This window comes from Vagococcus carniphilus, assembly GCF_014397115.1.
Lineage (GTDB): Bacteria > Bacillota > Bacilli > Lactobacillales > Vagococcaceae > Vagococcus > Vagococcus carniphilus.
The window spans coordinates 1,267,389-1,382,731 of the sequence record NZ_CP060720.1 but is presented as its reverse complement, the minus strand read 5'-3'; the positions used below and the strand labels follow the sequence as shown (position 1 = coordinate 1,382,731).

At 32.7% G+C, this 115,343-nt stretch carries 103 protein-coding genes, 1 pseudogene and 2 riboswitches (2 of these 106 cut by a window edge); of the genes and pseudogenes, 13 read left to right on the top strand and 91 right to left on the bottom strand.

Annotated features, from left to right (window positions below):
* The 15 genes from H9L18_RS06850 to H9L18_RS06780 form a co-directional block, all read right to left on the bottom strand.
* On the bottom strand, positions 1-566 hold the beginning of the coding sequence (locus tag H9L18_RS06850) for a DNA internalization-related competence protein ComEC/Rec2 (RefSeq protein WP_185847397.1). The gene continues 1,588 nt to the left of window position 1, outside the view; 566 of the gene's 2,154 nt are visible here — the first part of the coding sequence; it begins with the start codon at positions 564-566; its stop codon lies beyond the left edge, outside the window.
* Positions 567-702: 136 nt separating this feature from the next.
* Positions 703-1,197, bottom strand: a complete 495-nt coding sequence (locus tag H9L18_RS06845; protein WP_126791561.1) for a ComE operon protein 2 — start codon at positions 1,195-1,197, stop codon at positions 703-705.
* A 31-nt stretch (positions 1,198-1,228) separates the two neighbouring features.
* Positions 1,229-1,867: a helix-hairpin-helix domain-containing protein gene (locus H9L18_RS06840; RefSeq protein WP_126791562.1), complete on the bottom strand. Its 639-nt coding sequence runs from the start codon at positions 1,865-1,867 to the stop codon at positions 1,229-1,231.
* 63 nt (positions 1,868-1,930) lie between these two features.
* On the bottom strand, positions 1,931-2,977 hold the full coding sequence (locus H9L18_RS06835; protein WP_126791563.1) for a SepM family pheromone-processing serine protease: 1,047 nt from the start codon (positions 2,975-2,977) through the stop codon (positions 1,931-1,933).
* Entirely contained in the window at positions 2,978-3,475 is a 498-nt protein-coding gene (gene coaD / locus H9L18_RS06830; RefSeq protein WP_126791564.1) for a pantetheine-phosphate adenylyltransferase, read from the bottom strand. It lies immediately after the preceding gene.
* Positions 3,465-4,040 (bottom strand): 16S rRNA (guanine(966)-N(2))-methyltransferase RsmD, encoded by a 576-nt coding sequence (gene rsmD, locus H9L18_RS06825; protein ID WP_126791566.1) that lies wholly within the window; start codon positions 4,038-4,040, stop codon positions 3,465-3,467. Before rsmD ends, coaD begins: the two co-directional genes overlap by 11 nt.
* Positions 4,041-4,182: 142 nt before the next feature.
* The gene (glmM, locus tag H9L18_RS06820; RefSeq protein ID WP_126791568.1) at positions 4,183-5,538 is read right to left on the bottom strand and encodes a phosphoglucosamine mutase; all 1,356 of its coding nucleotides are present in this window, start codon (positions 5,536-5,538) and stop codon (positions 4,183-4,185) included.
* 56 nt (positions 5,539-5,594) lie between these two features.
* Positions 5,595-6,623, bottom strand: a complete 1,029-nt coding sequence (locus tag H9L18_RS06815) for a CdaR family protein (protein WP_126791570.1) — start codon at positions 6,621-6,623, stop codon at positions 5,595-5,597.
* Positions 6,623-7,510 (bottom strand): diadenylate cyclase CdaA, encoded by an 888-nt coding sequence (cdaA, locus tag H9L18_RS06810; protein ID WP_126791572.1) that lies wholly within the window; start codon positions 7,508-7,510, stop codon positions 6,623-6,625. The genes H9L18_RS06815 and cdaA overlap by 1 nt, the downstream gene beginning before the upstream one ends.
* 153 nt (positions 7,511-7,663) lie before the next feature.
* Positions 7,664-8,224 carry an elongation factor P gene (efp, locus tag H9L18_RS06805; RefSeq protein WP_126791574.1) on the bottom strand — a complete coding sequence of 187 codons (561 nt, stop codon included), beginning with the start codon at positions 8,222-8,224 and terminating at the stop codon, positions 7,664-7,666.
* Positions 8,225-8,387: 163 nt separating this feature from the next.
* Positions 8,388-9,725 carry a type I glutamate--ammonia ligase gene (glnA, locus tag H9L18_RS06800; protein ID WP_126791576.1) on the bottom strand — a complete coding sequence of 446 codons (1,338 nt, stop codon included), beginning with the start codon at positions 9,723-9,725 and terminating at the stop codon, positions 8,388-8,390.
* A gap of 23 nt (positions 9,726-9,748) precedes the next feature.
* Positions 9,749-10,075 carry a MerR family transcriptional regulator gene (locus H9L18_RS06795; RefSeq protein WP_126791578.1) on the bottom strand — a complete coding sequence of 109 codons (327 nt, stop codon included), beginning with the start codon at positions 10,073-10,075 and terminating at the stop codon, positions 9,749-9,751.
* Positions 10,076-10,188: 113 nt separating this feature from the next.
* On the bottom strand, positions 10,189-11,421 hold the full coding sequence (hflX, locus tag H9L18_RS06790) for a GTPase HflX (RefSeq protein ID WP_185847398.1): 1,233 nt from the start codon (positions 11,419-11,421) through the stop codon (positions 10,189-10,191).
* A gap of 13 nt (positions 11,422-11,434) precedes the next feature.
* Entirely contained in the window at positions 11,435-12,376 is a 942-nt protein-coding gene (gene miaA / locus H9L18_RS06785) for a tRNA (adenosine(37)-N6)-dimethylallyltransferase MiaA (RefSeq protein ID WP_126791582.1), read from the bottom strand.
* Positions 12,376-13,104 (bottom strand): glycerophosphodiester phosphodiesterase, encoded by a 729-nt coding sequence (locus tag H9L18_RS06780; RefSeq protein ID WP_126791584.1) that lies wholly within the window; start codon positions 13,102-13,104, stop codon positions 12,376-12,378. The genes miaA and H9L18_RS06780 overlap by 1 nt, the downstream gene beginning before the upstream one ends.
* A gap of 138 nt (positions 13,105-13,242) precedes the next feature.
* Here H9L18_RS06780 and H9L18_RS06775 point away from each other — a divergent pair, with 138 nt between their 5' ends.
* On the top strand, positions 13,243-13,410 hold the full coding sequence (locus H9L18_RS06775) for a DUF3042 family protein (RefSeq protein WP_126791586.1): 168 nt from the start codon (positions 13,243-13,245) through the stop codon (positions 13,408-13,410).
* Between the two features lie 81 nt (positions 13,411-13,491).
* Here H9L18_RS06775 and H9L18_RS06770 read toward each other — a convergent pair whose 3' ends face one another.
* The 6 genes from H9L18_RS06770 to H9L18_RS06745 all read right to left on the bottom strand — a co-directional run bounded on the left by H9L18_RS06770 (position 13,492) and on the right by H9L18_RS06745 (position 16,994).
* Complete coding sequence (locus tag H9L18_RS06770) at positions 13,492-13,893, bottom strand: rhodanese-like domain-containing protein (RefSeq protein ID WP_126791588.1); 402 nt, start codon at positions 13,891-13,893, stop codon at positions 13,492-13,494.
* Positions 13,894-13,922: 29 nt separating this feature from the next.
* Entirely contained in the window at positions 13,923-14,885 is a 963-nt protein-coding gene (locus H9L18_RS06765; protein WP_126791590.1) for an ROK family glucokinase, read from the bottom strand.
* On the bottom strand, positions 14,882-15,094 hold the full coding sequence (locus tag H9L18_RS06760) for a YqgQ family protein (RefSeq protein ID WP_126791592.1): 213 nt from the start codon (positions 15,092-15,094) through the stop codon (positions 14,882-14,884). The genes H9L18_RS06765 and H9L18_RS06760 overlap by 4 nt, the downstream gene beginning before the upstream one ends.
* A 97-nt stretch (positions 15,095-15,191) precedes the next feature.
* Positions 15,192-15,914, bottom strand: coding sequence for a rhomboid family intramembrane serine protease (locus H9L18_RS06755; RefSeq protein ID WP_126791594.1), 723 nt, complete (start codon positions 15,912-15,914; stop codon positions 15,192-15,194).
* Complete coding sequence (locus H9L18_RS06750) at positions 15,895-16,467, bottom strand: 5-formyltetrahydrofolate cyclo-ligase (protein WP_126791596.1); 573 nt, start codon at positions 16,465-16,467, stop codon at positions 15,895-15,897. Before H9L18_RS06750 ends, H9L18_RS06755 begins: the two co-directional genes overlap by 20 nt.
* A 92-nt stretch (positions 16,468-16,559) precedes the next feature.
* The gene (locus H9L18_RS06745) at positions 16,560-16,994 is read right to left on the bottom strand and encodes a MepB family protein (protein WP_126791598.1); all 435 of its coding nucleotides are present in this window, start codon (positions 16,992-16,994) and stop codon (positions 16,560-16,562) included.
* A gap of 170 nt (positions 16,995-17,164) precedes the next feature.
* Between H9L18_RS06745 and H9L18_RS06740 the strand changes: the two genes are divergently transcribed.
* Positions 17,165-17,392, top strand: coding sequence for a hypothetical protein (locus H9L18_RS06740; protein ID WP_126791600.1), 228 nt, complete (start codon positions 17,165-17,167; stop codon positions 17,390-17,392).
* 470 nt (positions 17,393-17,862) lie between these two features.
* Here the strand turns inward: H9L18_RS06740 and rpmG are convergent, their stop codons facing one another.
* The 5 genes from rpmG to H9L18_RS06715 all read right to left on the bottom strand — a co-directional run bounded on the left by rpmG (position 17,863) and on the right by H9L18_RS06715 (position 25,084).
* A complete protein-coding gene (gene rpmG / locus H9L18_RS06735) occupies positions 17,863-18,012 on the bottom strand; it encodes a 50S ribosomal protein L33 (protein WP_077275288.1) in 150 nt (49 codons plus the stop codon).
* 130 nt (positions 18,013-18,142) lie between these two features.
* On the bottom strand, positions 18,143-20,248 hold the full coding sequence (locus H9L18_RS06730) for a penicillin-binding transpeptidase domain-containing protein (protein WP_126791602.1): 2,106 nt from the start codon (positions 20,246-20,248) through the stop codon (positions 18,143-18,145).
* Between the two features lie 228 nt (positions 20,249-20,476).
* Positions 20,477-22,426: a threonine--tRNA ligase gene (thrS, locus tag H9L18_RS06725; protein WP_126791604.1), complete on the bottom strand. Its 1,950-nt coding sequence runs from the start codon at positions 22,424-22,426 to the stop codon at positions 20,477-20,479.
* 317 nt (positions 22,427-22,743) lie between these two features.
* Entirely contained in the window at positions 22,744-24,372 is a 1,629-nt protein-coding gene (locus tag H9L18_RS06720; protein WP_126791606.1) for a hypothetical protein, read from the bottom strand.
* Positions 24,359-25,084, bottom strand: a complete 726-nt coding sequence (locus tag H9L18_RS06715; RefSeq protein ID WP_126791609.1) for an ABC transporter ATP-binding protein — start codon at positions 25,082-25,084, stop codon at positions 24,359-24,361. Before H9L18_RS06715 ends, H9L18_RS06720 begins: the two co-directional genes overlap by 14 nt.
* Before the next feature lie 140 nt (positions 25,085-25,224).
* Here H9L18_RS06715 and proC point away from each other — a divergent pair, with 140 nt between their 5' ends.
* Positions 25,225-26,007 carry a pyrroline-5-carboxylate reductase gene (gene proC / locus H9L18_RS06710; protein WP_126791611.1) on the top strand — a complete coding sequence of 261 codons (783 nt, stop codon included), beginning with the start codon at positions 25,225-25,227 and terminating at the stop codon, positions 26,005-26,007.
* Positions 26,008-26,021: 14 nt separating this feature from the next.
* On the opposite strand, the gene H9L18_RS06705 is transcribed toward proC, so the two are convergent.
* From H9L18_RS06705 to H9L18_RS06695, 3 genes are all read right to left on the bottom strand, one after another.
* Positions 26,022-26,396: an MmcQ/YjbR family DNA-binding protein gene (locus H9L18_RS06705; RefSeq protein WP_126791613.1), complete on the bottom strand. Its 375-nt coding sequence runs from the start codon at positions 26,394-26,396 to the stop codon at positions 26,022-26,024.
* A gap of 77 nt (positions 26,397-26,473) precedes the next feature.
* Positions 26,474-28,351, bottom strand: a complete 1,878-nt coding sequence (locus H9L18_RS06700; RefSeq protein WP_126791615.1) for an ABC transporter permease — start codon at positions 28,349-28,351, stop codon at positions 26,474-26,476.
* On the bottom strand, positions 28,341-29,090 hold the full coding sequence (locus H9L18_RS06695; protein ID WP_126791617.1) for an ABC transporter ATP-binding protein: 750 nt from the start codon (positions 29,088-29,090) through the stop codon (positions 28,341-28,343). Before H9L18_RS06695 ends, H9L18_RS06700 begins: the two co-directional genes overlap by 11 nt.
* Positions 29,091-29,279: 189 nt before the next feature.
* Between H9L18_RS06695 and H9L18_RS06690 the strand changes: the two genes are divergently transcribed.
* A complete protein-coding gene (locus tag H9L18_RS06690) occupies positions 29,280-31,376 on the top strand; it encodes a Na+/H+ antiporter (protein ID WP_126791619.1) in 2,097 nt (698 codons plus the stop codon).
* Positions 31,377-31,442: 66 nt separating this feature from the next.
* Here H9L18_RS06690 and H9L18_RS06685 read toward each other — a convergent pair whose 3' ends face one another.
* The 7 genes and pseudogenes from H9L18_RS06685 to mnmA form a co-directional block, all read right to left on the bottom strand.
* Positions 31,443-33,788 (bottom strand): DNA translocase FtsK, encoded by a 2,346-nt coding sequence (locus tag H9L18_RS06685; protein ID WP_126791622.1) that lies wholly within the window; start codon positions 33,786-33,788, stop codon positions 31,443-31,445.
* A gap of 59 nt (positions 33,789-33,847) precedes the next feature.
* The gene (locus H9L18_RS06680) at positions 33,848-35,233 is read right to left on the bottom strand and encodes an aldehyde dehydrogenase family protein (RefSeq protein ID WP_185847399.1); all 1,386 of its coding nucleotides are present in this window, start codon (positions 35,231-35,233) and stop codon (positions 33,848-33,850) included.
* A 100-nt stretch (positions 35,234-35,333) separates the two neighbouring features.
* A complete protein-coding gene (locus H9L18_RS06675; protein WP_126791624.1) occupies positions 35,334-37,409 on the bottom strand; it encodes a DNA topoisomerase 3 in 2,076 nt (691 codons plus the stop codon).
* Positions 37,357-37,716 (bottom strand): DUF1033 family protein, encoded by a 360-nt coding sequence (locus H9L18_RS06670; RefSeq protein WP_126791626.1) that lies wholly within the window; start codon positions 37,714-37,716, stop codon positions 37,357-37,359. The genes H9L18_RS06675 and H9L18_RS06670 overlap by 53 nt, the downstream gene beginning before the upstream one ends.
* Positions 37,717-37,840: 124 nt before the next feature.
* Positions 37,841-40,503, bottom strand: a pseudogene (gene mgtA / locus H9L18_RS06665) (magnesium-translocating P-type ATPase).
* A gap of 238 nt (positions 40,504-40,741) precedes the next feature.
* The gene (locus tag H9L18_RS06660; protein ID WP_185847400.1) at positions 40,742-41,182 is read right to left on the bottom strand and encodes a GNAT family N-acetyltransferase; all 441 of its coding nucleotides are present in this window, start codon (positions 41,180-41,182) and stop codon (positions 40,742-40,744) included.
* Between the two features lie 112 nt (positions 41,183-41,294).
* Positions 41,295-41,463, bottom strand: a riboswitch (M-box (ykoK) riboswitch).
* Positions 41,464-41,528: 65 nt separating this feature from the next.
* Complete coding sequence (gene mnmA / locus H9L18_RS06655; RefSeq protein ID WP_126791631.1) at positions 41,529-42,656, bottom strand: tRNA 2-thiouridine(34) synthase MnmA; 1,128 nt, start codon at positions 42,654-42,656, stop codon at positions 41,529-41,531.
* A gap of 289 nt (positions 42,657-42,945) precedes the next feature.
* Here mnmA and H9L18_RS06650 point away from each other — a divergent pair, with 289 nt between their 5' ends.
* Complete coding sequence (locus tag H9L18_RS06650) at positions 42,946-44,130, top strand: multidrug effflux MFS transporter (RefSeq protein ID WP_126791633.1); 1,185 nt, start codon at positions 42,946-42,948, stop codon at positions 44,128-44,130.
* 38 nt (positions 44,131-44,168) lie between these two features.
* Here H9L18_RS06650 and H9L18_RS06645 read toward each other — a convergent pair whose 3' ends face one another.
* From H9L18_RS06645 to H9L18_RS06585, 13 genes are all read right to left on the bottom strand, one after another.
* Complete coding sequence (locus H9L18_RS06645; protein ID WP_376765011.1) at positions 44,169-44,885, bottom strand: LutC/YkgG family protein; 717 nt, start codon at positions 44,883-44,885, stop codon at positions 44,169-44,171.
* Positions 44,869-46,341: a LutB/LldF family L-lactate oxidation iron-sulfur protein gene (locus H9L18_RS06640; protein ID WP_126791637.1), complete on the bottom strand. Its 1,473-nt coding sequence runs from the start codon at positions 46,339-46,341 to the stop codon at positions 44,869-44,871. Before H9L18_RS06640 ends, H9L18_RS06645 begins: the two co-directional genes overlap by 17 nt.
* 12 nt (positions 46,342-46,353) lie before the next feature.
* Positions 46,354-47,112, bottom strand: a complete 759-nt coding sequence (locus tag H9L18_RS06635; RefSeq protein ID WP_126791640.1) for a (Fe-S)-binding protein — start codon at positions 47,110-47,112, stop codon at positions 46,354-46,356.
* Positions 47,113-47,267: 155 nt separating this feature from the next.
* Positions 47,268-47,612 (bottom strand): cysteine desulfurase, encoded by a 345-nt coding sequence (locus tag H9L18_RS06630; RefSeq protein ID WP_126791642.1) that lies wholly within the window; start codon positions 47,610-47,612, stop codon positions 47,268-47,270.
* A 70-nt stretch (positions 47,613-47,682) separates the two neighbouring features.
* Positions 47,683-48,828 (bottom strand): cysteine desulfurase family protein, encoded by a 1,146-nt coding sequence (locus H9L18_RS06625; RefSeq protein WP_126791644.1) that lies wholly within the window; start codon positions 48,826-48,828, stop codon positions 47,683-47,685.
* A 137-nt stretch (positions 48,829-48,965) separates the two neighbouring features.
* Positions 48,966-50,498, bottom strand: a complete 1,533-nt coding sequence (gene cls / locus H9L18_RS06620) for a cardiolipin synthase (RefSeq protein ID WP_126791646.1) — start codon at positions 50,496-50,498, stop codon at positions 48,966-48,968.
* Between the two features lie 108 nt (positions 50,499-50,606).
* Positions 50,607-51,458 carry an aldo/keto reductase gene (locus tag H9L18_RS06615; RefSeq protein ID WP_126791648.1) on the bottom strand — a complete coding sequence of 284 codons (852 nt, stop codon included), beginning with the start codon at positions 51,456-51,458 and terminating at the stop codon, positions 50,607-50,609.
* Between the two features lie 21 nt (positions 51,459-51,479).
* Complete coding sequence (locus tag H9L18_RS06610) at positions 51,480-52,946, bottom strand: serine hydrolase (protein ID WP_126791650.1); 1,467 nt, start codon at positions 52,944-52,946, stop codon at positions 51,480-51,482.
* Positions 52,947-53,154: 208 nt separating this feature from the next.
* Positions 53,155-54,219 (bottom strand): YdcF family protein, encoded by a 1,065-nt coding sequence (locus H9L18_RS06605; protein WP_126791652.1) that lies wholly within the window; start codon positions 54,217-54,219, stop codon positions 53,155-53,157.
* 75 nt (positions 54,220-54,294) lie between these two features.
* Positions 54,295-55,689: an ABC transporter ATP-binding protein gene (locus tag H9L18_RS06600; RefSeq protein ID WP_126791654.1), complete on the bottom strand. Its 1,395-nt coding sequence runs from the start codon at positions 55,687-55,689 to the stop codon at positions 54,295-54,297.
* Entirely contained in the window at positions 55,689-56,384 is a 696-nt protein-coding gene (locus H9L18_RS06595) for an energy-coupling factor transporter transmembrane component T family protein (protein WP_126791656.1), read from the bottom strand. The genes H9L18_RS06600 and H9L18_RS06595 overlap by 1 nt, the downstream gene beginning before the upstream one ends.
* Entirely contained in the window at positions 56,384-56,983 is a 600-nt protein-coding gene (locus tag H9L18_RS06590; RefSeq protein ID WP_126791658.1) for an MptD family putative ECF transporter S component, read from the bottom strand. The genes H9L18_RS06595 and H9L18_RS06590 overlap by 1 nt, the downstream gene beginning before the upstream one ends.
* 323 nt (positions 56,984-57,306) lie before the next feature.
* Positions 57,307-57,597 (bottom strand): hypothetical protein, encoded by a 291-nt coding sequence (locus H9L18_RS06585; RefSeq protein ID WP_126791660.1) that lies wholly within the window; start codon positions 57,595-57,597, stop codon positions 57,307-57,309.
* Positions 57,598-57,722: 125 nt separating this feature from the next.
* Here H9L18_RS06585 and H9L18_RS06580 point away from each other — a divergent pair, with 125 nt between their 5' ends.
* On the top strand, positions 57,723-57,917 hold the full coding sequence (locus H9L18_RS06580) for a hypothetical protein (RefSeq protein ID WP_126791662.1): 195 nt from the start codon (positions 57,723-57,725) through the stop codon (positions 57,915-57,917).
* Positions 57,918-57,939: 22 nt separating this feature from the next.
* On the opposite strand, the gene H9L18_RS06575 is transcribed toward H9L18_RS06580, so the two are convergent.
* Both H9L18_RS06575 and H9L18_RS06570 read right to left on the bottom strand, forming a co-directional pair.
* Positions 57,940-62,499 (bottom strand): 5'-nucleotidase C-terminal domain-containing protein, encoded by a 4,560-nt coding sequence (locus H9L18_RS06575; protein WP_126791665.1) that lies wholly within the window; start codon positions 62,497-62,499, stop codon positions 57,940-57,942.
* A 233-nt stretch (positions 62,500-62,732) separates the two neighbouring features.
* The gene (locus tag H9L18_RS06570) at positions 62,733-63,947 is read right to left on the bottom strand and encodes a pyridoxal-phosphate-dependent aminotransferase family protein (protein WP_126791667.1); all 1,215 of its coding nucleotides are present in this window, start codon (positions 63,945-63,947) and stop codon (positions 62,733-62,735) included.
* 169 nt (positions 63,948-64,116) lie between these two features.
* Here H9L18_RS06570 and H9L18_RS06565 point away from each other — a divergent pair, with 169 nt between their 5' ends.
* Both H9L18_RS06565 and H9L18_RS06560 read left to right on the top strand, forming a co-directional pair.
* Positions 64,117-65,748, top strand: coding sequence for a PucR family transcriptional regulator (locus H9L18_RS06565; protein ID WP_126791669.1), 1,632 nt, complete (start codon positions 64,117-64,119; stop codon positions 65,746-65,748).
* Between the two features lie 6 nt (positions 65,749-65,754).
* The gene (locus H9L18_RS06560; RefSeq protein ID WP_126791671.1) at positions 65,755-66,579 is read left to right on the top strand and encodes an alpha/beta hydrolase; all 825 of its coding nucleotides are present in this window, start codon (positions 65,755-65,757) and stop codon (positions 66,577-66,579) included.
* Between the two features lie 56 nt (positions 66,580-66,635).
* Here the strand turns inward: H9L18_RS06560 and arcC are convergent, their stop codons facing one another.
* From arcC to H9L18_RS06500, 12 genes are all read right to left on the bottom strand, one after another.
* Positions 66,636-67,562, bottom strand: coding sequence for a carbamate kinase (gene arcC, locus H9L18_RS06555; protein WP_126791673.1), 927 nt, complete (start codon positions 67,560-67,562; stop codon positions 66,636-66,638).
* Between the two features lie 75 nt (positions 67,563-67,637).
* On the bottom strand, positions 67,638-68,894 hold the full coding sequence (locus H9L18_RS06550) for a YlbE family protein (protein ID WP_126791675.1): 1,257 nt from the start codon (positions 68,892-68,894) through the stop codon (positions 67,638-67,640).
* A gap of 20 nt (positions 68,895-68,914) precedes the next feature.
* Positions 68,915-70,657, bottom strand: coding sequence for an acyl-CoA synthetase FdrA (gene fdrA / locus H9L18_RS06545; protein ID WP_126791678.1), 1,743 nt, complete (start codon positions 70,655-70,657; stop codon positions 68,915-68,917).
* A gap of 21 nt (positions 70,658-70,678) precedes the next feature.
* The gene (gene allD, locus H9L18_RS06540) at positions 70,679-71,746 is read right to left on the bottom strand and encodes an ureidoglycolate dehydrogenase (protein ID WP_126791680.1); all 1,068 of its coding nucleotides are present in this window, start codon (positions 71,744-71,746) and stop codon (positions 70,679-70,681) included.
* A gap of 14 nt (positions 71,747-71,760) precedes the next feature.
* The gene (gene allE / locus H9L18_RS06535) at positions 71,761-72,546 is read right to left on the bottom strand and encodes a (S)-ureidoglycine aminohydrolase (RefSeq protein ID WP_126791682.1); all 786 of its coding nucleotides are present in this window, start codon (positions 72,544-72,546) and stop codon (positions 71,761-71,763) included.
* A 24-nt stretch (positions 72,547-72,570) separates the two neighbouring features.
* Positions 72,571-73,806: an MFS transporter gene (locus H9L18_RS06530; RefSeq protein WP_126791955.1), complete on the bottom strand. Its 1,236-nt coding sequence runs from the start codon at positions 73,804-73,806 to the stop codon at positions 72,571-72,573.
* Positions 73,807-73,827: 21 nt separating this feature from the next.
* On the bottom strand, positions 73,828-75,063 hold the full coding sequence (allC, locus tag H9L18_RS06525) for an allantoate deiminase (protein ID WP_126791684.1): 1,236 nt from the start codon (positions 75,061-75,063) through the stop codon (positions 73,828-73,830).
* A 124-nt stretch (positions 75,064-75,187) separates the two neighbouring features.
* Complete coding sequence (gene allB, locus H9L18_RS06520) at positions 75,188-76,552, bottom strand: allantoinase AllB (protein WP_126791686.1); 1,365 nt, start codon at positions 76,550-76,552, stop codon at positions 75,188-75,190.
* Positions 76,553-78,055, bottom strand: a complete 1,503-nt coding sequence (gene allW, locus H9L18_RS06515) for an allantoin permease (RefSeq protein WP_126791688.1) — start codon at positions 78,053-78,055, stop codon at positions 76,553-76,555. It lies immediately after the preceding gene.
* 237 nt (positions 78,056-78,292) lie between these two features.
* Entirely contained in the window at positions 78,293-79,525 is a 1,233-nt protein-coding gene (locus tag H9L18_RS06510) for an aminopeptidase (protein WP_126791690.1), read from the bottom strand.
* A gap of 39 nt (positions 79,526-79,564) precedes the next feature.
* Positions 79,565-81,049, bottom strand: a complete 1,485-nt coding sequence (yjeM, locus tag H9L18_RS06505; RefSeq protein ID WP_126791692.1) for a glutamate/gamma-aminobutyrate family transporter YjeM — start codon at positions 81,047-81,049, stop codon at positions 79,565-79,567.
* 196 nt (positions 81,050-81,245) lie between these two features.
* The gene (locus H9L18_RS06500) at positions 81,246-82,400 is read right to left on the bottom strand and encodes a hypothetical protein (RefSeq protein ID WP_126791694.1); all 1,155 of its coding nucleotides are present in this window, start codon (positions 82,398-82,400) and stop codon (positions 81,246-81,248) included.
* A 135-nt stretch (positions 82,401-82,535) separates the two neighbouring features.
* Here H9L18_RS06500 and H9L18_RS06495 point away from each other — a divergent pair, with 135 nt between their 5' ends.
* Positions 82,536-83,234 carry a DsbA family oxidoreductase gene (locus tag H9L18_RS06495; protein WP_126791696.1) on the top strand — a complete coding sequence of 233 codons (699 nt, stop codon included), beginning with the start codon at positions 82,536-82,538 and terminating at the stop codon, positions 83,232-83,234.
* 3 nt (positions 83,235-83,237) lie between these two features.
* Here H9L18_RS06495 and H9L18_RS06490 read toward each other — a convergent pair whose 3' ends face one another.
* Positions 83,238-83,759: a GNAT family N-acetyltransferase gene (locus tag H9L18_RS06490; RefSeq protein WP_185847401.1), complete on the bottom strand. Its 522-nt coding sequence runs from the start codon at positions 83,757-83,759 to the stop codon at positions 83,238-83,240.
* A gap of 252 nt (positions 83,760-84,011) precedes the next feature.
* On the opposite strand from H9L18_RS06490, the gene H9L18_RS06485 reads away from it, so the two are divergent.
* On the top strand, positions 84,012-84,638 hold the full coding sequence (locus H9L18_RS06485; protein ID WP_126791700.1) for a FusB/FusC family EF-G-binding protein: 627 nt from the start codon (positions 84,012-84,014) through the stop codon (positions 84,636-84,638).
* Between the two features lie 60 nt (positions 84,639-84,698).
* On the opposite strand, the gene yjeM (H9L18_RS06480) is transcribed toward H9L18_RS06485, so the two are convergent.
* Both yjeM (H9L18_RS06480) and H9L18_RS06475 read right to left on the bottom strand, forming a co-directional pair.
* Entirely contained in the window at positions 84,699-86,240 is a 1,542-nt protein-coding gene (gene yjeM, locus H9L18_RS06480; RefSeq protein WP_126791702.1) for a glutamate/gamma-aminobutyrate family transporter YjeM, read from the bottom strand.
* Between the two features lie 293 nt (positions 86,241-86,533).
* Positions 86,534-87,724, bottom strand: a complete 1,191-nt coding sequence (locus H9L18_RS06475; RefSeq protein ID WP_126791704.1) for a coenzyme F420-0:L-glutamate ligase — start codon at positions 87,722-87,724, stop codon at positions 86,534-86,536.
* A 123-nt stretch (positions 87,725-87,847) separates the two neighbouring features.
* On the opposite strand from H9L18_RS06475, the gene H9L18_RS06470 reads away from it, so the two are divergent.
* Together H9L18_RS06470 and H9L18_RS06465 are read left to right on the top strand one after the other, a co-directional pair.
* Positions 87,848-88,744 carry a LysR family transcriptional regulator gene (locus tag H9L18_RS06470; RefSeq protein WP_126791706.1) on the top strand — a complete coding sequence of 299 codons (897 nt, stop codon included), beginning with the start codon at positions 87,848-87,850 and terminating at the stop codon, positions 88,742-88,744.
* Positions 88,745-88,846: 102 nt separating this feature from the next.
* On the top strand, positions 88,847-90,280 hold the full coding sequence (locus H9L18_RS06465; protein ID WP_126791708.1) for an LPXTG cell wall anchor domain-containing protein: 1,434 nt from the start codon (positions 88,847-88,849) through the stop codon (positions 90,278-90,280).
* 63 nt (positions 90,281-90,343) lie between these two features.
* Here the strand turns inward: H9L18_RS06465 and H9L18_RS06460 are convergent, their stop codons facing one another.
* From H9L18_RS06460 to H9L18_RS06435, 6 genes are all read right to left on the bottom strand, one after another.
* Positions 90,344-90,910: a cob(I)yrinic acid a,c-diamide adenosyltransferase gene (locus H9L18_RS06460; protein ID WP_126791710.1), complete on the bottom strand. Its 567-nt coding sequence runs from the start codon at positions 90,908-90,910 to the stop codon at positions 90,344-90,346.
* A gap of 23 nt (positions 90,911-90,933) precedes the next feature.
* The gene (locus H9L18_RS06455; RefSeq protein ID WP_126791712.1) at positions 90,934-91,353 is read right to left on the bottom strand and encodes a DUF4430 domain-containing protein; all 420 of its coding nucleotides are present in this window, start codon (positions 91,351-91,353) and stop codon (positions 90,934-90,936) included.
* Positions 91,354-91,368: 15 nt separating this feature from the next.
* The gene (locus H9L18_RS06450) at positions 91,369-92,052 is read right to left on the bottom strand and encodes an ECF transporter S component (protein WP_126791714.1); all 684 of its coding nucleotides are present in this window, start codon (positions 92,050-92,052) and stop codon (positions 91,369-91,371) included.
* Positions 92,045-92,272, bottom strand: coding sequence for a hypothetical protein (locus H9L18_RS06445; RefSeq protein ID WP_187559365.1), 228 nt, complete (start codon positions 92,270-92,272; stop codon positions 92,045-92,047). The genes H9L18_RS06450 and H9L18_RS06445 overlap by 8 nt, the downstream gene beginning before the upstream one ends.
* A gap of 71 nt (positions 92,273-92,343) precedes the next feature.
* Positions 92,344-93,726 (bottom strand): ABC transporter ATP-binding protein, encoded by a 1,383-nt coding sequence (locus tag H9L18_RS06440; RefSeq protein WP_187559364.1) that lies wholly within the window; start codon positions 93,724-93,726, stop codon positions 92,344-92,346.
* Positions 93,699-94,610: an energy-coupling factor transporter transmembrane component T gene (locus H9L18_RS06435; RefSeq protein ID WP_126791718.1), complete on the bottom strand. Its 912-nt coding sequence runs from the start codon at positions 94,608-94,610 to the stop codon at positions 93,699-93,701. Before H9L18_RS06435 ends, H9L18_RS06440 begins: the two co-directional genes overlap by 28 nt.
* Before the next feature lie 193 nt (positions 94,611-94,803).
* Here H9L18_RS06435 and H9L18_RS06430 point away from each other — a divergent pair, with 193 nt between their 5' ends.
* The gene (locus H9L18_RS06430; RefSeq protein WP_126791720.1) at positions 94,804-95,694 is read left to right on the top strand and encodes a LysR family transcriptional regulator; all 891 of its coding nucleotides are present in this window, start codon (positions 94,804-94,806) and stop codon (positions 95,692-95,694) included.
* 134 nt (positions 95,695-95,828) lie between these two features.
* Positions 95,829-95,959: riboswitch (cobalamin riboswitch) on the bottom strand.
* Positions 95,960-96,006: 47 nt separating this feature from the next.
* On the opposite strand, the gene H9L18_RS06425 is transcribed toward H9L18_RS06430, so the two are convergent.
* From H9L18_RS06425 to H9L18_RS06335, 19 genes are all read right to left on the bottom strand, one after another.
* A complete protein-coding gene (locus H9L18_RS06425; RefSeq protein WP_126791722.1) occupies positions 96,007-97,410 on the bottom strand; it encodes a GlmL-related ornithine degradation protein in 1,404 nt (467 codons plus the stop codon).
* Between the two features lies 1 nt (position 97,411).
* Entirely contained in the window at positions 97,412-99,631 is a 2,220-nt protein-coding gene (gene oraE, locus H9L18_RS06420; RefSeq protein WP_126791724.1) for a D-ornithine 4,5-aminomutase subunit OraE, read from the bottom strand.
* Between the two features lie 2 nt (positions 99,632-99,633).
* Entirely contained in the window at positions 99,634-99,993 is a 360-nt protein-coding gene (locus tag H9L18_RS06415; RefSeq protein WP_126791726.1) for an ornithine aminomutase subunit alpha, read from the bottom strand.
* 12 nt (positions 99,994-100,005) lie between these two features.
* Complete coding sequence (ortB, locus tag H9L18_RS06410; protein WP_126791728.1) at positions 100,006-101,412, bottom strand: 2-amino-4-oxopentanoate thiolase subunit OrtB; 1,407 nt, start codon at positions 101,410-101,412, stop codon at positions 100,006-100,008.
* Positions 101,412-101,711, bottom strand: coding sequence for a 2-amino-4-oxopentanoate thiolase subunit OrtA (gene ortA, locus H9L18_RS06405; RefSeq protein WP_126791730.1), 300 nt, complete (start codon positions 101,709-101,711; stop codon positions 101,412-101,414). Before ortA ends, ortB begins: the two co-directional genes overlap by 1 nt.
* A 29-nt stretch (positions 101,712-101,740) precedes the next feature.
* Positions 101,741-102,799: a 2,4-diaminopentanoate dehydrogenase gene (gene ord, locus H9L18_RS06400; RefSeq protein ID WP_126791732.1), complete on the bottom strand. Its 1,059-nt coding sequence runs from the start codon at positions 102,797-102,799 to the stop codon at positions 101,741-101,743.
* A gap of 30 nt (positions 102,800-102,829) precedes the next feature.
* Positions 102,830-103,912 carry an ornithine racemase Orr gene (gene orr, locus H9L18_RS06395; RefSeq protein ID WP_126791735.1) on the bottom strand — a complete coding sequence of 361 codons (1,083 nt, stop codon included), beginning with the start codon at positions 103,910-103,912 and terminating at the stop codon, positions 102,830-102,832.
* Between the two features lie 137 nt (positions 103,913-104,049).
* A complete protein-coding gene (locus H9L18_RS06390) occupies positions 104,050-105,732 on the bottom strand; it encodes a M20/M25/M40 family metallo-hydrolase (protein WP_126791737.1) in 1,683 nt (560 codons plus the stop codon).
* A 26-nt stretch (positions 105,733-105,758) separates the two neighbouring features.
* Positions 105,759-107,159 carry an amino acid permease gene (locus H9L18_RS06385; RefSeq protein WP_126791739.1) on the bottom strand — a complete coding sequence of 467 codons (1,401 nt, stop codon included), beginning with the start codon at positions 107,157-107,159 and terminating at the stop codon, positions 105,759-105,761.
* Between the two features lie 205 nt (positions 107,160-107,364).
* Positions 107,365-108,477 (bottom strand): alanine racemase, encoded by a 1,113-nt coding sequence (alr, locus tag H9L18_RS06380; RefSeq protein WP_126791741.1) that lies wholly within the window; start codon positions 108,475-108,477, stop codon positions 107,365-107,367.
* 86 nt (positions 108,478-108,563) lie between these two features.
* Entirely contained in the window at positions 108,564-109,913 is a 1,350-nt protein-coding gene (locus H9L18_RS06375; protein ID WP_126791743.1) for an APC family permease, read from the bottom strand.
* A 654-nt stretch (positions 109,914-110,567) separates the two neighbouring features.
* A complete protein-coding gene (folP, locus tag H9L18_RS06370; protein ID WP_246433321.1) occupies positions 110,568-111,341 on the bottom strand; it encodes a dihydropteroate synthase in 774 nt (257 codons plus the stop codon).
* Positions 111,334-111,936, bottom strand: coding sequence for a non-canonical purine NTP pyrophosphatase (locus H9L18_RS06365; RefSeq protein WP_126791745.1), 603 nt, complete (start codon positions 111,934-111,936; stop codon positions 111,334-111,336). Before H9L18_RS06365 ends, folP begins: the two co-directional genes overlap by 8 nt.
* A gap of 11 nt (positions 111,937-111,947) precedes the next feature.
* Positions 111,948-112,511: a GTP cyclohydrolase I FolE gene (gene folE / locus H9L18_RS06360; protein WP_187559363.1), complete on the bottom strand. Its 564-nt coding sequence runs from the start codon at positions 112,509-112,511 to the stop codon at positions 111,948-111,950.
* Between the two features lie 3 nt (positions 112,512-112,514).
* Positions 112,515-113,003 (bottom strand): 2-amino-4-hydroxy-6-hydroxymethyldihydropteridine diphosphokinase, encoded by a 489-nt coding sequence (folK, locus tag H9L18_RS06355; protein WP_187559362.1) that lies wholly within the window; start codon positions 113,001-113,003, stop codon positions 112,515-112,517.
* Positions 113,003-113,371, bottom strand: coding sequence for a dihydroneopterin aldolase (gene folB / locus H9L18_RS06350; RefSeq protein ID WP_126791747.1), 369 nt, complete (start codon positions 113,369-113,371; stop codon positions 113,003-113,005). Before folB ends, folK begins: the two co-directional genes overlap by 1 nt.
* 219 nt (positions 113,372-113,590) lie before the next feature.
* On the bottom strand, positions 113,591-113,998 hold the full coding sequence (locus H9L18_RS06345) for a DUF697 domain-containing protein (protein WP_126791749.1): 408 nt from the start codon (positions 113,996-113,998) through the stop codon (positions 113,591-113,593).
* 91 nt (positions 113,999-114,089) lie between these two features.
* Positions 114,090-114,878, bottom strand: coding sequence for an ABC transporter ATP-binding protein (locus H9L18_RS06340; RefSeq protein ID WP_246433320.1), 789 nt, complete (start codon positions 114,876-114,878; stop codon positions 114,090-114,092).
* Positions 114,875-115,343, bottom strand: partial view of an alpha/beta hydrolase gene (locus H9L18_RS06335; RefSeq protein ID WP_126791751.1) — the 3' portion only. 263 nt of this gene lie beyond the right edge of the window; 469 of the gene's 732 nt are visible here — the last part of the coding sequence; its start codon lies off the right edge, out of view — the gene reads right to left on this strand; it ends in the stop codon at positions 114,875-114,877. Before H9L18_RS06335 ends, H9L18_RS06340 begins: the two co-directional genes overlap by 4 nt.

The following is a 115,343-nucleotide window of genomic DNA, read 5'->3' as shown; positions in this document are numbered from 1 at the left end:
AAGCTGAATAAATGAGCAACCCCTAACTTCTTCCATGTTTGTTGATAATTTTCTGGTGTATTATCTTGAAAACCAAACAAAAGAGAGTTCATGTAATTCTGAGTTAACAGACCAAATTGTTTTTGATTGTGAACAATACAAGCTCTTCTTAATTCCTTAAGTTTCCAGTTTAGCTGATACCACGGAATTTTTTCTTGCTTCATAGATTGAATATGTATCAATTTAATTTGCTTAGAGATATTTGTTATTTCAAGATAATGAGCATAATCGAATCCATTTAAATTTCTAACACCTTCAACTTCTTGCTCTTCAAATTCTCCTTGAATCACAAGTGTTCGCCAATTAGATGAAAAATAGGCTTTCTCCTTTTCATCTTGTAAGCGATACTTAACAAGCATCGTCTGACGAGTGCTGGAATCTTTCGCTTTAAAACTCAGTAAATCCCCATCTAACTTTATTGTATCTGGGTAAACTTTTAACTCAGTATTTTCTGATACTGCATTTTTTTCTTTGCTTTCAAATAGATGAAAAAAGAAGAGAGAACTGACTAGTAAACAACAAGTCAATATAAAAATCTCTTTTCGTTTAAGACATAAAATTCTTATACAAAGTAAAATTAAAACGATAAGAAGAACTGGCTGACGTTCCTTTAATGTTAAAAGAGAAAGAACAAAGGCAATAATCGGAAAAAAATAATAGCCTCTACTCTTCTTCAGAGTAGAAATCAGTCCCATTAACAAACTCTAACGATTTGAAATATTTATTTGAAAGTTTTACTTGATGAACAGAAGCGCCCGCCTGTTCAATCAAACGAATTGCATATTCATCATTACGGTAATCTTTTAAGTAATGAATTTTTTTAATTCCTGCTTGAAGAATCATTTTCGTGCACTGTAAACATGGAAAATGTGTCACATAAATTTCCGAGTTATCTGTTTCAACACCAAATTTTGCACACTGTAAAATGGCGTTCATTTCAGCATGAATAGTCCTCACACAATGTCCATCCACTAAATAGCAACCTTCATCAATACAATGAACATCCCCGCTCACTGAGCCATTATAACCTCCTGCAATGATTCTTTTATCACGGACAATCGTTGCACCTACTGCAAGTCTTGTACAAGTACTTCTTAAAGATAACAGAAGACTCTGTCCCATAAAATATTGATCCCAAGGGATTCTTTCAAATTCCATCTCGTCACTACTTTCTTTTTTTATTGTTATCTTATATTGTAATTGATTCCTTCAAACTTTCAAATGTTTTCTCACCAATTCCATTCACATTTTTTAAATCGTCAATAGATTTAAAAGAGCCATTTTCTTCCCGATACTCGATAATTTTTTCTGCCTTTTTCTCCCCAACTCCATTTAGTGTCATTAACTCGTCTTTTTCTGCTTGATTTAAATTAACCTTTCCAGCCTCTTCGCTTCCTTTTCCTCCTAAACTTTCCTTAGAAGTATTTTGATTATTAATAGCTTCTGGTATTTCCTCTCCTTCTAAAGGAATGTAAATAATCATTTGATCCTCTAATTTTTGAGAAAAATTTATTTGTTTATCATCAGCTTTTTCTTTTAAACCACCAGCCATATCAATTACATTTAAAACTCTCATATCTGAAGAAACTTCATACATACCGGGCATTCTCACTGCACCTTTAATATCAACATACATTTTTCCGTCATTCTTTTCTTCTTCAGTTTCTTTCAGATCACTTTGACTAGAAACTGTTACATCATCCTCAACAAACGTCGTAGCCTTTGTCTCTTGATTAAAAATAAGACATTTCACACCTATCAAAATAATCAAACTTACACCTATGAACAACATGGTTTCTTTTTTTAAGTATTTTTTAAAATATGCCATTATCTATCTCCCTTCTATTTAAAAGATAAGAAAAAGAAAGTAAAAAATGCTAAATTAACATTTTTACTTTCCTTTTTCTAAATATTTAATGGCATCATTTACCGTTTTGACTGGTACAATTTTAACTTCTAAATGATTCTTTTTAGCTGATTCTACAGCTTCTTCATAATTTGTTTTAACATCAGGATTCTTTTTCTTTATTTCAGGATCAATTTCATCATTAGGAGCAAAAAAGATATCAGCTCCTTCATGGTCCGCTGCGATAACTTTCTTATCGATTCCACCTATTCTGCCAACAACGCCTTCAGAATCTATTGTTCCGGTGCCAGCGATATCTTGACCGTTTCTTAAATCTTTTCCGGTTATCAAGCTATATAACTCTAAAGTAAACATTAGGCCTGCAGAAGGACCTCCAATTGATTCAGTTGAAAAATTAATCTCTTCTTTTGTATCAATTTCAGTGTGGTCAACTAGAGTAATTCCGATTCCTGCTTTTTTAGTTTCAGGTAATTTAATCAGGTCTCCTTTAGTTTCCTTAGTTTTACCATCTTGTTCATAAGTTATTTTAACTGAATCATCTACTTTTTTAGTTTTGATGTATTTCGTTAAATCTTCAGTTCTCTCAATTTTTTGATTATCAACCTTTACAATAGTATCTCCCACTCTTAATTTATTTTCAAAATTAGAATGTTCATCAATTGACATGACATAAATACCTTTATAATCAACTTTGTATGGTTTTTTAGCTAGATCTAAAGCAACTTTAGTCGCTATATTTTGTGACGTTTCCATATGATAGTGTTGCATCTCTTCATATTCTTTTCCACTGTTAGTTCCCATCATTTCTTTTTTGCTGATGACATCATTCGTATGATTCAAATGACCACTAATTAAAGAAGCTATTGTCGCTTGTTGAACTGCGACAGTGGTAAGCATGAAAGAGCCATCAAATTTGTCTCTTTTCCCATCAACAGAGACATAGTCTCTTAAATTTTCTGAAGTACCAGGTTTTTCAACATAATAAGGTATTGGAATAACTGTCACTAATAAAATAGCAACAATTATGGTCACTATAAACGATTTAAATCGTTTATCATTTTTAAATTTCATCTACTCATCCTGACCGTATTTTACTTTCAATGCTTTATTGACATTTTCTGGAACAAAAGAGGAAACATTACCATCAAATTTTGCAATTTCTTTAATCATGCTCGAGCTGATATTGCTAAATGATTCATCAGCAAGTAAAAAGACTGTTTCAATTTCTGGATCCATTTGTTTATTCATAAAAGCGATATTCTTTTCATATTCATAATCTTGGCCATTTCTTACCCCACGAATTAAAAAATTAGCACCTAATTCTTTTGCGATATTAATTGTTAGGCCTTCTGATTGCGTTACTACGCGTACATTTTCAATATGTGCCACACTTTCAGCTGCTAAATCTCTTTTTTCTTCTGGAGAAAAAAGAGGTTTTTTAGTCGTATTTGTAAAGATACCTATTACTACTTCATCAAACAATTTACTAGCTCTTTCAACTGTATTTAAATGACCGTTAGTAAAAGGATCAAAGCTACCTGGAAAAAGAGCAATTTTCTTATGACTCATCTAAACCAACTCCTTCAAGTAATTTATAAATAGTTACTTTAGTTGTACCGTAATCTTGAACTTTTATTTGTTCTAAATTTAAAATTCTTTCCGGCAACTCTACTTGCTTATCTGTCTCACACACAACTTTAGCAAACTCATTTAATAAGCCTAGTGACAACATTTTTTCAACTTGTTTTTCAATCACTTGCTTAGCGTAAGGTGGATCCAAAAACACTAAATCAAAACGGATGCCTTCTCCTTTTAACCAATCAAGAGCTTTATCTGCATCCATTTTTTTAACAGTGAAAGCTTCACTTTTTTTAGTCAACCCAATATTTTCTTTGATGATACTTATTGCTTTAAAATGGTTATCAAAACAATAAGCCTTTTCGCATCCTCTTGAAACTGCTTCAATAGCTAAGTTTCCACTTCCGCTGAATAAATCAAGAACTACCTCATCTTCAAAATAAGGGCCTATCATGTTAAAAATAGAGCCTTTTATTTTGTCACTTGTCGGACGTGTATTGTCACCTGAAAGTGAATTAAGTTTTCTACCTTTAAAATCTCCTGCTATGACTCTCATGTATTTTCCCCTCAATCAATTTTATGCTATCCATTATAACAAATTTTTAATCATTTGATATCTTTCAATCAAATTATTCAATAAAAAATCGTATCATAATCAAATAAGAATATTTGACGATGATACGATTTGTTTACGTTAATTATAAGCCAATCTCTTTAATAACAATTTCGGCAATTTTATCGACATAATAGTTCACTTTGTCTTCAGTTGGCGCTTCAGCCATAACTCTTAATAATGGTTCAGTTCCTGAAGGTCGAACCAACACACGTCCGTCTCCTGCCATCTGAGCTTCTACTTCTTCAATGACTGCTTTAATAGCTGGAACATCCATTGCACCATATTTATCACTAACTTTAATGTTCACTAATTTTTGTGGGTATTCTTCAATTTCAGCTGTCAATTCTGATAATTTTTTACCAGTTTCTTTCATAACATTCATTAACTGAATACCTGATAATAAACCATCACCTGTTGTATTGTAATCAAGGAAAACAATATGTCCTGATTGTTCTCCACCTAAGTTGTAACCAGATTTTCTCATTTCTTCAACAACATAACGATCACCAACTTGAGTTGCGATAGCTCTCATACCAGCTTGGCTAACAGCTTTATGGAAACCTAAGTTGCTCATAACTGTCGCAACAATTGTGTTACCATTTAATTTACCTTGTTCTTTTAAGTATTTTCCGCAGATATAAAGAATTTTATCACCATCTACGATTGTTCCTTTTTCGTCAACTGCAATAACACGATCCCCATCACCATCAAAAGCTAGTCCTAAATCAGCTTGCTTTTCAACAACAAATTTAGCTAATTCTTCTGGGTGAGTTGAACCAACACCATCATTGATATTAATTCCATCTGGTCTAATTCCCATTGTATAAAAATCAGTATTTAGATCAGCAAATAAATGATTAACAAGTGGAGAAGTTGCTCCATTTGCACCATCTAAACAAACTGTCAAACCTTCTAAATCAGAAGGAATTGTTTCTTTTAAGAATTCCATATATTTTTGTAAACCTTCTGGATAGTCGTCCAATGTTCCTAATCCTGCTGCCGAAGGTCTTGGTAAAATATCTTCTTTTGAATCTAAAAGAGCTTCAATTTCTAATTCCTCGTCATCTGCTAATTTAAATCCGTCTGGTCCGAAGAATTTAATGCCGTTATCTTGCGCTGGATTATGAGAAGCTGAAATCATAACTCCTGCTGCTGCTTTTTGCGTACGTGTTAAATAAGAAACACCAGGTGTAGAAATAACACCTAATTGTAAAACTTCAATTCCTACAGATAGCAAACCAGCAATAAGAGCTTGCTCTAATAATTGACCAGAAATACGAGTATCTCTTCCCACTAGAACTTGTGGCATCTCATTTTCTAAATCGCTATGTTGAACTAAAACATATCCTCCACAACGACCAATTTTAAATGCTAACTCTGGAGTTAATTCTTGATTTGCAATACCTCTAACGCCATCTGTTCCAAAATACTTACCCATTTTTTAATAAATCTCCTAACTAAATATGTCAATTTTTTGTATTTAATAACTACTTATTATTTTTTGCTACTATCAGAAATTTTATCAGAATCTTTAGAAGTTGTCGACTTTTCTCTTTTTGTTGTGCTAGAATCTGACGTTTCTTTGTTTGGTGTTACTGTAACAAAAACTGTTTCAGGACTGACTTTGACCTCTTTTGGCACAACAACTACATAAGAACTTGAAAGAGTTTCTCTAATGTTTGTTGTATCTATTTTTAAATCAATTGAATTGATTTCGTCTAAAATATCTTTTGGTCCTGTTATGTGTACCTTGCTCTGTTCCAATGAGAAGGAGTAGTCCTTAATCCCTTTAGGAATGACTCCTGATTGAACAGGAACAACTTTCACTTCTTTAGTTGGTGCTGTCACATTAACATCCACTCTGACTGTGTGTGGTTCGATATTAACATTTAAAGCTTCGCCTTTTTCATCTACCGCATAAACTTTTACTTTTTGAGAAAAATCTGTCGACACATCTGTTTTATCACTAATACCTGCAATAACTTTTGATACGTGCTTGATAGAATCTTCCCCACCTGAAATCGTCACACTTGCTGGATCAACGGTTGCTTTTTCAAGTTCATATCCTGAAGTAAAAATCTTATTATCAATAGCTGGTTCCACTGGGAATTTGTTGCTCTTTTTCTTTTCAATCGTAACAGTTAATTTGCTTGGTTTAATAGTTCCTTTTATAGCCGTTGGTAGTCCTGTTAACTGAAGTGATACTTCATGAGTCCCCTCACCGTATTTAGTTAAATCCATCACTACTGAAAAACTACGCGTTTCAGAGTTCGACTCTTTGTCTAACAAAATTTTATTAGAACTCTTCAAATCTACATTAACAGTTTGATCAAAACCTGAAATAAAATACTTGTCTTGATTATAAGTCACATTGACTGGTACCTTCTCTGCTGTTGCACTTAATTCAGTAAAACCATTGTCGTCATTATTCAAACTTATTGAATTTGCGTTATAGAACAACAGAATGGCAAAGAAAAAAGATAACAAGCGAATTAACCATAAACCTTTATTGTCTTTTTTCATTATTTTTTACCTCCTCTGAAGTTTTTCTTAGCATCTTCAATGAATTGGTAAAAAATATTTTGTTTGTTTTCTTCTATTTTTTGAATTAATTCATCATTTAAAATTTTAATGTATTCATCTTGTTCTAAATGAGGCATAAATTTATTACTATGAGTTATACTCACGTCACCAGTTTCTTCTGAAACAATAATCGTTAGAGCGTCACTAACTTCACTTAAGCCAATAGCTGCTCTGTGTCTTGTTCCGTATTCTTTAGGAATCAAAGAACTTTCAGATAGTGGCAAATATGATGAGGCTGAAGCTATCTTTTCATCTTGAATAATAACTGCACCATCATGAAGTGGCGTATTCGGTATAAAAATATTGATTAAAAGTTGACTTGAAATATCAGAATCTAACGAAATACCCGTTTCCACATAATCCACTAAACTATCTCTATTTTCAATACAAATCAGTGCACCTATCTTACGTTTTGACATGTATTGAATCGCATCATCTAATTCGATAATTAATTTATTTTTATGATCTGTTTGCCGCTTGATGTTTTTTAAAATAGAACCTCGTCCTAAATGCTCCAATCCTCGTCTAACTTCTGGTTGGAAAATAACAATAGCTGCAATAGCTCCATAAGTGATAACCTGACTCATCAACCAAGAAACTGTTGAAAGTCCAATAAAATCACTAAGAATTCTAACAATAATAATAATTGCAATTCCTTTAAAAACTTGGATTGCCTTCGTTCCATTGAGTAGCATTATAAGTTTGTAAATAACAAACCATACCACTAGTATATCTATAATATTAATAATTAAATTCGTTGAAAAATAATTGCTCAAAAAATATTGCCACGTACTGGGTTTGAACAAGTCTAATAGATGAAAGCTCATCTTGTCCGTCCCCCTCTCATATAGTCTTTACATTTTCAAGTATAGCATAATGTCTATTATTTTTTAGCCTTTTTCCAAAAATATTCTAATTTAATTAATGAAAAATTAAAACACTAAAAAAAGGCTTACCAATACTGGTAGCCTTCTTATAAACTATTTAGCACGTTTAACGTATGAACCATCTTGAGTGTTAACTTCTAACACTTCTCCAACTTCGATGAAATCAGGAACATTTACAACTAGACCAGTTTCCATTGTTGCAGGTTTACCAGAACCAGAAACTGTAGCTCCTTTAATTGAAGGTGGTGTTTCAACAACTTTTAATTCAACAGTTGTTGGTAAACTAACTCCTACAACTTCATCAATATAAAATTGAATTTTTACTTCCATATTGTCTAATAAGTAGTTTAATTCATGTTCAATAACTGATACTGGAATTTCATATTGTTCATATGTTTCTAAATCCATAAAAATTGCCATATCATCTTGAATGTATAAGAATTGAACTGATTTACTATCAATATGAGCTTTTTTAACTTTTTCATCTGGGCGCATTGTTGTATCTGTTGTTGAGCCACTTCTCATGTCTCTTAATTTTAGACGCATAACTGTATTACCTTTACCAGGTTTATGATGACTAGCTTCTAAAACTTTGATTAATTTGCCATCTTTTTCAAATGTCATACCACTTCTTAAATCTACAACTGAAATCATTATTATATCCCCTTTATATTTAAACTAACATTATTCTATCACAAAAATTCAATATACCCCATAAAATTATGAAAAATATCTTTAATTACTCATAAGCAGTATCTATCTCTACAAAAAAAGCTTACTGATATAAGTGTGACTTGATCAGCAAGCTTTAAATATTCTAATACATTTCTAAATATTGTTCTCTTTCCCATTCAGAAACTTGTTGACGGAACGCAGACCATTCCATTTTCTTAGCTTCAATAAAGTTATTGTAAATATGGCTACCTAAAGCTTCTTTAACCACTTCATCTTTTCTCATTGCTTTAATCGCATTATGCAAAGTAGATGGTAAATCTGTGATTTCAGCTTCTTTTCTTTCCTCTTCAGTCATCACGTAAATATTACGGTCAACTGCTGCTGGTGGAGTTAACTCATTTTTAATACCATCTAATCCAGATTGTAATAAAACAGCCATTGCAAGATAAGGATTGGCAGTTGGATCAACTGAACGTAATTCTAAACGAGTTGATAAACCACGTGAGCTTGGAACACGAACAAGTGGTGAGCGATTTTTACCACTCCACGCTACATAAACAGGAGCTTCGTAACCAGGTACTAAACGTTTATAGGAATTAACAATCGGGTTACAAACAGCTGTATACCCTCTTGCATGCTTCAATAATCCACCTAAGAAATGATAAGCTGTTTGACTTAAGCCATCTTCTCCGTTTTCATCATAGAAAACATTACCCTTTTCATTAAATAAAGACATGTTAATATGCATACCAGAACCAGCAATTCCGTAAAGTGGTTTTGGCATGAAAGTAGCGTGTAAACCATGCTTTCTAGCAATCGTTCTAACAACTAATTCAAACGTTTGAATGTTATCACATGCTTCAATCGCATTAGCATATTTAAAATCAATTTCATGTTGTCCTGGTGCACACTCATGGTGAGAAGCTTCTACTTCAAAACCAAGACTTTCTAACTCTAATACAATATCACGACGACAGTTTTCACCTAAATCGGTTGGTGCAAAATCAAAATAGCCACCTTGATCGTTTAATTGGTCTGTTGGTTTACCATTTTCATCTAGTTTAAATAAGAAAAACTCTGGTTCTGGTCCAATGTTAAATCCAGTAAATCCTAAGTCATTCATTTCTTTTAAAACACGTTTTAAGTTACCACGAGGGTCGCCTTCAAAAGGTTTGCCTTCTGTGTTATAAACATCACAGATTAAACGAGCTACTTTTCCTTTTTCGCTTTCCCACGGGAAAATCATGAATGTTGAAACATCTGGATATAAGTACATATCACTTTCTTCAATACGAACAAATCCTTCAATAGATGATCCATCAAACATCATTTTATTATCTAATACTTTATCAATTTGGCTAATAGGAACCTCAACATTTTTCAGTCTACCTAAAATATCAGTAAACATTAAGCGTAAAAATCTAACATTTTCATTTTGTGCTGCTTCTTTAATCTGTTCTTTTGTTGTGTATTTTCCCATTATTTGCCCTCTTCTTTATTAGTTTAATTTAAGCCACTTTCCTTCATCAAATCATTGTATAAAGCAATTCTTATTTTTTCCTCAGATAATTGTTCTTGTCTTTTATCTTGTTTGATAAATTGCTTTTGAATTTCTTTAATCGTAAAGTGATCGCTTAGCATCTCTTTAATATCAAGAAGTCGATCAATATCATTTAAAGAAAACAAACGATTATTCCCTGCATTCCGTTCTGGAAAAATTAACTGTTGCTCTTCATAATATCTAATTTTACGAGCAGTTAAATCGGTTAACTTCATAACAGAACTCATTGGAAAGACAGCTAAATTTCGTCTTAATTCCTTTTCTTTCATATCAATTTCCCTCTTTTCCTTAAAGGATAAAAAAAGAATAACAGGTAAAAAAAAAAAAGTCAATTATCCATGTTAGATTATCTAACATGGATAATAACTTTTTTTAAATTTCTTTAATCAATAGCCCTTTGTAACCATTTAGAATGCTTTTGACAGTAACCTTTTACTTGATAACTGTTTTCTTCTTCTAGATATTCATAAGATTCTATTAAGACTTCTTTTGGCATTTGATTTAATAAATAGGCTTCATTAGCCTCTAAATGAATTTCAAATGGAACAAAAATTTCTTTTAGTCGTTTCAAAATTGCCTCAGTTAAGATATTTTTTCCTGAATCCTCAAAAGCAGATATTAAACAATTAGGATAAATAGTTGGAACAAATTGGCTAGTATCTAATAACTGATCTGCTTTATTATAAACCGTCAAAACTGGTATATGATTCATTTCCAATGTATCCAATAATTCTAATACTGTTTTTTCCTGTTGATTTCTATTTTCAGACGTCACATCTACCACATGAAGTAATAAATCAACACTTCGACTTTCTTCTAACGTAGACTGGAACGCTTCGATTAACTGAGTTGGTAAATCTTGAATAAAACCAACTGTATCAGTTAATGTAGTTTCCAAACCGTCTGGCAGTTGCCATTTTTTAGTCAAAGGATCTAATGTCGCAAACAATTGATCCTCAGCGTAAGTTTTAGTATTAGTTAATAAATTTAAAATGGTTGATTTTCCAGCATTCGTATAACCAATTAAACCTATTTGAAAAACAGAGGAATCTTTTCGTTTTTGTCTACTTCTTTCACGATGCTCACTTGTTTCTTTTAACTCTCTTTTAATGATAGTGACTTTATGACGTATATGTCTTCGGTCTGTTTCTAATTTTGTCTCACCAGGACCTCTTGTTCCAATACCTCCACCTAAACGAGATAAAGCTGTCCCTTGTCCCACTAAACGAGGAAGCAAATAGTTAAGCTGAGCTAACTCCACTTGAAGTTGACCTTCTTTTGATTTAGCTCGCATCGCAAAGATATCAAGAATTAATTGCACGCGGTCAATGACTTTAACTTGTACTTCTTCTTCAATAAGTCTAGCTTGTCTAGCTGTTAGTTCGTGGTTAAAAATTACTGTATCTGCTTCTTTTGATTGAATTAAAGAAGCTAACTCTTGAAGTTTACCTTTTCCTAAAATCGTCCTTCTATCAATGACTTGTCTTTTTTGAATTAATTCTCCAATAACCTCGCCTTGCGCTGTTTCAGCTAAGTTACCAAGTTCTGTCATTGATTCATCAAATGTCTTAAAATTCTCCTGGGTCTCTACACCAACAAGAATTACTTTTTCCACATCATACCTTCTTTCACTCAGCTAACCATTCTTTAACTGATTCTATTAATTCATCCACTTGTTCTGGCATTTGAACTAAATCATACCATTCAACACTCATTCGGTTTTTAAACCAAGTTAATTGTCTTTTAGCATACTGTCTTGAATGTTGTTTTACTTTATCAGTCGCAACTTCAAGAGAGATCTCTTCTCTAAAATAAGCAAAAAACTCTTTATAACCTATTCCCTGACTAGCTTGAGTTTCACCTAAAGAAAAAACATATTCTGCTTCTTCTAATAACCCCTCTTCTAACATCAAGTCTACTCGTTGATTAATTCGTTCATATAAAAATGCACGATCTGTTTCCAACCCAATTAATTTAACGTCATACTGACATTGAGATAAGTCAGTTAGGTCTAGTCCTTGCTGTTCTAGGATACTTGTACCTGTTTTTTCGAACACTTCAATCGCTCGAATCACTCTTTTTTCATTATTCATATGGATCTTTTCGCTGGCTTTTGGATCAATTTGATTTAAATATCCCCAAAGTTCGTCCTTACCATGTTCCATTGCGTAAGCTTCCCATTTGTTTCGTATTTTTTTAGCTTCTTTCTCTTCTTCTTTACTGCCTAGTTGAAAGTCAAATAACAGGGATTGAATATACATGCCTGTCCCACCAGCTATGATTGGTAGATGATGACGTGTACTTATTTCTGTTATTTTTTCTTCAGCTTCTTGTTTAAATTCAAAAGCTGAGTAGTTTTCAGTTGCGTCTTTCACATCAATTAAAAAATGAGGTACGCCTGATTTTTCTTCTTCTGTTACTTTTGCTGTTCCAATATCAAGTTTTTTGTAAACTTGAAGAGAATCTCCACTAATAATTTCTCCAGAAAACTCTTTAGCTAATTTAATACTTAAGGCTGTTTTTCCAACACCGGTTGGTCCAACAATTACTAATACTTTTTGTTTTTCCATTAAAAAGCATCCTTTTCCATCATTGCTCTCTCAGGAAAATCGGTATGAAAAGCCGCCAATCCAAGCTCAAAACAAAGAGCCATATCTTCTTTTGTATTCGCAGTCCATGGACGAACTGCTTTAGGAAACTCTCTAGCAATCTCTTTATTTTCTTTTATCCATTCGATAGAAGGATGAATACCACCGATAGCTATTTGATCTTTTCCAAAATTAATTTTTCGCTCTGATTTATCCATAATCACAGCTTTTGGTGTAGTGGTATCTAATGCCATGACTCTCTCCATTGTTTCTGTATTGAAGCTTGAAAATAAAATATCACAAGATAAATCAAACTCTTTTAATGTCTCTAAGATTTTAGATTCGATGCCCATATAATCATATTCATCTGTCTTTATTTCAATATTTAAAATACCAGTATATTTTTCTTCCTCTAATAAAGCTAACACTTCTTTAAATAATGGAATTTTTTCTTCACTGTAAGCTTTATCAAACCAACTACCAGCATCCAATGCTTTCAATTCTTTTAATGTCAGGTCTTTAACTAAACCTTCACCATTAGTCGTTCTTTTTACATCGCCATCATGAATTACCATTAAGTCTTCATCTTTTGAAAATTGAATATCTAGCTCAATGCCGTCTGCCTTGACGCGAACTGCCTCTTTGAATGCAGCTAATGTATTTTCAGGATGTGTTCCTTTGCTTCCTCTATGCGCAAAAATTAAAGTCATTTTTTACCACTCCATTTCAGATAATAGTTTAACATTTATACTCACTTTTTAAAATCACTCATTATAAGTTTCTACTAGATTTTTTCCTTAAAATGAGGGATAATGGTAATGTACAAAAAGTAAAGGATGTGTTAACATATGAAAAAATTTACTTCAGGCTTTTTAACTGGTACTACAGTTACTCTTGCTGCTTTAGCTGGTGTTGCTGTCGGAATTAAAAAACTTGTTATCGAACCAGTTGAGGAAAAAGAAATGATGATTGACGATAACCGTAAAAAAGCAATGCGTAAAAGTCGCGCTCGTTAAAATGACTAATTAAAAAGAGAGGTTGACCGTAGATAATGTGGTCAATCTCTCTTTTATGTTTAAAAGATATTTATTGTTAGCTTATTTTTTCTTTGTTTTACCTGTCCAACCACTGTAACCATCTTTTAGAATATAGATATCAGTGAAACCTTCTTTTTTCAATAATTTAGCCATGTAAATTGCCATTGCTACTTTATTGTCGTAAAGATAGATTGGTTTATCTTTTCTAATTGCTGTTAAATACTCTTTATGTGCTTTTGAAATAGTGTAAGGAACACTTCTTGCCCCTAAAATATGACCACGATTAAAGTCTTCTTTTTCTCTCACATCAATTACTTGAGCATTTCGCATTGATTCTTGGAACTCTTCTTGAGTTAACATTTTGGCTGTTCTCTTTCTCATAATGAAGAAATATAGTTTATACAAACCATAAATGACAATAATTGAAAATAAAAAAATGTTAATTGTTGCTAAAAATGACATAACTAAAAGCCCTCTCTAATCTCTTTATCTTATTTGAATTGTAACGCTAGGGATGCAGCTCCAATTACACCAGCTTCATTTCCTAAAATAGCTAATTTAATTTTTGTACTTTCTCTTACTTGAGGGAAAGTAAATTGATTAAAGTATTGTTGTACTCTTTCAATTAGGAAATCTCCTGCTGCTGAAACCCCACCACCAATGACGATGTCACTTGGATTCAATATGTTACCAATATTACCACATGCAAGGCCTAAATAGAAACAAACTTTATCAACAACTAATAAAGCAAAATCATCATCTGCTTTAGCTGCGTCAAATACATCCTTACTAGTCACTTCTTGCCCATCATCAATCTTATATTTTAGAGATGAATCACCTGAGTAAGATTCTGACATTGTTCTAGCTAAACGAACCACACCTGTCGCACTAGCAACTGTTTCTAAACAACCTTTTTTACCACATGTACAATCAAAACCTTCAGGATCTACTGTGATATGTCCAATCTCGCCTGCTGCACCTGTTACACCATGTAAAAGATTACCCTCAGCGATAATGCCACCACCTACTCCTGTTCCAAGAGTGATAAAAGTAACTTCTGGTGAGTTTTCACCTGCACCTTTCCATCTTTCGCCAAGAGCTGCCACATTGGCATCATTATCTAAAGCAAATGGAATATTTAAAGCTTCTTCAATTGGTTTTTTTAATTGTTGTAATGTCTTCCAGTTTAAATTATATGCACCAATGACAGTACCTGCCTCACGGTCAACCGTTCCAGGAGTTCCCATTCCAATACCAATAAACTCGTCAGAAGTCATGTTATATAACTCTAAACGATGCTTAATAGATGCAATAATATCTGGAACAATATGTGATCCTTCATCATTAATGTTTGTTTCGATACTCCATTTTTGTTGAATGTCACCAGTCTCTGTTAAAATTGCAAATTTTGCAGTCGTTCCACCTAAATCAATACCAATTATTTTCTTACTCAATTTTGCCCCTCCTGATATTCCAATTCTAATCGATGCTCTCTTTTTAAGACCATCATAGCATTAACGAAGTCATTTTTTTCGATAACATCACTCTCGTGTAATTGACGAAGCTCAATCATCATTAATTCAATATCCCATAATCTATTCCCAACATAGATAAAAATACCAAATCGTTTTAGTAATTGTTGTACATCGTACATAGTCCTCATATTAACGCTCCCATAACATTATACAGATAACAAAAATAAATTAATAGAGTCTTTTTCATTTTTGTTCAATCTTCCAAATTTTTCATCATTTCTTTGTTTATTTAAAAGTAAAACCATACACTAAGCAAAATCCAATAAAGAAAATAGTTAAAATGCCAGCTATAATTCTTTTATGAACATTCATTTTTTCTTGACGGTTATTTCTTGGTACACTCACCACAATCATTAATAAGACGCCACCAATGGCTCCACCAAGATGACCTAAAATATCAACACCAGAGTCAAATAAATTCATCACTAAATTAAGAATAATCAACAGTGTCATACTTTGAGACATGTGCTGAATCATTGGATGATATCGGTAAATTTTCCCTAGAACAATAAAGGCTGCGAAAATACCAAATAAAGAAGTACTCGCACCAGCTGATAGTCCGTATGAACTACCAAAAGCAAAACTAAGTAAATTTCCCATAATACCACTTACCATATAAACAATGAAAAACCTCATATGGCCAATGATGGGTTCAAGAATTCGTCCCACAAAATATAAGCTTAAAGAGTTTAACGCTAAATGAGTTAAACCGATATGAATAAAAATTGGGGCTACAAAACGCCAGTACTCATGATTTTGAATAACCGCTTGAGGTGACATCGCACCAAATAAATACAACAGACTTGAGTTTTCAGAACCATTCACAATACCATTTCTCACTCCAACAAACTCCATCAAGATAAATACAGCAACTTGAATCGCTAAAAAAGCATAGGTGAAAAACGGCGTTCGGTTAATTCGATTCCAACTACTTGAAAATTGGCTCATCCAGACACTCCTCTTCTTGAGACATAAACAATTTCTCAACTGGTAAATCATGAATTTCCGGTTGCCAAGAATAACCTGTTTGTTCTTTAAAAACTAAACTACACGTTTTCCCTTTAAAATCTGTTAAATAACGATCATAGAAGCCACCACCAAAACCAACACGGAATCCATCAGGTGAGAAAGCTACTCCTGGTACAATAAGTAAATCTATTTTATCTTTAGTTATTTTTTTCTCGTTTTTCGGCTCTAAAACACCAAAGGAAGTTAACTCTAACTCTTCATCAAAATCAAAAAAATAAAAATCCATTTTCCCTAAACCAAAAGTCCTAGGAACACCAACTGTCTTTCCTTCTTTTAAAGCTTGCTCAATCAACGGTTTTGTATTAAACTCTTTTTCCATCGCAAGTGTCGTACCAATGGTTTGAGCTTCTTGCCACATTTGACTTGAAAACAATTGGCTCAAAATATTATTTTCTTGCTTTTCTTTTTTTTCAGGCGTTTGACTCAACAACTTTAAGTCAGTCAGCACCTTTTTTCGAATGTCTTTTTTCATGGGACTAGCCTCCCTAAGAATTTTTTATCAATAGCCCTATTATACTCATTAATACCCCTAAACAAAAGAATATTCTATGACTTTTTGCTTTTCTAATCAAGAAAAGTAAAATAATCAAGTTGCCATTGCTGTGTTTTTGTAGCTGTTTGATTTAAATCAGATTCCCATTCAGGGTAAACTCTAATTCCCATCTTACCCTTTGATTTATCGTCCTTTAGTATTCCTTTTTTTAACAATATTTCTTTAGGAAACTTAAACACACCTCTTTTTTCATTATCTGAAACAAAAACAAGTGTTTCTTGAGGAGATTCTTCAAATAAGAAAGGCTGATTGATGTTGTTTCCATCTTTCTCCCAAAAGACAACAAAATACCCTTTTTTAGTCGGTGTTTTCTTAGCTAGCCGACTCCGAAATGATTGATTATTTATTGTAAATGTCATACCTTCGTATTCTCCATTTTGCTTTTCATAACAGATATTTTCTGGTTGGATGGGAGTTAATTTTTGAAGTAGTTCTAAAGAAATCATTTTAGTTCTCTCCTTGTTTAATTTATGTTCATTCCTGTTTATTCTATTATAAAAAAATGTTTAGCACACTAAAAAAGATCCCAATGAATAATTTATGAAGTCAAAATTCAAAAAAGTAATAAAATAAAAATATTCTACTTTTAACATTAACATGAAAGAAGGTTTATTTTATGGAAAACAAAATCGCTCCAGAAGGCCACATTTATATCGATACTATTAAATATAAACGTTTTCTTCCAAATGTAGTTGAAAAAGAACATTTAGTTAGAATACAAAGTAAAGAAATGTGGGATCGTCAAATCGAGAGAGAAAATAAAAAACTAATTAATAATGCTAAAGCCCGGAAAACAAAAAGTAAAGTAAAAACAAATTATAAAAAAATCGCAATAGTCTTTTAGAATCTGAAAAGTGGAGAAAAGAACGTTATCATAAATCAGTATGGAAAAATACAGATTCTGGTAAAATCACCCAAGCAGGACCAGTGACTACCACTAAACGAGATGAAAGTTAAATACGATTTAAAGGTCAGGAGTATTGTTTAACTTCCATCTTAAACCACTACAGACAAATCATTCTAAGGTATTTGGAATTTGTCAACGTTATAAGATTTCAAGTCAATTTTATCGGTAGCAACATCAGCATATTAATACTTGAATAGAACAAACATATAATTTTTATTCTATCTAACTAAACGGATTCAGGAATGCTTATGTCACAAAAAATAACAAAAAATCAGCTTAAATATTTGTTAATTATGTCATTTTTTTAAACAAACCGTATTCAAAAATGTATACAATCTTGACTTATAAAATAAAAAAAGAGCTAGAATCTTTACTACTAAAGGATTCTAGCTCATAGTTTAAAACTATTATTTTGTTTCACGGTGTAAAGTAACTTTACGTTCACGTGGACAATATTTTTTTACTTCTAAACGATCAGGATTGTTACGTTTGTTTTTATTTGAAAGATAGTTTCTTTCTTTACATTCAGTACATTCTAAAGTAATGTTTACGCGCATGTTGTGTTCCCTCCAAAAATTAAATATTCAAGTATCTTTACTTGACACTAGATTATAATACCATGTTTTTTTTACAATTACAAGCTTTTGTTAAGTAGTTTCCCTTTACAATTAAAAGACGTTACCCTCACTATTGTTTATTATTAGTTTCAGCATAAGCATTAACAACTTCTCTTAGGACAGCTGTATTAGCTCCGTTATCATCGTCTTTAATATGAGGTAAAATGACACTAACTGCGATTTGAGGGTTATCATATGGTGCGTAACCAACAATCGTACTATTAATAACTTCTTGTCCTCCAGCAAACGTTTCGGCAGTACCTGTTTTAGCTGCTATTGGTAAACTAGCACCTTGTAAAGCGTGTCCTGTTCCCATTGGTCCATTTACAACTTGATACATCCCTTGCTTGATTAACTCAAACTCTGCATCTTGACCTTCAATTTTATTTAGAACTTTTGTTTCGATTGGTTTTTTCACTTCACCTAAACTACCTGTGTCGTTATTTCCATAAACACCTTTAACAACATGAGGCGCTACACGTGTTCCACCATTTGCAACTGTTGCCACATATTGGTTTAACTGCATTGGTGTATAGGTATCATAGTTCCCAAAAGATAAATCGAGTAAATTACCCATAATACCTGGGATATAATTACCATCTTTATCTTTATACTGTTTATTGATGAATCCAACGCCTTCTTTTGGTAAATCAATACCTGTTTTAGTTCCTAAACCAAACTGTTCATAGGTATCGCGAAGTGTTCCAAAGACATCTGTTCTAATCGGCATAGACATATTAGGAGAATAACTAGTTCCCATCATTCCTAAAGCAATCTTCATCATGTACACGTTAGAAGAAACTTCTAAGGCTTGTGTTGTTGTTAACGGAATCGCACTGTAGTGGTTAAATAAAGATGATTTAGTCAGTCCACCTTGGAAGACTAAAGGCTCATCCACCATCGTTTCATTTCCACTAATAATATTATTTTGATAACCGGACATAACAGTCGCAGCTTTGATGGAAGAACCTGGTACAAAGGCTTGATTAATCGTTCCTAATGTATCATCTTGCAGTTCTCCTGTTTTAGGATCTTTTCTGACTCCATTCATGGATAAAACATTTCCTGTTGCAGGCTCTGTTACAACAACATAAGCCCCTTCTGAAAATTCAGCTTTACCACTTTGAATTAAACCATTGTAGTTATTTTCTAAAATTTCTTGGACTTTCTTTTGGAACTCTAAATCGATGGTCAAGACAACATTGTCGCCTTTTTCACCTGCTTTTGTTTCCTTTTTAGAAGTAATTTTTTGATTTTTATCTGTTACAATTTCTGATTCACCTTTTTTACCTTTAAGGTCATTTTCATAGGCTTCTTCTAAATAACTTAAACCGACTCGATCATTAATTTTGTAACCTTTTTTCAAATATTTTTCTGCTTTTTCTTCTGGTAAACCTTGTTTTTCCGTTGAGACAGTTCCTAAAATTGAGCGTAGTTGATCTTTTTCAGGATACTCTCTTTCCCAATCTGTTCCAGCCGATAATCCTGGGATAGAAGCAGTATTTTCTCCGACAACGGCAATTTCCTCTGGTGTCACATCTTTATTCTTCACAATAACCGGCTGAAGAGCATACGCCCCATTAATCTTTTTAAAAACAGTCGCCACTTGCTTCTCTTTATCTGATAATTCAATGTCTTTTACATCGACTTTATCTACCATTTTTTTATAAAGGTCTCCAGCTGAAAGTTGTTCACCTTTACTATTTAATTTATCCGAAACGGTTAACTTAGCTTCTGCTTTTTTTAATTCTTTCGGGTCAGACAACCAGTAATCTTTTTGGTCTCTTGCAGATAGTTTTTCAGGTTCAATATGAATTAAGTCCACTATCTGTTCACTGACTTTTTTAATATCTTCTGCTGTCATGCCTGAGCTTCTCGTATACAATATTGCTTGATTTGCTTTATTTCCAACGAGTACTTTTCCTTTTGAATCATAGATGAATCCCCTAGGAGCATTCTCTTCTATGACACTTTTTTGTCCTTTTTCAACGATTTGAACAAATTCATCATGCTGGTTAATTTGTAAGTACGATAGTCTCACAACTAATGCTGTAAATAGAACAAAGACAATAAAAAAAAGAAAGTCTAATCTAAAAGGGACATGCGTCTTTTTGGGTCCTTGTGCTTTCTTAACTTTCTTCGAAAATGGTCGCCATGGTATTTTTTTATTTCTCATCTAAGTAAAAAATCCTTTCAATTCTGCAATTAATCTATATTATACTGGTTAATTTTTCATTTTTTTAGTTATTTTAATAATATTTATAAAAATTTTAGTTTTAAAAAACCCAGTATTGAGTATCTCATGGATCTATTGCTTTTTCAATGATATTCATCTTCTTTTCACATTTTTTTATGGCTTCCTTAAACAAAAAAACCAATAGCTTTCGCTAAAGGTTTTCTCTCATTAATTAGATTGACGACTATAATTTTTCACATCAGCTACGACTGACTCAACAAACATGTCAACATTCATTGTACTTGTATCTTTACTTCCGTAGCGACGAATATTTACTTCACCTGAATCAAGTTCTTTATCTCCAACTACTATTTGATAAGGAACTTTTTGAGTTTGAGATTCACGAATCTTGTAACCCATTTTTTCATTACGAGTATCTACGTCAAAACGTAATCCTTGCATCTCTAATTTTTCCTTAATTTCGAATGCGTAATCACTATGCATATCTAAATTAACTGGAATAATAGTTCCTTGGACTGGTGCTAACCAAGTTGGGAAAGCTCCTTTATGAACTTCAGTTAAATGAGCAACAAAACGTTCCATAGTTGATACAATACCACGGTGAATAACAACTGGACGATGTGTGTTTTCTCCGTCTTCACCCACGTAAGTTAAGTCAAAACGTTCTGGTAATAAGAAGTCTAATTGAATAGTAGAAAGAGTTTCTTCAGTACCTAAGGCAGTTTTAATTTGAACATCCATCTTAGGTCCGTAGAAGGCTGCTTCTCCTTCAGCTTCAAAGTACTCTACACCCGCTTCATTTAAAGCTTCTCTTAGAGTTGCTTCTGCTTTTTCCCACATTTCATCATCATCAAAGTATTTTTCAGTATTTTTTGGATCACGTAAACTTAAACGTAAACGATAATCATCAATATTAAAGTCTTCGTAAACATCTACCATTAATTTCAATGTACGCATGAATTCATCTTTAATTTGATCTGGTCTAACAAATGTATGACCATCGTTTAAAGTCATCTCACGTACACGAGCTAATCCTGATAAAGCACCTGATTTTTCATAACGGTGCATTTGGCCAAGTTCTGCAATACGAATTGGTAACTCACGGTAACTATGGATATCGTTTTTATAAACCATCATATGGTGAGGACAGTTCATTGGACGAAGTACTAACATTTCGCCATCTCCCATATCCATTGGAGGGAACATATCTTCATGGTAATGATCCCAGTGACCTGATGTTTTATACAATTCAACATCTGCCATAATTGGAGTGTAGACATGTTGATAACCTAAACTAATTTCTTTATCTACAATGTAACGCTCTATTACGCGACGAATAGTTGCACCTTTTGGTAACCAGAATGGAAGACCTGACCCAACATCTGGATTAACCATAAATAAATCTAATTCTTTACCTAATTTACGATGATCACGCTCTTTAGCTTCTTCACGCATTTTTAGATAGTCTTTTAATTCTTTTTTATCGAAGAACGCTGTACCGTAAACACGTTGCATCATTTTATTGTTTGAATTACCTCTCCAGTAAGCACCTGCTACTGAAAGTAATTTAAAGACTTGAATACGACCTGTTGAAGGAACATGAACTCCGCGACATAAGTCAACAAAGTCACCTTGGTCATAAACAGTAATCACTTCATCAGCTGGTAAGTCATTGATTAATTCTTCTTTGTAAGGATCACCCTTAAAGATTTCTAAAGCTTCTTCTCTTGAAACTTCTTTACGAACGATTGGATTGTTTTCTTTAACAATCTTCATCATCTCTTCTTCGATTCTTGGTAAATCTTCTTCTGACACAGCCGCTTCACCATTATCTGTGTCATAGTAAAAGCCGTTATCAATGGCAGGTCCTACACCAAAATGAATATCTGGGTATAAGCGTCTTAGAGCATTAGCCATTAAGTGAGCAGTTGAATGACGTAAAATTTGTAGTGCATCATCGTGGCCTGGTGTGATGATTTCTAACGAACCATCTTCCTCAATTTCACGATTAAGGTCAATTACTTCTCCATTGAATTTACCCGCAAGAGCTTTTTTAGATAAGCTTTTACTGATACTTTCAGCAATTTCAAAAGTAGTTGTTTTTGCCTCAAATTCCTTTACTGCGCCATCTGGGAATGTAATTTTAATAACTGACATTAAATCTCCTCCTATAAAAATTAATAAAAAAAAGCCCTACTAGGCCTGTATAAGCCTAATAGGACGAATTATCGTGGTTCCACCTAAATTTTGGATAGTTTAATAAACTATCTTCTCTATCGTGATAACGGTACGACCGGCTCAGTTTCAACTGAACTCTTGAAAGTGGTCAATTATTACACTTATTGGAAAACTTTCAGTCAAGATTTTCCTCCCTAAAAATAGTAATTAATAATCGGTGTCTTTCGCATCAATCTAATTATTTAAATCTTACTAACATTTAAACACTATTTTAATTAATTATCAAGTCTCATTCACTAATTTTTTAATTTGAATGTTCTTGGAGCAAATTTTACAATCACGATTAATCCAATAATAAAGTAGACAATTGAAATGCCTGAAACAAGTAACGCATACAAGACACCTGCAGTCTTTATTTGTAAACTCATATAAGCGATTCCGTAAAAGACGCCATCAACTAATTTGTAGACAGGATTTTTCACCTGAAAATCACTGGTAAAGGGTTGTAAAATATAATAAATAAATAATTCATGAAATGAGAATAAAATGGTTAAACTTATCATGACAAATAAGAAAAGTAACAATAAATCGGTACTTAAAATCTGATGATTTAATACATTAAAGAAAAGAAGACCCAAATAAATCGTTAAACTGATAATCCCATTGTAATAAAATATTTTTAAGAAACGATAAAAGAAACCTCTAACAATTGCTTTTGACTCTCTATAAAACGGGTAAGCTAACATAGATGAATCACAATTAACAAAGATAGTTTGCACCACCTTTTTACCAAAAGATAAAATATAAAGAATAAAGAACATAATTGGTAAAAAGTTATAAACGATTTTTTCGAATTTAGCTTCACTAATAGACATCGGAATGAATCTAAATGTTAAACTAATCAGCAACATAATAACAGTTATCCCAATAATTCGATAGATTAGCTGCTTTCTTAGGCTTGTTTTGAAACGACTGAAAAGTAGTGCATTAATATATTTACTACCCTTCAATGAAGACAAATCTGTTTCATTTGTTTCCTTCTCTAATTTCATCTTTTTACCTTCGCCTAGATAATACTCTTGATCTTTTGTGTTTTTCTCTGAATAATTAATCATTATTTCTGAAGAAGCAAACATTTGTCTTGAAAAAGCATCAAATTGATTAAACCTAACATATAAATAAAAAAATGGTAAACATATGATTAAAAAGATAAAGGCACTAGCCCAGCTCACAAATTTTTCTTGAAACGCAAATAAACCGTTAGATTGAATCAATAGATAAATTAAACCAACTTCTAAACCGGCGACTAGTAAACAAACAGCCAATTTGGCTAATAATCTTCTTTTAATTAAGGTTAAATGTAAATTAACAACTGACCATAAAAGAGAGTAAGATATTAATGAAAAGATACCTATTAGTAAATATAATAAGATATTTTTCTCAATGAGACCAACAATCACCAACCCAGGAAGAGAAAAAATAACCCCTTCAACCGTCCCTAGAATTGTTTTTCTTTTAATATAATCTTCCTTAGAAACTCGAAAGTTAATAATAAATTGAATTTCTTGTTTTTCTAAACTTAAAAATAATTCCCCTAAACAAGAACCAATCAAATTAAATAAAAATAACCACACAAAAAAAATAGTAATAGGACTACCAACCACATCACTTAAACCTTTACTAATAAAAAAACTAATGATAAATGGGATTCCGTGAAGTAAAAAAGAAAGTGCTAATGAAAAAAGTAATTTAATAGCGGTAAATCCTTTTTTTAGTCCGTATTCTCGGTAAAGCATAGTTGTTGGTACTATTTTACCAATGAACGGAATTCTTCCTAGAAAATAGAATAAGCCATTAATAAACGTACTTGCTTTATAATTTCGATATTTCCAATTAAAATAAAATAACTGCTTAATTTCTGTCATCTTCACTACCACCATCTTCATCTGAAAGTAGTCTTACAATTTCACTTTCAAAATCAGCATCATGAATACGACTTGCAGGAATTCCTTTTAGCTCACCATTATGTAACAGAACAATTTCATCACATAAATCTTGAGCCAATTGTAAAATATGAGTAGAAAAAATAACGACAGATTCTGACTTCATCGAAAGAATCAATTCTTTAACCTCGTGTGCTGCAACCACATCAAAAGAAGTGAGTGGTTCATCTAATAATAAAATAGGTGGTTGAATCATCATAGTCGCTATCATTTGAACCTTGTTTCTCATCCCATGAGAGTACTCTTTCATCAAACGATGGCGGTCTTCTTTTTTTATTCCAACTTTTGCTAAATAAGCATCAGGTGTACGAATATTTTTCATTTGATGTTGGTTCATATCAATAAAAAATTTGATAAATTCATAACCTGTCATAAAGTCTGGTACATTAGGAGTTGCATGGACTAAACCTATATCTGTCTCTTTGTAATCTTCTAATTTATCTTCTTTTTCTAGTAAAATAGAACCATTTTCATAAGATAAATCTTTTGAAATACAATTAAAAAGTGTGGTTTTCCCAGCACCATTTCTTCCTAACAAACCATATATTCTCCCCTTTTGAAATTCAAAAGAAGCATCCTTTATTACTTGTTTACCCTTAAATTCTTTTTCAAGATGATCAATCACTAATTTCATTTTTTCCCTCCAATAAAAAGAAACATAATTTAAATCAGTATACCGAAAATAAAACGTTTTTACCATATGAAAAATAGTTGTTTTTATCTTAACGTATCTTTTATAATAGACTAAGAATAACAAGTTAAGGAGGAAGTAGAATGAAAATTGGTATTTTTGGTGCTGGACATATGGGTGGCGCAATGATTAAAGGCTGGATTAAGTCTGAAAAAATTGAACCTTCAAACCTTTTAGTCCGCGGTGGACGAAGAGGTACTGCTCAATCTCTTCAAAAAGAATTAGGCTTTCAATTAACATCGGAAACAAGTGACTTTAAACAAATGGATATTATTTTCTTAGCAGTTAATACACCTTTAATTCTTCCTATTTTAAATGAATTAAAAGGTTTGGTAGAAACTTCTTCTATTCCAATTGTTTCTGTTTCAGCAGGTGTTTCAGTTAAAGAAATGCAAGAGATAATGGGAGATAACTATCCTCTAGCACAAGCTATTCCAAATACACCTGTTCAAATTAATGAGGGAATGACCGGAATTGTTTTTGCTGAAAATATAGATAAAAAAGCTAAAGAAACCATTCAATTTAGTTTTGATTTGCTAGGTGACTTGGTTGAAATTTCTGAAGATAAAATTGGTATTTTTGGTACTTTAGCAGGCTGTGGCCCTGCTTTTGTCGATGTTTTTATGGAAAGTTTAGCTGATGGGGCTGTATTAAATGGAATGGACCGAGATATGGCCTATCAAGTAGCAGCTAAAATGGTTAGTAGTTCGGCTAATCTTTTATTGAAAACTGGAAAACATCCTGGTGAACTAAAAGACGGAGTTACCTCTCCTGGTGGCACTACAATTAAGGGCGTTACAGCACTTGAAAAAGAAGGCTTTAGATATGCAACCATTAATGCGATTGATACCATTATGAAAAGCTAAAAAAAGAGATGAGACTATTGATTTAGTTTCATCTCTTTTCTGATTTTAGCAGGTAAATTAGCCCAAACTAATTCATAAGAGTTTAAAATCATCCGTTTCAACTCTTCATCTGTTATTTCTGTTGTTTCTAATTTAATAGAATTCCAATGCTTTTTATTGGCATAATAACCAGGAACAACATCTTTATAAGTCTCTCTTAGTGTTTCATTGACTTCTGGTTTTCCTTTTAATGTAATAAAAGCATCAGGTGTCGCTTCTTTTGACATAAGTCCAAATTGTTTTCCTAATAAATCAAAATAATAAGTATCCCAATCCTCTCGGTAATAAACTTTAGCATGAGGCAGTTCATTACCATATTCAATTAGTATATCCATTCTTTCTTTAATCATGAGTCACACCCCTTTTCTTTTAAATTATAACAAAAAACATCTTTTCTAGCGATTTAGAAAAGATGTTTTTGAATTGTTTAGGAAATAACTGAACGATATAATTTTCTAAAATAGAAAACTCTAGCAATTAAATAGTAAGCAATTTGAATCAGAATAAAAATACCTAACACATAAATTGCTGTAATCTGTAAACCTTGTCCAAATAAAGCATACATTGCTGTTAGAGCAACTGCTCCGTGAATACATGAAACGATAATTGGCGTAAAGAATAAAATCCCCACTTGTTGATAGACTACTTTTTTCATTTCATTTTTACTAAATCCAAGTTTATGAACCATTCTAAATTTCTCAACGTCAACTTCCATATCACTATACAGTCTAAAGTATAAGAAACTTCCTGCAGAAACAAAGAACACAATTCCGATAAAGAACCCGATAAATAGAATTGGAGCGTAGCCATCTGTGATACTTTGAATCATACTTGCTTTTGCCATAACATTTGGATATTCTTCAAGTTTTTTTCCAACTGCTTTTTGCTGATCAAAAGAACCTTCTGAAACTAACCAGCCATATGTAGCAACTGGTTTATTTTTTTGACTATAACCTTCATAAACATTACTAGAAACGACATAAACATTTTCAAAAGTTGACCAAGGTTTTTGTTTAACATCTAGTTTTTTTACAGCGTAATCTTCTCCATCACTTGTTTTAAATGTTTTTGGTTGATTGTCTAATTCTCCCGTTCCCATATCCGGAATACTCAAATCATTTAGTAATACAACTTGATTATTTTCTAAAGTTATTTCTTCTAAATCTAATTTCTTAGCTAATTCATTGTATTGTTTGTCATCAATGATCTTTGAACCGATACCTGTTCCATCTTCGCTCGTCACATCAACTGGCAGTATTTTAAATTCTTCTGCTTCAACTTTATTATCCTTAAATGATTGACGAATTGCTTGTAATTCTTTTTCACCTTGTGTTTGATCTTCTTGATCCACACGAAGAGAAAAGTCGTAAGCTTCAGAATTAACACCTTTTAGTGTCATTTCTTTAAAGCCTGTCAGCGTTCCAATTGCTGAGAATGCAACAGTTGTAATAACGGCTACTAAGAAGAATGAACGGGCATTATCTTTCATTCGAAAGGCTAAATCTGAAAATACTAACATATTCGTTTTTTTCCAAAAACGATTTTGATTCTTTCTTAAAAAGTTAACGACATAAACACTTAATTGATTAAATAAAAATCTTGTTCCTAGAATAACGACAAAAATAACTGGAATCATTGCCATAACAACTTGCATACCCTCTACAACAAGTGCAACTGCATAACCAACTCCGATTAAAACAATCGCTAAAATTGATTTGATAGTTGAAGGTTTCATTTCACCTTTTCCTAAATCATTACTCTTAAGCAATTCTTGAACATCCATTTTAGGAATTTTGAACTGAATAAAGAAAGAAATGAACATAAATAACAATAAGAATGAAACAAAGGTAACCCCCATTGCTTTTACTGGGAAATAAAAACCTAAGTCAACATGCATCGTTATCTTACTTAACCATAAAATTAATTGTGAGAAAAATAGACCAATTACAATACCAGTTAAAGTGGCTAAAAAACCAATAATCGTATTTTCTTGAAAGACCATTTTTCTTAGTTGCTTAGGTGACATTCCTTGAATCAACAGTAAACCAAATTCTTTTTTTCTGGATTGTAAAAAGATATCCATTGAGTACAAAACATAGAAAAAAGAAAATAAGTAAATAATCACAGCAGATGATAACATGCCTGATTTAACAGCCACATGCAAATCTCCACCTAATTTAGGATGGAAAGCAAAAACAGCAAAGGTAAAAAATGTCATAACTGTTGTTAACGTACTAAAAAAGTAAGCCATATATAAATTTTTATTACGAATTGTATTTTTAAAAACAAACTCCTTAAATCTCATCCGAAACACCTTCTAACTCTCTTAAACTTTCTAAGATAACGTCGTAAAACTCAGAACGACTACCGTTACGTTGAATTTGTTGAACTAATTCACCATCTTTAATAAAAATAATTTTTTCACAGTAACTAGCTGCAAATGGATCATGAGTCACCATTAAGATAGTTGATTTTTCTTCTTGATTTAAGTCTGATAATAGGCCCATAACATCTTTTGAAGACTTAGTATCTAAGTTACCTGTAGGCTCATCTGCCAGTAATAATTTTGGTTGATGAATCATCGCTCGAGCAATCGCCACGCGTTGAGCTTGTCCACCAGAGATAGTTGCAATTCTTTTCTTTAACAAACTATCAATTCCTAATGTTGCAGAAACCTCATGTAGTTTTTTCTTCATGACACTTACTTTTTCACCATCAAGAGTTAATGGTAAAACAATATTCTCTTCTACCGTAAGTGTTGGCATTAGATTAAAACTTTGAAAAACAAAACCTAATTGATTCCGTCTGAATTTAGCTAATTGTTCTTGATTTAACTTAGCTGGTTCAAAACCATCTAATGAAACTGTTCCAGAGGTTGGTTTATCAATCGTACCAATTAAGTTAAGTAAAGTTGATTTCCCACTACCAGAAGGTCCCATAACACCCACGAATTCTCCTTCATTGACAGTCAGGTTGATTCCTTTAAGTGCTTGATATTTAATATTTTCTCCATATGTTTTTGTAACATTATTAATTTCTAACATGATTAGACCTCTTTCTAATATTTTCTTACTCATAGTTTATTAAAAATCCCTAGATAAGAACATTCATTGACCTAACGACAAACGAACAGTTTTGTAAGATGAGCATTTGTCTGATGAAAAACACTATTTATCTAAAAACGGGCAAATTTTTTTGTTATAATAAGAAAGAATATAAAAAGGAGGTATTTTATGGCCGTTTTAGAAACAACTATTTTACTGATTTTACTCGTTATCATTTCAAATATAATTAGTCATTATATGGTTTTTATGCCCACAGCGTTAATTGAAATTGCCCTAGGTGTAATGGCTGCTTTGCTGTTAAATGTCAAAATTGAACTTGAAACGGATTGGTTTATGCTACTCTTTATTGCGCCCTTACTTTACGCAGATGCTAAGCATTTTCCAAAAAAAGAACTCTGGGAATTACGAGCCCCGATTTTTGCCAATGCGATTTGGTTAGTTCTACTGACAACTCTCTTAGGTGGCTTCTTAATTAACTTTTTTGTAGCAGAGATTTCACTACCACTTTCGTTTGCTCTAGCAGCTGTTCTTTCTCCAACTGATCCGGTTGCCGTTCAAGGGATTGCTGAACAAGTCAAACTCCCCAAGAGACTTCTAAGTTTGATAAGTGGTGAAAGTTTAATCAATGACGCCAGTGGTTTAATTGCTTTTAAGTACGCATTAGCAGCCTTTTTAACAGGGTCATTTTCTGTTAAAACAGCAACAACAGATTTTCTTTATATGGCGTTTATTGGCATGTTGGTCGGTTTTCTTTTATCTAAATTATTTTATTTTGTTGAAACTATTTTATTGCGACAAGGGATACAAGATGTGATTTTACATGTATCACTTCAAGTATTAACACCTTTTATAATCTTTATTGCAGCAGAAATATTTCATGCTTCAGGCGTAATTGCAGTTGTTGTTGCAGGAGTTGTTTCTATCCAACAAGAACCACTTTATAGAAGACAATACTCTGAAATAAAGTTAGTTTCCACAAGAGTTTGGGATATTATTATTTACCAACTAAACGGGATTGTCTTTGTTGTCTTAGGAGCATCCCTACCATTTGCAATGCATTCTGCCATCATAAATCCGGCGATTAACAATTGGACATTGATTGGTTACGTTATTATTATTTGGTTAATTCTTTTAATTATTCGGACCATTTGGTCATATGGTTACATGTGGTTTAGTTACTTTAAATCTAGAAATTTAGTTAATGTTAAGCCTAAATTTTACACAGCCCTTTTAACTGGACTAACAGGGGTTCGTGGAGCCGTTACAATGGCTATGGTTCTTTCTATTCCATTCTTTTTACTAGATGGTGAAATATTTAAAGAACGCTACTTGATAATCTTCCTAGCCAGTGGTGTTATCTTGACTAGTTTAATTGTGGCAGTTATCGCCCTTCCAGTTCTAACTAAGAAAAGAACTCGTTTAATTTTAACGGGGGATGAAGCTTTTATGGATACAGAATTCGAAGAAAGTAACGTTCATTCAGATTTATCTGAGGTTGAAGCTAAGAAGCTAATGACTAAAAAAGCCATTAACGAACTTCAAAAAGAACTTAAGACAGAAAACAAAACTGTTGTAACAGATATTTTAAACGACTTAGATAAACAGTTAAAAACTCTTTATTTAAATGATACGATTACATCGAACGAGCTCTATCATAAAATTGAGATGGATTATAGACAAATTGCCGTTCAAAATGAATTCAATGCCGTCATGAAATTAACGAATGAACATGATTTTCCAAGAACAATTGCTAAAAATTATTTACAAATGCTCAAATATAAAAAACGTGCCCACAGCACTAACTTTACAATCGTCATGAAGCAATCTTTATTCAAAGCTAAAAAAAGAACTAAAAGACTACTTCTTAAAACATTTTTACATCAAAAATATGATCCGAAAAGTAACCAAAGAAGCGTCATTTTACTAGAAAATGAAAGTTCAAAACAAGCCATAAGTGCTCTTAAATCTTGTCAAAATGAACTAGATACTTCGGATGAACATTTTGTCTTAAAGAACTCTATTTTGCATCAAATTATTTTAGAATATCAAAGTAAGATTGACCGCATTACTAATTATCAATTAAGACAACAAGAAGAGTATCAGATTGTTTATCAAGAATACTTCTTAAAAACTTTAGATGAAGAAAGAACCGTTATTCAATGCCTTTTCGAGCAAGGTAAGATTTCATCTGAATTGGCTCATCAATTAAGACAATCAGTTAATTACAATGAATCAACTTTCCTTCAAGGTACATTTGATGACTAAAAAAAAAAGTCAAAGATTATTTTACTTAAACTTGTTAAGTAATATGACCTTTGACTTTTTTGTCTATTATTCGGTTGTTTCTTCTTCAGGTAAATAAGTTAGTAATACTTTTCTTGGTTTACTTCCCTCAGAAGGTCCTACAACACCATGCTCTTCTAGTTCATCAATCAATCTAGCTGCACGATTATACCCTATTCTAAAGCGACGTTGAAGTAATGAGATACTTGCCGTTTGCATTTCGATAATTAAAGCTTTAGCATCCTCAAAATACTCATCAACTGAATCAGCAGTGCCTGACGACGTTTCAACTTCATCTGATGGCATCATGTGTTCTTGATAATCAGCTTCTTGTTGACTCGTTACAAATTCAACGATATTTTCAACTTCTTGATCAGAAATGAAGGCTCCTTGAACACGAATCGGTTTATTTTCTCCCATTGGTACAAAGAGCATATCTCCTCGACCAAGTAGCTTTTCAGCACCATTTCCATCAATAATCGTACGAGAATCAATCCCGCTTGAAACAGCAAAAGCGATTCTTGAAGGTACGTTTGCTTTAATAATTCCGGTAATAACATCAACACTTGGTCGTTGCGTTGCTAGAATCATGTGAATTCCTGCGGCACGAGCCATCTGAGCTAAACGGATAATAGCATCTTCAACTTCGTTACTAGCCACCATCATTAAATCTGCCAACTCATCTACGATTACAACAATGAAAGGAAGAACAGATTTAGTTTCTCCCGTTTCTGCATTATGACGTCTTACCATATCGTTATAGCCATTCATATTTCTAACACCAAAACCAGCAAATAACTCATAACGACGTTCCATCTCTTCAACAACTTTTTGGAGTGCTTGAGCTGCTTTTCTTGGATTAGTTACAACCGGTGTTAGCAAATGAGGAATGCCATTATAAACATTTAACTCTACCATTTTCGGGTCAATCATCATCAATTTAACTTGATTTGGTTTTGCCTTCATTAGTAGACAAGAGATAATCCCGTTAATACAAACGGACTTACCACTACCAGTTGATCCAGCTATTAATAAATGGGGCATTTTCGTTAAATCGGCATTCATAACTTCACCTGAAATACTTCTACCAAGTGGAACCTCTAGTAAACTCTCAGGATTACTTTCACCAGATTCAATAACATCTCTGAAGGAGACCATGCTAGTTGTTTGGTTTGGCACCTCAATACCAATTAATGATTTACCAGGAATAGGTGCCTCCATTCGAATATCTTTAGCTGCTAATGCTAGAGCTAAGTCATCTGTTAAACTAACAATTTTACTCACCTTAACACCTACAGCTGGTTGAATTTCAAACTTTGTAACAGAAGGGCCTAAACTTGCTCTGACAACTTTAGCATCCACACCAAAACTATCAAAAGTTCGTTCTAATACCTGTACATTTTTTTCAACTAATTTATACTCCTTACTCTGATCTGTCAGAGGAATATCATTTAATAAATCAATCGAAGGAAGAATATAATCTGGATTATCGACCTCTTCAGGTAATTCAAAATGAATATTTGTTTCCTTTTCCTGCATTTTATCTTTTGGAACTTTAGCTTCTTTAGCAGGTTTTTCTATCTGTTTCTTTTGATAATTATCTTGATAGCTATCTATTTCTAATGTCATCTGTTCTGATTCAATATCTGGCTCCGAAGTAACTTCTTTATTTGTTTGCGCTAATTCTTCACCTGGAGTTAATTTTCTTACATTATTTTCTGAAAGTTTCTTTTTCTCGTTCTCACTCTTCAGCTTTTTTTTTTCTTCTTGTTTTTCTGCTAATTGTTGTTTCTTTTCATCCATTGAGTTAAAGGCATTTCCACCCCAAGCTCTGATTTTTTCAATAACATCTGTTAAACCAACATTAAAAACAAGTAACGCTCCGATAATCATTCCTGTAAAAGAAACAACGTAAGAGCCAAATTTCGAAACTAGGAAGTAAGTAGCACTATAAATCGTTGCGCCAAGCATCCCTCCACCAACAGATTGCGTAATTTTATTAACTTTTATATCCGCAAATATTTTTTGCCAAGTTAATGTAATAATGGCAGTATCTCGGTTAATTTGTTTGAATAAGCCAATTTCAACAAACAGTAAAAAACTTAAATAAAAGACTAAAGCTCCAATCCAAATTGACTTTCGTTTGAACTTTGGGTCTTTTCCCATAAAAATTAATAAAAAGCCGTACAATATTAACAAAACGGCCATGACAACATAAGTATTTCCAACTAAAAAGCGAAATACATTGGCCATTAATATACCTAGAAATCCTAATTTTAGACCACCTAGAATTCCAAATATAATAAAAGCAACACCTATTAAGAAATAAGTTGTTTTTTCTTGTTGCTGTTTTTGTTTCTTAGTGGGTGCTTTCCCCTTTTTCTTTTTTGCCATATATAAACTCCTTACTTTGATCCATCCACATTATACTATAAAGAGCTTTTTTTGTGAATTTACTTAAAAAAAGTGCGAATAATATTATCTTTTTCCTTTGTATAGGGTGGAAACATGAGTGGTATTTTTAATAAAGTCGATCTCTTTAATACAGATTTGGTGTGACTAAAACTTTCAAGTGATTTGATGCCATGATAACTTCCCATACCTGAAGTTCCCACACCACCAAATGGTAAATTCTCGTTAGCTAAATGTAAAATAGTATCATTAATGGTTGCTCCACCAAAATTAACACTATTGATTAAAAATTCAATTTCATCTTTATCACTACTAAAAGGATAAAAAGCCAGTGGTTGTCCTTGTTTTTTTATAAAAGGAATAACTTCATATAAGTTCTCATAACTAAGGACTGGTAAAATCGGACCAAATATTTCTTCAGACATTGAAGCTAGCGAATCATTCATCTTGCCAGACAAAATTGTCGGCTCAATGTATTTTTTCTCTAAATCATAATCTCCACCTGTCACTAAATATGGTTCATCTTGTTTGATTATATTAATCAAACGATTCATTGATCTGTCGTTAATAATTCGACCATAATCACTAGAATTTTTAATTGAATTGCCAAAAAAAAGCGTAATTCTTTCATTCAACAATTTAATAAAAGAAGCTTTAATTGATTCGTCTACTAAACAATAATCTGGTGCAACACATGTTTGTCCTGCATTAATAAATTTCCCCCAAATAATTCGATCTGCTGCTATTTCTAAATCAGCATATTTAGTAACAATAACTGGGCTTTTTCCACCTAGTTCTAGTGTGACGGGTGTCATATTTTTAGCTGCTTTTTCTAAAATAATTTTCCCAACTTTTTCACTACCTGTAAAAAATATTTTATCAAATTTAAACGATAATACTTCTTGATTTAGTTCTTTACTTGTTGTAAAAAATTTGATGTAGTGTTCTGGAAAAACTTCTGAAATTAGTACCTCTAAAACAAAATTAGTCGCTTCTGTATATTCTGACATACCGACAATGGCTGTATTACCACCTGCTATTGCACCAATTAATGGATCTATCGTTAATAATACCGGATAATTAAAAGGAGATAAAATCAACGTATTACCATATGGTGCTTGAACCGTATAGCTTTGTGCTGGCCATAAAAACAGAGGTGTGGAAACTTTTTTTCTACCGCCCCATTTTGGTAATTTCTTAATCATCTCATCTAAATGGCGATAAACTAATCCAATTTCAGTCATAAAACTTTCTGTGGTAGCTTTTCCTAAATCCTTTTGTAAGGCATCCAGTAATTCTTCTTCATATCGATTAATTTGATTTTTTAATTTTTTTAATTGTTTTACTCTAAAATCAATAGAATGCGTTTTTTGTGTGCTAAAAAATTCACGCTGTTGTTCAAATACTTCCCACATATCATTTTTCATAAAACAACCCCCTATTTGCTTATTATAACATTCTTGATGAAAAAAAGACCACGTACTTATCTTAGAAAATATCTAAGCTTTAAATACGCGAGTCTTTATTTTATTGATCTTTCATAGCCGCTTTAAGGGCTAATGCCAATGGACTTTCTTGCTCTTCTTTGTCATTATATTTCTTCATCAAACGACGTTCTTCATGTTTCGTCATTTTTTTGTTTTTGCCGCCTTTTTTCTCCATCTTTTCAGTGATATTACAGTTTTTACACTTAAAGTATGACCCATTTTTATTTTCTAATATTTCCATTTTTTTCTTACATTGTGGACATCTATGATTAGATACTTTAGGATCTTTTCTCCTGCGATAAGAACAATCATCACTACTACAAACAAGAATCTTACCATCACGTGTGTTTTTCTCTCTTAGTTTCGAACCACACTCTGGACAATCTTTTGTTGTTAATGAATGATCGACATATTTATCTTCACTCATTTTTATTTCTTTTACTAAACGTGTTGTCTCATTTTCAATCGATTGAATAAATTGACGATGATTTAATTTACCTTGAGCAATTTTTTCGAGAGAAATTTCCCATTCAGCAGTCAAATCAGGTGTTACAAGAGATGGATTAACAAGTGTTAATAGCTGTTTCCCTTTTGCGGTAACCATTAATTTACCAGGTACTCTCTCCATTAATTCGGAGCTAATTAACTTTTCAATTATTTCTGCTCGAGTAGCAGGTGTACCTAGGCTATGTTTTTCCATTTGCCCCAACAATGTACCTTCATTTAAGGAAGCTGGAGGTGTTGTTAATTCCTTATTAATAATAAAATTATGAGGAATTCCTTGTCCCACTTTAAAATCTAATTGATTTGTTTCTGATTCTTTTTCTTTTTTCCATCCATATGACTCAACTTTATTTTGTCTAAAAATAAACTCTGCTTCTTTATTTTTTGCAATAATCGTTTGATTCATTGAAACATAAGGGTCTTCAAACAATCCTAAGAATCGCTCAACAATTAAACGATAAATCTTCATTTCATCGTTATCAAGTTTTTCTAGCTTAGGTGCTTGCTCTGTTGGAATTAATCCATGATGGTCTGTTACTTTTCCATTTTGGAACACACTTTTTTGTTTCACCACTCCACCATCTTTGATTATGGTTTTCACGCGGGAGCTGTCCATTACAGTTACAGCATGGAGTCTTTCTTTCATTGTTTGTTTCATATCAGTTGTTAAATATTTTGAATCAGTTCTTGGATAAGTCACAATTTTATGTGTTTCATATAATCTTTGAATAATAGATAACGTTTTTTTAGCTGAATACTGATATCTTTGGTTAGCCTCTCTTTGAATTTCTGTTAAATCATAAGGCAATGGTGCTGCTTCTGTTTTTTTCTTTTCCTTAATATCTATAACTTTGATTGGTTCTTTTTTTACTAACTCACAAAACGCTTCTAATTTTTCACGTTCTTTAAATTGTCTAGGATTTTTTAATTGCAAACGACCAAGTAAATGTTGGTAACTCAAATCAAGCGTAAAATAAGTTTCTGGTCTAAATTTTTCTTGTTTTTCTTCTTGTTTTCTAACCATGGCAAGAGTTGGTGTTTGGACACGTCCTGCTGATAAGCTATCTTTATATTTAACAGTCAAAGCTCTTGTGACATTCAGACCGACTAACCAATCAGCCTCTGCACGAGCAATTGCTGAATAATACAAATCATCATACATTTTACTTGGTTTTAATTGATTAAATCCATCTTTGATTGCTCTATCTGTTTGTGAAGAAATCCATAGACGTTTTACTGGTTTTTTAAATTTAACATACTCTAAAATCCAACGAGCAACTAATTCCCCTTCTCTTCCTGCATCCGTTGCAATAACTGCTTCAGACACATCACTTCGATTAGCCAAATGACTGATAGCTTTAAGTTGGGGTCTTGTTTTAGGCAAGGGTTTGATTCCTGCTTTTTTAGGAATCATAGGTAGAGTATTCATCTCCCAATTTGCCCAATCCTTATTGTAATCTTCAGGCATTTTTAAGCCTAATAAATGACCTAAAGCCCAAGTCACAATAACATTTTTTCCTTCAATATAATTTTTACTTTTTTGCGTTGCCCCAAGAACTTTAGCTATGTCTCTGGCAACACTTGGTTTTTCCGCAATTATCAACTGTTTCATTATGTTCACATTCTCCATCATCTAATTTTTGGTAGTCTTTTACTAACATTAAGCCTTTATAAGCTTGAAGTTCTTCGTCACAATCATCACAATAAATCAATTCTCCATCATTCCAAAATGCAGCTAGTAACGGTGGTTTAACTCTATTTTCTTCATAAGTTATTTTTAATTGTTCAAATAAATCATCATAATGTTTTTTGGCTGAACAAAAAGTTTCAAAACTTTTTTCTTCTACTATATCTTCTTGCCATTCTTCAAAAAACCACCAGGGTTCATTCTCACTGTAAGTAACTATTACCTGATACACGATAACTACCTCCTCGTTCATTTTTCTATTATAGCACAAGATAAACCACCTGTTTTTTTAGTTAAATAAGAAAAAAGATAATAATAAAAGTAATTTCACCTTTATCATTATCTTTAAGATTTTATTAAAGTAATTCACCAAATCGTTTCACATAAAGTTTTTTAATAAACATAACTAATACTAGATAAGCCACAATTGTTATAGCTAACCAACCCCAGTAACTAGATGGAAGTAGCGCTAAATCTAATCTTTCACCAAATGCTGTAAATGGTAAAATCGTTCCAATTGCAATACCAATTGTTGTTACTGTTGTTAAAATAAACGATGCGTTACTTTGTAAGAATGGCATTTTAGGCGTTCTCAATGTGTGAATTACTAAAGTTTGAGACCATAATGATTCTACAAACCAGCCTGCATGGAAAACTGCGACAAATAAAACTTGTTGTTCCGCGTTTAATGAGTTGTACGGTCCGCCAACAACGGCTGGACAAATAACGAAATACATTAAGGCATAAGTTGTAATATCAAAAATTGAACTTGTAGGCCCTAACCATTTCATGAAAGAACCAATACTAGATGAATCCCATTTTTTAGGTTCTTCTAAGTACTCTTTATCCATGTTATCCCATGGAATTGACATACAAGAAATATCATAAATTAAATTTAAGAATAATAACTGTAATGGTAGCATTGGTAAAAATGGTAAGAAAATACTTGCAACAACAACAGAGAACATATTTCCGAAGTTTGAGCTGGCAGTCATTTTTACATACTTCATAATATTACCAAAAATAGTTCTTCCTGATAAAATACCACGTTCTAAAATCATTAAATCTTTTTCTAAAAGAATCACATCTGCTGACTCTTTAGCAATATCAACTGCTGTATCAACTGAAATACCAACATCAGCTTCTTTCATAGCAGGGGCATCATTAATACCATCTCCCATGAAACCAACTGTATGACCTGAGTCTCTTAAAACACGAACAAGACGAGTTTTTTGTGCTGGAGAAAGTTTAACAAAAATATTGTATTTTTCTGCAACTACCTTTAGTTCCACATCATTCATTTTAGAAATTTCACTTCCAGTAACTAATTCTTCATGTTCTAAGCCAACTTGCTTACAAACAGATTTAGTTACCAATGCATTATCACCTGTTAAAACTTTAACCCCTACTCCATGTGCTTTAAGAGCAGATAAAGCGTCTTTTGTTGTTTCTTTTGGAGGATCTAAAAAGGCTAAGTAACCAATTAAAACCATTTCACTCTCATCTTTAATAGAGAATTCACCAACAACACTTGGATTCGTTTTTTGAGAAACACCAATAACACGAAGACCATCTTCATTTAATTCATCTACCGTTCTCAAAATAGTTTCTTTTAACTCTTCAGTCAACGGAATAACTTTACCTTGATAATCAACGTAACTTGAGATTTCAAGCATCTCTTCAATGGCACCTTTTGTAATCATTTGAGTCTTGCCATTTTTATCTTCAATCACAACACTCATTCTTCTACGTTCAAAATCAAATGGAATTTCATCTACCTTATTATAATTTTTTACATTAATATCTAATTCTTCTTCGGCAGAATCAATAATAGCTTTATCCATCAAGTTTTTTAATCCTGTTTGATAATAACTATTGAAAAAGGCATGTCGTAATACACGGTCATCTTCTTTACCATCTACATCTAAGTGATACTCTAAAATAATTTTATCTTGAGTCAATGTACCTGTTTTATCTGTACATAAAATATCAATCGCACCAAAATTTTGAATTGAATTCAAATTTTTAATAATTGTTCCCTTTTTAGCCATAGTAGAAGCACCTTTTACAAGGTTTGTTGTCACAATCATTGGTAACATTTCAGGTGTTAAGCCTACCGCTACTGATAAACCAAATAGAAACGCTTCTAACCAATCACCTTTAGTTAACCCATTAATTAAAAACACAGCAGGCGCCATTACTAACATGAAACGGATCAATAACCATGACGTTTTATTGATACCAATATCAAAACTTGTTAATGTCTTCGCTTCTGATACATCCTTTGCAATTTGACCAAATAAAGTTCTATTTCCAACTGCAACGACAACACCAAGCGCACTACCACTCACTACGTTACTTCCCATATAAGCAATGTTTTCTAAATCAGTTTCACTACTATGCTCGATCATTTGATATTGTGCTTTTTTCTCTACAGGATAACTTTCTCCTGTCATAGCTGCTTGAGAAACAAATAAGTCTTTTGTTTGGCATAATCTAATATCAGCAGGAATCATATCACCAGCTGAAAGTTTAATCATATCACCACAAACTAACTCTTCAATCGGTAATTCAAATTCTTGTCCTTTTCTAATAACAGTTGCTGTAACTTTTACTAAGTTACCTAATTTTTCAGCAGCTTTATTAGATCTTACTGATTGAATTAAGTCATTGTTCCACTTAATGCTACCATTGCAGTAATAATTAAAACACCAGTCAAATCTCTTTCTGCCACAGGAACAATCACATAATCAGTTATAAACGAAATAACAGCCAAAACAATTAAAACAATCGTAAATGGTGTGAAATAAGCTTTTAATATTTCAACAATCAACGGTGTTTTTTTACCATGTGAAATAACATTTTCACCATACTCTTCTCTTAATTCTTCTACTCTTTCATCTGAAACACCTTTATTTGATGTTTTAAAAATTCCTAATACCTTTTCGATTGTTGCTTGTGAAAAAAACTCATAGTTCAGTTGATTATTTTGAATCATTTGTTCTTTTTTTTCTACCATTATTCTTTACCTTCTTTCCGTAAAATAAACCCCAGAGAGAACATCCAACACCTATAAATAATAAAAATATTACCAATTCAGGCATAATAATTCCTCCTTACTTTAGTTGGGCTGTGAAAGAAGAAAGGTTAAAGCAGTTACTAAATATTATTTACTAGAAACAAATAAACAATAATAGCTTGCTTTTAAAAAACATTTCTTATAACACAAACCCTTTTGTCTTCGACTCTGACTACTGTCATCCATTTGTTTCCATCTCCTTTACCCTTATTATTTTATTAAATTCTTTAATTCTAATGGTTCCATTCATTTCAACCACGTCATTCCCTTGGTAACCTAGCTTTTCATAAAAACTCCAAGCCGATTCTCTTCCAGTTAAAAAAACATGTTGAAATCCAAGTTCGCTTGAAAACTCCTCTGCGTATTCAATAAGTGTAATACCAAGTCCTTGTCCTTGAACTTTTTTAGAAATAGCAACTTGCTCAATTCGCATAGTAGTTTGATTCATTCGTGATAACATCAATGTCCCAACTACTTCCCCTTCGACAATTACTACAAGATGAAAATTATTTTTTTCTTCAATCGGTAATGTCGTAATCAATTCTTTTCCTGATGTTTTTTTCAGTAATTCATTTCTAAGTTGGACACCTGCCCAATACTCAATGCTACCAAAAAGCACTCTTCTTAATGTTGCTGTTTTACCATCTTTCCCACTCCTTTTGATTTATCACGCAAAAAACCTCTCGCCAAAAACTCGACGAGAGGTTTGAATTCATCACTAAATAAGCATTCTTAAGATCCAATCGTTGAGTTTTAGCACTATACAACGTAAAAGTCGTTGCTTTAGCTACGTTAAGAAAAACCTTATCTCGATAATTCCTGTTATACCCATTGGTGTCTCTCGACGTTTTTGGGCAGTAGCCTGTGTTTGTATAGGAGCCTCACCTAACAAATCTATTTAATTGTCTAACACACATGTACTATAAATCATTTTTAAATAACTGTCAACCAATAACAAATATTATTTAAACATATTGTCTTTTTTGTTCGTCATTATAGGCTGAATCAATTAATCCGCCACCTAAACACTCGTCGCCTTGATAGAAGACCACAGCTTGTCCTGGTGTAATGGCACGTACTGGTTCACTAAAAATAACAGTTGCTTTAGTTTGGTCATCATTTAAAATAACTTTTACTTCAGTATCTTGTTGACGGTATCTAAATTTAGCAGTACAAGTAAACTCTGTTTCTTTTTTCTCATTAGTTGTAAAATGAATATCACTTGCTTCTAAGCTTGTTGCATAAAGATGCTCATGATGAAATCCTTGTCCAACTAACAAGGTATTAGTTGCTAATTCTTTTCCTACAACAAACCAAGGTTCACTTGATTCACCTTGGCCTCCACCAATCCCAAGACCTTGTCTTTGGCCAATTGTATAATACATTAACCCTGCATGATCTCCTTTTACTTGACCATCAAGAGTTACCATTTTTCCAGGTTGAGCTGGTAAATATTTACCCAAGAACTCTTTAAAATTCTTTTCACCAATAAAGCAAACTCCTGTAGAATCTTTCTTTTTGGCAGTTGCTAAATTAGCTTTTTCGGCAATCTCACGAACTTCTGATTTTTCCATATGGCCTAGCGGAAACATTGTTTTAGCCAATTGTTCTTGTGATAATTGACTTAAAAAGTAAGTTTGATCTTTATTATTATCAACACCTCTTAGCATATGAACAGTACCATCTTCATCACGAGTTACTTGAGCATAGTGGCCTGTCGCAACATAATCTGCACCTAGTTGCATAGCATAATCTAAAAAGGCTTTAAATTTAATTTCTTTATTACACATCACATCTGGGTTAGGTGTTCTACCTAAACGATACTCTGCTAAAAAATACTCAAAAACGCGGTCCCAATATTCTTTTTCAAAATTGACTGAATAATAAGGAACACCAATTTGATTAGCTACTTTAGCAACATCTTTATAATCTTCAGTTGCTGTACAAACGCCCATATCATCAGTATCATCCCAATTTTTCATAAAGACGCCAACTACATCATATCCTTGCTCTTTTAATAATAAAGCAGTAACAGATGAGTCAACCCCTCCACTCATTCCAACAACAACTCTTGTTTGGCTGTTATCTTTCATTAAATCACCATCATTTCTTTAGATTCTGAAATCTAATACGATTTGAAGGTCGTAAATTTTCAGTGCCTCTATTATAAACATTTTTTCTTAGAAAATCACGTTTTTAATTTATTTTTCATAATCAAGTGTTTTTACTTTACACCTTTATCCTTTTATGTTAGGCTTTCTAAGAATAATTATGAAAGGGTGATTTCCATGACAACACTAGAACAAATTAAAATCATGGTACCTCCATTTCCCTTCAAAGGATGTTTTTTTCGCATAGTTTAATATCACGGAGGAATTAAAATTGGAAAAAAACATCGGTAAAAAACAACCATCTTTATTATTATTAATCTGTTTAGTAGGGTTTCCACAAATTAGCGAAACTATTTTCACACCATCCTTACCAGAAATTGCTCAAAGCTATCAAGTAAGTATGAATACAGCACAATTAACTTTAAGTATTTACTTTCTTGCTTTTGCTTTTGGTGTTTTCTTTTGGGGCTACTTATCAGATATCGTTGGACGTAGACCAGCAATGATTTATGGTATTGTTTTATATGGAATTGGAAGTTTATTATGTTACATCTCTCAATCAATTGAATTTTTACTTTTAGCTCGTTTTGTTCAAGCGTTTGGTGCCAGTACAGGTTCTGTTACGACACAAACAATTTTACGAGAAGCTTTCTCAGGAAACAAACGTCATGAGTTGTTTGCTCAAATTTCAGCAGCTCTAGCCTTTACACCTGCTGTTGGCCCATTAATTGGCGGTTTTGTCGGTAATTACTATGGTTTTAGAATTGTCTTTCTGACACTAGTCTTAATGAGTTTAGTTTTATTTTTCTATACTGTTAAGTCCTTACCAGAAACTTTTGATACAAGCAAACGTGAAAAGGTTGAGCTTTTGCCAATCTTTGTTAGATTTTTGAAAAATCCAAAAGTATTAACTTACGGCTTCTTGATTGGGACAATAAATGGTATTTTATTCAGTTATTATGCCGAAGCTCCATTTATTTTTATTGAAAAATTTGGTATCTCTGCTTCAATTTACGGCTTTTTAGGTATTGTCATTGCTGGAGCTTCCATTATTGGTGCTCTTTTATCTAAAAAACTTTTAAAAACATACCAACCTGAAAGAATTATTCTTTTAGGAATTAAAATCATGCTATTAGGATCAACCCTACTACTTGTAAGTAGTTATACCGATTTTCTATCAAAATGGATTCAATTTACAGCTATTTTGATTAGTGTATTTATTACTTTACTTGGAACAGGAACAGCCTTACCAAATTGTCTAAGTTTAGCTTTAGTAGATTTTAAAGATGTTGTTGGTTCTGCAGGAGCAATATTTAGTTTAGGTTATTATTTATTAGTAAGTTTGATTACATTTGGAATGAGTCACTTACATAATGGTACTCTTTATATAATGCCTATATATTTTATATCATTAGGATTTATTATGCTCATATTAACTAAACGATATATAAAATAAAGAAGAAACAGCGCTGGGAGATACCAACGCTGTTTCTTTTATTTATCTGATATGACAAGATAATGAACTTTTAGCGGACCATGCAAACCAATTACTAATTGCATTTCAATATCACCTGAGTTTGACGGTCCAGAGATAATATGAATAGCTGACCCTAATTTTTCACCGCGCTCAATTCTTTTAGCATAATCATTAATAGCCTGAGTTGATCTTGGAACAATCTGACTTTTTGGAATAATAGAAATATAATGTGTCGGTAAAAAATGAAGAGTTCTGCCTTGTCCTGAGCTTGTTTCTACAACAATACTACCTGATTCAGCTAATAAATATTCTGAAAAAGCAATACCTATATTTGCCTGTTCAGCAGCATTAATATTACTTTCTCTGTACTCAGCCCCTTCTTTCCAATAACTGATCTGCTCTTTGTATTCTTTTTCAAGAAATGGTCTTATTGAGTCAAATCTTTTGTCTGTTGGTAAAATCATTGGACCACTACCAAAAGAGATTATAATGTCCTTTAATTTTTCTTCTAAATCGTTTTCTGTAACTTCTGTCATTTCAATATTAAGCTCTTTTACTTTTTCATAACAAATTTCAAGTAATTCATCTTTTGTTTTATCTGCAAATGTTTCATTTGATAGATTATTGATTTGTACATAAGGATGACTCTGACACTCAGATGGCTCTGTTTCCAGCTTATTATATAAGTTTTTTAAAAATTTTTCTCTATTTTGATTATCAGTCATTTTTTTCACCTGCTTTATGTGTTTTAAACCACTTTCTAAAACTATCAGAGTACTTAGGCGGTCTAGGTAAATCCCTTACATCTGTCCAACCTTTTACCATTCCTGGACCACTCTTAATAAAGCCTCCATACTGATACATATTGTCAACAAAAATAGGCGATTGTTTACTTAACACACCCATACCACCATGAGCCATTCTTAAGGCTGATTTAAATAAAAAAGGTGAAGCTGTGCCACTTCCAATTACTTTCATTTGGAAATCATCAAAACCATGCTGCATTTTTAATTCATCTGTCATAACTTTTCTATGTTCAACTAATAAATGATGTAGCGGAATTTTAACTGGACATGTTTCAGTACACGCTCCACATAGACTTGAAGCATAGGGCAGCTCACCGAATTGTTTGTAACCACCTAAAACAGGAGAAAGAACAGCACCAATTGGTCCAGGGTAAATTGACCCATAACCATGACCACCAATATGACGATAAACAGGGCAAACATTTAGGCAAGAACCACAACGTATACATTGAAGAACAGGTTGAAAAATCGTTCCTAAAGCATTTGAACGTCCATTATCAATAATAACAACATGAAAATCTTCTGGTCCATCAGATTCTTCTTCATTTTTTCTACCTGCAAAAGTCACATAAGTTGTTAAACTTTGGCCAACAGCACTTCTTGCTAATAAATTATCTAAAACGTCTGCTTCTTTCATTGTGGGAACAATTCTTTCCATTCCCATCAATACTATTTGTGTTTTAGGAATGCTAATGGTTAAATCAGCATTTCCCTCGTTTGTATCTAAATTAATCATGCCACTATCAGCAATTGCAAAATTGCAACCAGTAATCCCAATATCAGCTTCTAAGAAGAATTTCCGCATCACTTCTCTAGCGCATCTTGCTAAATTAACCGGTTCGTTATCCCCTTGATAACCCAACTTTTTTTCAAAAACTTGTCTGATTTGCTCTCTATTTTTATGAATACTCGGAAAAACAATATGAGAGGGCTCATCCCAATCATCCATTTGCAATATAAATTCAGCCAAATCAGTTTCTAAAACATCAATATTCTCTAACTCCAACAACATCGGATCAATGTCAACTTCTGTTGTTACCATAGACTTAGATTTAACAATTTTTTTAGCATCCTTCTCTAAAACAATTTTTTTTACATAGTCATTGGCTTCTTCAGCTGTTTGAGCAAAAAAAACGTGTCCTCCATTTTTAGTGACATTATCACTAAATTCTCTTAAATAGTCTGGTAAGTATTGAATTGTATGCTGTCTAATACTTTCACCAAGTTCACGCCACTCAGACCAATTACCTAACTTTTCTCTTGCTCCTTCGCGTTTAACCCACTGGGTATCTTGCGCTTTTGCCACAGCTTTCTGCATAAATTTATCTTCTTTGCTTCTTTTAAGTCTTTCATCAAAAGGAGCATCCGTTGTTTTTAATCCCATTAGATTACCTCCTTACACTTGTTCACTAATTGATTGTTCTATTCTTGTAATGTTCACATTAGTATTCAATACTTCTGCAATATGCATAATTTTAATTGGATGTTCTTCTCTATTAAATTTACCACCAATATTCATTAAGCAACCCATATCTGCACTTATTAAAATCTCAGCACCAGTATTAAGAACATCATTCATTTTTTCCGTCACCATTTCCTCTGATATAGCGGGCATTTTAACAGAAAAAGTACCACCAAATCCACAACAGTTTTCTATATGATCTAAGGGAATCATCTCTAATCCTTCCACATGATCTAACAAAACAAATGGCGCTTCTCTTTCTCCTAAAATACGTGTCATATGACAAGAACGGTGATAAGTCGCTTTAGCTTCCAAGCAAGCTCCTACATCCTTAATTCCTAATACTCGGTAAATAAATTGACTAAATTCGTAGGTTTTACTCGCTAATTCTATTGCTTTTGGCCCGTATATTGGATCATTTTTTAACAATTCTGGATATTCTCGTAACATCCCAACACAAGAACCTGCTCCTCCAACAACATACTCTGCTCCTTCAAATGCATCAATTTGATTTTTTAATGTCGCATAACTTTTTTCTTCATAACCACTGTTAAAGGTTGGCTGACCACAACAGATTTGTTTATCGGGTAACTCGACAGTACACCCCAATCTTTCTAGAACTTCTACCATGGCTATTCCGACATTTGGAAACATTAAATCAACGACACAACTTGTAAAAATACTTACTCGCAATGTTATTCCTCCTATCTTTATTTAAATAGATAATAATAATTATTATCTACTAATTTATTTTATCATTAATTTTAGGTTATATGTAGAATATAACAAAAAAATAAGGCGATTCACCTCATAAAATATGAGATAAACCCCCTTATTTATAATAACTATTATTTAACTTCTTCTAAACAGCCGTAATGAATCATATCAGCCATAATGTAGTTAAACTGATCTTGTTTTTCTTTATGGTTATCACCACTAAAGATATTCATACTCTTCATACCATTAGGTGTTGTGATTGACATTTTTAATGTTTTCAAATCTTTTGCGACCGTCATTTTTAATTTAGGGCTTTGTTTATTTTGTGGGTTAGTATCTAATGGTCTTACCAATTGGAAGTTTCCAGAAGCTGTTTCCTTAAAGCCATAATCTTTGAATGCGTAAGGTCTGGCTGTTTCTTTAACCTTATAAAATGTTTTTGAACCGTCAACTGTTGCTTTATCTAAAAAAGACATTGTTCTCCTCCTCAAAAGTGTTTGTTTATAACATTAATTATAAACAAAAATGAGTAAAAAAGCTATGAGATTATAAATCAAATGATTTAATTGTTTCAACTAACTTTTCAGAAAAAAGTTCAATATCGGATTCTTTCAAACCATAGCCAAAACTGATTCGAATTGATTCAACTGCAGCATTTGGATGCTCTTTTTTCATCATTTGAATCACTGGAGATGGTGCAACATTACCTGCACTACAAGCTGAACCAGTTGAGATAGCAAATCCTAATAAATCAAGTTTTGAAAGTAAGATATTACTAGGAATTCCTTTAAACCAAATGTTCAGTATATGGGCCAGATGATTGTTCTTGTCCCCATTAAATTCATAATCAATTTGATTTTTATCTAAGGTAGAAAAAATAATTTCTTTAAATCCTTCATATTTTTTTCTGTTAGCTTGTTTTTGTTCATCTGTTAGGATTTCTATCGCTTTACTTAATCCAACAATTCCAGACAGATTTTCAGTACCTGCTCTTTTTTTCTCTTCTTGTTCACCACCGTGCAACATGACAGGAACTGGAGCACCTTTTTTAATATACAAAAAGCCGACTCCCTTGGGACCATTGATCTTATGTCCTGAGATACTCAAATAATCAACATTAAGTTCTTTCACATCAATTTTTTCAGTGCCAAAAGCTTGAACTGCGTCAGTATGAAATAAAGCTTGATGATCTTTTAGTAACTCACCAATTTCTTTGATGGGAAGAATAGTTCCTACCTCATTATTTCCATACATAGTTGTGACTAAAATAGTATCGTCTCTCAATGCTGCCTCTACTTGTTCAACACTAATCGAACCATTTTCATTTACTGGTAAATAAGTAATTTCAAATCCTAAATCTGCTAGATACTCTAAGGAATGTGAAACCGCACTATGTTCAATATTTGTTGTAATAATATGTTGACCATTTTCTTTACGGTCAATTGCCGTTTGAATTAAAGCAGTATTATCACCTTCTGTTCCCCCACTATTAAAAATAATTTCAGTCGGGTTAGCGTTAATTGCCTTAGCAATATTTTCTCTAGCATTTTCTAATTCAAAGTCTGCTTTTCGGCCAAATTGGTGAATACTAGACGGATTTCCATAAACATCTGACATTATACGAGTCATTTCTTTAATGACATCTTCATGCATAGGTGTAGTTGCTGCATGATCTAGATAAATTGCTACCATATTTCCACTCTTTTCTTACTTATCTTTACCAAGTATCATATCATATTTCTTTATTTTTTTTATCAATTTTATCTTCAAAAAAAGAGGTTGACTAATTGTCAGCCTCTCTACTATTTAGATGAAAACTTTTTTACCTCTTATAGCAACGGCGAAAAGACTGCTAACGTAGCACGACCAACTTTTCTTAACCAACTGATACTTCTTGCTTCTTCAAGTGTAACCAATTGACTCATTGCTTCTGTTTGAATATGATCCTCATAAACTTCCATAACTGAGGTTGTTTTGTACATCCAAACACCACATTCAAAATGTAAAAATAAACTGCGGTAATCTAGATTTATTGTTCCGACAGTCGCATACAAATCATCTACAACAAAAGTTTTAGAATGAATAAAACCAGGAGTATACTCATAGATTTTTACACCCGCTTCAATTAGTTGAGAATAATTTGATTTTGTCACTGCATGGACATACCATTTATCAGGTTTATGAGGAACAATAATTCGAACATCTACTCCACCTTTTGCCGCTGTACACAGGGCTTCCATTAAAAGATTATCAATAATTAAGTAAGGTGTTGTTATATAAACATACTTTTTAGCACGATTAATTAAGTTTAAATAAACATTAATTCCCACCGTTTCAGCATCAAAGGGTGAATCTACGTAAGGCTGATAATAACCTTCACTATCTACTAAGTGATCCTCTTCAAAATCCGGATAGAAGTCTGCAATATTATCATCATTTTTATAAATAAATTCCCATAATGAAAGAAATAGCAAGGTAAATCCCCAGGCTGCCTCTCCTTTTACCATGATGGAATTATCTTTCCAATGACCAAAACGTTCCACTTCATTGATATATTCATCTGCTAAATTTATACCACCTGTAAAAGCAACTTTTCCATCAATCACTGTAATTTTACGGTGATTTCGGTTATTAAAAACTGGAGATAAGACTGGAATAAACGGATTGAAGACACATGATTTTATCCCCATATTCTCAAGTTTTCGGTAATAATGATGTGGTAATGTGGTTAAACAACCGAAATCATCATAAATAAAGCGAACATCCAAACCTTCTTTAGCTTTTCTTTCAAGTATTTCTAAAATTGCATCCCACATTTTTCCTTCTTCAACGATGAAATACTCCATGAAGATATATTTTTCAGCTTTTTCTAACTCTTCAAGCATTGCTTTAAAAGCTTGTTCTCCTAATGGAAAATACTGACTAGAAGTATGTTTGAAAAGAGCTCCTTCACCGTATTGACTCAGATAATTAGATTGGATTTTGGCATCCTCATTCCCATCATCTATGGTGACACTACAAACTGTTTTGAGATTTGCCTCTTTTTCTTTTTCTTGAATTAAAGACATTTTTTGTTTTTCTTCTTTAGTAAATCGAATACGTCCAAATACAAGATAAATCACCGTTCCAAAAATCGGAATTAACATAATTGGAATAATCCAGGCAATCTTATAAGCCGGGTTACTCCGATTATTGACAATTTTGATGATAACTGCCGCTGAAACCATGATGTAAATCGTATAAAAATAAACAAAATACTCTTCAAATCTAACAATAATAGCAAACAATAAACCTAATTGAAGTAATATTAGTAAACCAATAATAATAGCTCGATTCGAAATAATTTTTATGAAGTTTTTCATCCTGTCACCTCTCTATCTATCAATACTAAATACTATAGTAAATAATGATTACTTTCAACTATAATAAAACAAAAAACGATACTTTTTTTCAAGTATCGTTTTCTTTATTTAAAAGTCTACATTATCAGGGTCTTTTGCAAATCCTGCTTTACCTTCTAGTTGAGCTAATAGAGCCATATCCTCTTTAGATAATTCAAAATCAAAGATAGCTAGATTTTCTTTAATTCTCTTAGGTGTTACTGATTTTGGTAATGGTAAAAATCCTTTTTGTAACGACCATCTCAAAACAACTTGTGCACTTGTTTTGTTATAACGTTTCGCTATATCATTTAATTCATTTAAACCAAGAATTTCGCCTGTTCCAAGAGGACTATATGCTTCTAACAAGATATCTTGTTTTTGACAAAATTCAACAATTTTTGCCTGATGGTCACTTGGATTTAAGAAAATTTGGTTTACTACTGGTTTTATCCTAGCCGTTTTTAACAGTTCTTCTAAATGATGAGGATGAAAATTAGAAACTCCTATCGATTTAATTTTCCCTGCTTCTACCGCTTCTTCCATCGCTTGCCAACTCTCAGCATTCCATTTACTATATTCTCCTCGAATATCTACAGGGTTTGGCCAATGAATTAAATACAAGTCTACATAATCAACATCTAAACGTTTTAAAGAATCATCTATTGCCTTAGTCGCTTTTTCATACGAATGACTATCATTCCACAACTTGGTTGTTAAAAAGAGTTCTTCTCTTTTGATACCACTTTTCTTAATGGCACGGCCAACACTAGCTTCGTTTTTATAGATAGCTGCTGTATCAATATGTCTGTAACCAGCTTCTAAAGCATCAAGAACAGCTTTTTCAGCTACATTTCCGTCAGGAGCTTGCCAAGTACCAAATCCAACGACAGGTATCATTTGCCCATTACTTAGTTGATAATTACTTGAGATAGTATTCATATAAATGCCTCCTAATATTTATTATTCTTCAGGTTGATTCACTCTACTACTTCTTCTTTCTTGTCTTTGACGAGCTTTTTTTCTTCTTCTATTAGATCTAATTAAAAGAATAATCAAAATCAATAATAACAATAAAATTGAACCAAACACAATAACAGCTGCCTTAATAATTGGGTTAGATAAATCAACTGTGTTTTTTAGCGTATCAATTAAATTTTTAGTATGTTTTTTTGTCGTGTCAACAACATCCGTTGCGATATCTTTTTCGACTGTTTCATATTTAGTCTCAACTGGTTTGATTTTTTCAGATACCGGTTTTAATGGGTTATCTAGCGTAATCGTTTTGTTTTCATTGATGAGAACTTTAGGTGTTTCGTCTTTTTTGACAACATCAGAAAGATTTTCTAAAACATCAATTTCTTTTTCATCAATTATTTGCTTTCCTTTTTTAACAAGTTCTTTGTATTCAAAATGATTGAATCCATAGTTTAAAATAGCATTAGCAAACGGATGACGTTTATACTCTCCTGTTTGGTCACTCCAATCACCCACACCAAATACAATTGCGATTAGGCGTAAATCACCACGTTTAGCTGTTACATCTAAATTAAAGGCGCCAGATGGGCTAGAACCAGTTTTTAAACCATCTACACCTTCAAAACCATAATCTCCGTCCACATCATCATAAACTTTATCTGGTGAAGGAATGGAGTAATTATAAGTTTCAAATTTTTCTTCATTTGGTGTTCCTTCCATGACAGTCACAGTTGGTTTACTTGTATATTCTAAAATTTGAGGGAAATTCTTGATTAGATTATACGTAAAAATAGAAAAATCTTTTGCTGTGGTTTCGTTTGAACCATTTATATCCAAACTACTTGTATCAATTCCTTCTTTAGCATACAACCCTTGGAAAGATGAGATTTCAGCACCTGTAGCATTAACAATTTTAGTATTAGACATACCTAACTCTTTTGCTTTATCGTTCATCATTTGTAAAAATTTAACCGCATCTGGTTCAACTTGTTCAGCTAACATCATTGTTGCTACGTTTGAAGACGGAACAAGAGCCATTGGGATAAGCTCTTTAACAGGATAAGACACACCTGCCACGATTTTATTATTACTAATTTCATAAATATTTGCTATTTGTTGATGTCTTTCTGTTGCTTCTACCATTGTATCCATATTAAATTTACCTTTTTCCATCGCTTCATAAACAAGGTAAATAGACATTAATTTCATTATGCTTGCTGGGTTATGTGGAGAATCTTCATTTTCACCCCACAGAAATTTTCCTGTGTTCGCATCAATTAAAATAGCTGATTTAGGTTTATCTGATTCAATAACTTGATAATTAGCTTCTTTTATCAAATCCATCATAGATGGCTGTGCTTTTTCTTCTGCTAATACTTCTTGAGATAAGATAGTAGCACCCACCATTAGTGTCATTACAAAACTTACAACATATAAACTAAACTTCTTCATTCATTAAATCCTTTCTAACATAACAATAATTTTTTTAATAATCTTACTATATCAAATATTTACTTCCTTTTGGTAGTTTTCTTTTAAAACTCAGAAAATATTAAGAACTTTTTCTGATTAAAAATAACTTGATGTGTTAATTTATCCGATTGAATCATACTAACCTAAAAAAAGACTAGACTCATCAAGAAAAATGAGTTTAGTCTTTTTAAGAAACAAAAAGTTGTAGAGCTAACATTAAAAGAGAAATAAAGAAGATACAGCCAAAAATAATTAAATGTCTTTTTTTCGTTAAAGCGAGGTATCCGATATATTCTCTAATAAAAGCAGTTGGTAAATAGTAAAATTTAGTTTTAGCTCCAATTCCTCTAGCAAAAATGCCTGATTGGTAAGCTAATTTACCTGCACGTAAAATATGGTAATTGTTAGAAGCTATAACAATATTTTTACGATTGAAATTTTTAATATTATCTTTTTGATAGGCAATTGCTTCTGATAATTGAAGGTTCTCTTTTGTATTTTTTGATTTTTCTTCTAAATATACAGAGCCAAGTTGATAATTTTTATCTACTATATAATTCATCATTGCTTGAGCTTCTGATATTTTTTCATCAGGTCCTTGCCCACCTGATAAAATAATGGTTGGTTCATGATTTTTTTTATTTTTTTGTTTATTAAACAATTTCACCGCAACATCAATTCGACTCGCTAATAAGGGTGTAACTCTTTCTCCATCGATTAAACCCGCTCCTAAAACAATGATGTAATCGACTTTTCCAAATGTTGGAAATACATTGTATAAAAAGGATGTTATCAGGTAGAAAAAGAAAACAGATATCACATAAGAAAAGCACATGCTAATAAACATTGAAAAAGCAATTACATAAGGATTATGTCCATAATATGCTAAGACAACAACCATTACCTGAAAAGCAATTAAGCCCAGTGCAACAAGTAAGGGAAGTAAATTACTTAATGAAAATCCCTCTCTTTTTAAAAGTACCCTCTCGTTCCAAAATAAAGCTACTACTCCTGTAAATAAGCCAAAAATGCCAACAATTGCTAAAAAGATAACTCCTGGCATAGCGACAGCAATCGCTAATTGGCTACTAACTCGTTCTAATTGAATAATAAGTGTTATATACAGAAAACCAGCTAACATAATGAAGAAGAATCCTGTCCAAAGACTTGTTGGGCGAAAATACATCCAATATGAAAAACATATCAAAGGCATTAAAACCCCAATAATAAACCATATTAATCCTAGTCCCATTCATGTCCTCCTTTTCATTAGCTTTATCATTACTAACATTATTTTAACATATTTAGATTCTATAAAAATATTTTTTTAATCAGTATTTTTATTATCTAATTTTATTATTTTTTGACAAGTAGAATTAATAAACTCCTTGTCATGAGAAATAATGAGTAAAATAATATTAAATTCTCTTATTTTTTTTATCATCTGACTCACTTCTGTCATGTGTACTAAATCTAATCCACTAGTTGGCTCATCTAAAATAATTATTTCTTTTCCTGAGAGGACAGCACTTGCAATAGCAACTCTTTGCTTTTCTCCACCTGATAATGTTTGCGGATGACGGTCTAAGAGTGAATTTAATTGCAGGGTCTCAACAACCGTCTCAAATAAATCTAATCGTTTCGCTTTTGCTGTGATCTCCTTTTCGACCGTCTCAAAAAACAATTGGAAATTAACGTCTTGCATCACTAAAAAGCTTTTTTTAATTAAATCTTTTCTAGATTGCTTTTTACCGTTATAAAAAATACTTCCAGCCGTCGGTTTCAATAATCCGGTTAATAAATGAGAAAGAGTTGTTTTACCCACTCCATTTTCTCCAATTAATCCGGTGACACAATTTGATTGAACCAAAACTTCATCCATTTCGATAATCGCTTTTCCTTTTTGGTAAGCATATACTAAGTTTTCACAAATTAATTGATTCACTGAATCATCAAGAGTATCCAATTTTTTAGTCAACTCAATAAACGGTTTTCTCAATGTTCTTAAACCTAACCCAGATAATTCTTGATCTGAATAAGAAAGAAGCTCCTGTTTTGTATAGTTACCTATAATTCTACCGTTTTTCATTAAGATGAATCGATCAACAATTGGCAATAAATAATATAATCGATGTTCAGCAATAACAATTGTTTGTTGCTTGTTTTTTAACCAAATTAAATAGTCTGTCAAAATATCAATATTCTTTTCATCTAAATTACTAGAAGGCTCATCAAGTAAAAACAATTCGTGAGAAATCATACAAGCAGAAGCAAACGCCACTCGCTGTTTTTCTCCACCAGATAGTTCAGTCATTTTTCGATTCCAAAAATGTGATAAGCTAAACGTTTTTGAAATAGCTTCGATTCTTTCTATCATCTCTTCTCTAGAATAACCATAGTTTTCCATCACAAAAGCTAATTCTGAATAAACATCGTTCATAAAGAATTGTGTTTTCGGGTTTTGAAAAACAACTCCAATTTCTTTTACGTAATCATTAAACTGTTCAGTTGGTAATTTATGTGTCAATGATTTAAATTCACCACCGACTTCTCCCTCATATAGTTCTGGAACCAGTCCATTCAGTACTCTAATTAAAGATGATTTTCCACTACCACTTTCACCACAAACAACAACACATTCACCTCTTTGTATCTCTAAATTTATATCTGATAGAATTTCTTTATCACCATAAGTTAAACTACCTTGACTAATAGATATCATTAAAAGAATACCTCCCAACAAAAAAAGATGATTAATACTAGAAAAACAATATAATCCTGTACTTGAAATTTAACTTCATAAATACTTGTACCACTATCTTCGCTACCTAAACCTCTTACAAGTGAAGCTGCGGATAAATCTAAAGAAGTTGTTTCTACTGAAACAAGTATGGGAACAATAATACATTCTAACGTTAAAAGCGGATGTTTAATTAAGTCAGACGAATTAATTCCGATACCTCTAAATTTCATCGCATTTCTAATTTGCTTAAAATCTTGAATTAATACAGGGAAAAAACGACAGACCACTGAAAATGGCACAATAATAACTTTTGGTAATCTTAACTTCTTCATAGCCGCAATCCATTCGCTCATTTTTGTATTATTAGAAGCTAGTGTCGCAGCCATAACAGGAGGTATTAATAAACGGTTCGCTACTAATAAAAATGAAAATAAAGCTGTTAATGGGCCCTTTATCTCTTGAAAAAATTTCAAATCAATAACTGTAATAATCAAGTAAAGACTAGTGAGTATAAGGCCTTTTTTAAAACCACCATTTAACCATAGTAAAATAAACATTAGAAAGATAAAAGTTACTTCGACAAACCAATCTACACGAAACATCAAAAGAAAACTAGCAAAAATAACAATTGCTAGTTTACTCCTAGGATCAAATTTTAAGTATTTCTTTTCCATTATTTTATTCCTTTACGCGCTTCTTTTGAAAAATGCTTTTGATAGATTTTTTGACCAATTGTTAAACCTAAAATACTTAATACTAAAGTTGCTCCCATTGATATAAAAAAGGACGCTGTTGTAATCGGGGCAAAGACACTATTAACATAAGTCATATCTTTACCACGGTTTAATAAAGAAGCAACGTAGGCTTCCTTCATAAACCATAAAGGCAAGATTGGTCCAGTTAAACCAAAACTAAATACAACATAACTTAAATAAGTTTTTAGCTTTTCTTGCAAATTAGTTTTATTTTGAATCCAATCGGCTATCAAAGGAAATACAATACTTGGTAAGAATGCCAAAGGAAAATAACCAAATACTAAGAAAAAGATAGCCATGACAGAGCCAACAATTGTGATAGCTCCAAACTTAGGTACTCGATTAATGACGATTAGATAAACCACTCCAGAAAAAAGTGCAGATAACCCTGGTATGAATAATGTATTAAATGTTGGGATGGTAAATCTTAATAAGAAAGTTGCGATTGCTACTACAAAAAAATAAACAGTGGCATAAACCCCTGATGATATTAATTCTTGAACTTTTAATCCTTTCATCAAAAAACTCCTTTTAAATTTTTAAATAACCTCTTTCGAGATATGAATGATTCATTTATTATACCATATTCAATTGAGAACTAAAGTCAATTAGAGTTCAACTATCAAAAAAATAATAAAAAAAAGGTTGTACCTTTCGGCCAACCTTTTCTTCACGTTTAGAGAGTACATAAAAAGAACAAACTCTAAATGTTTGACTATTCATATCTATTGTACCTGACTTGTTATAGTATGTCATCACTTTATTTACATATTATTTAAAAAAATTCAATAATTCGTTTTTAATTGAGTATAATTAATTAATCTATTCGGCTAAAAATAGGTTAGTTTAATTTTAAAACAGTTTTTACTTTTTCCAAAACATCTAAAATTTCGTTGCGCGTTGGGTAGTCGCTAACAACAAGTAAATTTTCACACTCTCTGTGACAAGTATTACTTATTGTAAGATAAGCAGCTTCCTCTTTAGCTAATTCATTAATTGAATCGATATCTATATTATTAAATATATCCAATCTATCTTTAATAAAAATTTTTAAAAAATTGGCATGTTGTTTTGATAAATCACTGTAAAAATTTAAAATAAGTTCATTTTTTTCGCTTTTAATACATAACACTTTACCACCCCTTCTTATAAAGATACTTCTTTTATAATAATCGGTAATTTATTTTAAATGTTAAGTTTCATCAATCGCTTTATTTGTTCCTATATGTTTTAATAACATCTAAAAGGAAGTGTATTATGACATTTAAACGTTTTTTTCAATTATTTATTTTTTATATTTTCTCTGTTTTAATTCCTCTTATTTTAATTAATTATTTAACCATTAATAATTTTTGGTTAAAAGTTATTATATTTAGTGTGTTAGGCTATAGCATTTTAACATTACCTCTAACTATCTTAACGATTAAGAAGCAAAAAAAAGCAACGAAATAAAATTCGTTGCTTTTTTGTTTACTTATTTTACTGCATTTTTGTTGATATAGCCGTGCCATTTACCGTCATTATCATATAATGAATAATAAGTTGCACCGTTCATATGGTTGTATTTACCTCTAGCAGTAAATGTTTTACCCATTAAATCATCAGTTGTATTACGTTTTTTCCAACTGAAACTTGACCATGTGTTGTAGCCTTTTTTATTAATTTTAACTTTTTTACCGTAACTAATGTAAGCTCCTTGTCTACCATCGCCAACTTTTACAGCGTTAGCATTGATATAACCTTTCCATTCTCCTTTATCATTATAAAGTGAGTAGTAAGTTGAGCCGTTAAAATGTTTGTAACGTCCTTTAGCTTGGTAAGTTTCGTTAAACACTTTTTTAGTTGCTGTACGTTTTTTCCAGTTAAAGTTAGACCAGATGTTGTAATTGTCTTTAGTGATTGTTACATAACGACCATCAGAAATATAAGCACCTTGTTGACCATTTCCAACTTTCACTGCATTTTTGTTCACGTAACCATGCCATTTACCTTTGTTATCATATAATGATAAGTAAGTAGCACCATTCGCATGTTTGTATTTACCTCTTGCTTGGTAAGTGTTACCTAATAAGTTATCAGTCTTATTACGTTCTTTCCAATCAAAGTTAGACCAAGTGTTGTAACCAGTACGGTTAATTGTTACATATTTACCATACTTAATGTAGTCACCTTGTAAGTTTGTAGCTACTTTTGTTGCATTTTCATTGATATAACCTTGCCATTTACCTTTTGAATCATATAAAGAAAGGTAAGTTGCACCATTTTCATGGTTATATTTATATTTAGATGTAAAGATTTCGTTTAACACATTATTAGAAGTATTTCTCTTCTTCCAATTAAAGTTAGACCATAAGCTATAGTTTTTCTTAACGACTTGAACATAACGTCCATCTTTAATAGCTGGTCCTTGTGGAATTGAGCTCTTACCAATAATACGGCTATAAGGTATTTCTTTAGAGTAGCTTTCCAATTCTTTAGCAGATAATTTAGTTAAGTATGCCATGAAGACTTCATCCATTGATGGACCTTGCTCAACAGGTTTACCTTTAAGCATTGTATAGCCATCGCCACCTGCTGCTAAGAAGTCGTTTGTTACCATGTTGTAAGTAACATTATCTTTTCTTGGTACCTCTACAAATTTACCTGATTTATCTTTAACTTCAATACGAGTCACACGTTTACCAGCAACACCATTTTCTGGTTCTGCTCCTTGTAAGTTTGAGTCATATGTTACTTTAATAGAATCAGATACTTGTAAGAATCCACCGTTTGCTCCTAAAGCAGGAACGCCGTTTTCATCAAGAACAACATTACCATTGTCATCTTTTACGTGAATTGAACGTAATGAATGTTCAAACATGGCATAAATTTCATTACCAGTTACTTTAATTTGAGAAACTGTGTTACCAAATGGCATAATACCAACGATATCACCTTTAGTTACTTTACCAGGTTTGATTGAAGTACGAATACCTCCACCATTCATGATGGCAAAATCAGATGGATCTTTAAATCCTTGTTTACCGTAAGCAATTAATGAATCTCCAATTAAGTTACCTAAGTTTGTTTCACGCGTACGAACGTTTTCTCTTTCACCATTTAGCATGATTTTATTGTCTTCTAAAACAACTGCTGACATTTCTTTATCAAAGTTAGCTTTAGCTGTTGCAACAATTGCTTCAACTTCTGCATCTGGTGTTAAATCTTTTAATTCACTGAATGGATGTAAAACAGCTTTTACTTCAGGTTTTTCTTTTGTATAATCACCTGTCATCATACCAACATTATTTAAATGTTCGCCTGTTTGTCCAATTAATACATTCTTATCTTTAATACCATCTTTTAATGGTGTATGAGAATGTCCATCAGCAATAAAGATTTTATCTTCAGGGTAGTATTTAGCTAATTGTTCAGCTAAGTAAGTACTTGTTTCATCTTTCACTGTTGTTTCATCAAGTCCCAAGTGAGTCATGAATACAAAGTAATCAATTTTTTCTGTTTTCTTAATTTCTTTAATTGTGTCTACGGCTACTGGAGCTGGTTTTTTAAAGTCAATTTTGATTACATTATTTGGATGTGTTTTAACACTTGTTTCAGGTGTTGTTAATCCAATTAATGCGAATTTTTTATCTTCGCCATTAACTTTTTTATTTTTAATTACGTAAGGATCAAATGGTCTTTCATCTTTTCCTTTGTAATAAACATTAGCTGAAACAATTGGGAAGTTTAATTCTTCTTTATATTTCAATGCTGTATCTAAACCAAAGTCAAACTCATGGTTACCTAAAGTCATAGCATCATAACCTACAGCGTTCATCGCTTTAACCATGTCCATACCTTTAGAGTAGTTAGAGATTGGTAATCCTTGCATAGCATCTCCAGCATCTACTAAAAGGTCAGGTTTTTGGTTATTTTTAAATGTTTTAACACGGCCTAAACCAATTGAAGGGCTGTATTTATCTTCTTTATATTCCATACGTCCATGCATATCATTAGTGTGCATAATTTTAACATTGTCTGCACCCTTCATGTATTCATCAGGAATTAATCCTGCAGCATGCAATTTATTAGCATTTAATTTTTTAACGTTTGGTGTACGTCCATCAGCTGATGCTTCAATTTTGAAGCCTTCAGTCCCTTTTTTACTTTGCTCAAGGATATACTCACGAGCTGGATGGTCTAAATCAGCACCAATAATTTCAAAGTTATTTTCAATTTCTTCTTTAGGGTCGATTACTTTTTTGTCTTTAATGTAATCAACGATGTAACCGCGTAATGTTGCTGGATCTGATTCAAAGTAAGGTTTTGGATTAACTAAACCATCTTTTGCCATTCCTTCAAAACGGTAATTATTCATCGCAATTTTGAATACTTGGTCATCTTTTACTTCTTTACCTTTGAAAGTTAAATCTTTCAATCGTTGACCTGCTGGTTTAGAAATATCAAATTTATATTTCACACCTGAAATCATGTCATAATTGTAAACTCTAACTTTTGAATTGAAGCCAATTGTTACATCGCCTTCTTCATATTGTTGGTAATAGCCACCTTGTTTTTCCAAATATTTTTTAAGTTGAGCACCAGTCATTTCAGTTGCTACTAATGTATTAGGATATTTGTAAATACTAAACACATCTGAGAATTTGATTGGGCCTTTGTCTAGTTTACTGTCAAATTTGAATAGAGCCGCTGAACCAAGATCAGCTCCTGTTACTTTCATTTGAACATTATTAATTAATGAAATCATTGCAGTTGGTTGTAATTGTGCTTCTGGAATACCAGGAACACGTTCTTCTGGTAAGAAGTTATCTTTAGCTTCACCAATTACTTCGTTCACATGCTCAACAGTTTTATTGTGAGCTTCTTTTGTTGCTTCTTTAACTTCTTCGTCACCTTTAACACCTTTAACTGAAAGTGTTTCCGGATGAGATTCTGTTACTTTCCACTTACCATTTTCTTTTTCTAAGTCTAAATCAATTTTCACCATACCAGAGCCAGTATCCTTAACGGCTGCTGCTGGTTTTGGAGTTCCTTCGTTATCGTTAATTTTTTCAGCGTATTCACGGTGATCATGACCTAAAACGAAAGCATCAATTTCAGGAACTTCTTTAATCACATTACGTGCTGCTGCACCTGGATCACTATTGTCAAGACCAGCATGGATTGAAGCAACAATTACGTCAGGTTTTTCAGTTTCTTCTAAAATTTTAACTTGTTTTTTTGCTTCAGTGTTTAATGGTTTAAACTCTAAATCTTTAACTTTATCTCCATCCCACATTGGAACATGAGGAATTGTCATACCGATAACTGCTACTTTTAATCCATCAACATCTTTAACATAAGTTGATCCAACAAAATTTTCATCTGTTCCTTTAAGATAAGTATTAGCAGATAGCAATGGGAATTCAGCTTGTTTTTCAACACGTTTAATTAAACCGGTTCCAAAGTTAAATTCATGGTTACCTAATGCCATTGCATCATAACCAATTGTATTCATTGCTGTAATAACTGGATGATCTTCATTTTGTAATTCTGGTTTAGAACTATACAAATCATCTGTTAAAAGAGTTCCTTGTAAGTTATCACCAGCATCGACTAAAATATTATTTGGGTTGTCTTTTCTTTGTTGTTTAACAAGTGTCGCGATTTTAGCAAAGCCTAAATCAGCTTCCTTGTCATCTTCATATGACCAATCCCATACGTTTCCGTGAACATCAGATGTTCCTAAAATTGTTAATGTTTTCTTGTCAGTTGACTCTTTTTCTTTGTCAGCATCTTTTTTTACTTCTTTTTCATCAGATTCATTCTTTTTGTCTTTACCATCAGCGTCTTTCTTTGTTTCACTGATTTCGACTTCTTTAGCTTCCTCTTTTTCAGTTTTTGAAGATTCTTCTGACACTTCTGTTGTTTCAAGGTCATCTGATTTGTCTGACAACGTTTCAGCCATTACTGATGCTGTAGGCGTAACTGTTCCTAAAAGTAAAAACGTTAACATTGAAACATTTAATCTTTTTAACCACTTATTACTCTTCAATTTAATTCCTCCAATCTTATTTTAGAAACCTTTAATGCTCGTAAACCGGTTTACCATACCATAAACCAACTCCCCTTATTTTAAAATGATACCCCTTACATTGTACCAAATCTTCTGAAAAAAGCTACATAAAATCATTGTTTTATTAGTTAATACCCATTATTTCTTAAATTGACACTTATTTTAGACAAAGAAAAAACAAACGCTTTAACAACATTTGTTTTCTCATTTTATTATTTTGATGTTAAATAGACATTGAGTGCTTCTTGTACTGCTTTTCCTGGAGAAACATTTGCACCGTGGAAAATAAGAACAGCCTCTAGTGCTCCTAAAACATGAAGCACATTTTCTTTTCGGCTACTATATCCCATGTTACCAATACGCCATACTTTGTTTTGCAGGGGACCAAAAGAAGACGCTATTTCAATACCAAATTCTTCTAAAAGCATGCTTCGAACACTTTCTCCATCAATTCCTTCTGGTATCAAAATAGGAGTTACTGTTGGCATTTTAGTTGTCATATCACCATACAGTTCAAGCCCCATGCTCTTGATACCAGCAACAATAGCTTGATCATTAATTTTATGACGTTGATAACTATTTTCTATACCTTCATCAAGTAAAAGACTTAATCCTTCATGAAGCGCATAAATCATACTAGTTGCCTCTGTATGATGGTTAATTCTTTCTTGATTCCAGTAACGTTCCAATTGAGACAAATCTAAATAATTACTTGAAATGTGTCTCTTATTTCGAATATCTTTACTTAACCCTAATTCCTTCTGATAACGACTTGCTAAAACTTTTTTCACCCGTTCATTATAAGTAATTAAAGATAAACCTGCTGGAACACTGACACATTTTTGACTTCCAGCAATTGCTACGTCAATTTGCCATTCGTCTACTTTGATTTCAGCTCCACCGTAAGTTGCGACTGTATCGACAACAAAAAAGAGGTCGTTCTCTCTACAAAACTCACCGATTTCTTTCAATGGTTGCATTTGACCATTAGCAGTCTCCCCATGAACCATTGCAATAATTTTAGGTTGATGTTTTTTTATAGCATCGATCACAACTTTAGGTTCAAACACACTATCCCATTCTTTTTCAATATAAATAACATCCGCCTTGGCTCTTTCTGCTATTTCACCTAATAGATAAGCAAATCTCCCATAAGCAGGGATTAATACTTTATCACCTGGTTCAATTAAAGCTATCAAGGCTGCTTCTAAGCCCGAACGACTAGTTCCGTCAATCGCAAAAGCTTCTTCATTCTTTGTCTGAAATGGAACTTTTATCATCTCTTTGACTTCATCCATCACCTTTAAAAACATCGGATCGAATTGCCCTAAAATAGGAGTACCCATTACTCTTAAAACGGAAGGATAAACTTCAACTGGTCCTGGTGTCATAATGGTTCTAGCAGGTATTCGTATTTTTCTACTCATTTCTTTACTCTCCTTTTTTTCTCTTTCTTTTATTATCCTCGTATTACACATTTAATTCATTGTGCAAAATGACCTATTATGATATTTTTTTGTTCATAACAAACAAGTATGAAAGTAAAAAAATAAAGTTTTTTGTACTATAATAGAGATAAGAAAAGAGGAGATATACATGACACTATTAATCGATTTATTAGAGGTTCCAAGATTTTCTGATTTAACCTTCTTCACTGATGGAAAACATAAAGAAATTGATATTAAAAATATTGAAATTTCTGAAACACCAGACATTGCTCTTTACATGCCTGAAAATAGTGTTCTTTTGACAACTGCCATGTATTATCAATACAACCAATCTGAACTTAGACAATTGATTGATACTTTAATTACCATTAACTGTGCTGGTTTAGGAATCAAACTGGGCCGATTTCTGGATGACGTAGACCAAGAAATCATCGATTATGCTAATCAAAGACATTTCCCTATCTTTTCGATACCCAAAACAAAACCTTTAGGTGGGCTTTTGCATAAACTAACTAATTATATCCGTCATATTCAAACAGAGGAACTTACCTATGCTCTAGATATTCAAAAGCAATTTTCTAATCTTCTTATTAATGATGCGACGATTGTTAAAATTATTTTGGAATTTAGTAAAATTGTTGAGGTACCGATTATCATGGTTAATCCTTTTAAACATGTTATCGCACAGTCTCAAGACTTTTTTACAAATCATTTACCAACCCAATTTATTACGTCTCAGTTAATTGATTTAAACAGCTTTTCTGACCGTAATCAGAGTACCGTTAAAATCATTGAAGACCGGAATAAGAATAAACTACAAGCAGCAGTTTATCCAATTAAAAGTAATCTTTTCTATCCCTATTTTTTAATTATATTAAAACCAGAGCAGATTCCTTATCCAGTTTCAGAGTTCGCGATAGAACAAGCACTCCTTGTTTTGAGTTACGTCTTACTTAAAAACGAAAAAATTGAAGAATCCAAAAAACAAATTAAAAGTGATTACTTTACTAATTTTATCGGTAAGCAAAGTAATCATCCTAATAATACGGATGAACTTTATTTATTTGGAAAAAACTTTGGGATTCAGTACGCACCTGAGTATCGAATTATTTTTGCTTCAATCAAGGGAGATTCAAAAAATAGAAAACAATATGACGAACAAATGGAACTTGCCTATCAATGGTTAAATTTAAAAATTGAAGACTTGTTCAGCCATTCTATTATTTTTATTGAAAAAAATACAAATCGTCCGGTCATTATTTTACAAGGTAACTACTCTAATGAGTTTATTAAAGAAAAACTAATGATTTTAATTAATGAGTTGAAACAAACTTTACCTATTGATTTACGCTTTTATTGTGGTCAAGAATGTCAAAAAATTGATGACTTATCCTCTTCATTTATCGAAGCTAAAATTGCTTATGATAATTTTATGTCTTCATCAACAGACGAGTTTGTGACATTTTATCAACAAAAAGGACTATTAAATTTACTTGAAACAATGGGAAATGATGAAATTAGCTATTTTTGCCAAAATATCTTAAAAGAATTAGCCTACCCAACTGATACTAATTTAATTGAATTACGAAAAACATTAAAAATATTTTTAGATAATCAGTGCGAAGTAACTAAGACAGCTAATGATTTATTTGTCCATCGAAATACCGTTAAATATCGAATAGATAACATTCAAGATATCTTAAAAACCACTATTAATACACCTGAAAATAGCTTGAATTTAAGACTTGCTTTATATCTATCTGAAAAAAATAGAAAGTGATGACTAATGAAAAAAGAATTTTGCTACACAACTTTTAATAACTTAGAATTATGGGGAACTTACTACTCAGCAAAAGAAACTTCCTCAACACAACCTCTCATCGTTTATTTTCACGGTGGTGGTTTAATATATGGTAATCGAGATGATTTACCTCAAGAACACCTAGAAATATTTTTGGATAATGGGTATTCAGTCATCACACTTGACTATCCTCTTATTCCTGAAGTAAAACTTGATGTTGTACTAGAATGTTTAAAAGAAGGTATACACTATGTTTCAGAGAATTTTCAACAAGATTTTATTTACTTTGGCCGTTCTGCTGGAGCCTTTCTTGCTCTTCAATTAGCCAATTGTAATTCTTTAATAAAACCAAAGAAAATTATTTCATTTTACGGGTATTATTCTTTGAATGAACCTTTGCTACATCAAGCCAGTGATTATTATAAAAAAGTACCGATAGTTCCATTTATGACAGTTCACCATCTAAAAAGAAAGCAACCAATTAAGGAAGCTCTCATTGAAGAGCGCTTTCCTATCTACCTTTCTTTTAGACAGTCTGGTACTTGGGTTAAAGAATTACTCGGAAGAAAAAATGAGATAAACGATTTCAGTTTAACAACTGAAGATTTACAAAAATTACCTCCAATTTTTGTTGCGGCAAGTGAACATGATCAAGATATTCCTTTCCAGATTAACCAAGAATTAGTCAACCAAGCATCAAATACTACCAGTTTTTTTGTTAAAGATTTACCCCATGACTTTGATGCAGACCCTATAAGAGAAGCTGCTATTTCTTGCTACAAAGAAGTGATTAAGTGGTTAGAACAATAAAAAAGAAGGATTGTGACTTGATAATCACAATCTTTCTTTCTGATTAAATAATAGGTTTATCCTACAACTCTTGTTCCAGCTTTTCCTTCTAATGCATCTGCTGCTTCATCTAAAGAACAAATGATAGCTGTCTTTCCTTGCTTAGCAAAGTCAATACAAGCTGCCATTTTAGGCCCCACACTGCCGTCTGAGAAATGGCCTTCGTTATAGTATTCTTCTGCTTTTTCAATGCTAATTGTTTCCAATTTTTCTTGATTAGGTTTTCCATAATTGATATAAACATTTGGAACATCTGTTAAAATCATTAAAACATCTGAATCAACTTCTTCTGAAAGTTTCAAAGCAGATGAATCTTTATCAATAACTGCTGCAACACCTTCTAATTGCCCTGATTCATTTTTGGCAACGGGAATACCTCCACCACCAGTTGAAACAACGATAATTTTATTTTCAAGCATTGTTCGTATAACATCTACTTCAACGATTGTTTTCGGTTTTGGTGAAGGAACTAATCGGCGGTAACCACGTCCTGCATCTTCTCCCATTACCCATCCTTTTTCTACTTCTAATTGTTTACTTTCTTCTTCAGTATAAAATGATCCAATTGGTTTTGTTGGTTGTTTAAAGGCTTCATCCTTTAAATCAACTTCTGTCATTGTTAGAACTGTTGCCACATTTTTTTCTGGTAATCTATTTTTTAAAGATTCCTGTAACATATAACCAATAAATCCTTGCGACTCTGAACTACAAATTGGTAACGGTTGAACAGGTATTTCTTCTTTAGCTAACTCATTTTGTCTTAAAATTTGCCCTACTTGAGGTCCATTTCCATGAACAATAACTAATTCATGCCCTCTTTTAATGATTTCAGTAATGCTATCTGCACTAGCCTCGATATTAGCTTTTTGATTTTCATAACTTCCGACTTGCCCTGGCTGTAAAATAGCATTGCCTCCAAGAGCTAAAACGACACGTTTTTTCATTTCTTAACCTCTTTTATTCTTTTTTTTTGAAAATAATAGAGGGTGACCCAAAGCCCCCTCTATCATTGGCGTTTCTTATTTCATACCTAATTTATTTGCATATGCTTCAATGGCTTTTTCGAAACATGAAATTGGCGGATTAACAGTACCTGCTCCAATTTGACCAATTCCTGCTTTTTTATGAGCAATCCCTGTGTTAATGACTGGTGTAATACCTTTTTCAACAACAAGACGAGCATCTATGCCTAAACAAATTCCTCTAAAATCCCAAGTTGGTACTGGGAAATTTGGGTTTTGACTCATACAGATTTCTGACATCTCATTAGATGTATTTAAAGCTTCGTAAAAGCCACCTGTCCCAACAAAACGAGTTACTGCTGGAGCTGCAATCATTGCCATACCACCAACACCAAATGTTTCAGTAATAGCTGAGTCACCAATATCTGTATTAGCATCTTCGCCACTGTACCCTGCAAAGTAAAGTCCTTGTGGTGTATTAACAGGTCCTGTGAACCACTCGTCACCCATACCACTAATACGAATACCAAAGTCTTTACCGTTTCGACACATTGCCGTTACAATTGTTCCTTCTTCAACTGTTCTTGCTCCGTCCATAACTGCCTTAGACGCTGCCATCATAACGTTTAAGAAGAATTGATCTGTATCAGCTAAAAATTGAGAGACTTCTTGTTTTTCTTTTTCTGAAATGGGTAATGTTGTAATGATTGGACCAACTTCTTTGTAAAACGCAAGGGAAGCAGCGATATTACGTTGATGGAATTCATCTCCCATAGCAATAGCTTTAGCTACTAACACATTAATGTTTAAGCCTTCTTCCATTTCTTGAAGGGCTTTACTTAAAACAGGACCCAATGTATCACGCATCCATCTCAAACGATTAACAACTTCATCTGAGTAGGCACCAAATCGTAGAACTGCTCCAATCCCTTCATTCATCGTACAGTAAGCTGTATTTCCTTCTGTTTTATTTTCAACAACAAAAACTGGCATATTTGCTGAAGTAATACCACCCATAGGACCTACTGCTTGATGATGGTGACACGGTGAAAATTCAATCTCACCTGAAGCTAACATCTTTCTAGCTTCCTCTTCTGTACTTGCCCACTCTTCAAAAAGAACAGCTCCAACACACGATCCTTGCATTGGATCAGTCATATCATCCCAAGTCATTGGAGGACCTGCATGAAGTAACATTTTTTCGTTTAAAGCGGGAATAACTGATTTAGCTGGTACAACATCTAGTAAAAAGGGAGCAGATTGAATGACTTTATCAATCACTGCTTGATTTGCTTCTTCGATTGTTTTAAACATAATTAAATCTTCTCCTTGTTTTAAAATTCAAATTGATTTAAGAAATATAGAATTTTTTGTAGTTTAACATTTCCACCTGCTGAAGGTCGCCACTCAAAATGAGTAACTTCTCCACCATTATCAATAATAGACTCAGTAAAACTTTGTAAGCCAACATTAATAATAGATGATTTTTCTCCAATCAAACGTTGAATTTTTTCTGAAGTTTGAGGTAACTCTTCTAAAGGACTTACTTCTTTTTCTTTTACTTCTTTTGTTTCAAAGTTCACTTTTTTTCCAACAACAGCCAAAGCTGTTTGAAGTGCTTGAACATTATTTTCGCAAACAGTCACACCAATTTCTTCTAAAATCTTAATTTGGTTACTCATGTTTTGCTTATCTTCGTCAGTTCCAACAACAACTGAGATGAAGCTTACTTCTCGGCCTGCTTCTTTTGTTTTTTGAATGGTTTCTTCAATAGCTGGTTTTAAAGCACTTGCCATATCTTCATGAGCCCCGTAACCAAGAACCACATCAAAAATTACAACAGCTGTTTCTTCTTGATCAACGACCGATTTAATTTTTTCAATTCTAATTTCTGGATCAATCATTGGATGAGGTTTACCTTTTGTATACATATCATCCCCAAGGTCAATCACTTCATGTTCTCCTGATTTTAAAGTAAATCCTTCTGGTGATTTTTCTTTAGCTAAACCTAACGCATCTGATAAAACAAATGCGGCTTCATAAGCGAGTGTTCCACCTGAATAATAGCCTTTAATTCCAGAATTCTTTTGATTTGCAACTACTTCTTTAGCAGGAGCTGGTGTATAGATCACAGGCTCTTCATTCATTAATTTTGTTGCAAGTTGAGCTGTTTCTTCTAACGTATAAGCATGATAAAGCCCTTTTTCGTGATACGTTGGTTTTGAACCTAAGAAAAGTGTGACAACTGGTTTTTCAACTTTTCTTAGGACATTTAAAACACGTTCTTCTATTTCTTTTGCAGGTGGTTTTGAGATAACAACAATCACTTCTGTATCAGGATCTTCATTTAAAGCCACAATTGTATCAATCATAGTTGTTGCTCCAACTTCTGTTGATAAATCTCTTCCTCCGGTACCAATGGCGTTCGTTACACCTTGTCCATAACGATGAATTAATGTCGTTACTTCTTGAATACCAGTACCTGATGCACCGATAACACCGATACGACCTTTTCTATTATTATTAGTAAAAGCTAGTGGCAAGCCGTGAATCACTCCAGTTCCACAGTCTGGCCCCATAACAAGTAAGCCTTTTTCATGAGCTTTTTGTTTTAATCTAGCTTCTTCTTCAATTGGCACATTATCACTAAAAACAAAAGCATGTAATCCGTTATCAATCGCTTGTTCAATTTCAAGAGCTGCATATTCTCCAGGAATAGAAATTAAAGCCACATTCGCATTAGGTGCTTTTTTCAGAGCTTTGTCCCAAGAATTAATTTTCTCTTCAACTGCCCCTTCGCTACTACTTGTTTGACTTAATTCTTCTTCAATCATGTTAAGAATTTTTTTAGTATCTTCATCTGAAACAACATCTAACATAACTACCATGTCATTAGCTGTAGCTTCGTCCAATTCCTCAGTATCAAAGCCACTTGCTCTAAAAATATCGATATTAGACGGTGTTCCCATCATAATTGATACACGATTAACTTCTGCTAATTGATTTAGCTTACTTGTTAAAAGCATCAAGACAACTGAATCTTGATAACTATTTTTCATAATTATTGTTTGAAGCATTCTTTTCTCCCCTATTCCTTCTTACTTTTCTGCAAAAGCATCTGAATGATCGTATTTATTAAAATGAACTTGATCACTCATTAGGTAATCGTAAATACTTTTTGCAACAGGTATACCTTCTTCTAAATGTTTTTGATATCTTATTTCTGATAATTCACCAGGGTAATAAACTTGTTCAACACCTGTTGCTGGTTTACTCTCATGTAATTCATCAATCATCGTTGAAAGATTTTCTTTAAATTGATCTAAATCAGTAAAGTAAGCTGGATTAATTAAAATAAATAATTGTCCTAAATTACGACCTGATGATAAATCAGCATACATAGAACTCACATGTTTACCAAAAGGCAATCCTAGTAGAGATCCAGATAAAATATCAACCATCATCATTAAGCCATATCCTTTAGGTCCTGAGATTGGCAATAATCCTTGAACTTTATTAGGATCAGTCGTTGCTTCACCGTTACCATCAACAGCCCACGTATCAGGAATGGGATTATTTTTACTTCTAGCATCTAGAATTTTGCCCCATGCTTGAACAGTTGTTGCCATATCAAAAATGATTGGGCGAGCTGAATTAGTTGGTGCGCTAAAAGCAATTGGGTTGGTTCCATAATATGGTTCTGTTCCACCAAAAGGAACGGCCATTGGGTCAGATTGGCAAACTGCTAAGGCTACTAAATCTTGTTGTGCTGCTAAATCAACATAATATGACAACATACCGCTATGTCCCATTTTTGAAACACCAATAATTGCCACACCTGTTTCTTTTGCCATATCAATTCCATAATCCAAAGCCTTACGACAAGCCACATGACCAATCGCATTATCTCCATGGAAAACACCTGTACTTGAACCTGTTTTTTCAAATTCAAAATTAGGTTCAATCGTTGTTCCACCCTTAGCGATTCTTTCAGCATAGTACTCAACTCTTACAGCACCGTGAGAATGAACTCCTCTTAAATCTGCATAAGTTAAATGTTTTCCTACTTCTTTCGCATGCTCTGATGTCAAACCTGCTTTTTCAAGTTTAGTTTGCATCAATTGTTGTAACTCTGCTTCTTTTAATAAAACTATTTCTTCAGTCATTTTTTCACACCTTTTTATAAATCAACGTCTCTGTTACAGTCTTTAGAATACAAGTAGCTTAACGGCGCATTTCGTCCTACTGAATAACAAGCTTGTAAGTTATAAGCTCCCATAAAAATATAGTCGCCTTCTTTTACTGGAATCCAGTGATTATCTAAGTTGTACATACCTTCTCCACTTAAAAGCAATGCTCCATGTTCTTGGTAATGAGTTTCAATATAACCGTGAGATGCACCTGTATGGAATGTTAAGATATGGAAATTCATATCAAAATTTAAATCTGTTGGCAATAAATCTTTCAAACCAACATCCGTCATGCCTTCATAGTTTTGATCTTCCATGTCATTTGTATTACCAATTACTTTATAAGGAGCAAATCCTTCAGCTTCTTGATATCTTTTCTTATAAAGGAATGTTTCAGTTGCTTTATCTGAATTATTTTTAAATTTTAGTGTTTCAGTTGGTGGGCAGTAAGCATAACCACCTGTTGTTAGTTCGTGAGTTTCTTCACCGATTGTGACAGTTAATTCACCTTCTAAACAATAAATAAATGTTTGAATGCCATTGCCACCAAATCCATGTGTGTTTCCACCATTTGGTAAAACACGGCAAAGATAATCAACAAAACCTGCACCTAATTTTGGTGTTGATAGAATGGTCATTTCACAATTATCAAAATGCGGTAACACATTTTTTACTAATCCTTTTGGTGGAATCAAAGCAAAATTGCCTCTTTCCACAACTGCTCTTGATGATAATAAATCTGTTGGATAACCCAATTCATTTGTACGATAACTCATTTTTAAATCCTCCTAAATAATCTGTTAAGCATTTTTCTTATTTTTATTAACCATGACAAAAGAGATGGTTGTAATCACTAAAATGATAGCTGAGATATAGAATCCCATAATTTTTGAACCAGTATTATCTGAAATAAAGCCAGTTAAAGCCGGAGCGATAACTGAAGAGCTCATTCCAAAGAAATTAAATACACCAAATGTTGTACCGTAATTTTCTTTAGAAGCGCTATCGGAAATATAAGAGATGATGATTGGTTCAACGGCTAATTTACCTAATAAACCATATAAAATTAAAGCAACTAGTAAAATACCAGAACTTGGAGCTAATACTGTTAGTAGTAACATTAAAGCTGCTGTAATTTCTAATCCAAAGATAAATGTAATTTTTTTATTGCGATGTTTATCTGATAAGCGGCTAAAGAATAAAGCACCAGGAATAGCTGAGAAAGCTACTAAAGCTGATGAAAAACCAATTGCTAAACCTTGGAATCCACGTTCTTCTTGTAAGAATGATGGCAACCAAGTCACTACCATGTAATAACCATAACAAGTACCAAAATATAGTAAGTAAGCAGTGATCATTTTTAAACTAAATAATTTTTTGACATCCATTTTAGTTTTTTCAACAGGTACTTCTTGCTCTGTCTCTTTGACTACTTTGACTGTTTTTTCTTCTGGTTTAATCACGACGATAAAAATAACTAACATCGCAATGATGGCAACAATACAGATATACATCATTGTTTGCCAAGGCATACCCATCTGTTTAACAATTAAACTAGAACCAATTAGTCCTAATCCCATACCAACTGCTGAACCACTATTAATAATAGCTGTTGATAATCCTCTTTTTTCTTCCGGAATACTTTCTGAAGATAAAGAATAAGCAGAGCCATAATAAGAACCACAACCAATCCCTGCAAAAACACTAGCAATGTAAATAGTGCTAATACTTTGAGACATTGAAATCATAACGGCTGCTAAACCAAACAAAATAAATCCTGGAATAAGCACTTTTTTCTTACCTAACTTATCAACTAATATCCCAGCTGGAATTTGCATTCCTGTGTAACCAAAGAAGTAACAACTTGAAATCAAACCCATTTGAGTATTCGTATATTTTCCAATTGTTTCTTGAATCTCAGGAAAAATAGGTGTTAATGCTGAACGATAAATCCAAATAGTGACCCAACCTAGACAAAGCATGATGATAACTTTTTTCCAATATTCCATACCAGATTGTTGCTTTTCAATATTCATCTCTTTCATGTTTAATTCCCCTTATTTTTCTTCGTAAGCTAACTTGTATAATGAAGCAATCAACGCTTCTAATCCTTCAACTAAATCTTCTGTTCGCGTATTTTCTGCTGGATTATGACTAATACCATCAATACTTGGAACAAAAATCATCGCTGTTGGAACATGGACTGCAAAAATTTGTGAATCGTGACCTGCACCACTATGCATCACAGTGTAGTTTAAATTGGCCTCTTTACAGGCTTCTTCTAATGTCCCTACAATTTCTTTAGACATCGGAACAGGTGATTCATCCATCCAATTATCCATAATTATCTCAACACCATGTTTTTTAGCAATTTCTGCAAATAATGTTTCAATTTCTTCCGTAAACTCTTTTAAGACTTTCGCATCTGTATGACGGCAATCCATACTAAATGTTACTTGACCTGGAACAACGTTAACTGTATTTGGTTGAACATCTACATGTCCAAACGTTAATACAAGTGGATCTCCTTGTTCATAAGCTTTATCTGTTGCTTCGCTAATCATTTTACTCATCGCATAAACTGTATCTTTTCTAAAGCCCATTGGTGTTGTTCCAGCATGATTAGACTCACCTGATAATGTGATACTATAACGTTTTTGACCAACGATACTATTAACAATTCCAACTTGTTTGCCCGTTTTTTCAAGGACGCTTCCTTGTTCTATATGAATCTCTACGAAAGCTTTGATGTCATCTCTTGTTGGAGCCAAATCATTTTTAAATTTAAATCCTGAATCCATCATGGCATCTACAAATTTCACACCATTTGCATCAGTTGCATCAATCACATCATTTTTATCTGCTAAGCCCCAGATATTTTTACTACCCCAAAAGGCATATGGGAACCTGCTTCCTTCTTCTTCTGCCATTGAAATAACTTCTAAATTTCTTAAAGGAGCACCATATTTTTCTTTTAAAAATTTTACTGCTAAGTAAGAAGCAATAATCCCAAATTGACCATCTAATTTACCACCATTCACAACAGTATCTACGTGAGAACCTGTTAAAATAGTTTCATTTGGGTATTTAGTTCCTTCTAATTTACCGTATAAGTTACCGATTTCATCAAATTGAGTTACTAAATCAAGCGCTTCAAATTTTTCTTTTAATTCTGCTTGAGCTTGTCGCCAATTTTCATCATAAAGTAAACGAGTTGTTCCACCAGTTGGATCAGCTCCAATTTCAGAAATCCATTTCACATGCTCTTCTATTAATTCGTAAAAATTATACATCCGGTATCTTCCCTTCTTTTAACATTTCATTTCTTTCTTACACCGTTAGTCTAAACATTTTTTAAAACGATTACATTCATCCAATGTTCTATTTCTATATTTTTTATTAGGCACTTTGCACAACTTATTTTATAAAACGACCGATTCGTTTAGTTGAAATACCATTTTCTTTTGAATAAATGGTCTGACCTCTTAAAATAGTTCGTTCAATCTGAGCACCAATTGTGCGTCCAACATAAGGACTAATTTTATTTCGATAAGCTAAATCTTCTGCTTTCAAAGTATAAGGATTATTTGGAGATATAAAAACAAAATCAGCATCTTTTCCTATTGCGATACAACCTTTTTCCTCTAAATTAAATCGCTTAGCAGGATTCGTTGCTATTAGTTTAGCAAATTGTGAGAGTGACATACCTCTTTTTTGAACAGCTTCATCAAATAAAACATCTACATTATTTTGAACGCCTGAAATACCGCCCCAAGCTTCAAATGCATTTTCTTTATCTTTTAAGTCAGGTGTACAAGGAGAATGATCAGACGTAACAAATGCTATTTCTTCCTGATTTACTTTCTCCCACAAACCATTTTGTGCCTTTTTATCTCTAATAGGAGGAGAACACTTAACGATTGGTCCTATCGAATCAAGTTCATCCGTTTCAAAATAAAGATAATGGGTACAAGTCTCACAAGTAACATCAACGCCTTCGTTTCTAGCTTTTGTTACTTCTTCAACACCTTCTGGACAAGCAATATGACAAATATGAATGCGACAACCTGTTTCTTTTGCTAATAAGATTGCACGTCTTATGGGTTCAACTTCTGTAAATACAGGTCTTGTTTTCACATAAGCAGCTAATGTCGTTTCACCATTTTGATACGCCATTTCGCCTAAACGGTCTGTGATTGCTGCGTTTTCTGCGTGAATAGCTAACACTTTTCCTGTTTTAGCCACTTGCTTCATTCCTTCATAAAGAGAATAATCATCCACATTCATGAAATCACCATCAATTGAACGGTCCCCACAAGTTGCCATAAAACATTTATAAGCAGAGACACCTCCTTCATCTAATTCTTGTATGCCGCCCTTTAAATTAAAAGGAACCACACCACCAAAAGAGCCGACATCTGATAAGAGTTTTCCTTCTCCTGCCGCATATTTAATCAATAGAGATTCCTTATCAATTGTAGCTGGAACTTGATTTAACGGCATTTCCATGAAAGTTGTAACACCACCTTTAGCACAAGCATTCGTTCCTGTTTCATAACCTTCCCAAAAGTCTCGAACGCCTCCTCCAGGATCAGTAATATGAACATGGGCATCTACCATTCCCGGACTTACAATAAAATCTGTTGCATCAATTGTTTCTGCTCCCTTTCCTAGATTGAGTCCAATTGCAGAAACTTTTCCTGATGAAACACCAATGTCTAATCTTTTAGCTTCGTCATCTAAGATAACAAGTCCATTTTTTATGATTAAATCAAAATTCATTTAAATCTTCCCTTTCTTGTGACCAGTTTTCTTTTTTAAAACAAGGTAAATACTAAACGACATGACAAAACCTATGAGAAAAGATAGTTTCGAAATCAAACTAAAGCTATCGTTAACTTGTCCTAATAATGAAATAAGAAGAGCTGTTATTGTCGCAATGTAAGCCTCTTTATTAATTCCTTTATAACTATTTCCTTGATTATTTTTTGTTTGATCCATATAAAGCTCATCTAAATTTATTTTTTCTTTTAAAATAAAGAAATAGTGAGCAAGCATAACGCCTGCGACAGGTCCTAATGTTGCTCCTATCATATTCAAAAAATTAAAAATACTTTCTGAGTTGTCCATTAATTTCCAAGGCATCATCAGAAAACTTATTACACTGGCAATAACAACACCTTTTTTATAATTAATCTGTTTTGGAAATAGAGCTGAAAGCTGATAAGCTGCCGGCACGATATTCCCTGTAGCATTCGTTGAAATTGTCGTCATCAATAAAACAATGATTGAAAGAAGCATGGCCGGAAAGTGATCCCATTTATTAACAATATTTAAAACATTCCATTCATCAACACCGTAATAGATCGAACCACCAATCAGGATCGAAATACTAGAAAAAGCAAATATCGTATAGCCAACAACTAGACTCGCACTTTGACCAATTCGTTGAGATTTAGTGGATACCGCATTTTGAGTAAAATCTGAGACACTTGCTCCAGGTCCTGCCCAAACAGCAAGCACTGCATTGATAATGATTAAGTAAGTTAATATTTTTGAAGAAGATGTTGACTGAGTTATCTCAGGTGTAAAATTCAAAATAGACATAATGCCACCACTAACCCGAATCGCCCAAATTGCCATACCGATAAAAACAACATAGATTAATGGGTTTAAAATAGCTGTAAATTTATTAAGCGCCTTACCGCCACCAAGTCCAATTAGTAAATTAATGAACCAAAATACAGTAAAAGAAATCAAACCTGGAAAAGAAAGTCCGAAAAAGGAAAACCCACTTCCTAAAAGAAGAAAATCAGGCCAAATTTTTCCAATTAAAATCAGCAAAGCAAGGGAAGCTGTATAATTTTGTAAACCAAACCAAGCAATAGCAACTACCACTCCTCTAAGAAAACCTGGTAGTTTTGCTCCTACATCTCCATACGTTGCCCTTAAATGCATAGAAAATGGAATTCCATAGGTTGATCCTGCTTTACCATTTAAAACAAGTAAAGCAGCAACTGCCATACTACTAATGACTAAAGCCGACATAACGCCTAGGGGGGAAAGCCCTAAATATAAAAAGCCACCTACAGCTGTATAGTTTGGAATATTATGAACCGATCCCATCCAAAGAGTGAAATAATTCATTGTTGACATATGACGCTTTTCTTTAGTTTTTGGCAATAAATCATCGTTATAGCCTCTTTTTTTAAAGCTAATTATTTCTTTTTCAGATAATTTCACTTCTTGTTTTAGTGAAAAATCATCTTTTTGCTTTATCGTCATCTCCTCCTCTTTAAAGCCTGTCTATCAACTACGGTTTCATCATACTTAAATTTTAAAACGGTTACATTCTCAGTTTTTCACAATTTTAAATATTTGTTTGTGCAGATTGGATAAAATGAAAAAACTTTGCCTTAATTCCCTGAGAGAATCAAAACAAAGTTTTTACTTTTTTAATAACACAAAAAAGAGAGTAGGAACATTTTTAACGTCCTTACTCTCTTTACTTTTAACTTATTTTTATGCCCAGTTACCATTTCTGAAGATAGGAACAATTGTTCCATCTTCTCTGATACCATCAACATCCATTTTGTCAGAACCAATCATGAAGTCCACATGGTTTTGGCTACGGTTTAAGCCAATTGCTTCCAATTCTTCTTCTGATTTGTTTGTTCCATCTTCAATATTAAATGCATAACCATTTCCAATTGCTAAATGGTTAGAAGCATTTTCATCAAACAAAGTATTATAGAATGTAATACCTGATTGAGAGATTGGTGATGGATCTGGAACTAATGCTACTTCACCTAATCGTCTTGAACCTGGGTCCATATCGATTAAATGATTTAACACGTCTTCACCTTCGCCAGCTTCGGCTTTAACGATTTGACCATTTTCAAAATGGAATACCATATCAACTAAAGTTGTTCCACCGTAGCTTAATGGTTTAGTACTTGTTACAAAACCATCAGCAACACGGCAATCTGGAGCTGTAAAGACTTCTTCTGTTGGCATATTTGCCATAAATTCTTCACCAGAAGCATTAATACTACGAGCGCTATCCCATACATGGTTTTTAGGTAATCCAACTGTTAAGTCAGTTCCCGGCGCTGTATAGTGTAATTTAACAAACTGTTCTTTATTTAACATGTCTGCTTTTTCTCTTAATGTTGCTTCGTGTTTTTGCCAAGCTTCCACAGGATCATCAGCATAAACTTTAGTTGCTTTAAAGATTGCATCCCATAAAGCATCTACTTGTTCTTCTTCAGTTGCTAATTCTGGGAATACTTTCTTAGCCCACTCAGCACCTGATGCAGCTACTACTGTCCAACTAATTTTATTTGATTGGCCAGCTTGACGTAAGTTAAATAATAATTTACGGTCAAATTTTTGGTATAAGCCAACACGTTCAGAAGGCACACCTGACAAAGCATCTGGGTTAGCTGAAACAACACTAATTCTTGAAGCTTTTTTATCTACCCAATCTTGTACTTCTTCTAATTGGTATGAAGTAACTGTTTCTAAAGCAACAGCATCTTTATGAGCTACTGTTTCTTTTAAGATTTCATCATCATTCCATCTTACAATAACTTCTTTAGCGCCCATTTCATAGGCTTTTTTTGTAATTAAACGAGCTAGCGGAGCTTGTGTTACAGAGATTTCTAAAATAACGCTATGGTTATCACTTACGTTAACACCAGTTCTAACGATTAATTCAGCATATTTATCTAAATAATGATTAAATTTATCCATTTAAAAAGACTCCCTCTAATTGTTTATTTTTTTACAGTTTTATTGTTTTTTTTCATAACGAGTATACATGATGTATGCTAGTACACCAAAGAATACTGGTCCTAAAATTGAGAAGATTGTTTCTTTTACATTACCATTTAATGAAGGATTGATAATTGTAAAGACGTTCGCAAAACCAACTACGAAAGTTACACTAAATACAGCAATCTTATAGAATGATTTAGATTTATAAATTTCAAACGGTTTATGAATGTCATCTTTTTTCTTGAATCCTAAGAATGCTAAAGCTAAGAACATATAAGGAATTGTCATTGATACGTTAGTCATAGCTACTAAGATGTCGAAGAACGCTTTGGCACTATCTCCACCAAATGAAACTGCTAAAATGATAGCAATAACAATACCAGCTTGAACTCTCATTGCTACAACTGGTAAACCATTTTCTCTTTTACTAAAACTCTTAGGCCAGATTTCTTCTGGAGTTCCTTCGATTAATTGTTTTAATGGTGAGAAGATTAAAGTAAAGAATGCACCAGTTAAAGCTAAGAACATAGATAATCCCATGTAACGACTTACCCACATACCAACAGTAACAGCTGTAGCTTCTGGTAAGTGAAGGGCAAGACCTAATTGGTAACCCATGTTATTCATCGCTACATAAGCTACGTTTCCTAATGTAATTTCAGCATCAGAGAATTGAGTAAATGCGAATGTCCAGTTAGTAAACGCACCCATAATAAAGATACCTACAGCATAACCAACAGCAATAACGATTGCTGAAATTGTTACCCCTTTAGGGAAAGTTACTTCAGCATTTTCAGTTTCATCTACTAACCCACCTACAACTTCAAGTCCACCGTAAGCAAAAATAGCAAATACTAAGAAACTGAATACAGATATAATTGATTGATAATCAGCATTTGGTGATGTAGTAAATGCTGCTGCTGTTACCGGCTCTGCCATTTGACCTTTGTTTAAAGCTAAAATGATTAAACCACCAAGAATCAATACAACGTTAAGTAATGCAACCGCTGTACCACCAACAGAAGTAATTTTTTTGATTTTATCTAACCCTTTAGATGAAACAAAAGTGATTAGTAAAATCCATAAAACTCCTAGTAGACCTAACGATTGAACACCGTTTAGTCCAAAAAAGCTCATTGTTTGTGTTTTATCAACACCAAAAATTCCGTTTGATAAAGGAATCCAAATACCAGTACCTACGTTTACCATCCATACAATGTATGATGCATACCACATGAATGTTCCAACGAAAGCGAATTTTGGATTTACCGATTCTGCCATCCAAGAATAAATACCACCTTTACTATCCTTGAAAGCTGCTCCGTACTCTGACAACATAAACGCAAAAGGCAGGAAGAATGTTACCGCTGCCAATACATACCATATAATAGAGCCATACCCCATTAAGTAATATGCACGAATGATGTTTGTGAAGCCAAATACTGAAGTGAAGATCATAAGAATAAGAGCTTTTAACGTTAACTTCTGTTTTTTCTCCATTTGTACCTCTCCTTTTCTACAATTATTATTGCAATACAAATATAACACGTAAAAAAGAAATAGTATTTAACATTAAAGCTAAATAACCATTATTAAACCAATATCTTACATAACTTTAATATCATTATCACTTAACATTAACCGTTTTCAACTTTCAAAAAAATTAACCTCTTGATTATTTTAAGTTTAATTTGTGTTATTCTATAAAAGCACTTAGATTTTTCACGATTTCTCGCTGAATTTCTTTATCAAACTCACTCAACAAATTTGTTATTTTTTTAACTGAATTCTTAACTTTTTCGTCATTTAATTTTTTAGAAGATTCTAATGTTTCTACAAAAGGAGACAATCCTACTCTCATAAACGGGTGTATTTCATCTAAAAAAGAAGAATTTAATCCATATTCTTCCACTTTTTCAAGTAAATGATCATACACTTCTTTTTGAATCCATTTTCCCATTCCTTTATTTGAAAAATAACTTAAATGTCGTTTTCTACTGACCTCATTTTCTTCCTTTAAAATCAGAAAAAGTTCTTCAAAAAATCGTTTAGGTAACACTGGCACTTCCGAATGAGTTTCTATTCGTTTTTGAATTTGACTAGACCAAATAAGAGCTTGATTAAATAATGTCTCCTTTTTTAAATTGGTTGGCAAACTTTTTTTAAAGCGAGTAAATCCTTCTTCTGTTAGAGAATCTTTATCCTCTTCTCTCCCTATTTGACTCATCTTTTCTATTTCTTGTTGAACTGCTTTAAAATCCGTGACATAAAGAGGCATGTTTGCTTTTTTAAAATCTACTAAACGATGTGCAAGAGAAAAGTTAATTTCGTACTCTGTATTGGCTTGTTGTATTTGGTAAAGATTGAAAGCATAAACTTCCCAGAGTTCTTCTGGAAACTCAAAACCATAGCGTTTTAACCAAAGTAACTCATCTAATGCCAAATCAACATTGTTCAATCGATTGACAATTTCTGTTGCCACTTGTTGGGGAATTTTTAAGTGATCTTTAAAATGCTGACTACCAAGTCCCATTACTTTGCCAGTTTCTTTTGATTTGACAATATATTGATATTTCAAACGTCTTCCACATTCGCAATACAATAATGTTTGATTCGACTCTTTTTCAGGATAATTCAAATCAATTTTTAAATCCTGAAATTCCCAATCTGATGCTTTTAAGTAACTATCCTTTAAGAATTCTGATTTAATTAAATACTTTCGATGAGCATCAATCAATTCTCGTTGACTTCTAGTTAATCTAGCATAAATTTCTAGTCGTTCTTTGATAGTTAGTGCCCTAAATTCTGGTAAGTCATATTCTTTTATTTCTGGTAACTCTAATATTGGCAAAGGTTTCACTTTCCTTTCTTATTAGTAGATAGATATACTACTTATTTTTTCACAAAGAGACAGTAAGCATATCTTTTGTTTTTTTTATTTTACCGAGCTATGATAGAGCAAATAAATGATAGGTGGTTACACTTAATGAAAATAGAATTTTTTCATGATGTTATTTGCAGTTTCTGTTTTCCGATGTCTCACCGAATGCGTGAGATTCAAAAAAAATATCCTAATGTGGAAATAATTCACCGATCTTTTGCTTTGGCTTGGGATGAAGCTGATTTAATACAAATGTTTGGTTCAAGAGAGATTGCTAAAAAAGAAATACTCTCTCATTGGCAACAAGCTAATGAAAATGACTCTCTGCACCGTTTTAATATTACTGGTATGAAAGAAACTGACTTTCCTTTTCCAACTTCTAAGAACGGCCTTTTAGCTGCTAAATCAGCTCAAATTCTTGGAAATGAAGAAACTTACTGGTCTGTTTTTGATAAGATTCAAGAAAAATTATTTGTTGAAAATAAAAATATTGAATCGATGGCTATTATCAAAGAAATAATTCTTGAGACAGATCTTAAATGGGAAGCATTTATGACTACCTTTAATGATAATAAAACACTAGAAGCAGTAAACGAAGATTTGCAATTAGCACAAAATTACGGAATAAGTGGTGTTCCTTTTCTAGTGATTAACAACAAATACAGCATAAATGGCGCTCAACCTTTAGAAGTAATTGAAGACGCCATTCAAACCATTGCTGAAAAAGAACATGAACCTTTAGTACTTGTTGAGGATGGTAGCTACTGCTATCTTGATAAAAACGGTACCTGGGTATGCGAATAAAGCTTAATTTTCTAATAGAATTTGGAAGGCTTCTCTTTCACCGTTTTCAACAGGCAAAATAATGTCTCCACGGTAAGAGAAGCCCGCTTTTTCGATTACTTTCCTCATTCGGCTGTTAATCGGATGCGTATCAATACGAATGTCATTAAAACCTTGTTCTTTTGAGAATGAAATTAAATGACCTAGAAAGAACTGACTCATCCCTCTTTGTTTTATTTTAGAATGAATGACAACTCTATGAAGAGATACATAGTATGTTGAAGCTAGCCAATCACCATTTGTTATCTCATCATAACTGGCTTGTTCTTTTTTAGTAATTGTTCCATAACCTACAATTTCGTTATCTTCTATTAAAACATATCCTTCTTCCAAGTGAATATCTTCTATTATTATTTTTCTATTTGGTCCATCATTATTTCTCCACTGCGGAATATTTTGTTGATTCAATGTGTTTCGTCCATCTTCAATGACTAATAAAATAGTTTCTAAATCTTCTGCTTTTGCTTTTCTTACATAATACAACATAAATATTTCCTCCTTATTCATTTGTTCCTACTATATAATGTCTCCTATACTAAATAAATTATTCTTTTTACTTTACTTTTTTAATAATTTTTTTTACAATACGACTAGCACTTTAGGAGGTGATTGAGATGATTTTATCATCTTTATCTTATGTCAGAGTTTCATGTAACTAATGATACTTTGAGATAATAAATTATCAATAGTAGATTATTTTCCCATAGTATCATATTAAAAAGAAAGTAGGGAAATAATATGCTACAACCATATGAATTTAATCAAATAGAAAATCAAGTCCTTCACTTAATTAATGTTTATAAAACAGTAAGTGACAAAAATACCCTTTCGGCAAATGAAATGTTAGTGTCAGAAACAATAAGACCGCTTTTAGGAGAAGAAAAATACAACGAATTTGAATCTAAAATTTTTGATATAACTTTAACAAAAGCAAAAGCTGAACCAATCTTTAGAGAGTTAAAACAACAAGTTATTCCTTTTAAATTGGTAACAGATAAACAGATTCAAAAAACCTTTAAAAAAGTTAAGAAAATTAAATATCCTATTCGTGATCATTATGATTTTCATGATGTTACTTACTTTGCTTGGGATGACATTGGTACACAGCGAAAATACATCACTTTTTATTTAGACGATAAACTTGTTGGTTTATACGGAGTTATGTCAACAGATGTGATTAAAAATGTTTGTTCCATTTGCCATAAAGTAGATAATGTAGCCATGTTTTTAACAACCACTAAAAGTGCTGGTGATGGAACCTATACTAAAAAAGGAAATTATATTTGTAAAGATAGTCATAAATGTAACGAACAAATAGAAAACCTAGATTATTTACATGACTTCTATTTGACTGTTTCAAAATAAAAAAAGAGAGGCTGACAAAAGTTAAATTGTCAGTCTCTTCTTTTTTATTTAATTAATAAATCAATCTTCCATTACTGGATCGATTATTGATTCTTGAGCTAATTGATTTTGTTTCTTTTCATATCTGTTAAATAAAATAATAGCTACACTACAAAAGAAAATTGGACCTAACATTGAAAAGAATGTTTCTGAGTAATGACCATGAATAGCTGGTTCAACTACAGTAAAAATATTAGCAAATGCTAATACGAAGGTCACCATAACAACAATATATTTATAACCATTTTTAGATTTAAAAATAACAAAAGGTTTTTCAATGGATTCCTTTTTCTTAAACCCATAAAAAGCAATGACAATAAACATGAACGGAATACTTACTGAGACATTCGTCATTGAAATCAAAATATTAAAGAATTCCTTTGCGCTCTTTCCGCCAAATGAGACAAATAAGATAATCGTAATGACAACAGCAGATTGAACATACATAGCATGTACAGGTAATCCATTTTTTATTTTAGTCCATTTTTTTGGCCAAATTTCTTTAGGTGTGCCTTCAATTAGCTGTTTCAATGGTGAAAATGTCAGTGTAAAGAAAGAACCTGTTAGCGCTAAAAACATTGAAACACCTATGTATCTTCCCATCCAAATACCAATTTCTCGTGATACTGATTCAGTTAAATTTAAGGTTAAGCCTAATTGATACCCCATATTATTCATTGCGACATAAGCAACATTTCCTAAGGTAATATCAGCTTCTGAAAACTCAGTAAACGCATAGGACCAATTCGTGAAAACACCCATTATAAAAATACCAATCGCATAACCGGCTGCAATTACAATCGCTGATATTTTAATTCCTTTTGGAAAATTAACTTCTGGATTTTCAGTTTCATCTACTAAACCACCGATTACCTCTAATCCGGCATAGGCAAAAACAGCAAAAACAAGAAAGCTAAATACGGATATGATTGAGCCATAATCTGGATTAGGTGATTTAACAAATTTAGCTACCGATAAAGGTTCTGCCATTTGACCTTTATTCATAACTAAAATAAAAATCCCTACTGAGATTAATACGACATTTAATAAAACTACTGCAATACCACCAATGTTAGTTACCTTTTCTATTTTATCTAATCCTTTTGATGAAAAAAAAGTAATAAATAAAATCCATAGAGCTCCTAAAAGTCCCAGACTTTGTACGCTGTTTAAACCAAGAAATGACCATTGTTGCGTTTTATCAACTCCAAAAATACCATTTGATAAAGGTATCCAAATCGAAATACCAGTACTAACCATCCAAATCACATTAGACGAGTACCACATAACTGTACCGACAAAGGAAAACTTTGGGTTGATTGATTTCGCCATCCAAGAATAAATGCCACCTTTTTCATCTTTAAACGCTGCTCCAAATTCTGATAACATGAAAGCAAATGGTAAAAAGAAAGTAAGTGCTGCTAAAACATACCACAGTATAGAGGCATATCCCATTAAATAATAGGCTCTAGCAATATTCGCAAAACCAAAAACAGAAGTAAAAATCATTAAAATTAATGCTGTTAATGATAGTTTCTTCTTATTATTCTGTTCGTCATCCATTTAAACATAAACTCCTCAATTTTTTATTGTTCCTTCCTTAGAAAGAATTACTTATAATTGTATATGAAAATAAAAGTTATGATTCTTTCATGATATTTTTTTAATAATGTTTTCAATAAATATTAATAAATCTTGTTATTATTCATTTAATTATAAATTTTTATACAAAAAAGAAGCTATTCTTAAAGACATAGCTTCTAAAAATATGCATATATTCATGAAAAGAAAAAGTTAATCATCATAACTTACCTAGAAATACTCGAACATATTTATTCTAACTTATTTCTAACTTACTATTTAGTAAAGTTATCAAAATAGCCTTGAATGAAGACAATTGGTGTTCCTTTATCTCCACTACCTGATGTTAAATCAGCTAGTGAACCAATTAAATCAGTTAATTGTCTTGGGGTAGTTCCTTGAGCTTCCATAGAACCTGTTAAATCAGCTTCTTTTTCATCGATGTGTTTTTTAATAGCTGCTTCTAAATCTGCTCCACGTAAATCTGAAAAATTATTATCAGCTAAATATTTTAATTTAACTTCATTCGGTGTTCCTTCTAAACCTGAAGTAAACGCTGGTGAAACAACTGGATCAGCTAGCTCCCATATTTTTCCAACTGGGTCTTTAAAAGCTCCGTCTCCATAAACCATTACTTCAACCGTTTTACCTGTTTTCTCTTTTAACATATCTTGGATTTTTTCAACAACTGGTTGACATTCTCTTGGGAATAATTTAACCGCTTCTTCTGTTGATTTGTTAGAACCAAGTAGACCATAATTTTCATTAAATCCACTGCCATCAACAGATTCTGATAAAATATCATCTAAAGTAAAGACTTTTTCAGCACCATTATTTTCTAAAATACGTTTTGTACGGTATCTCGTATGAATATCGCATGTTAAGACATTTTTAGTATAGTCAAGAATTGTTTTAGGTTTTTGAGAGAAAATAACTTCACACTCTGCTCCTTCACCAGCAATCAATTCTTTGTAATATTCAATATAATCAACACCAGTAAATGTATGTTTGTTATAACCAAATAATTCTCTAAATTGTTTCTCATCCAGAACATCAGTCCAAGGATTAATACCTTTTTCATCTAACATATCCAAAGAAACAATATGATTTCCAACTTCATCAGATGGATAGCTCATCATTAAGACAACTTTTTTTGCTCCTCTAGCAATTCCACGTAAACAATTTGAAAAACGATTACGACTAAAAATAGGAAAAATAACTCCAATAGTTGTTTCACCAAACTTATTCGTTACATCTTTTGCAATTTGATCGATTGAGGCATAATTTCCTTGCGCTCTAGCGACGATTGATTCTGTTACAGCAACAATATCTTTATCTTCAATTGAAAATCCTTCTGCTTTAGAGGCATTTAATACACTATCCACAACGATAGCTTCAATGTTGTCTCCTTCATTAATAATCGGGCAACGTAAACCTCTAGTAATTGTTCCAACTGTGCGTTCCAATAGAACTCGCTCCTTTATACAGACAATTTCTCTGCATTCTAAATTTTCTACACTTGTACTATACCGTGATTCATGATATAAGTAAAATTAATATCTACTATATCAGATATAAGGAGAATTTATATGGTAACCAAATTAGATTTATATCGTATTTTTTATGAGGTCTCACAACATAATAGTTTTTCAAAAGCTGCTAAAAGCCTTTATTTAACACAACCTGCTGTCAGCCAGTCCATTTCATTACTTGAAGATGAACTCTCTATTCGTCTATTTAATCGAACCCCTCAAGGTGTTGCTCTCACTGAAGAAGGAAAGCATTTATATGAATACGTTGATTCTGCTCTTAATTTACTTGATTCAGGTGAAAAAAAGATGGAAGAATTTAAATTATTAAAAGGAGGAAAAATTGCAATTGGTGTTGGAGATACTATCTCAAGATACTTTTTGTTACCTTTTTTAGAAACTTTCCACCATAAATATCCTGACATCTCTTTTAAACTTCTAAATGGAACGACTTCAGAATTAGTTGATAGTTTAAAACAAGGTAAAATTGATATTGCTATATGTAATTTTCCTATTGAGGACGAAAAGCTTGAAAAAATTATTTGTGCCGATATACAAGATACTTTTGTTTATGGTGAGCATTATAATCATCTTTTCCAAGATGCTGTTTCTATAGAGAACGTTTTAAAGCATCCGATTATTTGCTTGGATCAAGATTCTATTTCAAGACGTTTCGTTGACCAGTACTTAAAAGAAATAGGACTTATTTTAGAGCCTGAATTCGAACTTGGTTCCCACGACTTATTATTAGATTTTGCTAAAATTAATTTAGGAATTGCCTGTGTGACGAAAGAATTTTCTTCTTCTTATATCAATCAAGGTATTTTAAAGGAGATTAATTTAATTGAAAAAATACCTAAAAGATCCATTGGTATCTGCTACTTAAAGAGCGTTTCATTATCAATTGCTTCTCAAAAATTTGTTAAGACTATTATTAGTGACACAAATCCTAATTAAAGAATAGAATCACTAAAATAAAATAACTATTTAACTTTAAAAGAAACTAATGTATAATTAATTATAATAGTCTATAATTAATATCAAAAAGGAGCAAATGTCATGAAAAAAAATTCATTACGCTTATCAGCTGTTGTATTAGCTTGTGTTCCATTTTTAATTGGTGGAACTCAATTAGCTAACGCTGAAGAAGTAAATACAAATCAAACAGTCTCTTCATCTGAAGTTGCTGATGCTAAACCTCAGACAGAAGAAACTAAAGATACTACATCAGAAAATGCGGTAACAAAAGAAAGTGAAAAGGATCAAACTCCTGAGTCTGCTAAAGATAATATTCTAAAAGTTGAGTCAAACAATATTAAAGGAAAAAAAGGAGATACTGGAGATATTTTCTTAGCTAAAGTTAATGGAACTGTTTTAAAAGGAGAATTCAAACCTTTTGAAAATGACTTCATTAAAGTAGAAAGAAATCTTAATAGAGAATCAAAAGATGAAAAAGCTCTTTCTAATACTATTTGGACAGCAAAAAAAGCTATCAAAGATGGTTCAATTCAATTAGAATTTAAAGCTGATTTAACAGATGCAAAAACTAAAGAAGCTCTAGCTAAGGAATTCTCTAATTTAAATTTAGAAAATCAAAAAGAAATTACTATAAAAACTGAAAAAATTAAAGTTAATTTCACTGATACTGATAAACCAGCACCTCAAAAAGAAGTTGAACTTCCTTTAACGATCAAAAACAAAGGTAATAAATTAGTTGTAACTTTTGCAGAAGCTGAGTTTAAAGAAAGCCCAGTAGAACTAAAAGCAAGTTTTACTGAATTAAAATCAGACAAAATTGAATTAGCAAGTGATGGTTCTTTCAAAATACCAGAAACAAACAAAGACAAAACTTTCACTGAAAAAGTAACCATTACACTTGATACAAAAGATTCTAATTTCCAAAAAATTGCAAACTCTGATCCTTTTAAGAATGATAAAATCATAACAAACTATAAAGATCATCCAGCAACTATCACTCTATCTCAAGAAAAAGTAATCAAATTGACATACACAGTTAAAGATTTAACAGCTAAAATTAACGGTGGTGGTACCCTTGCATTTAATGATGTTGAGGGCGTAAAAATCACCGGTACATTTAAAGAAATTAAAGATAATGAATTCTTTTCTTTAGATGCAAAAGGTAATTGGAAAGCTAAAAAAGCTGGAGAAGGTTCAATCGATCCAACTTTCACTATTTCAAAAGAATCTTTAACTGAATTACAAAAAAAATATCCAGAACAAGATTTAAAAATTGAAACTAGCTCACTTAAAGTAAACTTTACTGAAGCTGGTTCTGGCTCTGGTTCTAATCAAAAAGTATATGCGCCTGTTAAAAAAGATTATGCACCTGTTAAAAAATTACCTCAAACTGGTGAAGAAAAAATGAGATTTGCTGGAATTATTGGAATAGTAGTTCTTGTTATCGTTGGTTTAATCTTCTTTATGAAAAAGAAAAAAAATAACGATGATGACACAGATGAAAACAACAATTAATTAAACAAAAGACGTTTAGCCATAATCAGCTAAACGTCTTTTTTCTCTTTTTGATTTAAAAAATTAATGAAATACTATCTGACTTCTCTCATAGAAATGTTCTTCTTCTTCTCCTAGAACATTCGCTAATCTTGCTACTACAAAGAAGTAATCTGACAAACGATTCAAGAATTTGAAAGCATGAGTTGAAATTTCCTCTTCCTCTTTAATTAGAGTTGCACAAACTCGTTCTGCTCTTCTTGTTACCGTTCTTGCTACATGTAAGCTACAACTTGCTTTATTACCACCGGGTAAGATAAAGCGTTCAATTTTTGGTAATTCTTCTGTGTATTTATCAATTCTTTCTTCAAGCCATGCAATATGATCTTTATTAATCATAAAAGGCATCTCATCAGAGACGTTTGCTAAATCCGTTCCACAATCAAATAAATAATTTTGAACTTCAATTAATTCTGCAACTAACTCTTCACTATTCTTTAATTCTCTTACTTCACAGATACTTAAACCAACTTGAGCATTAATTTCATCTGTAGTACCGTAAGCTTCTACTCTCAAGTTACCTTTATTAACACGTTTCCCACCAATTAAACTCGTTTTACCTTTGTCGCCACCTTTAGTATAAACCTTCACGTTGCCACTTCCTTTATTTAGTATTATTTCATTTCAAATTTAGATAAATTCCAAACAACTTCGTCACCAGTTTTTAATTTGTACTCACTTGCTCCAACTTCAGCTTCTTTACCGTTAACAGTATAGATCCAATATTTTTGAGCTTTATTATCTTGTTTTTTTCCGTCGATTGATGAAATCATATTGTTTTCTTCTGTAATATCAAAATTATCAGCCATGATGTCTCCTAAAAAAGCACCATCTTTAATTTCTATATCTTTAGAACTAATTTCTTTTCCATCTTCTTGTAACGTAACTTTTACACCATCTTCTGTTTTTTCAGAAGATGCTGCTACTTCACTACTTGATGCTTTTGTACTACTATCTTTCGCAGTATCTTCTCCTTTTGCTCCACAACCTGTTAAAGCAACTAATAATACAACTAAACCTACTAATTTTTTCATCAATATTCCAACTTTCTAATTTTTTAAACCATATTTTTGTTTGACACGTTTAATTTTTGTGCTCAATGGTTTGATTAATATGTTTACAAATATAGCGTTTGAAATCATGTATGTGATGGTAAATGGAACAGCTGGCACCAGTACAGTTAAATATCTTGTCCAAGTAAAGACACCATCAATTGAAAGTACCGTCCAAATATCCATCAACAATGAATACAGAACCCCTGAGAAAACAGCCAATAAACTCATTATCAACCGATTATTCTCTGATTTTCTAATCCATTTACTACCTGCTATTAAACCAATCAATCCTGTTGTTAACATTTGAAAAGGTGTCCACGGGCCTTGTGTGAACATCATGTTTGCAACAAATGGAGAAATAGCTCCTACCATGAATCCAAATAAAGGGCCAAATTGAATGCCCGAAATAATAACAATTGCCACTAACGGATTTACAGATGGTGTGAAAAAGAAAATAACCTTTGACACTACGGCTGTAGCAGACATAACCGCTATTAAAACAAGCTCTCTTGTCGCCAGTTCTTTTCTTTCAAAAGAACTAAAAAAGGGAACAAAAGAGAGTATCACCACATAAAGAGAGAGTAAATTATAGCGATTATTCTGGTAAAAATAATACATTATCACTAAACTAAAGACAATCAGTAATAACCAACTTATAAATTTCTTAACCTTATTCATTACAATCCTCTCTTTTCTTAATAACCTTCCAACTTTTCTTCGCCTGGTCAAAAGTAACTACTTTAGGTAAATAGGCTTTGACCATCTTATTAATAGGAGTTGTATAAAAATAGTTATTTGAAAAGAAGGTAATCGGATCTGAAACAGAAATCATTTGTCTATCAAAAAATAAACCACATCTGTCAGATATCTTAGCAGAAAAATCTACGTCATGAGTCACAATGATAACTGTTTTGCCTTTATTAGAAAACTCTTTAAGTAAGTGGGCAATTTTATTTTTATTTTGTATATCTACCCCTTTGTTGGTTCATCTAAGAATATGACATCAGGATTTAGTAATAATACTTTTCCCAGAGCAACTAACTGTAACTCTCCTCCACTCAAATCATAAGGATGTTGTTCTAAAAGATGAGTAATATTAAACCAATCAGCTATACCATTTATTGATTCTTCTATATTAGTATAACCCATAGTCTTTAGAAAAGACTCATAATCTGCTTTGACACTTTCTTTAACAAACATAGATAAAGGTTGTTGAGGAAGGTACGCCACATCATGTCCGTAAACAAAATCGTTACTCTTGGGTTTCACCTTTTTTCCATCAATTTTTACTTTTCCTTGATAAGGTAAAACTAAGCCACTCATCACTTTCATCAGAGTACTTTTACCTGCTCCATTTCCACCTAGAACACTAAATATCTCTCCTTTATAAATATCAAGAGTTACATCATGTAAGATATCTGACTCTAGTCGACCATATTTAAAAGAAACATGTTTTAACGAGATAATTATTTGTTTAGAAGTATCACTATCTTTTAATTCAACTGTTTGTTCTAAAAGTTTCAAAGAACCAAATTGATTGTTCATCATTTCTATCCCATCGCTTATTGTGAACGCCATTTTATCTTTATTTTCAATTAAATGATGCAATCTTACCGGATTTGGTAAACTTTCTCCTCGTTTGTCATCTTTTAACAACAAATTTGCTGCTTCAAATGAGGAACCATAAAACTCTTTAGTTCCATCATTGATAATCAGAATGTTATCTGCCATCCCAAATACTTCTTCAAGGTAATGTTCTGCCATTATGATAGTTGTATTTAACTCAGTATTGATTCTTTGTAATGTTCTCAAAAAATCAAGGGATGCAATTGGGTCAAGTTGAGCTGTTGGTTCATCCAAAACAACAATTTCAGGTTGCATTACTAATATAGAGGCCAAATTTAATAACTGCTTTTGTCCACCAGATAAATCTGCAACGTCTTTTTGATACCAGTTATGAATACCAAAATAATTAGCCATCTCTCCTATTCTACTTCGAATCACATCTCTTGGAACACCAATGTTTTCGAGCCCAAAAGCTAACTCTGACCATACTTTGTCTGTAACGATTTGAGCATCAGGGTCTTGCATGACATAGCCAATTTTACTTGCTGATTCATGATCAGAAAGTTCATTAATAGATTGATCTTCAAAATAAACTTTCCCTTTTATTTCACCATTTGTCACTAGCTCTCGTTTTAATAAACGTAAAAGTGTACTTTTTCCACTACCAGATGCACCTATGACAACTAAGAAATCTCCTCTTTTAACCTCAAAAGAAATATCTTTTAAAACAGGAGAGGAGCTTCCTTCATACCTAAATCCTACATTTTCCATTCTAAGTAAATCCATCGAATTCTCTCCTTTGCTTCTATTAATAGAGGTAGACTTAATAATACTATCAATAAGAGATAACCAATTATTGATACTCCAGGTACTAAGTCAATCCTTAGTTTAGGATAATAATAAAATTGAAACGCTTCTCTACTTGAACAAAGGTAAAACCCACTAAGTAAAACTAGTAATAGTAGACTCAACAAAACATCCCTTTGTTGTATGATATAAGATTGATACTGCGTTCTATTTTTTAATCCATATCCTCTAGCATTCATAGAATCCGACGTAATAACTGCTCGTTCTAAAGACCAGCCAAATAAACTTAAAAAAGTTTGGTATTCTTTCTCAATTTTTTTATTCCCTTGATTTTTATCACTGATTCCCAGCCCTTTTTGAGCTAAATTAATATTTGAAACTTCCGCTTGATATAAAGGAATAAATCTTAGAATCATCGATAAAATCAAAGATATCCTGGGCATTCTTTTTCCAAATAGGTAAAGAATTTTCTCACTGTTGAAAGAGTAGGAAAACAAACGAAACCATATTAATATTGAATACATCATCAATCCAAATGAAAAACCGTAAAATAGGGCTTCAAAAGTGAAACGATAAGTTTTTGATTCACTTATGACCCACTCAAAAAGAATCGTTCTACCAGAATGAATAAACAAAAAATTTCCAATAGTTGAAAAGAACAGAAGCATAGCCAACCATTTCAAATCCTTTTTTATTTGATCCCTATTTTCAAGTCGCCATAATGTTACTAATCCAACTATCAACGTTATCAATCGAACAATAGGATTAACAGAAAACATAATAATGGTTAAAACAAAACTAAAGTATAAAAAAACAATCAATGGATGAAAATGATAAAAATACTGATTATTAAAGGTCTTCATTACTACACACCCTTTCTTTCATTATATATTGACCAAACTATTATCTCTTAAAAAAAAAGAATAGTCACTATTCTTTTTATAATATGATTAAAAAAACGCAAAAAAATAAGCTTAAAATGAGAAAGCGTTTACTGTTAGTCCATTTTAAGTTATAATATAGAATGTAGTATTTAATTATCTAGGAGGGGATTTTATGGAAATAAGAACGTTACAAACTTTCCAAGTTGTGGCAGAAGAATTGAATATGACAAAAGCCGCTATTAAGCTAAACTATTCACAGCCTACTATCACAAAACATATCCAAAGTTTAGAAACAGAGCTAGGAAGTACGCTTCTGATGAAAAAAAACGGAAAATATGTTTTAACGTATGCGGGTGAAGAGCTTTATAAACGATCCATTAATATTTTAAAAGAAATTAATCTAATCAAAAATATTAATCCAGATCATGGCGATCATATCTCCTTAAAGCTTCAGGGACACGACTATTACGGTTTCCGTTACTTTATGCCAGCGATTACAAAGCTATGTCGAATATCTCCAACATTAAACTTTACAATCAATGGTTCAAATAATGAGGATACTATCAGCAAAGTCTTAAAAAATGAAGTTGATTTAGGTATCATAACTGGTAAAATCGTCAGCTCAGATATTATTGCCCAACCTATTGGTTACGAGAGTGCTGCTCTTTGCATTCACAACTCCCTTTACAAACCAAACTATAAATTAGAAGACTACTTTGCAAGATATCCAATTGTGATTGATCAGTCTGAGTATTATAATTATGACAACGCTTTCCAACAATCTCTCAATCAACCCACTATCATAAATACAGGTAGTGATGAAATTGTTCAAGAAGCTATTCTTTCAGGTAAAATGCTTGGTATCGTTAGAACGGGAAGACTTCAAGACTATATAGATTCTGGGACAATCCAAATGATTGAAGTCATTGCTAAAGAAGAGCCTATCCAAGTTATCATGAACAAATCAAATTTCAAAAATCAAACTGTCACAAACCTATTTAATCTAGTTTCTCAACAGGGTATCCAAACTACCCCGAAACTCCAAACAATCAAATGGGCATAATCTACTTATTAAGTTCTTTTACTTGCCGGTGAAAGAACTTTTTTTGGTTTTTAGAAATATAAAAGGGCCACTTTGTATAATACAAAGTGGCCCATAATTATGACATGGTCAGCCACTTCTCTACTCCCGAAAAAGTGATTTTAGAATATCAGCAATGTTCCTGACTCAAACATCCTAAGATGTTCATACAGTTGCGGGTACAGTGTTGGCCTTTAACCAACTTCCATTGTCATTCGCTAAGGAATGTAAATATTCTAAAACTATTACATTAGTAAGTATAACTCATATTGATTATTTTTGAAAGCCTTTTACTCAAACTTCCTCTGATTCTCTTTCTTTTGCTGCTTGTTCAAAGACATTTTCACCAAATGACTGCTCAAGCAATTTTAACGCTGCATCCTCATATTTGAAAGCTAACACTCCCAATGAGGCCATTATGTAATCATGATCGATTAAAACTTTCACTGTTCCAGTAGGCAAAAGGATAGGCGATTTAGACTTTTTATCTTTAGGTATTTTTTTCAAAATATCTGGACCATTTGGCAATCTTGTTAAAGCACCACCTGTTCCAATAACGAATTTAACATTCGATAAGTCTTTACCTTGTGCAAGTGTTGATCGTCCAGTCGGACCGTAAACATATCTGATTTGTCCAGCATGTCTTTCGACTGCAGTGAGAGTTGCAGCTTCAGATAGAATCTCTACTAACTTTCTTTCTTGGTCGTTCTTAGGAATCGAATGATATTCTTTCCTAAAAGTCTCCAAATCAAATCCTTGCTTTTCAAGTTCTTCTTCACCGATCAAGTCGATAACATTTTCTTTATTGACGTAAAGACCAAGGTCACCTTCTACTGTTCGCTTAGCGATAGGTTCTGGTGCAACTTGTATTTTAGCAATTGCTTCTGTTCCTTCTGTAACAGAGTGAACATCTGTCGTTGCTCCCCCTACATCAATTACAAGCACGTCTCCAATTCTATCATGAATTAATTTACTTAAATTCATAACAGCTGCTGGAGTTGGTGTGATTGTTCCATTAACGATATCGTACACATGCTCCATCCCAGGAGCATGTACGATATGTTTTTCAAAAGTATCTTGAATGACTTTTCTTGTTGGTTCAACATTAAGTTCATCAATTTTAGGGAAAACATTTTCAACAACGTACAAATCATTGTCATAGTTTTCAAAAATTAATTTAACTTCTTCATCATTTTCGATATTTCCGGCATAGATAACTGGTATTGGTAAATTTAATTCTGCTAATTTCTCAGCATTATTTAAAGCGGTCTCTCTTTCGCCGTAATCAACGCCACCTGCGATTAAGATAATGTTAGGATTTTCTTCTTGAATTTTTTTAATATCAGTTCGTCTCATATTACCAGCTGTTACCATCTTAACAATGGCACCAGCACCTAAAGCCGCTTCTTTTGCTGCTCTTGCAGTCATATCAAAAACTAACCCATGAACCGTCATTTTTAGGCCACCTGCTGCTGATGAAGTAGCAAATAATTCATCATAAGTCAGAGTATCAGCTTTTAAATTACGTTGTAAATCCTGAATACTATTCTCTAATCCAATACGAACGTCACCTTCTTCAACTGTTGTTGCGGCTTGTCCTTGTCCGACAAATTCTGGTGTGTCTGTATGGATATTGTGAAACGCGTTAACTACTGTTGTTGTTGAGCCTATTTCTGCTACCAAGATATCTATTTTCATACTATTTTTCTTCCATTTCCCGACGTCTTTCAACTAATGCAGTTGCTACGTTAGATCCATTTGTTCCACGTCCAAATGCTGCGTCCATACCATGTTTAGTAGCGATTTCAGGAATAACTTGAGTTCCCCCAGCCATGATCATAATTTTCTCACGGATTCCTTTTTCGATTGCTAAATCATTGATACGTTGCATGTTTTTGTAGTGAATGTCATCATGACTGATGATTGTAGAAGCTAAGATAGCATCAGCATTCATTTCGATTGCTGCATCTACTAATTTCTCTACAGGAACACTTGTACCTAAGTAGTGAACTTCAATTCCAAATCTTTCGATTCCGCCGTGTTTAATATCAATAATTTCTCTTAATCCAACTGAATGCTCGTCTTCGCCGACAGTACCAGCTACGATTACCATTTTCTTGCGTTTGATATCTTCACGAATTTCATCATCAGACATAACGATTGGTTCTTCTGGGATGATTAATGAATCTTTTTCAATGGCAAATGGTAAACGACCTTTCATTTCGATACGAGTTCCTTCTGCTGCTTGCATTACTTCTTTATTGATAACTTCACAGTCATCTAAGCCCATTTTTTTACCCATTTCAAGAGCTGCAAATTCTGCAACACGAGATGATTCTGGGATCATAAATGTTAATAGAACTGTTCCGTCACCTTGCCATTCAGCTTCAGGTTTGATTAAACCTTCTTCTCTGAATTCTTTTGTTTCTTCAAGACGTAAATTAACGTTATCATTTTCGTCTAATTCGTCAATAAAGATGATTTTTTCTGGTTTTTCAAATGTTGATCCACCAATTAATTTAGCTGGATCTTCAACAGCTGATTCGTCATATTGAGCCACATTATTATAACCAAAGTGAGCTGTAACTGGAGCCATATAATCTTCGTCACGTTTGTAAATTGTGTCGGCGCCAACTCCACCGTTGATTTTTCTTGAAATTCCGTCTTCATTTCTTTCAGGGTAGTTACCTGAGTCAACGAAGAACGCATCTTCAACTGATTGGAAGTATCCGCCAGCTTCGATCATTCCTTCTAAGAATAACACAGAACGCTCTTTAATTTCACGTGCTTGCTCTCGCAATGGTCCATCATCTTTTAATTGAACCATTTCATTAAATCCATCTAAGCCTTGGAATACTTGTTTAGCAGTATCTACAGCTTCAACGTTATAAATATGCCAAGGAACATTACGGCCTTCATCAGGAGTAATTGTTGATTGAATATCTGCACTTGTTAATTTAGAAATTAATAAGTTAAGTACGTGAGTTACAGTTGCTTCACGAGTTGAAGCTTCCATGTATTTTGTATTTTGTTGTGCACGCATACGGTATTCACTAAAGAATTCACGTAATGCTACAGCGTAAGGTAAATCTAAGAACATTGATGGTGCTGGTGGAGCTGTTGGAGGTACAGTAGATAGACAGATGTCAGATTTATCCATACCAACTTTATATGAGAATACAGAGTTAAGAGCATGTTGTACCATTAACTCAGGCATAACTTTCCAAGCTTCACGAGCAGTTGCATTCGCATTATGAGCTCCGTCGATTTGAGCAATTCCAGCCCAAGCCATAACTTTTTTAGACTCACAAGCATCTACGAATGAACGAACCATGTTAATGTTACGGTATAAAACGTTATATTGTGGATCTTGATGGGCTCCGTTTACGCCTTCTTCAGCAAACATAACAGCCACTTCAGGTCCAGCAATACCAGATACATAACTATGGTAGTTAATTGGACGTCCTACTTCTTCTTCAATAGCATCTAATGCTTTTCTTTGAGCACGAACTTGTTTTCTAGTAATTGGGATACCACCGATACCTTGAGGTGTTCCTTCAATTAATCCTTCAAAGTGAGATTGACCAGCAGTTCTGATAACCATGATATGGTCAGCACCGTGCCAAGCAGCCATACGCATACGTCTGATATCATCTTCAAAACGACCAGAAGCGATTTCAGTTGTAATTGATGACGTACCTTGAGGGTCGATATTTCCAAAGTATTTAGCTGATGGAAGTGGAACAGATTGTTTCAATGATTCAGCCATATCTTTGTATTCAAATTTATGTAATTGATAATTTGGTACTGGAGTTCTCCATACCCAACCACGACGTTTAGGGCGGTAGTTTTCTAAATCAGTAAGAATCTCTTTAACATCTAATTTTTTATTTTTATCTAATTTAATTGTTTCTGACATAATTAGTTACCTCCCTTGAAAATATTAAGAACATCGTCCCAATATTCGCCTTCGCTTAATTTTACTCCGGCTTCTCTTACTTCAATATTTTTTTCTTTAGCGATGCGGTAAACAATATGTCCAGCACCTTTACCCATTAATTCATGAGCTAATACACGGTTTACGATTTCTGTTGCTTCAGTTGAAGAAAATCCCATTCTTAGTAAAATAGAACGTTCGATAGATGGAGAAGTATACTCTCTACCCATTTCTAACATAGGTTCCATAATTTCTTCTGATAAAGCCCAGAAACGCTCTTTTAATTCATCGTCTGATAAGCCAGCAAGATGTTTTCTTGCTTCTTCAAATGTTACTTCTTTCATCCTAGTCACCTCTTAATTTTTTAGTTCTTCTAAAAGACTTTTCACTTTTTCAACACTGTCGTTGATTTCTTCTGCTAAGTAATCAAACTCTTCTGCTGTTAATTCTCTTTCAATACCTTTTGTCGCATTTTTAACTGCTGAGCGTTTTAATCTATTTAAATCAACATCTTTAATTTCAATTGCTTTTGGTGACTCTGGTAAAATAATATTAACACCTGGTTTTTCTTCTCTTGGGTTACCAAATTTAATATCAACACCATTTTCTCTTGCAAATGATAATTGTGGTTGAACTGTTTTTCCAGCTCCAGTATATTCAGTTTCTTGAACTAAGATGATTTGATCTTCATCCATCTCTTGAGCAATAGCGAATGCTGCTGCTAAAGAAGTATTACCTGCTGGCCCTTTTTCAAGACCTTCTAAGTTAGCTAACATTTCTGTAATGTAGAAAACTTCACCTTGGCTCATTGTTACATAGCGGTCCATGTAACGTAATGGACGAGCTGCTGAACGAGGTACATCTGATCTGTCAGGTCCTGTTGTAAATGGAACACCAAATCCAGTATGTCCTGTTGTGAATGATTTTCTGTTGAAATCTCCATCAGAAGCCATATGTAATCCAGTTAAATCAACACTTGCTGCAACAACTTTAGTCGTTGTGTTTCCAGCTTTACGCAAGCCTCTTGCAGTACCAGTTAAGTTACCTCCACCTGCGTTTGTTGCTACAACCACGTCTGGTTGTTTGCCGACTTCTTTGTCGAATTGTTTAACAATTTCATAACCTAACGTTTCTACTCCGGCAATCCCGAATGGTGTATATAATGAAGCATTGAAGTATCCTGTATCTTCAACGATTTGTAAGAATTGGTAGAATAATTCTGGTCCAACTGTTAATTGAACAACTTCAGCACCTAAAGCTTCACATTTACGAGCTTTTTCAACGATTTCTGGTTGTCCAACACCTTTAGAGTCAAAACATTCTTGAACAACGATACATTTTAAGCCTAATTTAGCTGCATGAGAAGCAACTGCTGCACCGTAGTTACCACTTGTTGCTGTTACAACACCTGTGTAACCAAGTTTTTTAGCATGGTAACAAGAAACTGCTGCACGACGGTCTTTGAAGCTTCCTGAAGCATTTGCTGCTTCATCTTTAACAAAGATACGAGCGCCTTTTCCTTTAGGAGCATATTTACGAGAAAGAGCACTAATATTTTTAAGTTCTACGATTGGTGTATTACCAACACCTAATTTAGATTGAATTTCAATCATTTCGTCGATTGAATAACCAGTTTCTTCCATCATTCTTTCGTAGTCAAATGCTACATCAGAAATTTTGAAATCATCATAGTTTACTTTCAATGAGTCTTGAACGATTTGATTCTTACGATCCATGACTGCTTTATAACTGTTATTAGACATTAATAATCACCTCCAAAAAGTTCTTGTCGCACAGTACGGTCAATTTCTAAAATTTCTGGTACAAATTCACCAAAACTATGTCTAAATGTTGGATTCACTTGAACAAGTTTCCCTTCAACTAGGCGACCTGTCACTGTTTTCACAGTGACAACGTCTCCCATTTCAGCATCTTCAGTTAAGTAACCTTTAACCCACATTTCTAGTGGAACATTTTTTGTATCTTCAGGGACTTGTGGCGCTCTTTCTTCTTTTGTAAGAACGATTGAGTGTACTTGTACCCATTCATTTTTCTTAATCATTTATAAAGCCTCCATTACTTAGTGTTATATTATTTTACGATCTTAGCTTCTGGGTGAACTTGATCTCTGAAATCACCTAAGATAGCATGTGGGATTGGTAAATCAATCATAGTCACTAATCCTGGACGTGCGTTAATTGTTTGTGGAATCATGTTTACACACATAGCAATTGTTCCTACTCCACCTTCAACTTCTGGAGAGTTAACAACGTTGATTGCTGGATTTCCATCGATGATTACATAATCTCCAGTGTTAACACCAACTTGTTCTGGTTCAATTTGTTGTGGGTGATCCATTTCGATAACAGTTTCGCCGTCTTTTTTACCCCAAGCTTTCATTGCAACACCAGCAATTGAGCCAGCTTTTGCTTCGCCATGAGGAGCAACACGATCAACGTCAGTTACGATTGGTTCCATATCTTGAACGATTTCGTCTAAATCTAATCCTAAAGCTGTTGACATTAATGAAATTGATTCTGGGAATCCAACGTGTCCAGCTAAAGTACCTTCTTTTTTACCTTTTTCGAATTCTTCAACAGAAATTCCGATTCCTTGTTCTTCCATAACTGCTGCTCCAAATGGAGATAAAGAGTTTACACGGCGAGAAGTAATTTTCTTAATGTCTGTGCAAGCTCCAGTCATTACTAATACTAATACGTCCATGATTAATCCTGGGTTGATACCAGTTCCTAAAACAGAAACGCCATTTTCTTTAGCTAATGCGTCAATTTTATCTGCTAATTCAGGACTTTGCGCACGAGGGAAAGCCATTTCTTCAGCACTTGTTACAACGTTCATTTTGTTTTCAACGATTAATTTAATTTTATCGAAAGCTTTTGCTGTAAATGAGTCTGTACATAATAAAACAACGTCAGCTCTTTTTTCTGTGATATATTCTTCAACAGTACCGATCTTGATGTTTTCTTTTCCTTCAAACGTTTCACCTAGGTGGTCAAAAATTGGTTTGCCGATTTTGTCGCCAATATCAATTGCTCCAACAATATCAACACCCTTTTTAGTCATTAACATACGTGCCATTCCAGAGCCCATAGCTCCCATTCCCCAGATAATTACTTTTACGTTTTGCATATGTATTTCCTCCTAATAATAATTTATATTTTATTTAATAAAATCTTTTTTAACATATTCACTTGTGAAGCAACTTAGTAATGAACCATAATCAATATGGAATGAAACTTCATCGCCCACTTTGTAATCGTCACTAGCTTTTGTAAAATCAATAATTAAATGATCTGAACTTGAACCAATGATTTCAAGACGTGAATCAACTGGAACAATTGCTGTATCATCTACATCTTGTTTTCCAATTCCTACAATCCCACGTTTCATTAATCCTTTATCAACAAAAGTTGGCTTGTTACCAAAAGCATCTACCCCAACTTCTCCAATTGGATAAGAAGGTTTTGTTTTATACTCAACAATCTCTGTTGTTAATGTAAAGACATCTTGATGCATTTCTTTATAATCTTTACCGTAAGCGGTTTCTCTTCCAAGTACAAAAGCTTCTCCGATTCTTAGGTTAGTAACACCCTTTGGTAGATTTTCTTTTGTATCTTGTCCTAACATATAAATTGAACTTGAGTTACCTCCTGAAATCATTGATAAAGTAACATCAAAGCGTTCTTCAATTTGATTCTTGTAATCTACTAATGTTTGCAAGATATTCTCTGTAGGAATAACGGCACCATAACAAGTTAAGTTAACACCTAATCCCACCAGTTCGATATTATCTAGCTCGCAGATTTGACCGACTACTGTGTACACATCTTCTTCTTCAAAGATACCTTCACGTAAGTCACCAAGATCGACCATTAAAAGAATTTTATGCGTTTTACCTTGTTTTTTCGCTTCTTCATTTAATTTCTTGATTACTTCGATTTCAGAGTTAAAGCTGATATCTACATATTTCACAACTTCTTCAACTTCTGTCATCATCGGTATTCTCACCAGAACTTTTTCCTTTGAAGCGGATTCATTTTTAATAAAGTTTTCAATTCGTGAATCCCCAAGGTAATCGATGCCCTCACAATTGTCGTAAAGCTCGATAATCTCTGGGTGAGCAGAAAAAGATTTAGTGATTGCTGTTACTGAAATATCTTGATGATCTTTTATGTGAGAGGTTAAAAAATCAATATTTTCTTTCAGCTTGTTCAAATCAACAACAATTCTCGGATTTTTCATCTACAACTCTCCTTCTTCTATAATAGCGCTTTATATTTAATATTATAAAGCAATAAACCGGAATAAAATTGCCAAACAGGAATAGTTACTATCATGAAATAAAAGAAAAACGCTTTTTATTACTTTTTTTCACTAATTTAGTTGCCAGAAAGTAAATTAACCATTGTGCGGTAAACTAATTCTGGTGTGATATTGAATGAATAATTTGTTTCTAAACGTTCTGTGTATTTGTGAGCATCTTTACCAAATGGTCCAATGTCTAATACAGGTAAGTTCAACTCAGCCATATCATCTAAAGGCATAATGTATTTTGTTCCAAATCCAGGCATATTATGTTTCAATGCATTAATTGTATCTTCTCCTTGAGGTGCTGCTGCAAAACTAATATCTGCAATATATGGGAAGAAGTTTTTGTAAACTAAATTGTAATCACTTTCTGTTTCACTTACTGCATCTTTAACTGCTTTAAGAACTTTTTGTTCTTTTTCAGTTTTTCCATCTACAAAGATGTGTGGGTAGTAAGGTGGTGTGAAGTAAACAACGATTACAGGATCACGATCAGACCATAGACTATGTACTTTTTCAACTAAAGCTAATGAATAATCTCTTTCATCCATTTTTTCATCTTTTAATTTCTCTTCTTCAAATTCACTAATGATAACGTCTAATTTAATACCCATTTCTTCTTTAACTTTTGCATATAATTCATCATAAGTAATAACATGTTCTTTCCATGGTAAAACTTTGTGCTCAATTTTAGACATTTCACAGAAGTTTTTATATTGTTTGTTTAAATCATCAATTGTTGTTTGCATACATTCTTTCGCTACAGCAACCATTTTTTCTAAGACTTCATCTGGTGTACTCTTATGAGTTGCGTAGTTGAAGAATAATGTTGATGTTTTAGCACTTTGTACAGAATATTCAGGTTTTAAATCACGTTGTTTTAATGTTAATGGTGGTAACGTTACTTGACCTTCTGCAATATCACAGTATTCTGTATTCATATTGATTTTCTTAGTTAATTCAGCAACCATTTGGTTTGGATCAAATCCGTTGAAAGATTCACCAACGTGTGTTTCTTGTCCAACAACAAAGAATGAAGGCATTAATTTACCAACCGCTCCAACGTAAACATATTTGTCTTCGTCTCCGTGGTATTCATTTGTCATATAGTCAGTATCGATCATGCCTAAAATATCCCAGTCATTATCATTACGAATACGATTTAATTCTGGAACAGCTGCAAACATACCTGCTGAGTTTGATTCTTCATCACAAACTGCTGTGTAGATAATATTACCTTCAAAGTTTTCTAAATCTTTAGAGATAGCTTCCATTAAAGCGATAATGATGGCATCTCCACTCTTCATGTCAAAGATTCCACGACCAAATAAGAAATCTTCTTTTTCTGACTTCATATCTTCTTGAACATGAGTTGGTAATGTATGAATGATTTCTGACATTTTTTCTGTCAATTCGTAAGGCTTGTTACAAAAATCAACCAATGTACCGTAATCAGAAATTCCTACAGTATCAGTGTGTCCCAATAATGAAATAGCTTTTTTGCTATTATTCTTTTTACCGCGAAGAATAGCAATCACATTTTTTCTACCTAAACGATCTGTTGGAATATCTTGAATGTAAACATCTTCTGGATGTTCTTTGTAATAATCCATTTCCATAAAGATATCAAAAACTTCTTGACTAACATCAATTTCTCCTGCTGTTTCAGTCACACTAATTACATTTGTTAACCTAATAGTTAACTCTTCAATTCTTTTTGCTAAATCATTTTGTTCTGCTAATGTTTTGTACATTTTTACAAGCTCCTTTATCTAATTATTTATTTATTTTCTTTTTTGCCCTTATTTTTGTAATAAATATGAGCGCCTAAGAAGATTAATGAGTAAGTTGGGATACCAGCGATAAGAGCTGATTTTTGTGTTGGATCAAAGAACATTCCTACAAAAACAACTGCTGATAAGATGATTAGTAAAATAGGAATTAATGGGTAAAGAGGTGTTTTATATTTTAAAGTGTCTACAGAAATATTATCTTTACTCATTTGCTTTCTAAATTTCATGACACAAACACCGTATAGTACATAGATAAACATGTTACTGATTCCGATTAGTGACGTTAAGAATAAATACACTAAATCGGGAGAAAGAATACTTGAAACTACAGCACCTAATGCGAATAACATTGTAATAATTAAAGCATTCATCGGAATATCATTTTTGTTAACTTTTGTTACAAAGCCAGGAGCTTGTTTGTATTGCCCCATTGACCATAATGATCTTGTACTTGAGTAGATAAACGCATTACAAGAAGATAAAGCTGAAGTTAAAACAACAATATTAACAACTAGCTCTGCTGATTTGAAACCTGCTTTTTGGAAAACGTAAGCAAATGGGCTTCCTGCTAAATCAGCTTGGTTCCAAGGTAAAATTGCAAGTAAAACGATGAAACTCACAAAATAAGAAATAACTAAACCTAAAATAACTGAGTTAATCGCAACAGGCATATCTTTTTCTGGGTTTTCGCTTTCACTTGCAGTAGCAGCAAAAAGGTCAGCCCCACCATAAGCAAATGCTGAAATCATCATTGTCATTACAACTGCTTTAAGACCATTCGGGAAAAGACCACCGTGACTTGTAAAGTTTGAGAAACCAATCGGTTCAGGTTGTCCAATTCCTAAAATCATTCCTAAACCAACGATTACAAAGACAATTATTAAAATGAACTTGATACTACTAAACCAAAAATTGATATTTCCGTATTTTTCAGCTGGACGAGCATTCATGAAGAAAAGTAATACCATGAATAGAATAATCCAGACTAATTCTGGAACACTTGGAAAAATATTTTTCATAATAATACCAGAAGCAACTAACTGTGTTGGTATGGTGATTGCGTATGATAACCATTTCACCCAACCAACTGTAAATCCCATGCTATCTCCAATAAATTCAGTCGCGTAGGCTTGAACACCACCTGCAATTGGCTTAGCTACTAATAACTCTCCTAAACACATCATCATTAAATACATGATTAAGGCACCAAAACCGTAAGCAAGTAGTGTGCCTCCTGGTCCTGCTTTAGAAATTGTGTAACCTGACCCAACAAAAAGACCTGTCCCAATCGTTCCACCCACACCAAGCATAACAACTTGATGGACTTTCATCGATCGCTTTAGATTGTTTGACGATTCATCAACCGTCTTCGAATTTTTATCCGTCATCTTTTTATCCCATTCTCCTTCCATCTTTAAAAGCGCTTTCTTAACCGGTGATTAAAGTATATCACCATCCTCTAATCTATTTATTCACAATATAGAATAATCACTATTCTATATTTAAGAATAAAAAAATCCCTATAAACATAGGGATTTAGGTCTAATAAACTATTATTTATGAAAAATAACAAATCTGTATATACCTAATTTGTTAAAAATTATTCAAATAAACTCTCGGTAAACGGTCCGTTAAATCACAAGTCACTTCATAATTAATCGTTTCCACATATTCCGCTCCTGATTGAACAGAGTTAAATAACTCGCCATTTTTACCAAATATTGTTACTTTAGTTCCCACAGGCATTTTTTCAGTCAGACGAATCATACATTGATCCATACAAATACGACCAACAATTGGAACTTTCTTACCGTCAACCAATACTTCATAACCCTGATACTTTCTAATCAAGCCATCTGCATAACCAATTGGTAAAGTCGCTATCCATTCCTTTTCCGTTGTTTCATAAGTAGCACCATAACCAACTTTTTCACCTTTTTCTAGTTCCTTGATATGAGTGATTTCTGTTTCTAATGTCAGAGCTTGTTTTAGTTCAAATGGCTCATCAACTTCTGTTCCTGAAGGATTCATACCATACATTGCTACACCAAATCTAACTAAGTTACTACACCAAGCATCATGCCAAAGAGCTAACGCTGAGTTTGAAGCGTGAATATACTTAATATCTGGCCCAAATATAGCAATGGCTTCTTCAAATCTTTCTTTTTGAAGGCTCACATAAGTAGTATCTAATGAATCAGCTTTGGCAAAATGAGTGAACAATCCTTCAAAATCAATTAACTCATTACGTTTTAAAATCTCATTAGCAAGTTTCATCTCATCTAAATTATTTAAACCTACTCGCCCCATACCACTATCAATCTTCAAATGAACTTTTAAAGGACGTGTCAGTTGATCATCTAGTCCTTTAATCCAGTCTAAATTAGTTGCTGTTAATGTAATATCATTAGCAATCGCTAATTCAACGTAATCTAGTGAGACATAACTTAAGACAATGATTGGAACAACAATGTTAGCTCTTCTTAATTCTAATGCTTCATCTAAGTTGGAAACACATAATCCTTTTGCTCCTGCTTTTATAGCTGTTTTTCCAACTTCAACTGCTCCATGCCCGTATCCATTAGCTTTAACAACTGCAAATAAATCTTTTGAATCATCTATTCTTTTTATTTCTTCTTTTACATTATGTTCAACAGCCGCTAAATCTACTACTACACGACTTGGTCTTGTATGACTTGGAATCATCTTTTTTCCTTCTTCCTATTGTTGATAATTAAAAACTGTGACAAAAATTTTTATATTTTTGTCACAGTTTGATTATTTAAGACTAATTATTTATTTAATTCTGCCTTTTTTTCTTTTTTCTCATAATAAGCATAAACTGGTAAACCTAATAACATAATACCAATACCTGCCATTGCATAAGTAAACTGAGTAATAATTGTACTAATAACAACTGCCGCTCCACCTAAAATAGCAATAAGTGGGATGATAGGGTATAAAGGCACTTTGTAAGGACGTTCAGCATCTGGATGAGATTTTCTTAACTTAATAACTCCGTAGAATGTTAAAATATAGAAATTCCAAACCATGAATGTTGACAAGTCAGTTAGTAAGTCATATTTACCTGTTAAACAATATAATGATGACACAATGAATACAAACCAAGTAGCATTTGATGGAACACCATTTTTGTTAACTTTTTGTAATGTTTTACTAAATGGAATACGGTTTGTTTGAGCAAGAGTAAATGTTGATCTAGCTGCCGTAAAGACGTATCCATTTAGTCCCCCGAACACTGAAATTAAAATACCAATAGAAACAAACTGACCACCTCGAGGTCCAAATAAAACTTTAGAAACATCAGCTGCTGGTGTTTCTGTTAACATCAATTGATCTGCTGGAATTACCCAAAGATAAGCAACGTTCATTACAATATAGATAAGAGATACGGCTGTAATCCCTAAAATAAGCGCTTTTGGTAAGTCTTTTCCTGGATTTTTCATTTCTCCAGCAATCATACCAACACCCATCCAACCATCAAAAGCAAATAATGCTGCTAATAATGCTAGAGAGAAAGCTTTACCTGGATTCAAATCTGGTCCAAGTAACGGAGTTAAAACATCATTACCTGTTCCTTTAAAGAAACTCACTGCAATAATGGTAATTAATGGGATTAGCTTACCAACTGTTGCAATATTTTGAATGATACCACTTGTTCTAGCACCAAAGTTATTCATTACTGCTAAGAAACCTGTTGTTCCAATAGCTAGTAAAACTTTTGGCCAGTAGTTATCTGCTGGAAAACCTAATAAACTTGCACCTTGAATTCCAAATACAACCGCAATTGCTGCTGTTGATCCAGTTTGATACAATGCTGAATCCACCCAACCAGTCATGAAGCCTAGTTTTGGTCCATAAATGTCGTGGATGTAAGTTACCATCCCACCTGTTTTAGGAATCATACCTGCAATTTCTGCCGCTGTTAAAGCACCTGCCATAGATAACAGACCTGCAATAACCCACGCTAACATTCCTAGACCAGGTGCACCACCTGTTGCATTAAATATTGCATACGGTTTAAAAAAGATCCCAGACCCAACAACCATCCCAATGATTGTTGTTAAAGCTACTGTAAAACCTAACGTTTTCTTTAACTGATGAGTTCCACTATCAGACATATTTATACCTCCAATTATTCTTTGTCAAAGTTTAAATTATTAATAATATGTAAATAATTACTGTGGGACTTTTAAAGCTTATTAACCAGTAAAACTATTTTTAATAAGCATGTTTAATAGACTAAATGTATATCAGTACCTATTTTTTGTTAGGTTGAAATGGCCGTTCTCTTACTTAAATTTTTTGGAGATAACAAAAGTAAGTAACAATTAATTATTAGTTTCACAATTTCAAACCTAAAGAATTATTTAAAAACTTCAACGCTCCTTTCTTTGTGCAATTCACCAAGTAATGCTAAAAGAATTGATGAGCATGACTTGTGATGAGCGCTTTCAAATTTACTTTCTGTCTGACTCCTTTCAATTTTTAAAGCGCTTACTATCTGTGAACAAAGTATAGCATTATATTTTTCTAAAGCGGTTCACTAATTAGAATAATCACTATTCCTTATTTGACTTGTCAAAAAAAAGCTGTTATATCAACATTTAAGAGATATTTTGTGAAATTCTCATTTCACAAACAAGCTGTTTTTTTCTTCATTTATAGTATTTCTAACTTTTATTAATACTCCTTTTTATGAAAAATAAGCAACAAAAAAAAGAAACAATCTGAACTTAACTTCAAATCATTTCTTTTTCTGATTTCTCTCTTTTTTAATTTAATTGATTCCAAACTTTTAAAGAATCTTTCATTCCTTTAACTTGATGCACTCTTACTATTTCTACTCCTTTAGTAGCAGAAAATAGACTAGCTGCAACAGAGGCGTAATCTCTTTCTAAAGGACGTTTTTCTTCAATAAGATGAGCAATGGTTCTTTTTCTTGAAACACCATACAACAATGGGTATTCTTTAAATCTAAATAATTCTGGTTGTTGTAATATCTTAATATTTTCTTCTAGAGTTTTGCCAAAACCAATACCTGGATCAAATATAATTCGATTATCTGCAATTCCTACTTTTTGACATTCCTCATATTTTTCTTTAAAAAATTGATGTAAATCTTCTTCAACCGTTAGTTCCTTTCTTCTTGGTCTAGAGTGCATGATAACTAATTCACTATTTGAATATCTAAGAGCAACATCTAACATTCCTTTGATATCAAAACCTCTAACATCATTGATCATATTAGCACCTAAAGAAAGAGCACATTCTGCTACCTCCGGAAAATAAGTATCAATGGATATCGGGATATTCGTTTTTTGACGTAATCCTTCTATAACAGGCTTAATTCTTTTCACTTCTTCTTCTGCAGAAACCTCTATATATCCAGGTCTTGTTGACTGTCCACCAATATCAAGAATATCTGCCCCATCTTCAACTAATGACAGGCCATGCTCAATTGCTTTTTTAGCATCAAAAAACTGACCTCCATCAGAAAATGAATCCGGTGTAACATTAACAATTCCCATTATTTTTACTTTAGTCATTATTTTTAGTTACCTCCTCTTTTATCAATTGAGTTATTTTATTTAGGGCTCTGACTCTCGGACTGTACTCATTTCTCTTTTCAAGAGGCAGTTCTCCCAGCGTTTTTCCAATTTCTGGTAAAAAAATAATGGAGTCAAAACCATATCCTTTATTCCCTTTTTCCTCTTTATTCAGCATTGCATCCAATTTTTCTTCGACTATTATTGTTTTACCATTAGGATATTGATAACAAAGAGCTGCATGAAGAGACAATTTTCTATTGGTTTCATTAGTCATTAAAGACAGTAATTTTTCATTTTTTTCTGAGTCTGTTAATCCTTTTTCAAAAAATCGAGCAGTCTTAACGCCTAACATATCAGGAAAAGCATCCAGTATTAATCCTCCATCATCTGCTAAAACTGGTAAATTTAAACTAGATGAAAAAGATTCTGCTTTTTCTTTGGCATTTTCTTTAAATGTTAATTTTGTTTCTTCAACGTCTATATATTTTCCATAGCGATTGGTATATGAAATTAAAATAAAAGACTTATTTGAAAGACTATCTTGCATCTCTTTTAATTTACCTATATTGTTAGTCCCTACAATTATTTCCATCAGTAATCACCTTAATTAATCGCTTTTAAAAAATCATTTTTCCACTCTCTATCTTCTTTAAAAATACCTGTATAGTGGAATGTCTTAGTTGAGCTATGTGGTGTTTTCACACCACGCATCGTCATACACATATGTTCAGCTTCAATTGAAACAGCAACACCTTTAACGGGAACATGTTTAATCAATTGTTCAGCAATCATGATCGTTAAATCTTCTTGAACACTTGGACGTTTAGCACAGTATTCCACTAATCGTGGTAACTTACTTAGACCTAAGACTTTATTACCATCAGGAATATAAGCAACATGTGCTTTACCAAAAAATGGCAATAGATGATGTTCACACATTGAATAAAACTGGATATCTTTAACTAATACCATATCTTCATCATTACGACTATCAAATAAGGCATAATCATCGAACTCTGGCCCTTCTAAAGAACTAAAAATCTCTGCATACATTTTGGCCACTCGTTTTGGTGTGTTTTTTAGCCCTTCTCTATTTGGATTCTCTCCAATTGCTTCTAATATTTGGGTTACTGCATTTTCAATAATTTCTTTTTTTTCTAATTCCATGATTTACCAACTTTCTTTACTTTTCCATACATCCATTTTGTTTCCTGTTTTTTCAATCAACTCATCTAATGTCTCATTAAATAAAGTCTCCTCTTCATAAACATCTTTTAAAGGTATTAAGACAAAAGATCGTTTTTTTAATTCAATGTGTGGAATTGTTAGTTTTTCAGAAGCTATTTCTTCAGTACCAAGTAAAAGTAGATCAATATCAATTGTTCTAGGTCCCCAACGAACAAGTCGCTTTCTTCCTAAAGAGTTTTCAATTCCTTGTGTTAATTCTAATAATTCTAAAGGAGAAAGGTTCGTCTCTATTTTTAAAACTGCATTTAAGAAGTTGTCTTGAGCAACCCCTCCATACGGTTCTGTTTCATAGATAAGAGATTTTTTTAAGACAGTTACTTTTTCTGACTTTGACAATAAATACACAGCTTCTTTCAAAGTAGCAAGCCTATCCCCCATGTTACTTCCAAGAGCAAGATAACCAACTGTCATTACTTAGTCATCTCTCTTTCCATCTCAATCTCAATATTGTCAAAAATACCTGGCATCGGTACACTATATTTTCTTATCCTAATTAAAGCTTTATCTAGTTTTTCTCCATGATCATTTTCAATATCATCTAAAATAGCTGAAGCTACTGCTTCCATTAAATCGAACGAACTATTTTCTAAACGTTCATGTATTCTATCATTTACTTCTGCATAACTCACTGTATCTTGAACGTTATCAGTCTTACCCGCTTTATTAATATCCATGGTTAATTCAACATCTATTTCTAATTGTTGACCCAAAACACGCTCTTCTTTTAAAACACCATTTTTTGTATAAAACTTAAGGTTATTAATACGAATTTTTCCCATGTTGGCACCTCGACTATTTTTATTTTTTAAACAAACCATTAATTTATTTATGTGTTATAAATTACGGTTGATAACGTTATCCTACCATATAAAACAAGGAACCACTATACGTTTTTAAAGAAAAAGCGGATAAAAAAAGTGGAACAATAAAAGTAAGTTTTCCGAAATAAAAAAATAAAAAAGAACAAAAATTATATACCTAATTTTTGTTCTTTTATCTTATTTTGCAATTAATTTTGTTGCTCTTCCTAAAACATTTATTAAATCATTTGTATTGTCTATTTCATTTTTTTCTAATGCTTCTGCAACAGACAAACCAATCATTTCAGTTAAAGCCACAGCAACGATAACATTGATAAAAATTCCTAAGGATGTTCCAATTCCTGGGAACAACTTTATTATATTTCCGGCTAAAGACTTGCCTACAACAGAAACTGTCATAGAAGTCATTATACCTTTCATTAAACCTTTAGTCAGTTTTTTATCATGTAAACGATATAATTTCGTAATCATTAGACTTTGTATTGGAAGTAACATAATGGAGTCTGAAAACGGAATTGGGCTTAAACAAACAATTGCTCCAAAAAAAGCCGCTAAATGGATTATTTTTTTGTTTGAACGAGTCATCAATTAAGTCCGCCCCTTTTTAAGTAATTTGGAAAATTTTAGCATTAATTAACTATTTTTTCAACTATATCACTTAGTTAAGGAACATATCTTAATCAAAACGTAAACAAATCGGCTTTTTATCAACTGGATCCTCACCGATATAGGCTTCAATCCCAAATAAATCTTTTAAAATAGTTGGCGTCATCATTTCAGTTGGTACACCTTCATAGACCACTCTTCCATCTTTCATACCAATCATATAATCTGAAAAACGTGAAGCTAAATTTAAATCATGAAGGACCATAATAATCGTTTGGCCTGTCGTTTCATTTAATTCTTTTAACAAATTCAACACTTCGATTTGATGTCCCAAATCAAGATAAGTCGTTGGCTCATCTAGTAAAATAATTTCAGTTTTTTGAGCTAAGGCCATTGCAATCCATACTCTTTGCTTTTGACCACCAGATAAGTTATTGATATTTTCATCCCGCAAATGAAAAAGGCCCGTCTGCTGAAGCACTTCATCTACAATAATTTTTTCTTCTTGGCTTACTTTCTGCAGAACTTTTCGGTATGGATATCGTCCTAATTCGACCACATCTCTAACGGTTACATCTTCTGGCGCGGTAGCACTTTGTGGTAAAAAAGCTAACTGTTTAGCAATTTCTTTATTGGATAACTCATCCATATTTGTATCATTGAGAATAATCGAGCCTGTTTCTTTTTTCAGTAAACGACTAATTCCTTTTAGTAAAGTTGATTTACCACAACCATTTGGACCAATAATAACAGAGATTTTCCCCTTCATAAAACTGACATCTAATTCTTTAACAATCGGGTCTTTTTGATAGGATAAACTAATATTTTTAACTTCCAGAATATTTTTTTCTATCATCATTTACAAAACCACCTTAAATTTCGACTAATTGTTTGGAAAACAACTGACATATGATTTTCTTCGGATGCTTCATAATATGAGATATCAGAAACTAACTGTCTTTCTTTTAGAGCTATAAAAGCTTTGTAAGCAAACTCAACCATATCACCTTCATCTTCTCCAACTGCAATTGCTACTCTTTTTTTGTCAGTTATATTAGTTCTTACTAATCTCTCAAAGAACGTTCCTTGGTCCCACCATAATGATGGACTTACAGCAAGATAGTCTGTTACAAAAGGAAGTTGTTGACTTAAATATCCTTCTAATACGCATAAACCACCTAATGAATGACCAAAAAAACCAATTTTACTTTCTCGAACTGAATAATTTCTTGAGATATATTCATGGACCCTATTTAATTGAGATAAAAAGACCTCTATTTGACCACCCTCTGGAAAATCTTTCCTTTTATCATTCTCCAAAGAT

Bases quoted from the DNA above. Each gene is read 5' to 3' on its own strand.
- rpmG (WP_077275288.1), bottom strand. From the start codon at position 18,012: ATGCGCGTAAACATTACTTTAGAATGTACTGAATGTAAAGAAAGAAAC.
- fdrA (WP_126791678.1), bottom strand. From the start codon at position 70,657: ATGCTTCAAACAATAATTATGAAAAATAGTTATCAAGATTCAGTTGTC.
- coaD (WP_126791564.1), bottom strand. From the start codon at position 3,475: ATGAGTCATAAGAAAATTGCTCTTTTTCCAGGTAGCTTTGATCCTTTT.
- H9L18_RS06615 (WP_126791648.1), bottom strand. From the start codon at position 51,458: ATGAATACTATCTCAAGTAATTATCAACTAAGTAATGGGCAAATGATA.
- H9L18_RS06715 (WP_126791609.1), bottom strand. From the start codon at position 25,084: ATGAAATTAGTGATTGATCATCTTGAAAAAGAATTTAAGGGTAAACAA.
- H9L18_RS06740 (WP_126791600.1), top strand. From the start codon at position 17,165: ATGGAAAACAAAATCGCTCCAGAAGGCCACATTTATATCGATACTATT.
- H9L18_RS06705 (WP_126791613.1), bottom strand. From the start codon at position 26,396: ATGATTAAAGAAAGAATGGATATACTAATTGAATATGGTAATGAACTG.
- allW (WP_126791688.1), bottom strand. From the start codon at position 78,055: ATGACGATAAAGCAAAAAGATGATTTTTCACTAAAACAAGAAGTGAAA.
- H9L18_RS06560 (WP_126791671.1), top strand. From the start codon at position 65,755: ATGAAAAAAGAATTTTGCTACACAACTTTTAATAACTTAGAATTATGG.
- H9L18_RS06470 (WP_126791706.1), top strand. From the start codon at position 87,848: ATGGTAACCAAATTAGATTTATATCGTATTTTTTATGAGGTCTCACAA.
- H9L18_RS06630 (WP_126791642.1), bottom strand. From the start codon at position 47,612: ATGTCTTTTTTAGATAAAGCAACAGTTGACGGTTCAAAAACATTTTAT.
- H9L18_RS06745 (WP_126791598.1), bottom strand. From the start codon at position 16,994: ATGATTTCTTTAGAACTACTTCAAAAATTAACTCCCATCCAACCAGAA.
- H9L18_RS06695 (WP_126791617.1), bottom strand. From the start codon at position 29,090: ATGTTAGAAATTAATAATGTTACAAAAACATATGGAGAAAATATTAAA.
- H9L18_RS06780 (WP_126791584.1), bottom strand. From the start codon at position 13,104: ATGACTTTAATTTTTGCGCATAGAGGAAGCAAAGGAACACATCCTGAA.
- H9L18_RS06340 (WP_246433320.1), bottom strand. From the start codon at position 114,878: ATGATGATAGAAAAAAATATTCTGGAAGTTAAAAATATTAGTTTATCC.
- H9L18_RS06365 (WP_126791745.1), bottom strand. From the start codon at position 111,936: ATGGAAATAATTGTAGGGACTAACAATATAGGTAAATTAAAAGAGATG.
- H9L18_RS06375 (WP_126791743.1), bottom strand. From the start codon at position 109,913: ATGTCTGATAGTGGAACTCATCAGTTAAAGAAAACGTTAGGTTTTACA.
- H9L18_RS06595 (WP_126791656.1), bottom strand. From the start codon at position 56,384: ATGGAAAAGAAATACTTAAAATTTGATCCTAGGAGTAAACTAGCAATT.
- H9L18_RS06675 (WP_126791624.1), bottom strand. From the start codon at position 37,409: ATGAAACAGTTGATAATTGCGGAAAAACCAAGTGTTGCCAGAGACATA.
- rsmD (WP_126791566.1), bottom strand. From the start codon at position 4,040: ATGAGAGTCATAGCAGGAGATTTTAAAGGTAGAAAACTTAATTCACTT.
- H9L18_RS06590 (WP_126791658.1), bottom strand. From the start codon at position 56,983: ATGAAAGGATTAAAAGTTCAAGAATTAATATCATCAGGGGTTTATGCC.
- folB (WP_126791747.1), bottom strand. From the start codon at position 113,371: ATGGGAAAAATTCGTATTAATAACCTTAAGTTTTATACAAAAAATGGT.
- H9L18_RS06435 (WP_126791718.1), bottom strand. From the start codon at position 94,610: ATGAAGACCTTTAATAATCAGTATTTTTATCATTTTCATCCATTGATT.
- H9L18_RS06835 (WP_126791563.1), bottom strand. From the start codon at position 2,977: ATGAAATTTAAAAATGATAAACGATTTAAATCGTTTATAGTGACCATA.
- H9L18_RS06385 (WP_126791739.1), bottom strand. From the start codon at position 107,159: ATGACGGATAAAAATTCGAAGACGGTTGATGAATCGTCAAACAATCTA.
- H9L18_RS06550 (WP_126791675.1), bottom strand. From the start codon at position 68,894: ATGTTTAAAACAATCGAAGAAGCAAATCAAGCAGTGATTGATAAAGTC.
- allD (WP_126791680.1), bottom strand. From the start codon at position 71,746: ATGACTGAAGAAATAGTTTTATTAAAAGAAGCAGAGTTACAACAATTG.
- H9L18_RS06600 (WP_126791654.1), bottom strand. From the start codon at position 55,689: ATGATATCTATTAGTCAAGGTAGTTTAACTTATGGTGATAAAGAAATT.
- H9L18_RS06510 (WP_126791690.1), bottom strand. From the start codon at position 79,525: ATGGATAAATTTAATCATTATTTAGATAAATATGCTGAATTAATCGTT.
- H9L18_RS06750 (WP_126791596.1), bottom strand. From the start codon at position 16,467: ATGAAAAAAGACATTCGAAAAAAGGTGCTGACTGACTTAAAGTTGTTG.
- H9L18_RS06760 (WP_126791592.1), bottom strand. From the start codon at position 15,094: ATGAGGACTATGTACGATGTACAACAATTACTAAAACGATTTGGTATT.
- H9L18_RS06640 (WP_126791637.1), bottom strand. From the start codon at position 46,341: ATGGGATTAAAAACAACGGATGCTCCTTTTGATGAAAGACTTAAAAGA.
- folP (WP_246433321.1), bottom strand. From the start codon at position 111,341: ATGACTAAAGTAAAAATAATGGGAATTGTTAATGTTACACCGGATTCA.
- allB (WP_126791686.1), bottom strand. From the start codon at position 76,552: ATGAATTTTGATTTAATCATAAAAAATGGACTTGTTATCTTAGATGAC.
- ortA (WP_126791730.1), bottom strand. From the start codon at position 101,711: ATGATTAAGAAAAATGAATGGGTACAAGTACACTCAATCGTTCTTACA.
- H9L18_RS06795 (WP_126791578.1), bottom strand. From the start codon at position 10,075: ATGAAAGAAAAGGAATTAAGACGAAATTTAGCTGTCTTTCCAATGAGT.
- alr (WP_126791741.1), bottom strand. From the start codon at position 108,477: ATGATTCCAAGTCATACAAGACCAAGTCGTGTAGTAGTAGATTTAGCG.
- H9L18_RS06430 (WP_126791720.1), top strand. From the start codon at position 94,804: ATGGAAATAAGAACGTTACAAACTTTCCAAGTTGTGGCAGAAGAATTG.
- oraE (WP_126791724.1), bottom strand. From the start codon at position 99,631: ATGTCAGAAACAATTAAATTAGATAAAAATAAAAAATTAGATGTTAAA.
- H9L18_RS06530 (WP_126791955.1), bottom strand. From the start codon at position 73,806: ATGAATATTGAAAAGCAACAATCTGGTATGGAATATTGGAAAAAAGTT.
- H9L18_RS06440 (WP_187559364.1), bottom strand. From the start codon at position 93,726: ATGGATTTACTTAGAATGGAAAATGTAGGATTTAGGTATGAAGGAAGC.
- folK (WP_187559362.1), bottom strand. From the start codon at position 113,003: ATGACAGTTGGTTATCTTGCTCTTGGAAGTAACATGGGGGATAGGCTT.
- ord (WP_126791732.1), bottom strand. From the start codon at position 102,799: ATGCAAAACGTAAAAGTAATTATCTGGGGAATGGGAGCTATGGGCTCT.
- allC (WP_126791684.1), bottom strand. From the start codon at position 75,063: ATGTATAATTTTTACGAATTAATAGAAGAGCATGTGAAATGGATTTCT.
- miaA (WP_126791582.1), bottom strand. From the start codon at position 12,376: ATGGAAAAACAAAAAGTATTAGTAATTGTTGGACCAACCGGTGTTGGA.
- H9L18_RS06770 (WP_126791588.1), bottom strand. From the start codon at position 13,893: ATGTCATTTTTAGCAACAATTAACATTTTTTTATTTTCAATTATTGTC.
- H9L18_RS06845 (WP_126791561.1), bottom strand. From the start codon at position 1,197: ATGGAATTTGAAAGAATCCCTTGGGATCAATATTTTATGGGACAGAGT.
- yjeM (WP_126791702.1), bottom strand. From the start codon at position 86,240: ATGGATGACGAACAGAATAATAAGAAGAAACTATCATTAACAGCATTA.
- H9L18_RS06720 (WP_126791606.1), bottom strand. From the start codon at position 24,372: ATGACAGAAATTAAGCAGTTATTTTATTTTAATTGGAAATATCGAAAT.
- thrS (WP_126791604.1), bottom strand. From the start codon at position 22,426: ATGTCAGTTATTAAAATTACATTCCCAGATGGCGCAGTAAAGGAATTT.
- H9L18_RS06415 (WP_126791726.1), bottom strand. From the start codon at position 99,993: ATGAAAGAAGTAACATTTGAAGAAGCAAGAAAACATCTTGCTGGCTTA.
- H9L18_RS06485 (WP_126791700.1), top strand. From the start codon at position 84,012: ATGCTACAACCATATGAATTTAATCAAATAGAAAATCAAGTCCTTCAC.
- arcC (WP_126791673.1), bottom strand. From the start codon at position 67,562: ATGAAAAAACGTGTCGTTTTAGCTCTTGGAGGCAATGCTATTTTACAG.
- H9L18_RS06755 (WP_126791594.1), bottom strand. From the start codon at position 15,914: ATGAGCCAATTTTCAAGTAGTTGGAATCGAATTAACCGAACGCCGTTT.
- H9L18_RS06450 (WP_126791714.1), bottom strand. From the start codon at position 92,052: ATGAATAAGGTTAAGAAATTTATAAGTTGGTTATTACTGATTGTCTTT.
- H9L18_RS06495 (WP_126791696.1), top strand. From the start codon at position 82,536: ATGAAAATAGAATTTTTTCATGATGTTATTTGCAGTTTCTGTTTTCCG.
- H9L18_RS06775 (WP_126791586.1), top strand. From the start codon at position 13,243: ATGAAAAAATTTACTTCAGGCTTTTTAACTGGTACTACAGTTACTCTT.
- H9L18_RS06685 (WP_126791622.1), bottom strand. From the start codon at position 33,788: ATGGCAAAAAAGAAAAAGGGGAAAGCACCCACTAAGAAACAAAAACAG.
- H9L18_RS06570 (WP_126791667.1), bottom strand. From the start codon at position 63,947: ATGAGTAGAAAAATACGAATACCTGCTAGAACCATTATGACACCAGGA.
- efp (WP_126791574.1), bottom strand. From the start codon at position 8,224: ATGATTTCAGTTGTAGATTTAAGAAGTGGTATGACATTTGAAAAAGAT.
- H9L18_RS06815 (WP_126791570.1), bottom strand. From the start codon at position 6,623: ATGAAAAAAGACAATAAAGGTTTATGGTTAATTCGCTTGTTATCTTTT.
- H9L18_RS06680 (WP_185847399.1), bottom strand. From the start codon at position 35,233: ATGAAAAATGATATGTGGGAAGTATTTGAACAACAGCGTGAATTTTTT.
- H9L18_RS06425 (WP_126791722.1), bottom strand. From the start codon at position 97,410: ATGAAAATAGATATCTTGGTAGCAGAAATAGGCTCAACAACAACAGTA.
- mnmA (WP_126791631.1), bottom strand. From the start codon at position 42,656: ATGAAAGATAACAGCCAAACAAGAGTTGTTGTTGGAATGAGTGGAGGG.
- H9L18_RS06690 (WP_126791619.1), top strand. From the start codon at position 29,280: ATGGCCGTTTTAGAAACAACTATTTTACTGATTTTACTCGTTATCATT.
- cdaA (WP_126791572.1), bottom strand. From the start codon at position 7,510: ATGAGCTTTCATCTATTAGACTTGTTCAAACCCAGTACGTGGCAATAT.
- H9L18_RS06605 (WP_126791652.1), bottom strand. From the start codon at position 54,219: ATGGGACTAGGATTAATATGGTTTATTATTGGGGTTTTAATGCCTTTG.
- allE (WP_126791682.1), bottom strand. From the start codon at position 72,546: ATGAGTTATCGTACAAATGAATTGGGTTATCCAACAGATTTATTATCA.
- glnA (WP_126791576.1), bottom strand. From the start codon at position 9,725: ATGGGAAAATACACAACAAAAGAACAGATTAAAGAAGCAGCACAAAAT.
- ortB (WP_126791728.1), bottom strand. From the start codon at position 101,412: ATGTCTAATAACAGTTATAAAGCAGTCATGGATCGTAAGAATCAAATC.
- yjeM (WP_126791692.1), bottom strand. From the start codon at position 81,049: ATGGAGAAAAAACAGAAGTTAACGTTAAAAGCTCTTATTCTTATGATC.
- H9L18_RS06730 (WP_126791602.1), bottom strand. From the start codon at position 20,248: ATGAGAAATAAAAAAATACCATGGCGACCATTTTCGAAGAAAGTTAAG.
- H9L18_RS06465 (WP_126791708.1), top strand. From the start codon at position 88,847: ATGAAAAAAAATTCATTACGCTTATCAGCTGTTGTATTAGCTTGTGTT.
- H9L18_RS06455 (WP_126791712.1), bottom strand. From the start codon at position 91,353: ATGAAAAAATTAGTAGGTTTAGTTGTATTATTAGTTGCTTTAACAGGT.
- glmM (WP_126791568.1), bottom strand. From the start codon at position 5,538: ATGGGTAAGTATTTTGGAACAGATGGCGTTAGAGGTATTGCAAATCAA.
- H9L18_RS06565 (WP_126791669.1), top strand. From the start codon at position 64,117: ATGACACTATTAATCGATTTATTAGAGGTTCCAAGATTTTCTGATTTA.
- folE (WP_187559363.1), bottom strand. From the start codon at position 112,511: ATGGAATTAGAAAAAAAAGAAATTATTGAAAATGCAGTAACCCAAATA.
- H9L18_RS06625 (WP_126791644.1), bottom strand. From the start codon at position 48,828: ATGGTAGCAATTTATCTAGATCATGCAGCAACTACACCTATGCATGAA.
- H9L18_RS06390 (WP_126791737.1), bottom strand. From the start codon at position 105,732: ATGTACAAAACATTAGCAGAACAAAATGATTTAGCAAAAAGAATTGAA.
- proC (WP_126791611.1), top strand. From the start codon at position 25,225: ATGAAAATTGGTATTTTTGGTGCTGGACATATGGGTGGCGCAATGATT.
- orr (WP_126791735.1), bottom strand. From the start codon at position 103,912: ATGAAAAATCCGAGAATTGTTGTTGATTTGAACAAGCTGAAAGAAAAT.
- H9L18_RS06840 (WP_126791562.1), bottom strand. From the start codon at position 1,867: ATGGCATATTTTAAAAAATACTTAAAAAAAGAAACCATGTTGTTCATA.
- H9L18_RS06490 (WP_185847401.1), bottom strand. From the start codon at position 83,759: ATGTTGTATTATGTAAGAAAAGCAAAAGCAGAAGATTTAGAAACTATT.
- H9L18_RS06580 (WP_126791662.1), top strand. From the start codon at position 57,723: ATGACATTTAAACGTTTTTTTCAATTATTTATTTTTTATATTTTCTCT.
- cls (WP_126791646.1), bottom strand. From the start codon at position 50,498: ATGAAAAACTTCATAAAAATTATTTCGAATCGAGCTATTATTATTGGT.
- H9L18_RS06345 (WP_126791749.1), bottom strand. From the start codon at position 113,998: ATGACTCGTTCAAACAAAAAAATAATCCATTTAGCGGCTTTTTTTGGA.
- H9L18_RS06610 (WP_126791650.1), bottom strand. From the start codon at position 52,946: ATGAAGAAGTTTAGTTTATATGTTGTAAGTTTTGTAATGACACTAATG.
- H9L18_RS06700 (WP_126791615.1), bottom strand. From the start codon at position 28,351: ATGAGATTTAAGGAGTTTGTTTTTAAAAATACAATTCGTAATAAAAAT.